This window comes from Variovorax sp. TLI9-5A, from assembly GCF_056867935.1.
On the sequence record NZ_CP200310.1, the window covers coordinates 559305 to 670965 of the forward strand.

At 67.4% G+C, this 111661-nt stretch carries 110 protein-coding genes and 1 tRNA gene (2 of these 111 only partly in view); 71 read left to right on the forward strand and 40 right to left on the reverse strand.

The annotated features are described in order from the left end of the window. On the forward strand, positions 1-160 hold the 3' end of the coding sequence (locus AC1VNX_RS02670; protein WP_483155355.1) for a MaoC/PaaZ C-terminal domain-containing protein. Its footprint begins 326 nt before the window's first position; 160 of the gene's 486 nt are visible here — the last part of the coding sequence; the start codon falls outside the window, past its left edge; the stop codon is at positions 158-160. Positions 161-179: 19 nt separating this feature from the next. Here AC1VNX_RS02670 and proC read toward each other — a convergent pair whose 3' ends face one another. Both proC and AC1VNX_RS02680 read right to left on the reverse strand, forming a co-directional pair. Then, positions 180-1037, reverse strand: coding sequence for a pyrroline-5-carboxylate reductase (gene proC / locus AC1VNX_RS02675; protein ID WP_483155356.1), 858 nt, complete (start codon positions 1035-1037; stop codon positions 180-182). Continuing rightward, positions 1034-2212 carry an esterase-like activity of phytase family protein gene (locus tag AC1VNX_RS02680; protein WP_483161864.1) on the reverse strand — a complete coding sequence of 393 codons (1179 nt, stop codon included), beginning with the start codon at positions 2210-2212 and terminating at the stop codon, positions 1034-1036. Before AC1VNX_RS02680 ends, proC begins: the two co-directional genes overlap by 4 nt. Positions 2213-2432: 220 nt before the next feature. On the opposite strand from AC1VNX_RS02680, the gene rplN reads away from it, so the two are divergent. The 18 genes from rplN (at position 2433) to AC1VNX_RS02770 (ending at position 11362) form a co-directional block, all read left to right on the forward strand. Then, positions 2433-2801: a 50S ribosomal protein L14 gene (gene rplN, locus AC1VNX_RS02685; RefSeq protein WP_009124801.1), complete on the forward strand. Its 369-nt coding sequence runs from the start codon at positions 2433-2435 to the stop codon at positions 2799-2801. 12 nt (positions 2802-2813) lie between these two features. Next, positions 2814-3146, forward strand: coding sequence for a 50S ribosomal protein L24 (gene rplX / locus AC1VNX_RS02690; RefSeq protein WP_483155357.1), 333 nt, complete (start codon positions 2814-2816; stop codon positions 3144-3146). Positions 3147-3157: 11 nt separating this feature from the next. Further along, complete coding sequence (gene rplE / locus AC1VNX_RS02695) at positions 3158-3697, forward strand: 50S ribosomal protein L5 (RefSeq protein ID WP_093196100.1); 540 nt, start codon at positions 3158-3160, stop codon at positions 3695-3697. 8 nt (positions 3698-3705) lie between these two features. After that, a complete protein-coding gene (gene rpsN / locus AC1VNX_RS02700; protein ID WP_019653969.1) occupies positions 3706-4011 on the forward strand; it encodes a 30S ribosomal protein S14 in 306 nt (101 codons plus the stop codon). 20 nt (positions 4012-4031) lie between these two features. Continuing rightward, a complete protein-coding gene (gene rpsH, locus AC1VNX_RS02705; RefSeq protein WP_081267428.1) occupies positions 4032-4427 on the forward strand; it encodes a 30S ribosomal protein S8 in 396 nt (131 codons plus the stop codon). 24 nt (positions 4428-4451) lie between these two features. Beyond that, on the forward strand, positions 4452-4985 hold the full coding sequence (gene rplF / locus AC1VNX_RS02710; protein ID WP_483155358.1) for a 50S ribosomal protein L6: 534 nt from the start codon (positions 4452-4454) through the stop codon (positions 4983-4985). A 14-nt stretch (positions 4986-4999) separates the two neighbouring features. After that, positions 5000-5365 (forward strand): 50S ribosomal protein L18, encoded by a 366-nt coding sequence (rplR, locus tag AC1VNX_RS02715; RefSeq protein WP_026346312.1) that lies wholly within the window; start codon positions 5000-5002, stop codon positions 5363-5365. A gap of 18 nt (positions 5366-5383) precedes the next feature. Then, positions 5384-5902 carry a 30S ribosomal protein S5 gene (gene rpsE, locus AC1VNX_RS02720; RefSeq protein WP_125950502.1) on the forward strand — a complete coding sequence of 173 codons (519 nt, stop codon included), beginning with the start codon at positions 5384-5386 and terminating at the stop codon, positions 5900-5902. 35 nt (positions 5903-5937) lie between these two features. Further along, positions 5938-6120, forward strand: a complete 183-nt coding sequence (rpmD, locus tag AC1VNX_RS02725; protein WP_019653974.1) for a 50S ribosomal protein L30 — start codon at positions 5938-5940, stop codon at positions 6118-6120. Between the two features lie 11 nt (positions 6121-6131). Then, positions 6132-6563 (forward strand): 50S ribosomal protein L15, encoded by a 432-nt coding sequence (gene rplO, locus AC1VNX_RS02730; RefSeq protein ID WP_019653975.1) that lies wholly within the window; start codon positions 6132-6134, stop codon positions 6561-6563. Between the two features lie 27 nt (positions 6564-6590). After that, the gene (gene secY / locus AC1VNX_RS02735; RefSeq protein WP_432728307.1) at positions 6591-7904 is read left to right on the forward strand and encodes a preprotein translocase subunit SecY; all 1314 of its coding nucleotides are present in this window, start codon (positions 6591-6593) and stop codon (positions 7902-7904) included. A 64-nt stretch (positions 7905-7968) separates the two neighbouring features. After that, positions 7969-8082, forward strand: a complete 114-nt coding sequence (gene rpmJ, locus AC1VNX_RS02740; RefSeq protein ID WP_013544106.1) for a 50S ribosomal protein L36 — start codon at positions 7969-7971, stop codon at positions 8080-8082. A gap of 23 nt (positions 8083-8105) precedes the next feature. Continuing rightward, entirely contained in the window at positions 8106-8471 is a 366-nt protein-coding gene (gene rpsM / locus AC1VNX_RS02745) for a 30S ribosomal protein S13 (protein WP_013544105.1), read from the forward strand. Positions 8472-8483: 12 nt separating this feature from the next. Continuing rightward, complete coding sequence (gene rpsK, locus AC1VNX_RS02750; protein WP_009124825.1) at positions 8484-8888, forward strand: 30S ribosomal protein S11; 405 nt, start codon at positions 8484-8486, stop codon at positions 8886-8888. Positions 8889-9019: 131 nt separating this feature from the next. Beyond that, positions 9020-9643 carry a 30S ribosomal protein S4 gene (gene rpsD, locus AC1VNX_RS02755; RefSeq protein ID WP_093196104.1) on the forward strand — a complete coding sequence of 208 codons (624 nt, stop codon included), beginning with the start codon at positions 9020-9022 and terminating at the stop codon, positions 9641-9643. 142 nt (positions 9644-9785) lie between these two features. Next, on the forward strand, positions 9786-10775 hold the full coding sequence (locus tag AC1VNX_RS02760; RefSeq protein WP_483155359.1) for a DNA-directed RNA polymerase subunit alpha: 990 nt from the start codon (positions 9786-9788) through the stop codon (positions 10773-10775). A gap of 93 nt (positions 10776-10868) precedes the next feature. Further along, a complete protein-coding gene (gene rplQ / locus AC1VNX_RS02765) occupies positions 10869-11267 on the forward strand; it encodes a 50S ribosomal protein L17 (protein ID WP_126021204.1) in 399 nt (132 codons plus the stop codon). 18 nt (positions 11268-11285) lie between these two features. Then, a tRNA-Met gene (locus AC1VNX_RS02770) sits at positions 11286-11362 on the forward strand. A 136-nt stretch (positions 11363-11498) separates the two neighbouring features. Here the strand turns inward: AC1VNX_RS02770 and AC1VNX_RS02775 are convergent. From AC1VNX_RS02775 to AC1VNX_RS02800, 6 genes are read right to left on the reverse strand one after another with little or no spacing between them, the layout of a single operon-like run. Continuing rightward, entirely contained in the window at positions 11499-11897 is a 399-nt protein-coding gene (locus AC1VNX_RS02775; RefSeq protein ID WP_301505593.1) for a RidA family protein, read from the reverse strand. Continuing rightward, on the reverse strand, positions 11894-13516 hold the full coding sequence (locus tag AC1VNX_RS02780) for an AMP-binding protein (protein WP_483155360.1): 1623 nt from the start codon (positions 13514-13516) through the stop codon (positions 11894-11896). Before AC1VNX_RS02780 ends, AC1VNX_RS02775 begins: the two co-directional genes overlap by 4 nt. Positions 13517-13521: 5 nt before the next feature. Then, complete coding sequence (locus AC1VNX_RS02785) at positions 13522-14715, reverse strand: acyl-CoA dehydrogenase family protein (RefSeq protein ID WP_483155361.1); 1194 nt, start codon at positions 14713-14715, stop codon at positions 13522-13524. A 4-nt stretch (positions 14716-14719) separates the two neighbouring features. Beyond that, positions 14720-15574 carry an enoyl-CoA hydratase family protein gene (locus AC1VNX_RS02790; protein ID WP_483155362.1) on the reverse strand — a complete coding sequence of 285 codons (855 nt, stop codon included), beginning with the start codon at positions 15572-15574 and terminating at the stop codon, positions 14720-14722. After that, positions 15571-16053 (reverse strand): MarR family winged helix-turn-helix transcriptional regulator, encoded by a 483-nt coding sequence (locus tag AC1VNX_RS02795; protein ID WP_483155363.1) that lies wholly within the window; start codon positions 16051-16053, stop codon positions 15571-15573. Before AC1VNX_RS02795 ends, AC1VNX_RS02790 begins: the two co-directional genes overlap by 4 nt. Before the next feature lies 1 nt (position 16054). After that, positions 16055-18439: a bifunctional salicylyl-CoA 5-hydroxylase/oxidoreductase gene (locus AC1VNX_RS02800; RefSeq protein WP_483155364.1), complete on the reverse strand. Its 2385-nt coding sequence runs from the start codon at positions 18437-18439 to the stop codon at positions 16055-16057. A 130-nt stretch (positions 18440-18569) separates the two neighbouring features. Between AC1VNX_RS02800 and AC1VNX_RS02805 the strand changes: the two genes are divergently transcribed. Beyond that, the gene (locus tag AC1VNX_RS02805) at positions 18570-19841 is read left to right on the forward strand and encodes a class I SAM-dependent methyltransferase (protein ID WP_483155365.1); all 1272 of its coding nucleotides are present in this window, start codon (positions 18570-18572) and stop codon (positions 19839-19841) included. A gap of 14 nt (positions 19842-19855) precedes the next feature. Then, positions 19856-20179, forward strand: coding sequence for a DUF1840 domain-containing protein (locus AC1VNX_RS02810; protein WP_367618151.1), 324 nt, complete (start codon positions 19856-19858; stop codon positions 20177-20179). A 122-nt stretch (positions 20180-20301) separates the two neighbouring features. Here the strand turns inward: AC1VNX_RS02810 and AC1VNX_RS02815 are convergent, their stop codons facing one another. Together AC1VNX_RS02815 and AC1VNX_RS02820 are read right to left on the reverse strand one after the other, a co-directional pair. Next, positions 20302-21324 carry a Bug family tripartite tricarboxylate transporter substrate binding protein gene (locus tag AC1VNX_RS02815; RefSeq protein WP_483155366.1) on the reverse strand — a complete coding sequence of 341 codons (1023 nt, stop codon included), beginning with the start codon at positions 21322-21324 and terminating at the stop codon, positions 20302-20304. 90 nt (positions 21325-21414) lie between these two features. After that, the gene (locus tag AC1VNX_RS02820; protein ID WP_483155367.1) at positions 21415-22353 is read right to left on the reverse strand and encodes a LysR family transcriptional regulator; all 939 of its coding nucleotides are present in this window, start codon (positions 22351-22353) and stop codon (positions 21415-21417) included. Positions 22354-22476: 123 nt separating this feature from the next. Between AC1VNX_RS02820 and AC1VNX_RS02825 the strand changes: the two genes are divergently transcribed. Further along, complete coding sequence (locus AC1VNX_RS02825; RefSeq protein ID WP_483155368.1) at positions 22477-23262, forward strand: SDR family oxidoreductase; 786 nt, start codon at positions 22477-22479, stop codon at positions 23260-23262. Positions 23263-23389: 127 nt separating this feature from the next. On the opposite strand, the gene AC1VNX_RS02830 is transcribed toward AC1VNX_RS02825, so the two are convergent. From AC1VNX_RS02830 to AC1VNX_RS02840, 3 genes are read right to left on the reverse strand one after another with little or no spacing between them, the layout of a single operon-like run. After that, entirely contained in the window at positions 23390-23815 is a 426-nt protein-coding gene (locus tag AC1VNX_RS02830) for a MarR family winged helix-turn-helix transcriptional regulator (RefSeq protein WP_483155369.1), read from the reverse strand. A 13-nt stretch (positions 23816-23828) separates the two neighbouring features. Next, positions 23829-24794 (reverse strand): alpha-ketoacid dehydrogenase subunit beta, encoded by a 966-nt coding sequence (locus AC1VNX_RS02835; protein ID WP_483155370.1) that lies wholly within the window; start codon positions 24792-24794, stop codon positions 23829-23831. Then, positions 24785-25822 (reverse strand): thiamine pyrophosphate-dependent dehydrogenase E1 component subunit alpha, encoded by a 1038-nt coding sequence (locus tag AC1VNX_RS02840; RefSeq protein WP_483155371.1) that lies wholly within the window; start codon positions 25820-25822, stop codon positions 24785-24787. The genes AC1VNX_RS02835 and AC1VNX_RS02840 overlap by 10 nt, the downstream gene beginning before the upstream one ends. Positions 25823-26146: 324 nt before the next feature. On the opposite strand from AC1VNX_RS02840, the gene AC1VNX_RS02845 reads away from it, so the two are divergent. After that, positions 26147-26275, forward strand: a complete 129-nt coding sequence (locus AC1VNX_RS02845; protein ID WP_483155372.1) for a hypothetical protein — start codon at positions 26147-26149, stop codon at positions 26273-26275. A 23-nt stretch (positions 26276-26298) separates the two neighbouring features. Here the strand turns inward: AC1VNX_RS02845 and AC1VNX_RS02850 are convergent, their stop codons facing one another. Then, on the reverse strand, positions 26299-27159 hold the full coding sequence (locus AC1VNX_RS02850; protein WP_483155373.1) for a helix-turn-helix transcriptional regulator: 861 nt from the start codon (positions 27157-27159) through the stop codon (positions 26299-26301). Between the two features lie 174 nt (positions 27160-27333). Between AC1VNX_RS02850 and iaaH the strand changes: the two genes are divergently transcribed. The 5 genes from iaaH to AC1VNX_RS02875 are packed head-to-tail and all read left to right on the forward strand — an operon-like array spanning position 27334 to position 33168. After that, a complete protein-coding gene (gene iaaH / locus AC1VNX_RS02855; RefSeq protein ID WP_483155374.1) occupies positions 27334-28740 on the forward strand; it encodes an indoleacetamide hydrolase in 1407 nt (468 codons plus the stop codon). Positions 28741-28759: 19 nt separating this feature from the next. Next, positions 28760-29911 (forward strand): substrate-binding domain-containing protein, encoded by a 1152-nt coding sequence (locus AC1VNX_RS02860; protein WP_483155375.1) that lies wholly within the window; start codon positions 28760-28762, stop codon positions 29909-29911. A 2-nt stretch (positions 29912-29913) separates the two neighbouring features. Then, positions 29914-30771 (forward strand): branched-chain amino acid ABC transporter permease, encoded by an 858-nt coding sequence (locus AC1VNX_RS02865; RefSeq protein ID WP_483155376.1) that lies wholly within the window; start codon positions 29914-29916, stop codon positions 30769-30771. Beyond that, entirely contained in the window at positions 30749-32485 is a 1737-nt protein-coding gene (locus AC1VNX_RS02870) for a branched-chain amino acid ABC transporter ATP-binding protein/permease (protein ID WP_483155377.1), read from the forward strand. Before AC1VNX_RS02865 ends, AC1VNX_RS02870 begins: the two co-directional genes overlap by 23 nt. Further along, positions 32482-33168, forward strand: a complete 687-nt coding sequence (locus AC1VNX_RS02875; RefSeq protein WP_483155378.1) for an ATP-binding cassette domain-containing protein — start codon at positions 32482-32484, stop codon at positions 33166-33168. Before AC1VNX_RS02870 ends, AC1VNX_RS02875 begins: the two co-directional genes overlap by 4 nt. A gap of 32 nt (positions 33169-33200) precedes the next feature. Here the strand turns inward: AC1VNX_RS02875 and AC1VNX_RS02880 are convergent, their stop codons facing one another. Further along, positions 33201-34103, reverse strand: coding sequence for a LysR family transcriptional regulator (locus tag AC1VNX_RS02880; protein WP_483155379.1), 903 nt, complete (start codon positions 34101-34103; stop codon positions 33201-33203). A gap of 118 nt (positions 34104-34221) precedes the next feature. On the opposite strand from AC1VNX_RS02880, the gene mdlC reads away from it, so the two are divergent. The 7 genes from mdlC to AC1VNX_RS02915 all read left to right on the forward strand — a co-directional run bounded on the left by mdlC (position 34222) and on the right by AC1VNX_RS02915 (position 43348). Continuing rightward, positions 34222-35859: a benzoylformate decarboxylase gene (gene mdlC, locus AC1VNX_RS02885; protein WP_483155380.1), complete on the forward strand. Its 1638-nt coding sequence runs from the start codon at positions 34222-34224 to the stop codon at positions 35857-35859. A gap of 65 nt (positions 35860-35924) precedes the next feature. After that, a complete protein-coding gene (locus tag AC1VNX_RS02890) occupies positions 35925-37373 on the forward strand; it encodes an aldehyde dehydrogenase (RefSeq protein ID WP_483155381.1) in 1449 nt (482 codons plus the stop codon). A 146-nt stretch (positions 37374-37519) separates the two neighbouring features. Next, positions 37520-38497 (forward strand): Bug family tripartite tricarboxylate transporter substrate binding protein, encoded by a 978-nt coding sequence (locus tag AC1VNX_RS02895; protein ID WP_483155382.1) that lies wholly within the window; start codon positions 37520-37522, stop codon positions 38495-38497. A gap of 11 nt (positions 38498-38508) precedes the next feature. Then, a complete protein-coding gene (gene pobA / locus AC1VNX_RS02900; RefSeq protein ID WP_483155383.1) occupies positions 38509-39699 on the forward strand; it encodes a 4-hydroxybenzoate 3-monooxygenase in 1191 nt (396 codons plus the stop codon). A gap of 144 nt (positions 39700-39843) precedes the next feature. Next, positions 39844-41265: an MFS transporter gene (locus tag AC1VNX_RS02905; protein ID WP_483155384.1), complete on the forward strand. Its 1422-nt coding sequence runs from the start codon at positions 39844-39846 to the stop codon at positions 41263-41265. Further along, positions 41262-42185 (forward strand): ketopantoate reductase family protein, encoded by a 924-nt coding sequence (locus AC1VNX_RS02910; RefSeq protein WP_483155385.1) that lies wholly within the window; start codon positions 41262-41264, stop codon positions 42183-42185. The genes AC1VNX_RS02905 and AC1VNX_RS02910 overlap by 4 nt, the downstream gene beginning before the upstream one ends. 17 nt (positions 42186-42202) lie before the next feature. Next, entirely contained in the window at positions 42203-43348 is a 1146-nt protein-coding gene (locus tag AC1VNX_RS02915) for an alpha-hydroxy acid oxidase (RefSeq protein WP_483155386.1), read from the forward strand. Here the strand turns inward: AC1VNX_RS02915 and AC1VNX_RS02920 are convergent. Then, positions 43337-44341, reverse strand: coding sequence for an AraC-like ligand-binding domain-containing protein (locus AC1VNX_RS02920; RefSeq protein WP_483155387.1), 1005 nt, complete (start codon positions 44339-44341; stop codon positions 43337-43339). The genes AC1VNX_RS02915 and AC1VNX_RS02920 overlap by 12 nt on opposite strands. Before the next feature lie 273 nt (positions 44342-44614). Here AC1VNX_RS02920 and AC1VNX_RS02925 point away from each other — a divergent pair, with 273 nt between their 5' ends. The 9 genes from AC1VNX_RS02925 to AC1VNX_RS02965 all read left to right on the forward strand — a co-directional run bounded on the left by AC1VNX_RS02925 (position 44615) and on the right by AC1VNX_RS02965 (position 54603). After that, positions 44615-45928 carry an ABC transporter substrate-binding protein gene (locus tag AC1VNX_RS02925; RefSeq protein WP_483155388.1) on the forward strand — a complete coding sequence of 438 codons (1314 nt, stop codon included), beginning with the start codon at positions 44615-44617 and terminating at the stop codon, positions 45926-45928. A gap of 9 nt (positions 45929-45937) precedes the next feature. Next, entirely contained in the window at positions 45938-46681 is a 744-nt protein-coding gene (locus AC1VNX_RS02930) for an ABC transporter ATP-binding protein (RefSeq protein ID WP_483155389.1), read from the forward strand. Then, positions 46668-47360 carry an ABC transporter ATP-binding protein gene (locus AC1VNX_RS02935; RefSeq protein WP_483155390.1) on the forward strand — a complete coding sequence of 231 codons (693 nt, stop codon included), beginning with the start codon at positions 46668-46670 and terminating at the stop codon, positions 47358-47360. The genes AC1VNX_RS02930 and AC1VNX_RS02935 overlap by 14 nt, the downstream gene beginning before the upstream one ends. Before the next feature lies 1 nt (position 47361). Beyond that, positions 47362-48228 carry a branched-chain amino acid ABC transporter permease gene (locus AC1VNX_RS02940; protein ID WP_483161865.1) on the forward strand — a complete coding sequence of 289 codons (867 nt, stop codon included), beginning with the start codon at positions 47362-47364 and terminating at the stop codon, positions 48226-48228. Then, positions 48225-49226 carry a branched-chain amino acid ABC transporter permease gene (locus AC1VNX_RS02945; RefSeq protein ID WP_483155391.1) on the forward strand — a complete coding sequence of 334 codons (1002 nt, stop codon included), beginning with the start codon at positions 48225-48227 and terminating at the stop codon, positions 49224-49226. Before AC1VNX_RS02940 ends, AC1VNX_RS02945 begins: the two co-directional genes overlap by 4 nt. A gap of 44 nt (positions 49227-49270) precedes the next feature. Continuing rightward, positions 49271-50284: a nitrilase gene (locus AC1VNX_RS02950; RefSeq protein WP_307615740.1), complete on the forward strand. Its 1014-nt coding sequence runs from the start codon at positions 49271-49273 to the stop codon at positions 50282-50284. Between the two features lie 682 nt (positions 50285-50966). Further along, on the forward strand, positions 50967-53168 hold the full coding sequence (locus AC1VNX_RS02955) for a LamG-like jellyroll fold domain-containing protein (RefSeq protein WP_483155392.1): 2202 nt from the start codon (positions 50967-50969) through the stop codon (positions 53166-53168). An 80-nt stretch (positions 53169-53248) separates the two neighbouring features. Continuing rightward, positions 53249-53803, forward strand: coding sequence for a hypothetical protein (locus AC1VNX_RS02960; protein WP_483155393.1), 555 nt, complete (start codon positions 53249-53251; stop codon positions 53801-53803). Beyond that, positions 53782-54603, forward strand: a complete 822-nt coding sequence (locus AC1VNX_RS02965; RefSeq protein WP_483155394.1) for a hypothetical protein — start codon at positions 53782-53784, stop codon at positions 54601-54603. Before AC1VNX_RS02960 ends, AC1VNX_RS02965 begins: the two co-directional genes overlap by 22 nt. A 97-nt stretch (positions 54604-54700) precedes the next feature. On the opposite strand, the gene paoC is transcribed toward AC1VNX_RS02965, so the two are convergent. The 4 genes from paoC to AC1VNX_RS02985 all read right to left on the reverse strand — a co-directional run bounded on the left by paoC (position 54701) and on the right by AC1VNX_RS02985 (position 59759). Beyond that, on the reverse strand, positions 54701-56911 hold the full coding sequence (gene paoC / locus AC1VNX_RS02970) for an aldehyde oxidoreductase molybdenum-binding subunit PaoC (RefSeq protein ID WP_483155395.1): 2211 nt from the start codon (positions 56909-56911) through the stop codon (positions 54701-54703). A gap of 2 nt (positions 56912-56913) precedes the next feature. Then, positions 56914-57864: an FAD binding domain-containing protein gene (locus tag AC1VNX_RS02975; protein ID WP_483155396.1), complete on the reverse strand. Its 951-nt coding sequence runs from the start codon at positions 57862-57864 to the stop codon at positions 56914-56916. Then, positions 57861-58514 (reverse strand): aldehyde dehydrogenase iron-sulfur subunit PaoA, encoded by a 654-nt coding sequence (paoA, locus tag AC1VNX_RS02980; RefSeq protein WP_483155397.1) that lies wholly within the window; start codon positions 58512-58514, stop codon positions 57861-57863. Before paoA ends, AC1VNX_RS02975 begins: the two co-directional genes overlap by 4 nt. Positions 58515-58784: 270 nt before the next feature. Next, positions 58785-59759: an AraC family transcriptional regulator gene (locus tag AC1VNX_RS02985; RefSeq protein WP_483155398.1), complete on the reverse strand. Its 975-nt coding sequence runs from the start codon at positions 59757-59759 to the stop codon at positions 58785-58787. A 321-nt stretch (positions 59760-60080) separates the two neighbouring features. Between AC1VNX_RS02985 and AC1VNX_RS02990 the strand changes: the two genes are divergently transcribed. From AC1VNX_RS02990 to AC1VNX_RS03025, 8 genes are all read left to right on the forward strand, one after another. After that, entirely contained in the window at positions 60081-60713 is a 633-nt protein-coding gene (locus tag AC1VNX_RS02990) for a response regulator (protein WP_019654054.1), read from the forward strand. 4 nt (positions 60714-60717) lie between these two features. Next, positions 60718-62025 (forward strand): phospholipase D-like domain-containing protein, encoded by a 1308-nt coding sequence (locus AC1VNX_RS02995; RefSeq protein ID WP_483155399.1) that lies wholly within the window; start codon positions 60718-60720, stop codon positions 62023-62025. Between the two features lie 46 nt (positions 62026-62071). After that, entirely contained in the window at positions 62072-62758 is a 687-nt protein-coding gene (locus tag AC1VNX_RS03000; protein WP_483155400.1) for an alpha/beta hydrolase family protein, read from the forward strand. A 123-nt stretch (positions 62759-62881) separates the two neighbouring features. Further along, positions 62882-63385 carry a ferritin-like domain-containing protein gene (locus tag AC1VNX_RS03005; protein WP_483155401.1) on the forward strand — a complete coding sequence of 168 codons (504 nt, stop codon included), beginning with the start codon at positions 62882-62884 and terminating at the stop codon, positions 63383-63385. 184 nt (positions 63386-63569) lie between these two features. Then, a complete protein-coding gene (gene xylF / locus AC1VNX_RS03010; protein WP_483155402.1) occupies positions 63570-64592 on the forward strand; it encodes a D-xylose ABC transporter substrate-binding protein in 1023 nt (340 codons plus the stop codon). Positions 64593-64754: 162 nt separating this feature from the next. Then, complete coding sequence (locus AC1VNX_RS03015; protein ID WP_483155403.1) at positions 64755-65951, forward strand: sugar ABC transporter permease; 1197 nt, start codon at positions 64755-64757, stop codon at positions 65949-65951. Position 65952: 1 nt separating this feature from the next. Then, complete coding sequence (locus tag AC1VNX_RS03020; protein ID WP_483155404.1) at positions 65953-66753, forward strand: ATP-binding cassette domain-containing protein; 801 nt, start codon at positions 65953-65955, stop codon at positions 66751-66753. A gap of 13 nt (positions 66754-66766) precedes the next feature. Next, on the forward strand, positions 66767-67930 hold the full coding sequence (locus AC1VNX_RS03025) for an ROK family transcriptional regulator (protein WP_483155405.1): 1164 nt from the start codon (positions 66767-66769) through the stop codon (positions 67928-67930). Positions 67931-67934: 4 nt separating this feature from the next. On the opposite strand, the gene AC1VNX_RS03030 is transcribed toward AC1VNX_RS03025, so the two are convergent. Continuing rightward, positions 67935-69197 carry a helix-turn-helix domain-containing protein gene (locus AC1VNX_RS03030; RefSeq protein WP_483155406.1) on the reverse strand — a complete coding sequence of 421 codons (1263 nt, stop codon included), beginning with the start codon at positions 69195-69197 and terminating at the stop codon, positions 67935-67937. A gap of 131 nt (positions 69198-69328) precedes the next feature. On the opposite strand from AC1VNX_RS03030, the gene AC1VNX_RS03035 reads away from it, so the two are divergent. After that, positions 69329-71443 (forward strand): PQQ-dependent dehydrogenase, methanol/ethanol family, encoded by a 2115-nt coding sequence (locus AC1VNX_RS03035; RefSeq protein ID WP_483155407.1) that lies wholly within the window; start codon positions 69329-69331, stop codon positions 71441-71443. Between the two features lie 14 nt (positions 71444-71457). On the opposite strand, the gene AC1VNX_RS03040 is transcribed toward AC1VNX_RS03035, so the two are convergent. From AC1VNX_RS03040 to AC1VNX_RS03055, 4 genes are all read right to left on the reverse strand, one after another. Beyond that, complete coding sequence (locus AC1VNX_RS03040; RefSeq protein ID WP_483155408.1) at positions 71458-73896, reverse strand: hypothetical protein; 2439 nt, start codon at positions 73894-73896, stop codon at positions 71458-71460. Beyond that, positions 73893-74642: a hypothetical protein gene (locus AC1VNX_RS03045; protein ID WP_483155409.1), complete on the reverse strand. Its 750-nt coding sequence runs from the start codon at positions 74640-74642 to the stop codon at positions 73893-73895. The genes AC1VNX_RS03040 and AC1VNX_RS03045 overlap by 4 nt, the downstream gene beginning before the upstream one ends. A 116-nt stretch (positions 74643-74758) precedes the next feature. Next, positions 74759-75733, reverse strand: coding sequence for a tripartite tricarboxylate transporter substrate-binding protein (locus tag AC1VNX_RS03050; protein WP_483155410.1), 975 nt, complete (start codon positions 75731-75733; stop codon positions 74759-74761). Between the two features lie 137 nt (positions 75734-75870). Next, positions 75871-77052 carry a citrate synthase gene (locus AC1VNX_RS03055; protein WP_483155411.1) on the reverse strand — a complete coding sequence of 394 codons (1182 nt, stop codon included), beginning with the start codon at positions 77050-77052 and terminating at the stop codon, positions 75871-75873. An 82-nt stretch (positions 77053-77134) separates the two neighbouring features. Between AC1VNX_RS03055 and AC1VNX_RS03060 the strand changes: the two genes are divergently transcribed. Together AC1VNX_RS03060 and AC1VNX_RS03065 are read left to right on the forward strand one after the other, a co-directional pair. Beyond that, positions 77135-78259: a citrate synthase/methylcitrate synthase gene (locus tag AC1VNX_RS03060; protein WP_483155412.1), complete on the forward strand. Its 1125-nt coding sequence runs from the start codon at positions 77135-77137 to the stop codon at positions 78257-78259. Positions 78260-78363: 104 nt separating this feature from the next. Continuing rightward, positions 78364-79383, forward strand: coding sequence for a hypothetical protein (locus AC1VNX_RS03065; RefSeq protein ID WP_483155413.1), 1020 nt, complete (start codon positions 78364-78366; stop codon positions 79381-79383). Here the strand turns inward: AC1VNX_RS03065 and AC1VNX_RS03070 are convergent. The 7 genes from AC1VNX_RS03070 to AC1VNX_RS03100 form a co-directional block, all read right to left on the reverse strand. Then, positions 79374-80624 (reverse strand): phenylacetate--CoA ligase family protein, encoded by a 1251-nt coding sequence (locus AC1VNX_RS03070; protein ID WP_483161866.1) that lies wholly within the window; start codon positions 80622-80624, stop codon positions 79374-79376. The two genes, AC1VNX_RS03065 and AC1VNX_RS03070, sit on opposite strands and share 10 nt — an antisense overlap. A gap of 49 nt (positions 80625-80673) precedes the next feature. Continuing rightward, positions 80674-81486, reverse strand: coding sequence for an ABC transporter ATP-binding protein (locus AC1VNX_RS03075; RefSeq protein WP_295977433.1), 813 nt, complete (start codon positions 81484-81486; stop codon positions 80674-80676). Positions 81487-81658: 172 nt separating this feature from the next. After that, positions 81659-82990 (reverse strand): ABC transporter substrate-binding protein, encoded by a 1332-nt coding sequence (locus AC1VNX_RS03080; RefSeq protein WP_483155414.1) that lies wholly within the window; start codon positions 82988-82990, stop codon positions 81659-81661. 59 nt (positions 82991-83049) lie between these two features. Continuing rightward, positions 83050-84114: a branched-chain amino acid ABC transporter permease gene (locus AC1VNX_RS03085; RefSeq protein WP_301509732.1), complete on the reverse strand. Its 1065-nt coding sequence runs from the start codon at positions 84112-84114 to the stop codon at positions 83050-83052. Between the two features lie 3 nt (positions 84115-84117). Then, positions 84118-85047 carry a branched-chain amino acid ABC transporter permease gene (locus AC1VNX_RS03090; RefSeq protein ID WP_093174205.1) on the reverse strand — a complete coding sequence of 310 codons (930 nt, stop codon included), beginning with the start codon at positions 85045-85047 and terminating at the stop codon, positions 84118-84120. A gap of 15 nt (positions 85048-85062) precedes the next feature. After that, on the reverse strand, positions 85063-85896 hold the full coding sequence (locus tag AC1VNX_RS03095) for an ABC transporter ATP-binding protein (protein WP_007830560.1): 834 nt from the start codon (positions 85894-85896) through the stop codon (positions 85063-85065). Continuing rightward, positions 85893-87848, reverse strand: a complete 1956-nt coding sequence (locus AC1VNX_RS03100) for an AMP-dependent synthetase/ligase (RefSeq protein WP_483155415.1) — start codon at positions 87846-87848, stop codon at positions 85893-85895. The genes AC1VNX_RS03095 and AC1VNX_RS03100 overlap by 4 nt, the downstream gene beginning before the upstream one ends. 84 nt (positions 87849-87932) lie before the next feature. Here AC1VNX_RS03100 and AC1VNX_RS03105 point away from each other — a divergent pair, with 84 nt between their 5' ends. The 4 genes from AC1VNX_RS03105 to AC1VNX_RS03120 all read left to right on the forward strand — a co-directional run bounded on the left by AC1VNX_RS03105 (position 87933) and on the right by AC1VNX_RS03120 (position 90285). Continuing rightward, a complete protein-coding gene (locus AC1VNX_RS03105; RefSeq protein ID WP_483155416.1) occupies positions 87933-88712 on the forward strand; it encodes a Crp/Fnr family transcriptional regulator in 780 nt (259 codons plus the stop codon). Next, positions 88709-89176: a hypothetical protein gene (locus AC1VNX_RS03110; RefSeq protein ID WP_483155417.1), complete on the forward strand. Its 468-nt coding sequence runs from the start codon at positions 88709-88711 to the stop codon at positions 89174-89176. The genes AC1VNX_RS03105 and AC1VNX_RS03110 overlap by 4 nt, the downstream gene beginning before the upstream one ends. 66 nt (positions 89177-89242) lie before the next feature. Continuing rightward, on the forward strand, positions 89243-90007 hold the full coding sequence (locus AC1VNX_RS03115) for an SDR family NAD(P)-dependent oxidoreductase (RefSeq protein WP_483155418.1): 765 nt from the start codon (positions 89243-89245) through the stop codon (positions 90005-90007). 20 nt (positions 90008-90027) lie between these two features. Beyond that, the gene (locus tag AC1VNX_RS03120; RefSeq protein ID WP_483155419.1) at positions 90028-90285 is read left to right on the forward strand and encodes a hypothetical protein; all 258 of its coding nucleotides are present in this window, start codon (positions 90028-90030) and stop codon (positions 90283-90285) included. Between the two features lie 167 nt (positions 90286-90452). Here the strand turns inward: AC1VNX_RS03120 and AC1VNX_RS03125 are convergent, their stop codons facing one another. Beyond that, positions 90453-91463, reverse strand: coding sequence for an MBL fold metallo-hydrolase (locus AC1VNX_RS03125; RefSeq protein WP_483155420.1), 1011 nt, complete (start codon positions 91461-91463; stop codon positions 90453-90455). Between the two features lie 60 nt (positions 91464-91523). After that, complete coding sequence (locus tag AC1VNX_RS03130; RefSeq protein WP_483161867.1) at positions 91524-92483, reverse strand: Bug family tripartite tricarboxylate transporter substrate binding protein; 960 nt, start codon at positions 92481-92483, stop codon at positions 91524-91526. 298 nt (positions 92484-92781) lie between these two features. Between AC1VNX_RS03130 and AC1VNX_RS03135 the strand changes: the two genes are divergently transcribed. Then, entirely contained in the window at positions 92782-93159 is a 378-nt protein-coding gene (locus AC1VNX_RS03135; RefSeq protein ID WP_483155421.1) for a VOC family protein, read from the forward strand. Between the two features lie 16 nt (positions 93160-93175). Here AC1VNX_RS03135 and AC1VNX_RS03140 read toward each other — a convergent pair whose 3' ends face one another. The 5 genes from AC1VNX_RS03140 to AC1VNX_RS03160 are packed head-to-tail and all read right to left on the reverse strand — an operon-like array spanning position 93176 to position 100111. After that, a complete protein-coding gene (locus AC1VNX_RS03140; RefSeq protein ID WP_483155422.1) occupies positions 93176-93757 on the reverse strand; it encodes a superoxide dismutase in 582 nt (193 codons plus the stop codon). 33 nt (positions 93758-93790) lie between these two features. Beyond that, entirely contained in the window at positions 93791-94459 is a 669-nt protein-coding gene (locus AC1VNX_RS03145) for a helix-turn-helix transcriptional regulator (RefSeq protein ID WP_483155423.1), read from the reverse strand. Positions 94460-94491: 32 nt separating this feature from the next. Then, positions 94492-95931 carry an efflux transporter outer membrane subunit gene (locus AC1VNX_RS03150; protein ID WP_483155424.1) on the reverse strand — a complete coding sequence of 480 codons (1440 nt, stop codon included), beginning with the start codon at positions 95929-95931 and terminating at the stop codon, positions 94492-94494. Continuing rightward, positions 95928-99008: a MexW/MexI family multidrug efflux RND transporter permease subunit gene (locus AC1VNX_RS03155; protein WP_483155425.1), complete on the reverse strand. Its 3081-nt coding sequence runs from the start codon at positions 99006-99008 to the stop codon at positions 95928-95930. The genes AC1VNX_RS03150 and AC1VNX_RS03155 overlap by 4 nt, the downstream gene beginning before the upstream one ends. After that, positions 99005-100111 carry an efflux RND transporter periplasmic adaptor subunit gene (locus AC1VNX_RS03160; RefSeq protein WP_483155426.1) on the reverse strand — a complete coding sequence of 369 codons (1107 nt, stop codon included), beginning with the start codon at positions 100109-100111 and terminating at the stop codon, positions 99005-99007. The genes AC1VNX_RS03155 and AC1VNX_RS03160 overlap by 4 nt, the downstream gene beginning before the upstream one ends. A gap of 222 nt (positions 100112-100333) precedes the next feature. Between AC1VNX_RS03160 and AC1VNX_RS03165 the strand changes: the two genes are divergently transcribed. The 11 genes from AC1VNX_RS03165 (at position 100334) to kdpE (ending at position 110374) form a co-directional block, all read left to right on the forward strand. Continuing rightward, a complete protein-coding gene (locus AC1VNX_RS03165; RefSeq protein WP_483155427.1) occupies positions 100334-100963 on the forward strand; it encodes a hypothetical protein in 630 nt (209 codons plus the stop codon). Further along, positions 100960-101403 (forward strand): hypothetical protein, encoded by a 444-nt coding sequence (locus AC1VNX_RS03170; RefSeq protein ID WP_483155428.1) that lies wholly within the window; start codon positions 100960-100962, stop codon positions 101401-101403. The genes AC1VNX_RS03165 and AC1VNX_RS03170 overlap by 4 nt, the downstream gene beginning before the upstream one ends. 109 nt (positions 101404-101512) lie before the next feature. Next, complete coding sequence (locus AC1VNX_RS03175) at positions 101513-101650, forward strand: hypothetical protein (protein ID WP_301507101.1); 138 nt, start codon at positions 101513-101515, stop codon at positions 101648-101650. Then, positions 101647-101745, forward strand: a complete 99-nt coding sequence (kdpF, locus tag AC1VNX_RS03180) for a K(+)-transporting ATPase subunit F (protein ID WP_019657711.1) — start codon at positions 101647-101649, stop codon at positions 101743-101745. The genes AC1VNX_RS03175 and kdpF overlap by 4 nt, the downstream gene beginning before the upstream one ends. A 1-nt stretch (position 101746) precedes the next feature. Continuing rightward, positions 101747-103546 (forward strand): potassium-transporting ATPase subunit KdpA, encoded by a 1800-nt coding sequence (gene kdpA, locus AC1VNX_RS03185; protein ID WP_483155429.1) that lies wholly within the window; start codon positions 101747-101749, stop codon positions 103544-103546. 10 nt (positions 103547-103556) lie between these two features. After that, on the forward strand, positions 103557-105656 hold the full coding sequence (gene kdpB / locus AC1VNX_RS03190; protein WP_483155430.1) for a potassium-transporting ATPase subunit KdpB: 2100 nt from the start codon (positions 103557-103559) through the stop codon (positions 105654-105656). A gap of 107 nt (positions 105657-105763) precedes the next feature. Further along, positions 105764-106378, forward strand: coding sequence for a potassium-transporting ATPase subunit KdpC (gene kdpC / locus AC1VNX_RS03195; RefSeq protein ID WP_483155431.1), 615 nt, complete (start codon positions 105764-105766; stop codon positions 106376-106378). Between the two features lie 13 nt (positions 106379-106391). Next, a complete protein-coding gene (locus AC1VNX_RS03200; protein ID WP_483155432.1) occupies positions 106392-106778 on the forward strand; it encodes a hypothetical protein in 387 nt (128 codons plus the stop codon). Then, positions 106768-106902 (forward strand): hypothetical protein, encoded by a 135-nt coding sequence (locus AC1VNX_RS03205; protein WP_019657716.1) that lies wholly within the window; start codon positions 106768-106770, stop codon positions 106900-106902. The genes AC1VNX_RS03200 and AC1VNX_RS03205 overlap by 11 nt, the downstream gene beginning before the upstream one ends. Before the next feature lie 12 nt (positions 106903-106914). Further along, positions 106915-109671 (forward strand): DUF4118 domain-containing protein, encoded by a 2757-nt coding sequence (locus AC1VNX_RS03210; protein WP_483155433.1) that lies wholly within the window; start codon positions 106915-106917, stop codon positions 109669-109671. Positions 109672-109675: 4 nt separating this feature from the next. After that, entirely contained in the window at positions 109676-110374 is a 699-nt protein-coding gene (gene kdpE / locus AC1VNX_RS03215) for a two-component system response regulator KdpE (RefSeq protein ID WP_483155434.1), read from the forward strand. Between the two features lie 323 nt (positions 110375-110697). Here kdpE and AC1VNX_RS03220 read toward each other — a convergent pair whose 3' ends face one another. Next, on the reverse strand, positions 110698-111661 hold the 3' portion of the coding sequence (locus tag AC1VNX_RS03220; RefSeq protein ID WP_483155435.1) for a zinc-binding dehydrogenase. Its footprint extends 158 nt past the window's final position; 964 of the gene's 1122 nt are visible here — the last part of the coding sequence; the start codon falls outside the window, past its right edge; it ends in the stop codon at positions 110698-110700.

Here is a 111661-nt window from a genome sequence, read left to right on the forward strand (position 1 = left end):
GCGCTTCCGGGCGCGGGTGCGCATCGCCGACGTGAGGCCCAAGGCAGGCGACAGCTTCCTGCTGAAGGAAGAGGTCTGGCTGGAGCTGGAAGACGGCACCGTCACGCTGGCCGCCGAGTGGCTGTTCCTGCTGGGCCCGCGCGCGCTGGCCGCGGACTGAGCCCTGACCGCTGCCCCGGTCAGCCGCGGCCGAATTCTTCGCCCAGTTCGGCGGCGCGCTTCTGTGCCGCACGGATCGCGGTCTTGAACTGCGACTTCACATCCGCCGCCTGCAGCGAGGTGATGGCCGCGTAGGTCGTGCCGCCCTTGGAGGTCACGCGCTCGCGCAGCACCGAGGGCGGCTCGGTCGCGCTGTGCGCCAGCGACGAGGCGCCGGTGAAGGTGCCGATGGCCAGCCGCTGGGCCTGTTCGGGCGAGAGGCCCATCTCCACGCCGGCCTCGGTCATCGCTTCGATGAAATAGAACACGTAGGCCGGACCGGAGCCCGACATGGCGGTGACGGCGTCTAGCGCCGGTTCTGCGTCGACCCAGAGCAGTTCGCCGGTGGGCGCCAGCAGCTGGCCGACCAGGGAGCGGTCGGTGCCCTCGACGCCGGGCCTGGCGTACAGGCCGGTCATGCCCTTGCCCACCAGCGCGGGTGTGTTGGGCATGGCGCGCACCACGCGCTCGGTGCCGAGCCAGCGCGCGATGCTGTCGGACGGAATGCCCGCGGCCACGCTCAGGTGCAGGGCATCGGCGGCAAAGGCGCGCACCGGCTTGGCGGCTTCGGCGAAGGTCTGCGGCTTGACCGCCCACACCACCACGCCGCAGCGCGAAAGAGCCTCGCCCGCCTCGGCCTTGGCGACGATGCCGAAGGACTGGGCCAGCTTCGTGCGGGCTTCCTCGAAGGGCTCGACCACCTCGAAGGCATCCGCCGGGGTGCCTTGCTGGATCAGGCCGCCGATGATGGCGCTGGCCATGTTGCCGCCCCCGATGAAGGCGACGGGGGGCAGCGGCGCGGGGCCGGTGCGGGGCAGGAAGGTCACGGCGATGGTCATGGTCGGTCGGCGTATTCGAAGGCGGCGAACTGGGTGATTTGAAGGGGATTGAAATTGTCGTCGCTCACGACCACCAGCATGCGCTTGCCGCCCGGCAGGGGCGGGCCCCAGCACATGCCTTCGGTGTTGTCAAGCCGGGAGAGGCCCAGCGCGGCGAAATCGGCCACCAGCGTCTTGGCCGCCGGCCGGTGGTTGCCGGGCGCCAGCGCATCGACCGCGAGCACGTCGCTGGCGGCGCGGGTGTCGATCTCGTACAGGCGCAGCGAATTGCCGGCGCCGGTGGCGTAGGCGCGCTCCAGCACCAGCATGCGGTCGGCATCGAGCATCAGGATCTCGCTCACGCCGTTGTCGGCGTAGCTGCCGGGGATCAGCGGGCGCAGCGGGATGGCGTCGGGGATATAGGCGATCTGGCGGTCGGCCTGGCCGGTCTCGAGGTCGATGCGGGTGAAGCGGCAGGGGCCGCCGGGGGCGCTGGTGGTGGGCTCGGGGCCGTCCTGGATCAGGGCGTTTTCCATTCCCAGCCAGGCGAATCGGCCATCGGGCGTGAGGCTGACGCCCTCGAAAGTCAGGTTGTCGCGTGGGCCGCGGCGTTTGGCCGGGTCGGCCTGGAACATCGCCGGCGTCCGGAATTCGCGCAGGAAGCGGCCGTCGCGGGCCGATTCGTACAGCGCGGGACCGAAGCCGCGGGCGACGTCGCCTTCGCTGGTCCAGAGCAGGGTGTTGGTGGCGGGGCGTAGCCGGAGGGCTTCAGGGTCGGGCACCGGGAGGCTGTCGACCGCGTTGCGCCGGTTGGGCCAGGGGCCGCCGCCGGGACGTTGCAGCTGCACCGCGCCGGTCGGCTCCGGCGGCGCGGCCTGCGGGGAGGGCCAGCGCGCGGTGTAGTAACGCACTGGTGCCAGGTCTGACCGGTCGTCGCTGATGAGCAGGTACTCACCTCGGATCAGGTCGTAGTCGATGCCCGAGAGGCCTCCGGCCGTGGTTCCTTCTATATGAAGGCGGTGCGGCCAGCGTGCCTCGGCGACGAGGCGCAGCCGGCCGGGGTCCGGCTTCGGCGTCGCGCCGCCCTTGCAGCCGGCCAGTGCCAGTCCCGCCAGTCCCGCCAGGCCGGCCCCACCGGCCAGCAGCAGGCGCCGGCGCTGCATCGACGAGGTCGAAAGAATGGGGTTTTCGGGCATTCGCACGCCCCGAAGTCTAGTGGCAGTGCTTGACGGCAATCAGGGTTGTTGACTTCCGGCTTCTCGCGTGCAACAATCGCGGGCTTCGCTTTCAAAAGGCGGAGCTTTCAGCCCAAAGCGAAAGTGTCCCGAGTGGTTCGGGGCATGGACGACGGGCCCAAGACTGACTGATTTGCCTCCCTCCTGGATGCACATCGGTACAAGTTGGGAATATCAAGAAATGATCCAAACTGAATCCCGGCTCGAAGTGGCCGACAACACGGGCGCGAAATCCGTCCTGTGTATCAAGGTGCTCGGTGGCTCCAAGCGGCGTTATGCCAGCGTGGGCGACGTCATCAAGGTCAGCATCAAGGAAGCCGCTCCGCGTGGTCGCGTCAAGAAGGGCGAGATCTACAGCGCAGTGGTGGTCCGCACCGCCAAGGGCATCCGTCGCGCCGACGGTTCGCTCGTCAAGTTCGACGGCAACGCAGCAGTGTTGCTCAACGCCAAGCTGGAGCCCATCGGCACCCGCATCTTCGGACCGGTCACGCGCGAACTGCGCACCGAGAAGTTCATGAAGATCGTGTCGCTGGCACCCGAAGTTCTCTAAGGACACAACGCCATGAACAAGATTCGCAAGGGCGACCAGGTCATCGTGTTGGCCGGCCGCGACAAGGGCAAGCGGGGCACCGTCTCGCTGCGCAAGGACGACTCGCATGTGGTCGTCGAAGGCATCAACCTCGTCAAGAAGCACACCAAGCCGAACCCGCTCAAGGGTACGACCGGTGGCATCGTCGAGAAGGCCATGCCGATTCACCAATCCAACGTGGCGATCTTCAACGCCGCGACCGGCAAGGCCGATCGCGTGGGCGTCAAGGTCTCGCAGGATGCTGACGGCAAGCGCGTGGCTGTTCGCGTGTTCAAGTCGAGCGGCGAAGAAATCAAGTTCGCCTAAGAGGTACTCACATGGCACGTCTCCAACAACACTATCGCGAAAAGATCGCGAAAGACCTGACGGAAAAGTTCGGCTACACGTCGCCGATGCAGGTTCCGCGCCTCACCAAGATCACGCTCAACATGGGTGTGGGTGAAGCAGTCGCCGACAAGAAGGTTCTCGACAACGCAGTCGCCGACCTGACCAAGATCGCCGGCCAGAAGCCCGTGGTCACCAAGTCGAAGAAGGCCATCGCCGGCTTCAAGATCCGCGAAAACCAGCCGATCGGCTGCATGGTCACGCTGCGTGGCGTGCACATGTACGAATTCCTGGATCGCTTCGTGACCATCGCGCTGCCGCGCGTTCGCGACTTCCGTGGTATCTCCGGTCGTGCTTTCGATGGCCGTGGCAACTACAACATCGGCGTCAAGGAACAGATCATTTTCCCCGAGATCGAGTACGACAAGGTCGATGCCCTGCGCGGTCTCAATATCAGCATCACGACGACGGCCAAGACCGACGAAGAAGCCAAGGCGCTTCTCGCTGGCTTCCGTTTCCCGTTCAAGAACTGAGGTGACCTGTGGCTAAAGCATCTTTGATCCAGCGCGAACTCAAGCGCGACAAGCTGGTTGCCAAGTTCGCAGCGAAGCACGCCGAACTGAAGGCGGCTTCCAACGACCTGAAGAAGACCGAGGAAGAGCGCGCTGCTGCTCGCCTGGCGCTGCAGAAGCTGCCGCGCAACGCGAACCCCACGCGCCAGCGCAACCGTTGCGAAATCACCGGTCGTCCCCGTGGCACCTTCCGTCAATTCGGTCTGGCCCGCGCCAAGATCCGCGAACTGGCTTTCAACGGCGACATCCCCGGTGTCACCAAGGCCAGCTGGTAAGCCAGGCAGGAGCAAACAACATGAGCATGAGTGATCCCATTGCCGACCTGCTGACGCGTATCCGCAACGCGCAGATGGTGGCGAAGCCCACCGTGTCGGTCCCGTCTTCCAAGGTGAAGATCGCGATCGCACAAGTCCTGAAGGACGAGGGCTACATCGACGGCTTCCAGGTCAAGACCGAAGCCGGCAAGAGCGAACTGGAAATCTCGCTGAAGTACTACGCTGGCCGTCCGGTCATCGAGCGCATCGAGCGTGTGAGCCGCCCCGGCCTGCGTGTCTACAAGGCCAGCGCTTCCATTCCGCAAGTCCAGAACGGCCTCGGCGTCGCCATCGTCACGACCCCCAAGGGCGTGATGACCGACCGCAAGGCTCGCGCCTCCGGTGTCGGCGGCGAAGTCCTGTGCTACGTCGCCTAACCGAGACATCGAGGAGTAACTGAAATGTCCCGAGTAGGAAAATCGCCGGTCGCCATCCCCGCAGGCGTGGATGTGTCGATCAAGGAAGACCAGATCAGCGTCAAGGGTGCGGGCGGCACGCTCAACCTCGCGCGCAACGCACTGGTCAACGTCGTCAGCAAGGACGGCAAGCTGAGCTTCGAACCCGCCAACGATTCGCGTGAAGCCAACGCGATGAGCGGCACGGTTCGCCAGCTCGTGAACAACATGGTGGTCGGTGTGACCAAGGGCTTCGAGAAGAAGCTCAGCTTGGTCGGCGTGGGCTACAAGGCCGCCGCCCAGGGCGCCAAGCTGAACCTCCAGGTCGGCTACTCGCACCCCGTCAACATCGACATGCCGCAAGGCATCACGGTGGCGACGCCCACCCCGACCGAAGTCGTGATCAAGGGTGCCGACCGCCAGCGCGTCGGCCAGGTGGCCGCTGAGATCCGTGCCGTTCGTCCGCCAGAGCCCTACAAGGGCAAGGGCATCCGCTATGCGGACGAGAAGATCGTGATCAAAGAGACCAAGAAGAAGTAAGGGGCAGCAAAATGATGTTGACCAAAAAAGCACAGCGTCTCCGCCGTTCGCGCCAGACCCGCATCCGCATCGCGACGCAGGGTGTGGCCCGTCTGACGGTGAACCGCACCAACCTGCACATCTACGCCACCGTCATCTCCGGCGACGGCGCCAAGGTGATTGCAACCGCATCGACGGCAGAAGCCGAAGTGCGTACCTCGCTCGGCGGTTCGGGCAAGGGCGGCAATGCCGCCGCAGCCACCGCCGTCGGCAAGCGCATCGCTGAAAAGGCGAAGGCTGCCGGCATCGAGAAGGTCGCTTTCGACCGCGCAGGTTTCGCGTACCACGGCCGCGTCAAGGCGCTGGCCGAAGCCGCCCGCGAAGCCGGCCTGCAGTTCTAAACGGACACGAGATTCAAAATGGCAAAGATTCAGGCAAGAGCGCAGAACGAAGGCCCCGAGGACGGTTTGCGCGAGAAGATGATCGCGATCAACCGCGTCACCAAGGTGGTGAAGGGTGGTCGTATCCTCGGTTTCGCAGCACTGACCGTGGTCGGTGACGGCGATGGCCGCGTCGGCATGGGCAAGGGCAAGTCGAAGGAAGTGCCCGCTGCAGTGCAGAAGGCAATGGAAGAAGCGCGTCGCAACCTGCTGAAGGTTTCGATCAAGAACGGCACGCTGCACCACCAGGTGCAAGGCCACCATGGCGCTTCGACGGTCGTGATGTACCCGGCTCCCAAGGGTACCGGCATCATCGCCGGCGGCCCGATGCGCGCCGTGTTCGAAGTGATGGGTATCACCGACATCGTGGCCAAGAGCCATGGTTCGTCGAACCCCTACAACATGGTTCGCGCCACGCTCGACGGGTTGAAGAACTCGACGACCGCCAGCGAAGTGGCTGCCAAGCGCGGCCTGACCGTCGAAGAAATCTTCGCCTGAGCGCAGGCCATCGCAAGCCTCAAGGAAGCATTCAAATGACGCAACAACAAACCCTCAAGGTGCAGCTGGTCAAGAGCCCGATCGGCACCAAGGAATCGCATCGCGCGACCGTGCGTGGCCTCGGCCTGCGCAAGCTCAACAGCGTGAGCGAGCTGCAAGACACGCCCGCAGTGCGCGGCATGATCAACAAGATCAGTTATCTGGTCAAAGTTCTGTAAGAGAGACTGATATGGAACTCAATGGCATCAAGCCGGCGGATGGCGCCAAGCACGCCAAGCGCCGTGTCGGCCGCGGTATCGGTTCCGGCCTGGGCAAGACCTCGGGTCGCGGCCACAAGGGCCAGAAGTCGCGCGCAGGCGGTTTCCACAAGGTCGGCTTCGAAGGCGGTCAAATGCCGCTGCAGCGTCGCCTGCCGAAGCGTGGCTTCAAGTCGCACCTGCTGAAGTTCAACGCCGAAGTCACGCTGACCGCTCTCGAGCAGCTCGGCCTGGCCGAAGTGGACATCCTGGCGCTGAAGCAAGCCGGCCTCGTGGGTCAGCTCGCCAAGGTCGTCAAGGTCGTGAAGACCGGTGAGCTCACCAAGGCCGTCAAGCTGACGGGCGTGGGCGCAACGGCTGGCGCCAAGGCTGCCATCGAAGCGGCCGGCGGCAGCATCGCCTGATCATCATCGGACTGAAAGAAGTTCTTCGTGGCAACTAACGCGGCAACGATCGCAAAAACAGGCAAGTTCGGCGACCTCCGTCGTCGGCTCGTCTTTTTGCTGCTCGCGCTCGTGGTCTACCGGATTGGCGCGCACATCCCTGTGCCGGGTATCAACCCGGACCAGCTGGCGGCGTTGTTCCAGGGCCAGCAGGGCGGCATTCTGAGCCTGTTCAACATGTTCTCGGGCGGAGCGCTGTCGCGCTTCACCGTGTTCGCGTTGGGGATCATGCCGTACATCTCGGCGTCGATCATCATGCAGCTGATGACCTACGTGCTTCCGACCTTCGAGCAATTGAAGAAGGAAGGCGAGGCCGGCCGCCGCAAGATCACGCAGTACACGCGCTATGGCGCGCTGGGCCTGGCCCTGTTCCAGTCGTTCAGCATCGCGGTCGCGCTCGAGTCGTCGGCTGGCTTGGTCATCTCGCCCGGTTTCGGCTTCCGCCTGACCGCCATGGTGAGCCTGACGGCTGGTTCGATGTTCCTGATGTGGCTCGGCGAGCAGATCACCGAACGCGGCCTCGGCAACGGCATCTCGATCCTGATCTTCGCGGGTATCGCGGCCGGTCTGCCCAACGCCATCGGTGGCCTGCTGGAGCTGGTGCGTACCGGCGCCATGAACGTGATCGTCGCGCTCTTCATCGTCGCCGTGGTGGTGCTGGTCACCTACTTCGTGGTGTTCGTCGAACGCGGTCAGCGCAAGATCCTCGTGAACTATGCGCGGCGCCAGGTCGGCAACAAGGTGTATGGCGGCCAGTCGTCGCACCTGCCGCTGAAGCTGAACATGGCCGGCGTGATCCCGCCGATCTTCGCCTCGTCGATCATCCTGCTGCCGGCAACGGTGGTCGGCTGGTTCAGCACCGGCGACGGCGGTTTCCGCTGGATCAAGGACGTTGCCAGCGCTCTGCGCCCCGGCGAGCCGATCTACGTGTTGCTGTATGCCGCTGCCATCGTTTTCTTCTGCTTCTTCTACACGGCGCTCGTGTTCAACAGCAAGGAAACGGCCGACAACCTGAAGAAGAGTGGTGCATTCATTCCTGGCATTCGCCCGGGTGACCAGACCGCTCGCTACATCGACAAGATTCTGGTTCGCCTGACGTTGGCTGGCGCGGTGTACATCACCTTCGTCTGCCTGCTGCCAGAGTTCCTGATCCTGAAGTACAACGTGCCGTTCTACTTCGGTGGTACCTCCCTGCTGATCATCGTGGTCGTCACGATGGACTTCATGGCCCAGGTGCAAAACTACATGATGTCCCAGCAGTACGAATCGCTGCTGAAGAAGGCGAACTTCAAGACATCGTAGGGCTGTGTTTCAGTATTGAGTCCGGGCGGTAGACCGCCACGTTAAACAGTTTTAGGAGAGTGAAATGAGAGTTTCGGCTTCGGTCAAAACCATTTGCCGTAATTGCAAGGTCATCCGCCGCAAGGGTGTGGTGCGCGTGATCTGCACCGACCCGCGCCACAAGCAGCGCCAGGGTTGATTGAAGAGTATTAGAGGACGCACATGGCACGTATTGCTGGCATCAACATCCCGCCGCACAAGCACGCTGAAATCGGCCTGACCGCCATCTTCGGCATCGGTCGCACCCGCGCCCGTCAGATCTGCGAAGCGAGCGGCATCGAGTATTCGAAGAAGATCAAGGATCTGACCGACGCCGATCTCGAGAAGATCCGCGACCAGATCGCGCTGTTCACGATCGAAGGCGACCTGCGTCGCGAAACGACGATGAACATCAAGCGCCTGATGGACATCGGCTGCTACCGCGGCTTCCGTCACCGTCGCGGCCTGCCGATGCGCGGCCAGCGCACGCGCACCAACGCCCGCACCCGCAAGGGTCCGCGCAAGGCTGCGCAGTCCCTGAAGAAATAAGGATAGAACAGCATGGCTAAAGCACCTGCAAACAACGCCGCACAGCGCGTTCGCAAGAAGGTTCGCAAGAACGTCGCGGACGGTATCGCTCACGTGCACGCTTCGTTCAACAACACCATCATCACGATCACCGATCGCCAGGGCAACGCCCTGTCGTGGGCTTCGTCGGGTGGCCAGGGCTTCAAGGGCTCGCGCAAGTCGACGCCGTTCGCTGCGCAGGTGGCTTCCGAAGTGGCCGGCCGTGCTGCTGTCGAACAAGGCATCAAGAACCTCGACGTCGAGATCAAGGGCCCCGGCCCCGGTCGCGAATCGTCGGTGCGCGCACTGGCTGCGCTCGGCATCCGGATCAACTCGATCGCCGACGTGACGCCCGTTCCGCACAACGGCTGCCGTCCCCAGAAGCGTCGCCGCATCTGATCGTCAGTCAGCAAGGCGCAGCCGGCTTTGAATAGCGGCTGCGCATTTGTTTTTTAACTAAGCCCACCGCCATCAGCATTCCGCCGATGGCTCCCGCAGGCAACTGCGGCAGATGACACAAAGGAAAAATCGTGGCACGTTACCTCGGCCCCAAGGCCAAACTTTCCCGCCGTGAAGGCACCGACCTGTTCCTGAAGAGCGCCCGCCGTTCGATCCAGGACAAGGCCAAGTTCGACTCCAAGCCCGGCCAGCACGGTCGCACCTCGGGTCAGCGCACCTCCGACTACGGCCTGCAGCTGCGCGAGAAGCAGAAGGTCAAGCGCATGTACGGCGTGCTCGAGAAGCAATTCCGCCGCTACTTCGAGGAAGCCGACCGCCGCCGTGGCAACACTGGCGCCAACCTGCTGTTCATCCTCGAATCGCGCCTGGACAACGTCGTCTATCGCATGGGCTTCGGCTCGACCCGCGCCGAAGCGCGCCAACTCGTGTCGCACAAGGCGATCACGGTGAACGGTCAGTCGGTCAACATCCCGTCGTACCTGGTCAAGACCGGCGACGTGATCGCCGTGCGCGACAAGTCGAAGAAGCAGACCCGCGTTGTCGAAGCTCTGCAACTCGCCCAGCAGGTCGGTATTCCGGCATGGGTCGACGTGAATGCCGACAAGGCCGAAGGCACGTTCAAGAAGGTGCCCGATCGCGACGAATTCGCAGCCGACATCAACGAATCGCTGATCGTCGAACTGTATTCGCGTTGATTTTTTCTACCCACCTGCGCTTACACGCGCCGGCGGGAGATTGTTTTTGTTGTTCACGTTCCTGTTCCGCGCTCCGTCGCGGCTCAGGTGCTTCACCAGCCTTACCGGTGTAACGAGCCGGGGGTATTGAGAGGAAGTCTGCATGCAAACCACCCTGCTGAAACCCAAGACCATCCAGGTCGAGCAACTTGCCGCCAACAAGGCCAAGGTGACGCTCGAGCCTTTCGAGCGCGGCTACGGCCACACGCTCGGCAACGCGCTGCGTCGCGTTCTGCTGTCGTCCATGGTGGGCTACTCGGCCACCGAAGTCACGATCGCTGGCGTTCTGCATGAGTACTCGTCGATCGACGGCGTGCAGGAAGATGTCGTCAACATCCTGCTGAATCTCAAGGGCGTGGTGTTCAAGCTCCACAACCGCGACGAAGTCACGCTGAGCCTGCGCAAGGACGGCGAAGGCCCGGTCCTGGCGTCAGACATCCAGACCCCGCACGACGTCGAGATCATCAACCCCGACCACGTGATCGCCAACCTGTCGCAAGGCGGCAAGCTCGACATGCAGATCAAGGTCGAGAAGGGCCGCGGCTACGTGCCCGGCACGATGCGCCGCTATGCGGACGAGCCGACCAAGTCGATCGGCCGCATCGTCCTCGACGCCTCGTTCTCGCCCGTCAAGCGCGTGAGCTACACGGTCGAAAGCGCCCGCGTCGAGCAGCGCACCGACCTCGACAAGCTGCTGGTCGAAATCGAGACCAACGGCGCGATCACCGCCGAAGACGCCGTGCGCGCATCGGCTAAAATCCTGGTCGAGCAGCTCGCCGTGTTCGCGCAGCTCGAAGGCGGCGAACTCGCTGCGTTCGACGCTCCGGCTCCGCGCAGCGCACAGCAGTTCGATCCGATCCTGCTGCGCCCTGTCGACGAACTCGAACTGACGGTGCGTTCGGCCAACTGCCTGAAGGCCGAAAACATCTACTACATCGGTGACCTGATCCAGCGCACCGAGAACGAGCTGCTCAAGACCCCGAACCTGGGTCGCAAGTCGCTCAACGAAATCAAGGAAGTGCTCGCCTCGCGCGGCCTGACCTTGGGCATGAAGCTCGAAAGCTGGCCGCCGGCCGGTCTCGACAAGCGTTGATTTGAATTTTTTGAAGAGGCCCCCTGAAAAGGGCCAGTGCACCGGGCAGTACCTGACACGGCTGCCTGTTTTTATAAAGTAAAGGAAAGCACCATGCGTCACGGACACGGACTCCGCAAACTCAACCGCACCAGCTCGCACCGCCTCGCGATGCTGCAGAACATGATGAATTCGCTCATCGAGCACGAAGTCATCAAGACCACGGTCCCCAAGGCCAAGGAACTGCGCCGCGTCATCGAGCCGATGATCACGCTCGCCAAGAAGCCCACCGTCGCCAACAAGCGCCTGGCCTTCGACCGCCTGCGCAACCGCGATGCCGTCGTGAAGCTCTTCGGCGACCTCGGCCCGCGTTTCGCAACGCGTCCGGGCGGCTACACCCGCATCCTGAAGATGGGTTTCCGCGTGGGTGACAACGCCCCGATGGCGCTCGTCGAACTGGTTGATCGTCCTGAAATTAAAGAAGACGCAGCCGAGCAAAACGCCGCTGAATAAGCTATAATCTAAGTCTGCCGCGCGATGGAGCAGCCTGGTAGCTCGTTGGGCTCATAACCCAAAGGTCGCAAGTTCAAATCTTGCTCGCGCAACCAAATTAAAAAGGCCCTTTGAGAAATCAAAGGGCCTTTTTCTTCGCCGATCTTTTTGTCGATCAATTGCCGGTGAGTGGCAAAAAAGAAATGCCCTCGCAATGAGGGCATTTTTTATTTTGGGCGACGAGGAAACGGGTCAGTCCGGAATGACCGCCGTCACCTCGATCTCAACCTTGGCCCGGTGCTCCACCAGCGCCGCCACCTGCACGCAGGTCATGGCCGGGAAGTTGCGCCCCATCGCATCGCGATAGACCGGCCCGAGCTCGCCCAGCCGGCGGCTGTATTCGTCGCGGTCCGTCACGTACCAGGTCATGCGCACCATGTGCTCTGGGCCCGCACCACCTGCGCGCAGCACCTCGACGATGTTGCGCAGAGCCAGGCCGCACTGGTCGATGAAGTCGTCGGACTCGAATTGCTGCTGTGCATTCCAGCCGATCTGGCCGCCGACGAACAGCATCGTTCCGCGAGCGGCCACGCCGTTCGCATAGCCTTTGGGAGGCAGCCAGCCTTCGGGCTGCAGGAGTTTGTTGATCATGATGTCGTGTTGAGTTGTCTCAGTCTGAATCGTTGGAGCTTGCCGGTTTCCGTGCGCGGCAGTACCGGCACGAACTCGATCTCCCTTGGGTATTTGAATGGCGCAATGGTCGCCTTCACATGGTCCTGCAGCGCCTTCACGAGGGCTGCGTTGCCCTCGTTGCCGGGCTTGAGAACGCAGAACGCCTTCACGATCATGCCGCGCTCGGCATCGGGCTTGCCGATCACGCCGCACTCGGCCACGGCGGGGTGCTTGAGAAGCGCATCTTCTACCTCGGGCCCGCCGACGTTGTAGCCGGCCGTGATGATCATGTCGTCCGCGCGCGCCTGATAGAAGAAATAGCCGTCGTCGTCCTGCACGAACGAATCGCCCGGATAGTTCCATCCGTTCTTCACATAGTCGGCCTGGCGCGGATCGTCGAGATAGCGGCAACCCACCGGCCCCTGCAGCGCGAGCTTGCCGACCGTGCCGTGCGGCACCTCGTTGCCCTCCCCGTCCACCACCTTCGCGGTGAAGCCGGGCACCGCCTTGCCGACTGCTCCCCGGCGCACGTCGTCGCCCGCAGCGGAGATGTAGATGTGGAACACCTCGGTCCCGCCGATGCCATCGAGCATCTCGAGGCCGGAAGCTTCCTTCCACAGCTGGCGCGTGGCGTCGGGCAAGGCCTCGCCCGCACTCACGCTGATGCGCAGGCTGGGCATGCCGTGCTGCTTCACGAACGTCGCCATCTGGCGATAGAAGGTCGGCGCCGTGTAGCAGATGGTCGCACCGACTTCGTTGATGAGCTTCACCAGCCCTTCGGGCGTGAAAGGCGCATCGGGGAAATAGACCGATGCCCCCGCCCACATCGGAAACACCAGCAGCCCGCCGAGCCCGAAGGTGAAGGCCAGCGGCGGCGACCCCACCACGATGTCGTCGCTGCGCGCGCGCAGCACATGGCGCGGCCAGGTTTCGCACATCGCGAGCACGTCGCGGTGCGTGGTGACGGGGGCCTTCGGCTTGCCGGTTGTGCCCGAGGTGAAGGCCAGCAGCGCGATGTCGTCGGATGCCGTGGGGCATGCCTTGAATACGCCGCTCTTCTTCGCTGCGCGCGCCGAGAGCGAGTCCTCCGCATCGGGCTTGTTGAACGCCACCACCGTGGCAAGCACCGGATGCGCCTGCTGCGCCATCAGCAGCTCGTCGAGCAGCCGCCCGTCGCACAGCGCGGCCACAGGCTGCGACTTCTCGATGATGTCGCCCAGTTCCTTGGCGCGCAGCAGCGGCATCGTCGCCACGGCGATCAGCCCGGCCTTGACCACCGCCAGCCACGCCAGCGCCATCGCCACCGAATTGCCGCCGCGCAGCAGCACACGATTGCCCGGCACCAGCCCGAGATCCTCGACCAGCACCTGCGCGATGCGGTTGACCTCGACGGCCGCCTGCGCATAGGTCAGCGTGCCCCGCGGCGAGCGCAGCATCGGCTTGTCGCCGAAGCCCTTCGCCGCAGCCTTGTCGAGCAGTTCCTCGACCAGGTTGAGCTGGTCGGGCAGCCGAAGCTCGGGCAGGTCGTAGCGAAAGACAGGCAACTGCGCCGCAGGCGGCAGGCGGTCGTGAACGAAGCGGTCGACTTGGGCAGACACGGTGTTTATCCCCGCAGAACGGATTTGCCGATGATCAGTTGTTGGACTTCCGTCGCGCCTTCATAGATGCGCAGCGAGCGGATGTCGCGGTAGAGGCTTTCAACCTTCGTGCCAACCTTCACGCCGAGGCCGCCATGCATCTGCAGCGCCATGTCGATCACGCGGCTTGCGTTCTCGGTGGCGCACATCTTGGCCATGGCCGCGGCGGCCGACACGTCGCCCACAGCAGGTGCGCCGCGCCGCTCGGCGTCGTCGCGCATCCATGCGGCGCGGTAGGTGAGCAATGCGGCGCTGTCGATCAGCGCGGCCATCTCGCCGAGCTTCGCCTGCGTGAGCTGGAAGTCCGCCAGCGTCTGGCCGAACATGCGGCGCTTCTTCGAATGGGCGATCGCTTCCGCCAGCGCGCGCCGGCCCATGCCGAGCGCGGCTGCCGCCACCGAGGCGCGGAAGATGTCGAGCGTGCGCATCGCGAGCTTGAAGCCGCCGTTGAGCTCACCCAGCTGTGCGGTGCGTGGCACGACGCAGTTCTCGAAGCGCAGCGTGGCCAGCGGGTGCGGTGCCATCACGTCGATGTGCGCGGAAGTGTCGAGACCTGGCGTCTTCGCATCGACGATGAACGCAGTGATGCCGCGCGTGCCGCCCGCCGGGTCGGTCTTCGCGAACACGCAGTAGAAGTCGGCGATGCCGCCGTTGCTGATCCACGTCTTCTCGCCGTCGAGCTTCCAGCCGTCGGCGGTTGCTTCTGCGCGCATCGCCATCGCGCCGACGTCGGAGCCGGCTTCAGGCTCGCTGAGCGCGAAGGCTGCGATCTTGTTGCCCTTGGCCACGGCCGTCAGGTAGTCGGCATGCTGCTGCGGCGTGCCCGCCAGTGTGATCGATCCGCTGCCCAGGCCCTGCATCGCGAAGGCGAAGTCGGCGAGTGGTGAGTGGTAGGCGAGCGTTTCGCGCAGCAGCACGAGGGCGCGCGAATCGAGCCGCTCCAATGCGCCGCCGGAACTGCCAGGCACGCAGTAGCGCAGCCAGCCGCCGGCGCCGAGCCGCTGGACCCATTCGCGGCAGGCCGCGCGGTCGTCGTGCTCGTCGACCTGCTGCGCGTCGGCCCAGGGCAGCAGGCCGTCGGCCAGCGCGCGGTGTGCGTCGTCGAAGAAGGGCAGCGCGAGGTGCGCCGTCGAAGGTGGTGCGGGAGCCTTGGTCAACATCGCGTCAGTCCCCGCCGAAGACCGGCTTGCGCTTGGCGGCGAAGGCCTCGTAGGCGCGCTTGAAGTCCTCGGTCTGCATGCAGATGGCCTGTGCCTGCGCTTCGGCCTCGATGGCCTGGTCGATGGTCATCGACCATTCCTGCGACAGCATCGTCTTGGTCATGCCGTGCGCGAATGTCGGGCCCTCGGCCAAGTCGCGTGCGACCTTCGTCGCGGCCTCGAGCAGCGCTTCGCTTTCGTGCAGCGCGTTGAAGAAGCCCCAGGCGTGGCCCTCCTGCGCGGTCATCGCGCGGCCGGTGAACAGCAGCTCCGACGCGCGCCCCTGGCCGATCACGCGCGGCAGCAGCGCGCAGGCGCCCATGTCGGCACCGGCGAGGCCCACGCGCGTGAAGAGGAACGCGGTGCGCGTGGCAGGCGAGCCGTAGCGCAGGTCGCAGGCCAGCGCGATCATCGCGCCGGCACCCGCGCACACGCCGTCGATCGCGCCGACGATGGGCTGTGGGCAGGCGCGCATGGCCTTCACCAGGTCGCCCGTCATGCGCGTGAACTCCAGCAGCTCGGGCATGCGCATGCCGGTCAGCGGGCCGATGATCTCGTGCACGTCGCCGCCGGAGCAGAAATTGCCGCCCGCGCCGGTCACGACGATCGTCTTCACGTCGGTGGCGTAGACCAGCGCGCGGAACAGGTCGCGCAGCTCGCCGTACGAGTCGAAGGTCAGCGGGTTCTTGCGATCCGGCCGGTTCAGCGTGATGGTGCCCACGCCGACCTCGAAGCTCCATGCGAAGTGCTCCGCCTTGTAGGCCGCCTTGGGTTCGAATTGCGCGCGCATGGGATTGCCCGCGCCGATGTAGTGCTTCATTCGGTCTCCGCCATCAGTAGTTGGTTGTGCGAGTGCTGCTTGACCTTGCCGAGCAGCTTGTGCAGTTGCGCGATCTCCTTCGCGCTGAGGCCCGAGAAGGCCTCGACGATCCAGTCTTCGTGCTGCTGCGCCATTTCGTTGAAGAGCTTGCGGCCCCGCGGCGTGAGGCGCACGCGCCAGGCGCGGCGGTCGCCCTCGACGTTGATGCGCTCCACCAGCCCTTCGGCCACGAGCTGGTCGGTGATGCCGGTCACGTTGCCGCCGGTCACCATCATGCGGCGCGAGAGCTCGTTCATCTTCAGGCCCTCGGGCGAGCGCTCGAGCTGGGACATCAGATCGAAGCGCGGCAGCGTTGTCGCGAACTGCGAGCGCAGTTCGTTGCGCACCTGCTTTTCGATGAGCTGGGTGCAGGTGAGCAGCCGCAGCCAGAGCCGCAGGGCTTCGGGGTGCTCGGCATGCGCGCGCGCTTCGAGGTCCATGTCAGTGCGTCTCCTCGCTGTTCTGAGCGGCCATCGCTGCATTGGCGGCCGCCGCGAGCTGTTGCTGCTTGGCGATCTCGCGGTACATCTGGTCGCGTCCGCTCAGGTACTGCACGGGCCATTCGACGTCGCGGCTCTGCAGCTTGGCTGCTTCGTGCAGCGTCCACGCCGGGTCGGCCAGGTGCGGGCGCGCGATGGCGCACAGGTCGGCGCGGCCGGCCGCGATGATGCTGTTGGCCTGGTCGGCGTCGGTGATCGCGCCCACCGCGATGGTCGAGATGCCGACCTCGTTGCGGATGCGGTCCGAGAACGGCGTCTGGTACATGCGGCCGTACACCGGCTTGGCGGCGCGCGTGGTCTGGCCCGACGACACGTCGATGAAGTCGGCACCGGCCTCCTTGAAGAGGCGTGCCACCACGATGGCGTCGGCGTCGGTGTTGCCGCCTGGCGCCCAGTCGTGCGCCGAGATGCGCACGCTCATCGGCCTGTCGGCGGGCCACGCGGCGCGCATGGCGCGGAACACTTCGAGCGGATAGCGGCAGCGCGCCTCGATGTCGCCGCCGTACTCGTCGGTGCGCAGGTTGGTCAGCGGGCTGATGAAGGCCGACAGCAGGTATCCGTGCGCGCAGTGCAGCTCGAGCCAGTCGAAGCCGCATTCGGCGGCGCGGCGCGTCGAGTCGACGAACTGGTCGCGCAGCGTGTCCATCTCGGCGCGCGTGATGGCAGCGGGCAGCTGGTTCTGTTCGCCGTAGGGCAGCGCGCTCGCGGCCAGCAGCGGCCAGTTGCCGCTTTCGAGCGGTTCGTCGGTGCCCTCCCAGCCCACGCGGGTGGAGCCCTTGGGGCCGCTGTGGCCGAGCTGCATGGCGATCTTGGCGCTCGACTGCGTGTGCACGAAGTCGACGATGCGCTTGAAGGCGGCCTGCTGCTCGTTGTTGTAAAGGCCGGTGCAGCCGGGGGTGATGCGGCCTTCGGGCGTCGGGCTGGTCATTTCGACGAACACCATCGCGGCGCCGCCGAGCGCGCGCGCGCCGAGGTGCACCAGCAGGAAGTCTTGCGGCACGCCGTCGACTGCGCTGTAGGTGGCCATCGGCGACACCAGGATGCGGTTCTTCAGCGTGAGCCCGCGCACCTTGTAGGGCATGAGCATCGGGGGCAGCGCCTTGCCGCCGGCGAGCCACTGCTCGTAGCCGTTGAGCCATTGCGTGTCGCGCAGGCGCAGGTTCTCGTGGCTGATGCGCTGCGAGCGTGTGAGCAGCGAGTAGGCGAACTGCTCGATCTGCATGCCGGTGTAGCGCGGCACGTTCTCGAACCACTCGGTGGAGTTGCGCGCTGCGTTCTGGATCTTCAGCACCTCGACGCTGCGGCGTGCCTCGTAGCCTTCGAGCACGTGGTCCACGGTGCCGCCCTGCGCGAACTCGTTGGCCAGGTCGATCGCGTCTTCAAGCGCCAGCTTGGTGCCCGAGCCGATGGAGAAGTGCGCCGTGTGCGCCGCATCGCCCATCAGCACCACGGGCACGGAGCGGCCTTCGATGTCGATGCGGTGCGTCCAGCGCTCGCACACCACGCGCGGAAAGCGGATCCAGTTGGCCGAGCCGCGCAGGTGCGTGGCGTTGCTGATCAGCGAGTGGCCGCCGAGGTACTTAGCGAAGAGCTTCTCGCAGAAGGCGATGGCCTCGGGCTGCTCCATCTGGTCGAGGCCGTGGGCCTTCCACACGGCCTCGGGCGTCTCGACGATGAAGGTCGAGGTCTTGTCGTCGAACTGGTAGGCGTGCGCCTGAAACCAGCCGTGCTCGGTCTGCTCGAAGGCGAAGGTGAAGGCGTCGAAGGTCTGGTGCGTGCCCAGCCACACGAAGCGGCAGTTGCGCAGGTCGATGTCGGGCCTGAACACGTCTGCATAGCGCTGGCGGATGCGGCTGTTGAGGCCGTCGCTGGCGATCACCAGGTCGGCCTTGTACTTCGCGGCGATTGCCTGGTCGTCGGAGACGTCGGTCTCGAACACCAGTTCGACGCCGAGCGCGAGGCAGCGCTCCTGCAGGATGTTGAGCAGACGCTTGCGGCCGATGCCGCAGAAGCCGTGGCCGCCGGAGCGCACCTGGCGGCCCTTGAAGAAGACCTGGATGTCGTCCCAGTGGTGGAACTCGTTGCCGATGAGCGCCGCGGTGTCGGCGTCAGCCGCGCGCAGGTTGGCGAGCGTCTGATCGCTGAGCACCACGCCCCAGCCGAAGGTGTCGAAGGGTCGGTTGCGCTCCACCACGGTGATCTGCAGCGAAGGGTTGCGCGCCTTCATCAACAGGGCGAAGTACAGGCCTGCCGGCCCGCCGCCGATGCACAGGATGCGTTGGAGATCCGAGGCGGGAGCGGATCGGGTCGGGCTGAGGCTGTTCATGGCTAAATAGTTTAGGCATAAACGATTTGTTGTCAATCCGGGTTCGTGCCGGCCGCAGCCGCCGCAGATCGCGGCTTGCGCCGACACGGGAAGTCATGCAAAAGCTTGGAAAAATCAATACCATGGCCCTATGCAACACTTGATACCCAAGATCGAGTCGCAGCTGGCTTCGCTGCCTGTCCCCATCGCGCTTGAGCTGCCGGATGGCCGGCGCGTTGCCCAGGCGGGAGCCCGCGTCACGCTGGCTTTCAAGGAATGGGCGGTGCTCGCCAAGCTGGCTGCACGGCAGGTGGGAGCCATCGGCGAGGCATACGTCGAAGGCAAGGTGCAGATCGAAGGCGCCATGCGCGACCTGATCGACGCCACGGTCGGCATGCTCCCCGGCAACCCGGCCGAGACCGACACCGGCTGGTGGAGCCGTCTGCAGCGCAGGGCCAAGTCGCACGGCTCGCACTCGCTGCGCAAGGACGCGGCGCAGATCGAGTTCCACTACGACGTTTCCGACGACTTCTACGCGCTGTGGCTCGACCCGCGCCGCGTGTACTCATGCGCCTACTTCCGTACGCCCGACCTTACGCTGGCGCAGGCGCAGGAAGCCAAGCTCGACCACATCTGCCGCAAACTGATGCTGCAGCCCGGCGAGCGCTACCTAGACATCGGCTCCGGCTGGGGCGCCTTGCTGCTGTGGGCGGCCGAGCACTACGGCGTGGACGCCACCGGCATCACGCTGTCGAAGAACCAGCATGCGTACGTGCAGCGCTTGATCGAAGAAAAGGGCCTGCAGGGCCGCGTGCGCGTCGAGCTGCGCGACTACCGCGAAGTGCCCACCGACAAGCCCTTCGACAAGATCTCCTCCGTCGGCATGTTCGAGCACGTGGGCGCGGCCAACATGCCGACCTACTTCCGCAAGATCCATTCGCTGCTGAAGCCCGGCGGCCTCGTGATGAACCACGGCATCACCTCCGGAGAGCTCAACTACCGCCAGCTCGGCGCAGGCATGGGCGATTTCATCGAGAAATACATCTTCCCCGGCGGCGAGCTGCTGCACGTGACGCACGTGCTGCGCGAGACGGCCGCGGCCGGCCTGGAGATGGTCGACACCGAAAGCCTGCGTCCGCACTACGCGCGCACGCTCTGGGCCTGGTCGGACGCCCTGGAAGCGCAGCTCGACGCCGCGCGCGAAGTGCTCCAGCGCAGCGGCGGGCGCCAGGCCGAGAACGCAGAGCGCGTGCTGCGCGCCTACCGCCTGTACCTCGCGGGCTCGGCGATGAGCTTCGAGCAGGGCTGGATCTCGCTGCACCAGATGCTCTCCACCAAACCCGATGGCAAGGTCGAACACGGCGTCCTGCGCGGCGCGCAATCGGTGTACCCTTTTGCGCGCGACTACATCTACAACAAGTGAGTGAGAACTACACCATGCTCTATCGATTCCAGTCCCGCGCCTCTCCCGATTTCGTGATGCTCGAAGTGCATGCCCGCCAGCTGCTGGAGATCGTCGGCAAGTCGGCCGCCCCGCAGGGCATCATCACCGTCGAGCAGATCCCCGGCGCCATCTCGGCCCTCGAAGCCGCGCTGGCGCGCGAGGCCTCCAACTCCCACAACAACGACGACTACGCCGTCGAAGGCCACGCCAACGAGGCCGAGAAGCAGCACATCGGGCTGCACCAGCGCGCGATCCCCCTGCTGCACATGCTCAAGGATTCGCTGGCCGAAAAGAAAGACGTGACCTGGAAGACCTGATCAACCAGATCAGCTACCTCCGGAACCTTTCGTGAAACGCCGCGGAACCGGCTTTGCCGGGCCGCAGGCGTTGCCCCTGCAGGGGGTTGGCGAAGCGACACGAAGTGCGCGAAGCCTGGGGGTCAGTCAACCTTAGCGCCGGAGTCCTTCACCACCTTCGCCCACTTCACATGCTCGCTTGCGATGAGCTTCGTGAAGTCCGCCGGCGAATTCCCGCTCGGGATCGCGCCCTGAGCGAGCATCTTCTCCTTCATGGCCGGCGTGCCCAGCGCCTTGGCCACTTCCTGCTGGATGCGGTTGACGATTTCCGGCGACGTGCCCGCCGGCGCCAGCAGCCCGAACCACGAACTCGCCTCGTAGCCCTTGAGCGAGGGGCCGCCCACTTCCGCCACCGTCGGAATGTCGGGCAGGGCCGGCGAACGCTGCGCGCTCGTCACGGCAAGTGCGGTGAGCTTGCCGGCCTTGATCTGCGCCATCGACGAGGGCAGGTTGTCGAACATCACGTCGGCATTGCCGCCCACCATGTCCAGCAGCGCCGGGCCCGAGCCCTTGTACGGAATGTGGGCCATGAAGGTGCCCGTCATGCTCTTGAACAGTTCGCCCGCCAGGTGGATCGAGGTGCCACTGCCGCTGGAGGCCATGTTCAGCTTGCCAGGGTTGGCCTTGGCGTACTTGATGAAGTCCTGCACGTTGTGGATGTTCAGCGTCTTCGCCTTCTCGGCATTCATCTCCATCACGTTCGGCACGGCGGCCACCAGCGTGATCGGCGCGAAGTCCTTGATCGGGTCGAAGGGCAGCTTCGGGTACAGCGCGCGGTTGATGCCGTGCGTGCCCACCGTGCCCATCAGCAGCGTGTAGCCGTCGTTCGGCGCGCGCGCCACGATCTCGGCGCCCACGTTGCCGCCAGCGCCGGCGCGGTTGTCCACGATGAACTGCTGGCCGAGGGCCTTCGAGAGCTCGGGCGCCACGGCGCGCGCCAGGATGTCGGTGGTGCCGCCGGCCGCGAAGGGCACGACGATGCGCACCGGCTTGGTCGGCCAGGTGCCCTGGGCCCACGAGGGAGCGGTCATGAGGGTCAGCGCGGCGGCGACGGACGCGGCCAGCGCGGTGCGGCGATTCAGGGAGAGAAAAGTCTGATGGGTCATGCGCGCGTTTGTACAGGCGCGCGCCTCGGACGTCGCGGGTGAAAACCCCGTGGACCGGGGAGGTTGTCGCAGTCCGGTCGCGAAGGCGTCTCAGGCCACCTGCATCCGCTGCGCGAACCGCTCCTCGCGGAATCGCTGCAGAACGAAATCGATGAACACCCGCGTCTTCGGCGGCAGCAGCTTCTTGCTCGGGTAGTACAGCCACACGGCGCCGGCGTCCTGGTACCAGTCGGGCAGCAGCCGCAGCAGCTCGCCGCTGCGCAGCCCGCGCTCCACGAAGGGCATGGGCAGCATCGCCGCGCCCAGCCCCATCAGTGCGGCATGCGCGATCGCCTCGGGGTCGTTGAAGATCGCGCGCGGCCGGGGCAGCTCGACGCTGACTTCGCCCTCACCGGTGCCCGCCCGCACGCGCCGCAGCGTCCAGCTGCGCACCCGGCCCGTGGGCGAGGAGCGGCGCATCAGCGTGTCGAGCGCCGCCAGGTCCGACGGCTGCCGCGGCGGCTTGCGCCCCTCCATGTATGCGGGCGAGGCCACCGCCACCACGTGGATGCGCGCCAGCTCCCGCGCCACCAGCCCGGCCGGCAGCTCGATGCCGCCGCCGATGGCAGCGTCGAAGCCCTCGCCCACCAGGTCGACCTGCTGGTTGTCGAAGTGCCAGTCGGGCACGATGGCCGGATAGCGCGCGAGAAACTCGCCCATCAGCGGCAGCACGTGCTCGCGCCCGAAGGCCTGGCCCATGCTCACCTTCAGCGTGCCCGAGGGCTGGCCGTCGTCGGTGTCGATGCCGGCCACCGCCTCGCGCAGCGTGGCCAGCGCTCCGCCGATCTGCGCCAGGAAGCGCTCGCCGCCCTCGGTCAGCGTCAGGCTGCGCGTGCTGCGCTGGAACAGCCGCAGCCCCAGCCGCGCCTCCAGCCGCGCCACGTTCTTGCTGACGGCCGCCGGCGTCAGCCCCAGGCGCCGGGCGGCGGCCGAGAAGCTGCCGCTCTCCGCGCTCAGCACGAAGGATTCGAGGTGGTTCAGCGGTTCCATGGCCGCATTGTGGCGTTCATCTTCAACCATCGGTTGAATTTGATTGATCCGATTGATGGCTACCGAAGAAGGAATGAAGCGCCCAAACTGAGGCCTTCTTCCTCCACCCCAACGGAAAAAATCATGGCCTCCAACACTGCTTCCTCTTCTTCTGCTTCTGCTTCTTCCTCCCGCGTCCTGGCCGGCAAGGTCGCCTTCGTCACCGGCGGCTCGCGCGGCATCGGCGCGGCCATCGTGCGCCGCCTGGTGCGCGACGGCGCCGCCGTGGCCTTCAGCTACGCCGCCTCGGCCGCTCCGGCCGAGGAACTGGTGCGCAGCATCCAGTCCGAAGGCGGCCGCGCCCTTGCGCTGAAGATCGACAGCGCCGACGCCGCCGCCCTCACTTCCGGCATCGACGAAGCGGCCCGCACCTTCGGCAAGATCGACATCCTCGTGAACAACGCCGGCGTGTTCCTCGGCGGCACCCTCGACGAGTTCTCGCTCGAAGACTTCGACAAGACCCTGGCCGTCAACGTGCGCGCCGTGTTCGTCGCTGCCAAGGCGGCTTCGCGCCACATGGGCGAGGGCGGCCGCATCATCAACATCGGCAGCACGAACGCCGTGCGCATGCCCTGGCCCGGCGGCAGCGCCTACGCCATGAGCAAGTCGGCCCTGGTCGGCCTGGTGCAGGGCCTGTCGCGCGACCTCGGCCCGCGCGGCATCACGGTCAACAACGTGCAGCCCGGCCCGGTCAACACCGACATGAACCCGGTCGACGGCCCCAACGCCGCCTCGATGCACGGCCTGATGGCGCTGGCCCGCCACGCCCATCCGGAAGAAATCGCCGGCATGGTCGGCTACCTGGCCAGCCCCGAAGCCGGCTTCGTGACCGGCGCCAGCCTGAACATCGACGGCGGCTTCGCGGCGTAGATCTGGCTCACCCCCAGGCTGCGCGCACTTCGTGTCGCTTCGCCAACCCCCTCCGGGGGCAACACCTGCGGCCCGGCAAAGCCGGTTCCGCGGTGTTTCTGGAATGGGACGTGCCTTGCTCGTGAGGTTAGAGGCCGCCGCGCTGCACGGCCTTGATGAGCTTGTCGAGCGTGGCATCGAGCCGCGCCAGCTCGCCGGCGTCGATGCCGGCGAACAGCATCACCTCGCGTTCGCGACCGAGCGCGCCCACCGTCTCGTGCAGCACCTTGCCGGCGGCCGTGAGATAGAGCCGGCTGCTTCGCCCGTCGGTCGGGTCGTCGTGGCGCTGCAGGCGCTTGTGGCGCCGCAGGCCGGCCAGCGCGCGGCTCACCGCCATCTTGTCGAGGCCGGTCTGGTCGGCCACCTGCCGGGCGTTGAGCCCCGGCTGGGCGGCGAGCACCGCCATCGCGCGCCACTCGTTGAGCGTGAGCCGGTGCTCGCGGCCCACCCGCTCGTGAAAGGGCCGCGCGGTGAGATTCACGACCCGCACCAGCTTGAAGAAGAGCGGGTCCACGGGTGGCCGAGCCTCAGCCGGCGAGTTTTTTTGCGGCGGCCACGATGGCCTCCATGCCGACGCGCGACTGCGCCTCCAGCACCGGCGCATAGCCCACCGGAATGCGCGGCGCGCCCAGCCGCGCTACGCGACACCCGGTGGCTTCCGCCGCGCTGGCCGCGATCTCCGCGCCGAAGCCCGCGGCCTGCACCGCCTCGTGCACCACCAGCAGCCGCCCGGTGCGCGCGCACGACGACAGCACCGTCTCGCGGTCCCACGGCCACAGCGTGCGCAGGTCGATCAGGTCCACCGCGATGCCCTCGGCTGCCAGCGCATCGCAGGCTGCAGCGCAGGCCTGCATCTGCCGGCTCCAGCTCACCAGCGTGAGCGCATTGCCCTCGCGCACGCGCGCCGCCTTGCCCAGCGGCACGGCGATGCTCTCGTCGACCTCGCCGCGCGCGCCCCACAGCGTCTTGTGCTCGATGTAGACCACAGGGTCGCCGCACTGCAGGGCAGAGCGCAGCAGGCCGTGGTTGTCCTGCGGCGTCGAGGGGCACACCACCACCACGCCTGGCAGGTGCGCGAACCAGGCTTCGAGCGACTGCGAGTGCTGCGCCGCCGAGGCGTCCCAGATGCCGCCGGGCATGCGCGCCACCAGCGGCACGCGGCCCTGGCCGCCGAACATGAAGCGGTTCTTCGCGGCCTGGTTCACCAGCTCGTCCATGCCGCACAGCGCGAAGTCGACCACGCGCATCTCGACCACCGGCCGCAACCCCGCCAGCGCCATGCCCACGCCGGCACCCATGATCGCGGCCTCGCTGATCGGCGTGTCGATCACGCGGCCCGGGCCGAAGCTCTGCTGCAGCCCCTTGTACTGGCCGAAGATGCCGCCGCGACCCACGTCCTCGCCGAGCACCACCACGCGCGGGTCGGCTTCCATCTCGCGCTGCAGGGCGAGCAGGGCGGCTTCCGAATAGCTGAGTTCGTGCTTCATCGCCATTGGCCCTCCCCGACGGTCTGCACATCGGTGAAGGCGGCGCCGGGCTCGGGCCAGGGTGCGGCGTCGGCCACGGCGAGCGCGGTGGCCACCTCGTCGCTCGCCGCGTTCTCGATCGCGTCCAGCGCCGAGGCTGCAACGCCGGTCGCCAGCAGGTGGCCGCGCGCACGCGCGATCGGATCGGTCTCCAGCGCGGCGGCCAGTTCGGCCGGGTCGCGGTAGGCCGCGACGTCCACCGAAACATGCCCCTTCACGCGATAGGTCAGCGCATGCAGCAGGCGCGGCCCGCTACCGGCGCGCACCTCGGCCACCAGCCTGGCGGCCGCCGTGTGCACAGCGAACACGTCGTTGCCGTCGACCTGCGTGGCAGCGATGCCCAGCGCCTCGGCACGCGCGGAGGCGCCTTCGCCGGCCGTCATCGGCCCGCTCGCGGTGGTGGCGCTCCAGCGGTTGTCCTCGCAGACGAAGAGCACCGGCAGCTCGTACACCCGCGCCCAGTTCAGCGCTTCGAGAAAGGGCCCGCGATTGATCGCGCCGTCGCCGAAGAAGCAGACGGTGATGTCGTCGCTCTCTTTCTTCAGCAGCTTCTGCGCATGCGCCGCGCCCACTGCGATCGGCAGCCCCGCCGCCACCACGCCGTTGGCGCCCAGCATGCCGACCGAGAAGTCCGCGATGTGCATCGAGCCGCCCTTGCCGCCGTTGAAGCCCGTGGCCTTGCCGAACAGCTCGCACATCATCCGCGCGAGATCGGCACCCTTGGCCAGCGTGTGACCGTGGCCCCGGTGGGTGGAGGTGAGGTAGTCGGCGGTGCGCAGATGGGCGCAGACGCCGGCCGGCACCGCCTCCTGCCCGGTGGAGAGGTGCAGCGGCCCGCGCACCTTGGCGGCGCCACCGGCCTGCTGGCCGTAGGCGCTCACGCCACCCTGGCTGGCGGTCTCCGCCGCGTTCTCGAAGGCCCGTATCCGCACCATGACGCGGTACAGCGCCTCGCCCGCGCCGTGGGCGGCGCTGCTGGAAATGCTCGAGTCCATCTTGTCTCCGACGCCCTTGGGGAGGGCGTTCCGGAAAAAATCGTATCAAGCGAGACGGACTCGCGGCACCGGGCTTACCCGCCGCTTCTTTACGCTGCGAGTTGCCTGTGATCCGGGAGACGCCCATACAAGACCTTCCCCAGGCATCGCCGGAGCAGATATGCGGCGAGTGCCATGCGGGCTTCGATCGATATCGTTCGTGTCAGCTACCGCGCGGCATCTGAATCTTCAGCGTGTGGCGTATCGTCTGAGCCAGTTCGAGAAGCGCCGGGGCTAACTCTCTCTTGAAATGGCGGTGATCGGCTCCTCTGTCGAGATGCTGACGTGCTGCACGGCAGCGTTCGGCTCGCGGCGTACACGCCCGAGCGGCTGTCGGATGCCGACACGCGCACGCTGCTGCGCAACATCTGGTCGCTGGAGCAGGCGGGCGACCTGCTGGGACTGGGACGCTGAGGCCGCGCGGGCCGGCTTCGCAGTCATGCATCGGCGCCCGGCGATGAATAGACGAAAGACATAGCTGCTGTTGGCGCGACAGGCATCGCCAGGGCCGTCTGAGCAACTCCGTGCTCCTGGTGCGCCAGCAAGGCTCGAACCCGGCCCACAAGCGCGGCTCTGTTGGTGACACGCAGCTTCTTGAAGGCATTGCTCAGATGGAAGCGAACCGTCGGGTACTCCAGGCTGAGCCGGCTCTGAATTTCCTTGTCGGGACAGCCGCAACTGACAAGCCACGCTACTTCGGCCTCGCGCTTGCTCAGGCGTCCTTCGCGCTGCAGCGTCGCCTCGGCGGATTCACTTGCCTCGCCGACAGGTGCAGTTTCCTTCCAGCCAAGCCGTGAAAGCGCGGCGGTGATTGCTGGCTCGATGAGGTTCAGGATCTCGATTTCTCCCGTATCGAAATTCCCCCGCTCCCGATTGCGCCAGATGCGAACGTCCCCGACGCACCGCGCTTGATCGTAGAAATAGACATTCACTCCCCAGTACATACGGTCGCGACGAAGGAAGTCATTGAAGAACTCCGTGCGCGACAGGTCTCTCTGGCAGAGCACCTGCGTTGCCAAGGTCGGCTTGCGACGCTGCATCATGGGGTAGGTCAGCGGGTCCACGAAGCGGAAGTAGTCGTCCCAGGAACGCAGGTTCTCCTCGGACATGTTGAGCGCGGCCGTCCGGCCGAAGCGCTGCCTTTCGCCGTCCCAAACCATCGACACGTAGGTGTCGGCACGAAGGAGGTCGAGCATCGGCAGCGCCATGCGCTCGCGCAGCTCGTCGCCGTCGGTCGCGTTCGCGACCAGGCGCATGAGGTCCGACAGGGCCCTGGTCTGAATGGTGGAGAGGTGCATGGTCGATTCCAAGCAAGCTTCATGCGCGGGGCGCCAATGCTAGGCAGTGCCGTGGTTTCCGCCAGTCGGGTCTGACCCTACGTAGCGCCCGGCGAGCGGCCCCTAACGATTTCTATAGGTCCCCGACAAAACCCCGCTGCGTACATTGAATAGTCACCAAACGCTGAACGAGCCATGCACGCGATCGACCTTCCTCTCTCCGCCATTCGCAAGCTCCTTGATGGAGCGTCCGTCTCAAGCCTGGACCTGGCCGAGGCCTGCATCGCGCGGTCGCAAGCCCGCAGCGACCTCAACGTGTGGGTCAGCTTCGATCCCGAGGCACTGCGCAAAGAAGCGCGCGATGCGGACCGCCGTCTTGCCGCCGGCGAGCGGCTCCCCTTGCTCGGCATTCCCATCGCCTTGAAGGACAACATCGAGGCGGCCGGCATGGCCTGTGGGGCCGGCACGGCGTCATTGAGCGGAAAGAAGCCCAACGCGGATGCGGAGCTGGTCGCCCGCCTGCGGGCGGCGGGGGCCGTGATCGCGGGCAAAGTGGGTATGCACGAGCTGGCGTTCGGCATCACCAGCAACAACGCGGTCACCGGTGCCGTCAGAAATCCCTGGGACCGCACCAGGATTCCCGGCGGCAGCAGCGGGGGCTCGGGCGCCGTGGTCGGCGCACGCATTGTTCCTGCCTCCATCGGAACGGACACGGGCGGGTCGGTCCGCGTCCCGGCGGCCCTGTGCGGGGTCAGCGGCTTCCGGCCGACGGTCGGGCGCGTGCCGGCACAGGGCATCGCACCAATTTCGCTCACTCGTGACACCGCAGGGCCGCTGGCCTACACCATTGCGGACTGCGCCCTTCTCGATGAAGTGATGACGGGCGCCAAGGACAGCCAGATGAAGCTGGCGCTCCAAGGGTTGCGCCTCGGCGTCCCGAGGCGTCCGTTCTGGAATGACCTGGAGCCTGCACTCGAACAGGTGGCTGAATCCGCGCTTAAGACGCTGCGGCAGGCCGGTGTCGAACTCGTGGATATCGACATGCCCGCAATGAGCGAGCTCAATGCCAGTGTCAGCTTTCCGGTGGTGCTCTTCGAGTTCGTGCGCGACATGCGGAAATATCTCGAGGCGCGCGGGCGCGGCGTCACGCTCGAGGAGATGATCGCATCCGTCGGCAGTCCGGACGTACGCGGTGCCGTCGGCACGCTCCTGACCGGCGGAGGCATTCCCGAGGATGTCTACGAGAGCGCTCTTCAGGCGAGGGCGAAGATGCAGGCGCTCTACGCGCAGACATTCGAGTCGCACCGGATCGAAGCGCTTGTATTTCCCACGACGCCACGGGTCGCGGCCCTCGTCGGTGAAGACGAGACGGTCGACCTGAACGGCACGCAGCAGCCGACCTTCGGGGCATTCATTCGCAACACAGACCCCGGAAGCAACGCATCGCTGCCCGGGGCAACCATCCCGCTGGGCCTTGCGAACAACCTGCCGGTGGGCCTCGCGCTCGACGGCCCCATCGATTCCGACCGCCGGCTTCTGGCGATTGCCGAAGCCGTCCAGTCAGCGCTTCCGCCTGCCCCTCAACTCGAAACTCCCAACTGAAATCCCGAAGGAGCATTCCATGGATCGTCGTCATTTCCTGCAAGCAACGCTGGCCGCAGGGGCAGCTTCCGCACTGCCTACGGCCTTCGCGGCCGACCCGCTCAAGGTGGCCGTGATGATTCCCCAGAGCGGTCCCGGCGGCTTGTTCGGTCCGTCGTGCAAGGCGTGCGCCGAGATGGCTGCCACCGCCTTGAACGCCCGTGGCGGTTTGCTGGGCCGCAAGGTCGAGCTCCTGTACGGGGATGCGGGCCTTGCGCCAGCGGAAGCAGGCCAGGCCGCGCTGAAGCTCTGGAAGGGCCAGAAGGCGGGTGCCGTCATCGGAATGCACGACAGCGCGGTGCGCGGTGCGCTCGTGGGTTTGTTCAAGGGCCAGGTGCCGTACCTGTACACGCCCGTCTATGAAGGCGGGGAGTGTGCAAAGGGTACGTACGTCAAGGGCGAGACGCCGCAGCAGCAGCTCGAGCCCGTCATCCCATGGCTGGCGGCCGAACGCAAGCCGACCAAGTGGTACATGATCGGCAACGACTACATCTGGGGTCGCAACACCAATGCCACCGCCAGGGCCTACATCGAGAAGACCGGCGCCAAGGTGGTCGGGGACGAGTACCTTCCCTTCACCGTCGACAACTTCGATGCGAGCCTCGCGCGCATCCGCGACAGCGGCGCGGACGCCGTGCTCGTGTCGCTGGTCGGCGGCGCTTCGGTGACCTTCAACAAGTCGTTCGCGAGCTTCGGCCTTTCTGACAAGGCGATTCGCCTGGGCACGCTGATCGAGGAGAACACTCTCGCGGGCATCGGCTTCGCCAACGCGCGCAACCTCTATTCGAGCTCGGGATACTTCGCGAACATCGACACGCCCGCGGCAAAGGCCTTCGCGGCGGACTATGCCAAGGCCAACGGCGCGAATGCGCCGGCATTGAACGGCCTGGCCGAATCGACCTACGAAGGCTTCCTCATGCTCGAAGCGCTCGCGAAGAAGGCCGGCAGCCTGGACCCGGCGAAGCTCGATGCCGCCTCCGAAGGAACGACCTACAGCGGTCCGAGAGGCGCGGTGACCGTCAAGGCGCGCCACGTGGAGCAGGACATCTACGTGGCCGACGTCACGGACAAGGGCTTCCGCGTGGTGAAGACCTTCCCGAAAGTCGGCGCCGGCCAGACTTGCAAGGTCTGACCATGCTCGACGGCAACATCCTGCTGCACGGCCTGAACCTGGCCTACGAACTGGCCACGCTCGCGCTCACCACGCTGGGCCTGGCGATCGTCTTCGGCCTGCTCGGCGTCATGAACATGGCGCACGGGGAGTTCGTGATGCTCGGGGCCTATTCGGTGGTGACGGTGCAGAAACTGGGGCTGCCGCTGGTGGCCGCGGTTCCCCTCGCGGTGGTGGTGTGCGGCGCGCTCGGCTACGTGGTGGAGCGCTGGCTCATACGGCCGCTCTATGCGCGGCCTTTCGATACGCTGCTCGCGACCTGGGCGCTCGCCATGCTCATGAGAAAGCTGGTCGAAGCGGTCTTCGGCAGGGAGTACCGGAACGTCGAATCGACGCTGACCGAACCGATGATGGTCTTCGGTTCGCAGTACCCGGCCTATCGCCTGGCGCTGATCGTTCTGGCGCTCGCCGTGATGGCGGGGCTCTTCCTCTGGTATCGGCGCAGTGCGGCCGGGCTTCGAGTGCGCGCCATGACGGCGAATCCCGTTCTTGCGCAGGCGCTGGGCATCAACACCCGCCGGCTCGCTTCGCAGGCGTTCGTCATCGGAGTCGTGTTCGCCGGCCTGTCCGGGGTGCTCCTTGCGCCGTTGATCCGCATCGAACCGGGCATCGGCGTCGACTACCTGCTGGACGCGTTCTTCGTGCTGGTCGTGGGCGGCCTCGGGACCTTGGGCGGCATGTTCGGCGGTGTCGGAATCATCGGTGGCTCGCAGGCCATCGTCAGCAGCGTGGCAGGGCAGACCAGCGGCTACGCGGTGGTGCTCATGCTCTCCATCATCTTTCTGTGGCTCAAGCCCAATGGCCTTTTTTCGCGACGCTAAATCGGCGGCCTTCCTGGCCGCGGTACTGGTTGCGCTGCCGTTCGCGTCCAGCGAATTCGTGGCGTACCAGATCGCCCTGTTCCTGATCTACGGGATCGCTGCGCAGGGCGTGGCCCTCTGCTGGGGACGCCTCGGATTCCTGCCCCTGGGGCACGCGCTCTTCTTCGGGCTGGGTGCCTACCTCTTCGGCGGGATGCTCAAGGGCGCGGAGTCGAACCCCGCCCTGTACCTGGCGCTGCCGCTCGCGGTGGTGGCGCCGGCATTGCTCGCCTACGTCATCGCGCGCCTGGTCTTCGCCAGAAGCTCGCGCAGCGGGCCCTACTTCTCGCTCATCACCCTTGCGCTGACGATGCTGGGCTTCCTGGCGGCGCAGCAGTGGAGCGGCCTCACCGGCGGCTTCAACGGCATGGCGAACATTCCCGACATTCCCGGCACGTCCCGCTACGAGACCTTGTACTGGCTCGTGGCCGCGGTCGCAGTCGTCTCGACGCTCGTGCTCGCGATGCTGGCGGCCCGGCCCATCGGGGTGATCTGGGAAGCAGTGGCGCAGAACGAGGAGCGGCTTCAACTGCTCGGGTATGCAACGGACCGGGTCAAGGCGAACGCCTATGCGTTCTCCGCCTTGCTCGCCGCGGCGGCAGGTGCCTTGTTCTCCGCGCACCAGGGCATCGTGACCCCGCAGGCGATGAGCTTCATCCTCTCGACCGAGTTCGTGATCTGGGCCGCCGTCGGAGGCAAGGGGAGCTCGCTGGGGCCATTGCTCGGTGCCACCGTCGTTGGCTATGCGTCCGCCGAGCTTCGGGAGCAGTTCCTCTACTGGGAAGTCGCGGTGGCGGCGCTCTTCATCGTCGTGGTGCTGTTCCTGCCGAACGGAGTCGCCGGCCTGCTGAAGCGCCGGGCAGACCCGCGCCACGGCAAGGATTCGCCGGCCCCCGCCGCACATGAGGCGGCCACGTCCGTGGCCCCTGTCTCCCTGACCCTCGACGGGGTGAAGACGGCCCAGTCGGGCGTGACGATCCTCGACGGGCTTTCCCTTGCCCTCAGCGGGCCCGGTATCCGCTGCGTCATCGGTCCCAACGGCGCAGGCAAGACCTCGTCGTTCAACGTCATCACGGGCCGGCTTCCGCTTCTCGGCGGCGAGGTCACGCTCAACGGCCACGATATCGGTGGGCTGTCTGCGTGGCGCGTGGCGCGCAAGGGCATCGGACGCAAGATGCAGGTGCCGTCGGTCTTTCCCGACCTCACGGTGCGGGAGAACCTGGGCCTGGCTGTCTGGGCCGGGCGGGCATCCGCCGTCGACACGCTGAAGCGGGCCACGCTGGGATGGCACACCGGGCTTCTCGCCGACATCCTGCAAGAGTTTCCCGCCCTCGCGTCGCAACTCGACGCTCCGGCCGGCACGCTGGCGCAAGGGCATCGGCAAGCGTTGGAACTGGCGATGACGCTTCTTCCGGAGCCGAAGCTGGTGTTGCTGGACGAGCCCTGCGCGGGCCTGTCGCCCGGCGAGACCCATCAAATGATCGATGCCATCAAGACCCTGGTGAACCAGATCGGTGCTGCTGCGCTGCTGATCGAGCATGACATCACGGCCGTGGATGCCATGGGCGGCGATGTGTATGTGCTGCACCAGGGGCGTCTTCTCGACAAGGGCTCGCTCGCGGACATCCAGTCCAGCGCGGCGGTGCGGGCGGTGTACGCGGGAGGCCGCAAATGACTCTGGTCTTCAACGAATTGGTATGCGGCTACGGCGACACCGTCGTGGTCCGTGGGGTGTCCGGAGAAGTCCGGCCCGGCCATGCGCTCGCCATCGTGGGAAGAAACGGTGTCGGCAAGAGCACGCTGATGAAGGCCTTGGCTGGCCAGTTGCCACTCACGAGCGGCGACATCGACTGGAACGGCCAGGCGCTCGGCGACAAGCCGCTGCACGCCCGGCTTGGCCTGGGAATCGCATTCGCGCCCCAGGAGAACGTCGTGTTCGGCGAGCTGACGGTGGCGGACAACCTGTGGCTGCACCTCGACGACCGGAAGGCCGATCGGTACGAGGAGGTCTTCCAGCACTTCCCGCTGCTTCAGCGCCGGCTCGACCAGCGGGCGGGGTCGCTCAGCGGCGGCGAGCGCAAGCTGTTGTCCTTCGCCCGGACCATGGGGCTGAAGGCCAGGCTCGCGATGCTCGACGAACCTACCGAAGGTGTACAGCCGGAAAACATCGACCGGATGGCCGCGATGGTCAATCGCAGGAAAGCCAGTGGCGATTCATTCATCATCGTCGAGCAGAACCTGGAGTTCGTCGCGGCCTTTGCCGACACGGTCCTGGTCCTGGACCACGGAGAGGTCGTATTGCAGGGCAGCTTCGCCGCCCTGGGCCGCGAGCGGATCGAGCAGCACATGGTCGTCTGACCATCTTCGCTCGATGCGTGCCTCATGTCGCTTCAGGCGGCCGTCAGCGCGCGAAGCTCCTCGAGCAGCTTGACGGAGGGGCCCGGCAGCATGCCGGCGCGCCTGCGAAAGGCGGTCAGGATTCTCCTGTCGCTCGCGCCCGGGATGTCGAGGGCATCGATCAGCCCGGCCTTTCGCTCGGCGTCGTACATCGGCGCCGGCATCCACCCCAGAAAGCCCGAGTGGCCGATCAGGCTCTTGAGCGCCATGACCGATCGCGTCTCGACGACCACGTTGGGCAGCGCGAGGTTCTGTCGCGCGAACACGCTCTTCATGTGCTCGAAAGGGCCCGTTCCCTTCGGAAGGATCGCCCAGCGTTCGCCCAAGGTGTCCGACAGCTTCAGCTTGCGTTTCATGCGCAGCGGGTGGTGGCGGCCGGCCACGACGTAGCTGGTGTCCTCCCATCTGCAGTCCTTCACGGCGACGATCTCTGCCGTGTCCTCGGTGTCGACGCCGAGTGCCAGGTCGATCTCGTGCGAGACGAGCGCGTCCGCCAGCCGGTCCCAGACGCCTTCGATGATCTGGACCTGAAGGTTCGGCCACTTGCCGCAGGTCCGGCCGATGGCCGAAGGAAGCACGAGGCAGGCGATGCTGCCGACCGCGCCGACGCGGATCGTGCCCTTCGCCAGCCCGAGCATGGCCTTGATGTTCTCGCTCGCGTGCTCCGATTCGCGCTGCAGCAGCAGCGCATGCGGCTGCAGCGCGCGGCCCACGTCGGTGAGCTGCATCCCCTTCGAATGGCGCTCGAACAGCGGCGCCCCGGCCTGTTCTTCCAGCCTGCGGATCGTGCGACTCAGCGCGGGCTGGGTGATGTTGAGCGCGTCGGCCGCTCGCCCGAGGCTTCCCGACGAAACGATGGCGTTGAAGGCGACGAGTTGCTGCAGATCGAAAGTCATGCCAAACGGTAATGACTTTTTCTCGAAAAGGCAATTTTCAAGATGGAGATGCCATTTCACACTCCCGCCATCGAGACAGCATTGCGAGTTCGCGGTGCACAGCAGGAAGAAACACGCAATGACCGGATCCGCACCGCACGCCGCTGCCGCGACGCCCGCACACCCCGCCACCGCCGCCACCGCCAGCAGCATCACCGTTCGCGAGGCCGTGTTCGACCTGATGCGCCGCTTCGGAATGACCTCCGTGTTCGCGAATCCGGGGTCGACCGAGCTCCCGATGTTCCGCGACTTCCCGAGCGATTTCCGCTACGTCCTCGGCCTGCAGGAGGCCTGCGTGGTCGGCATGGCGGACGGCTACGCGCAGGCGACCCGGAACGCTTCGTTCGTGAATCTCCATTCGGCGGCCGGCGTCGGCAACGCCATGGGCAACATCTTCACCGCCTTCAAGAACCGCACGCCCATGGTGATCACAGCCGGGCAGCAGGCGCGTTCGATCCTTCCGTTCGACCCGTTCCTGTCGTCGGCCCAGGCTACCGAGCTGCCGAAGCCCTACGTCAAATGGAGCATCGAGCCGGCCCGCGCCCAGGACGTGCCGCTCGCGATCGCCCGGGCCTACTACCTGGCCATGATGCCGCCTTGCGGTCCGGTGCTGGTGTCGGTGCCCGTGGACGACTGGGACCAATACACCGAGCTGGTTCCGACCCGGGCCGTGAGCACCCGGACGCGTCCGGAGCCCGAGCTCCTTGCCCGGATCTCGACCGCACTGGAGGCAAGCGAGCGCCCGGCATTCGTGGTGGGTGCCGCCGCCGATCGGGACGGCGCGTGGAACGAAGTCGTCGCATTGGCGGAAGCCCACAACGCCCGCGTGTGGGTCGCGCCGATGTCCGGACGCTGCAGCTTCCCGGAAGACCATCGCCTGTTCGCCGGCTTCCTCCCGGCCATGCGCGAGCGCATCGTCGAACTGCTCGAGGGCCACGATCTCATCCTCGCCATCGGCGCGCCGGCCTTCGCCTATCACGTCGAAGGCGCGGGCCCTCATGTGCCCGCTGGCGCAGCCCTGTGCCAGCTGACCGAGGATCCCGATACGGCGGCCTGGGCGCCCGTCGGCATCTCGGCCGTCGGCAGCATCCGGCTGGGATTGCTGGACCTGCTCGCAGTGCCGCCGAAGAAGACGCGTCCGCTTCCGCCCGCGAGAAAGGCCGCGCTGCGCGCGGAGCCGACGCCGCTGATGTCGGTCGCCTACGTGCTGCAAACGCTCGCGGAGGCAAGAAAGCCGGAACACATCGTGGTCGAAGAGGCGCCGAGCGCACGGCCCGTGATGCAGGCCCACCTGCCCTTCACCCGCAGCGAAACCTTCTACACGATGGACAGCGGCGGCCTCGGCTACGGCATGCCCGCGTCCGTGGGCGTTGCATTGGGCAAGCCCGGCAGCCGGGTCATCTGCCTGATCGGCGACGGATCGAGCATGTACTCCATCCAGGCGCTGTGGAGCGCGGCGCAGAACAAGCTGCCGATCACCTTCGTGATCCTGAACAACAGGCGGTACGCCGCCCTGCAGGACTTTGCGCCGGTGTTCGGCTTCTCGCCCACCGACGTCGTTCAGGGCACCGAGCTGCCCGACCTCGACTTCCAGTCGCTGGCCAAGGGAATGGGATGCACCGCGGTGCGCGTGACCGACCCGGCAGATCTGCGCAAGGCGCTCGACGAAGCCCTGGCCAGTGACGCGCCCGGCGTCGTGGAGGTCCGGGTCGCCTGACCTCGCCGATCGTTCCCCCTCCAGCACACGACGCATTTTTCAAACCACCCTACGGAGACAAGCCGATGAAGATTTCGATGTTGATCAATGGCGAGCGCACGGACGCTCGCGACGGCGCAACCTTTGAGCGGCGCAATCCTCTGGACGGCAGCGTGGCGACGACCGCCCCCGCGGCCGCGCCGCAAGACGCCGTCGCCGCGGTGGATGCCGCGGCCGAGGCCTTCAAGACCTGGTCGACCACTGGCCCCGGCGAACGCCGGGCGCTGCTCATGAAGGCTTCGCATGCGCTGGAAGCCAAGGCGGAGGCCTTCGCCGCGGCCGTCGCCGCCGAGACCGGCGCATCCGCCATCTGGGCAGGTTTCAATGTCCATCTCGCGGCAGGCATGCTGCTGGAGGCCGCATCGCTCACCACCCAGATCAGCGGCGAGGTCATCCCCTCGGATGTGCCGGGCAACCTGGCCATGGCCGTGCGGCAGCCGGCGGGCGTCGTCCTCGGCATCGCTCCCTGGAACGCGCCGGTGATCCTGGCCGTGCGTGCCATCGCGACGCCTCTGGCCTGCGGCAACACGGTCGTTCTCAAGGGCAGCGAGATCTGTCCCGCCACGCATGGGCTGATCATCGAGGCGCTGCAGGAGGCCGGGCTGCCCAAGGGCGTGGTGAACTTCGTGACCAACGCGCCCGCGGACGCCGCCGCCGTCGTCGAAGCGATGGTGGCGCACCCGGCGGTCCGACGCGTCAACTTCACGGGCTCGACCCACGTCGGCAAGCTCATCGCAGCCACCTGCGCCAAGTACCTCAAGCCCGTCGTGCTCGAACTCGGCGGCAAGGCTCCGCTGGTCATCCTGGACGACGCCGATGTCGATGCAGCGGTCAACGCAGCGGTGTTCGGTGCGTTCGCCAACTCCGGGCAGATCTGCATGTCGACCGAACGCGTCGTCGTCGACGAGAGCATCGCCGACGAGTTCGTCGCCAAGCTCGGCGCCCGGGCTGCGAGCCTTCCGCTGGGCGACCCGCGACAGGGACCGGTGGTGCTCGGCTCGGTGGTCGACATGGGCACGGTCAACCGCTGCAACGAACTGATCGACGACGCGCTTGCCAAGGGCGCCAAGCTCGTCATCGGCGGAAAGGCGAAGGACACGCTGATGCCGGCGACGCTGCTCGATCACGTCACTTCGGAAATGCGCATCTTCCGGGAAGAGGCCTTCGGCCCTGTGAAGGGCATCGTTCGGGTCCGCGGTGTGGAAGCGGCCGTTGCGTGCGCCAACGACAACGAGTACGGCCTCGCGGCCGCAGTGTTCGGCCGCGACGTGGCGCGCGCCATCCAGGTGGCGGGGCGCATCGAGTCGGGCATCTGCCATGTGAACGGCCCGACCGTCCACGACGAAGCACAGATGCCCTTCGGCGGCGTCAAGGGCAGCGGCATCGGCCGCTTCGGCGGCAAGGCCGGGGTGGAGGCATTCACCGAGCTGCGCTGGCTGACGGTGCAGACCACGCCGCGCCAATACCCCTTCTAGGAAACGAACAAGCGCATCGGCGCATCGGCGCACCGGCGTCATCGCCGGGCGTCATCTCACCGTCGGCAAAGCGCCGAGGCAGACGAGCGAAAGCATGCGGCAGCGAAGCCGCCGCACCCCGATTCCTAAAACCGGAGACAAGAGAAATGAAGTTTGGTTCGATGAGCCGCCGGGCACTCGCCTGCGCCCTGATCACCCTGGCCGCCGCGCCCACCGTGGCGCTCGCACAGGATCAAAAGCCGATCGAATGGGTCGTCGGCTATGCCGCCGGCGGCGGCTCCGACACTGTGGCACGAACGATCGCCGAGGAGATGGGCAAGTCGTTGAAGCGCACGATCATCGTGAACAACAAGCCCGGTGCCGCAACGAACATTGCCGCCGACTACGTGGCGAAATCGAAGGACTACGGGAACATCATGTTCACCGCCGACTTCGCCACGCTGGCGGCCAACCCGGCACTGTTCGCCAAGCTGCCGTACGACGCGGAGAAGGACTTCGTGCCGGTCGGCATGCTCGCCAGATTCCCACTGTTGCTGGTCGTTCATCCAAGCAACCCCGCCAACAACCTGAAGGAATTCATCGCATGGGCCAAGGCCAACCCCAACGGTGCGAACTTTGCATCGGCGGGTGCTGGCAGTCCCCAGCACCTGGCCGCGGAACTGTTCAAGGAACGCACCGGGCTCGCGCTGCAGCACGTGGCCTATCGCGGGGGCGCGCCGGCGGTCATCGACCTCGTGGGAGGCCAGATCCCGTTCGCGCTCATGGACAGCGCCACGGTCCAGCAGTACGTGGTGTCGGGCAAGCTCAAGGCGCTCGGCGTGGCCAGCAAGGAACGCCTGAAGAATTTCCCTGACGTCCCCACGCTCTCCGAGCAGGGCCTGACCGGCTTCGATGCATCCGCCTGGCAGGGGCTGGTCGTTCCCAAGGGCACTCCGCCCGAAACCGTCGCCGCCCTGAACAGGACGCTGCAGGCCGCGCTCGCCTCCACGCCGGTGAAGGCGCGGCTGGAAACCCTGTCGCTCGAAGCACTGCCGGGCACGCCGCAACAGATGACTTCCTATGTGCATGCGGAACGCGAGCGATGGGGCGCGCTGATCCGCAAGAACCAGATCCGCCTCGACTGAAGGTCCATCTCATGAAAACGCAAGTCGCCATCATCGGCGCAGGCCCCGCGGGGCTGATGCTCTCGCAGATCCTCCACCTCCAGGGCATCGAGTCGATCGTCCTGGAAACGCGCAGCCGCGAGGCGATCGAGGCCACGATCCGCGCCGGCGTGCTGGAACAGGGGACCGTCGATCTCATGAAGGAGATCGGCGCGGGTGCCCGCATGGAGCGCGAGGGCTTCCGGCATGAAGGAACGATCCTGCGTTTCGACGGCATCGACCGCCGCATCGATTTTCCGGAGCTGACCGGCGGCAAGGCCGTGATGGTCTATGCGCAGCACGAGGTCATCAAGGACCTGGTGGCGGTGCGCCTGGCCTCGGGCGGCGACATCCGGTTCGAAGTGTCGGACGTGAGCCTGCACGGGCTGGACTCCGCCTCGCCGAGCGTTCGCTTTCGGCAGCCCGGCGGCGAGCTGCAAACCATCGAGGCCGATTTCATCGCCGGCTGCGACGGCACGCAGGGCGTCAGCCGGCCCTCCATTCCCAAGGGCGTGTTGAAGGGCTTCGAGCGGCTCTACCCGTTCGGCTGGCTCGGCATCCTCTGCAAGGCGCCGCCGTCTTCCGACGAGCTGATCTACGCGCTGAGCGAGCGCGGCTTCGCGCTCGTCAGCACCCGTTCGCCCGAAGTGCAGCGCATGTACCTTCAATGCGAGCCCACCGACAAGATCGAGAACTGGTCGGACGACCGCATCTGGAGCGAGCTCCGCGCCCGCCTGGCCACCCGCGACGGCTGGGCGCCCATCGAAGGCGAGATCTTCAGCAAGACCGTCGTCGGCATGCGCAGCTTCGTGACCGAACCGATGCAGTACGGCCGTCTTTTCCTGGCAGGGGACGCGGCGCACGTGGTGCCCCCGACCGGCGCGAAAGGCCTGAACCTGGCGGTCGCCGACGTGCGGGTTCTCGCGCGTGCGTTCGGAGAGTTCTACGAGTCGGGCCGGGAAGAGCTGCTCGAACGCTACAGCGACATCGCGCTGCGGCGCATCTGGAAGGCGCAGCGCTTTTCCTGGTGGATGACCTCGATGCTGCATCGCTTCCCGGGTGCCGACGAATTCCAGCACAAGGTGCAGATCGCGGAACTCGATTACGTCACCGGCTCGCGCGCCGCGTCGACCGCATTGGCGGAGAACTACGTCGGCCTGCCGTTCGACGAAATCGCCTATTGACCCGTGCACCACCGCTCACCAAGAGGCGGAAGCAAGACAGTCGACACACCCCTGAGCGCCAGGCAATGCCGAGCGCTCCACCTGGAGACAAGACATGAACCATCACTTCTCTTCGGCGATCGCCGTCGGCTCGCGGAGGCACCCATGACCGCCACCGCTGCAGCCTTCAAGGGCAATGCCGACATCGGCCGGCTGCTGGACGACGGACCCTACACGACCATGCAGAAGCTCGTGGTCTTCCTGGCCGCCCTCTCGATCGTGATGGACGGATTCGACGGCCAGCTCATCGGGTTTGCGATTCCTTCGATGATCAAGGAGTGGGGCATCACGCGCGAAGCCTTTGTCCCGGCGGTGGCGGCGGGCCTTATCGGCATGGGCATCGGAAGCGCCTGTGCGGGGCTGTTCGCCGATCGCTTCGGCCGCCGGATGGCCGTCATCGCGAGCGTCTTCCTGTTCGGCGCGGCCACCTGCGCGATCGGCCTTGCGCCCGACGTGCTGAGCGTGGCGGTGCTTCGATTCATTGCCGGCCTGGGCATCGGCGGTGCGCTGCCGAGCTCGACCACGGTCACGGCCGAGTTCACGCCGGCCCGTCGAAGGACGCTTGCCGTCACGGCCACGATCGTCTGCGTGCCCCTGGGCGGCATGCTGGCGGGCCTCTTCGCCGCACAAGTGCTGCCCGCCTTCGGATGGCGCGCGCTGTTCTTCATCGGCGGCACCTTCCCGATGGCCCTGGCGGTGCTCCTGTTCTTCACGCTGCCGGAGTCGCCGCGCTTCCTTGCACGGCACCCGGCGCGCTGGGGCGAACTGGGCGGGCTGCTCGCACGCATGGGACGTCCCATGGGTCGGGATGTCAGCTATGTCGATGCGGCCGAGCAGGCCGTCGAGAAGCGGGCCGGCTTCGGAGCGCTCTTCTCGAACGGGCTGGCCCGCGACACGCTCGCGACCTGGGCAGCGTTCTTCATGTGCCTGACGGCCGTGTACACCGCCTTCAGCTGGCTGCCGACGATGCTTGCCTCGGAGGGGCTTTCGATGAGTGTGGCCGGTTCGGGGCTGACCGCCTACAACCTGGGAGGTGTGATCGGCGCGCTGGGCTGCGCGGTGGCGATCTCCCGCTTCGGATCGCGCTGGCCGCTGGTCCTGTGCTGCGCCGGCGCCGCCGCAAGCGCGTTCGCCCTGCAGACCCTGAACGTCGGAAAGGAGACCAGCCTCCTCATCTTCGGATTCGGCGTGCACGGCATGTTCGTGAACGCCGTGCAGTCCACCATGTACGCGCTGTGCGCATTCATGTACCCGACCAGCGTCAGGGCGACGGGCACTGCATCCGCACTGGCATTCGGGCGCCTCGGCGCCATCCTGAGCGCCTTCGCAGGGGCCGCCGTGATCACGGCGGGCGGGGCCATGGCGTATCTGGCGTTGCTGGGCTCGGCGATGTTCCTCGCCATGGTCGCGCTGCTCGTTGTGCGCCGGCACATTCCCGGGCGCGACGCGCTGCTGCGGCGCGATCGGGACCAGGGCTTCACAGGCGTCTTGCCGCCGCAAAACATTTCACAGGAGAGGTCATCATGAAAATCTCGATCGTCGGCGCAGGGGCGATGGGGTCCCTGTTCGGTGGCTTGCTCGCCGAGTCGGGCAACGAAGTCACGCTGATCGACGTGAACGACGCGCACATCGGTGCGGTCCGCACCCAGGGGCTTCGCCTGGCGACCGACGGCGGCGAACGGCAGGTCACGGCGCTGAAGGCCCTGCGACCGGAAGATGCCGTCGGTTTCCCCGATCTGCTCCTGGTGTTCACCAAGACGCTGCACACCAGTGCGGCCCTGTCCGGGGTAGCCCATCTGATCGGACCCGACGTGCATGTGCTGTCGCTGCAGAACGGCTTGGGCAACGTCGAGAAGATTGCCGGGTTCGTGCCGCCGGAGCGCGTCCTGATCGGTGTCACCACGTGGCCGGCGGACATGGTCGGCCCCGGCCACGTGCAGTCGCACGGCAAGGGCGTCGTGCGGCTCATGGCGGCCGACGGCATCGAGCGCCCCTTCGTTTCCCAAGTGGCCGAAGTGCTCACCAAGGCCGGGCTCGATTGCACCTCGGACCGCACCGTGTGGGCGGCGATCTGGGAGAAGGTCGCTTTCAATGCCGCGCTGAACAGCATCTGCGCCGTATCCGGCTGCACGGTCGACGAACTCGGCAAAGTGCCCGATGGCAGCCGCCTCGCGAACGACGTCGTCACGGAAGTGCTGTCTGTCGCGATGCGCATGGGCATCGACGTCGATCCCGCCAAATGCTGGGGCAACGTGGCGAGCGCCATCGTCCAGCACAAGGGACACAAGCCCTCCATGCTGCAGGACGTGCTGGCTGGCCGCCATACCGAGGTGGAGAGCATCAACGGCGCCGTCGTGGCGCTGGCCGCTCCCCTGAACATCAAGCTGCCTGTCACGGAGACCTTGTTGGCTCTCGTGCGCCTTGCGCAGGCGCGCGCCATCGCCTGACGCCGCAATCGACTCTCATGCTGTTGAACATCGAGGACTATCGGCGCAGAGCCCGCGCGGTGCTGCCGCGATTCGTCCATGACTACATCGAAGGATCTGCCGACGACGGCCATTGCATGCGTCGAAATGCGGGTGATCTGTCGGGCATCGAGCTCACGCCGCGCGTGCTGCGCGACACCACGCAGGTCGATACCTCCGTCGAGGTCTTCGGCCGGAAATGGGCGCTGCCCTTGGGCATTGCGCCGACCGGGCTCAACGGCCTGGTCCGGCCGGAGGGCGACCGCCTGCTGGCGGCCGCGGCCGGCGAAGCGGGCATTCCTTTTTCACTGTCGACCGCTTCCAACATGCGGCTGGAGGATGTACGCGCCGCCGCACCGGGCGGCGTGCAGTGGATGCAGCTGTACGTCATGCACCGCGAGATGGCGGGCCAGCTCGTCGAGCGTGCCCGGAAGGACGGCTACCAGGCGCTGGTGCTGACCGTGGACGTTCCCGTCAGCGGCAACCGCGAACTCGATCTGCGCAACGGGTTCCGCATGCCGTTCCGGCCGACACCCCGCCTGGCCTGGGACCTGGTGAGCCACCCTCGATGGTCGCTTCGGATGGCCCCTCGCGGCGCGCCGGACTTTGCCAACCTGACGCCCTCCGGAAGCGGTGCGGGCTCGACCAGCATGCAGGCGGCGCTGCTGGCGCGCGCCATGGACCGGTCGCTCGTCTGGGAGTCGCTGGCATGGCTTCGTGGAATGTGGAAGGGGCCGCTGCTTCTCAAGGGCGTGCTCCATCCGGACGATGCGCGCATGGCGCTCGACCACGGCATCGACGGCCTGATCGTGTCGAACCACGGCGGCCGCCAGAACGACGCTTCTCCCTCTGCGATCTCCGCGCTGCCGCGCGTCGCGAATGCAGTCGCCGGGCGCATCCCGGTGTTCATGGACGGCGGAATCCGGCGCGGCGGCGACATCGCGAAGGCCCTGGCCTTGGGTGCCACGGCCGTGTTCGTGGGCCGGCCCACGCTCTACGGCCTGGCGGTGGGCGGGCAGCAGGGCGCAGCGGCCGTGCTGAAGATCCTGGCCGACGAGCTGGTGCGCAACATGACTCTGCTCGGTGCCACCACGGTGCGCGATCTGCCGGCTCGCCGGTTGGCGGGTGACGCCTCAGGCGGCTGAAGCGGTCGAAGTCCCCGGGGCGATGCCGCTTGCGCGGTAGGCGCGGGGCGAGAGATCGAACCGTTGCCGGAATGCCCGGCTGAAGTGGCTCAGGTCGTTGAAACCGTGCGCCATCGCAATCGCCGAGATGCCGAGGCCAGCGCGCGACGGATCCTGAAGGTCGGCCGCGGCGCGCTCCAGGCGCCGGCGCCAGATGTACCGCGTCAGAGATGTGTTCTCGGCTTCGAACAGCTTGTTGATGTAGCGCGGCGACAGGTTCAAGGCGGTGCTCACCATCGACGTGTCGAGTTCGCACACGTCGAGATGGCGCTCCACGAAATCCCTCACGCGCATCAATGCGGTCGCCCGGTATTCGGAAAGCGGCAGCGGTGAGGCCAGGATGACCTCGTCCAGGGCGGCGGCCAGCAGCTCGGTGAAGTTCCTGGCTACCTTTTCCGAGGCAGCGGGCGGCAGAAGCGACGCCTGCTTGCTGAAGCTGACCAGGTACCCGAAAAGGATCGGGCACATCTGGCTCGATTCGCCAAAGCTGGTGGCCGTGATGCGATGGATGCTGCCGGCACGGTGCGCGATGGCCGAGCGCGCCATCTTGATCGTGAGGATCTTGAACGCGTCGTCGAACCTGAGCGAGTAGGGGCGCTGCGCGTCGCAGACGGCGCCGTCGCCCGCCCTCAACACCACGCTTCTTCCGTCCTGCTGTGCCATCGCCACGCCCGAGAGCACGAAATTGAAGATCAGCGACTCTTCGCTCGCGCGCGATATGGCCGAAGACCGGCGTTCGACGCGGTGCGCCGAAGCCTCGATGCGGGCAACGCTCAGCCCCTCGAGGCACGATCCCTCGACGGAGGCCTCGAAGGCCATGCCGCTCACCGGCCTGCACTCGAGATCGACCAGCGCACGGCACACGACGTCCTGCCAATAGCCGAACTTGTCATGCTGATCGAGGCCGGCAGTGGAAGCGAGGATCGAGGTCGAGGTGACGGTGGAAGTCGACATGGCGGCCCGCCTTGGGGCTGACGTTGCACTTGCTCGGTGCCCGGGTAGCGCAGGCCCGGTGCATGAGTCCGGATGTCCGGAGTTTGATGGAAATCACGCAAGGTTGATGCCAAGAAAACCCTAGGTCGCGCCACGGGGACGCGTGTGTTTCGGCCTTAGGGCAGGGCCGTTCCAGTCAACTTTTCCGGCCGCGCCAGCAAAGTCGCGGATGCCGGAAAAAAGCAAAGTTCGAGCAGGCCTTCGCGGAGGGCTGTAACCGCAACGGAGCGCACCTTGAAGACATTCACTTACACGCAGAACGCCGGCTACACCGGCCTCCCCGGCAGCCGCCGCCAGCTGCTTCGCGGCGCGGCAGCGCTCGGCGCGGTGGCGGCGCTTGGCCAAGCCGGCAAGGTCTGGGCAGCCGACAAGGACACGATCAGGATCGGCTACATCAGCCCGAAGACGGGGCCGTTCTCTCCCTTCGCCGAGGCCGACGACTTCATCCTCGACCAGGTGCGCAAGTCGCTGGCGGACGGCCTCATGGTCGGAGGCAAGAAATACAAGGTCGAGATCCTGGCGCGCGACGACCAGAGCAGCCCCGACCGGCAGTCCAACCTGGCGGCCGAGCTCATCAACAAGGAGAACATCGACCTGATGCTGGCGCAGGTGGCGATCGGCCCCAACGCATCGCAGCAATGCGAGCTGAATGGCGTGCCCTGCATCTCGACGGTCGGCCCGTGGCAAGCATGGATGTTCCCGCTCAAGGGCGATCCGGCCAAGGGCTTCAAGAGCGTCTTCCACTTCTTCTGGGGCCTTGAAGACATCTCCGACGTGTATCTCGACATCTGGTCGGGCGTGCCGTCGAACAAGGCGGTCGGATCGGTCTTCAGCAACGACGTGCCGGGCAACGCCATGGGCGACCTGAAGCTCGGCATGCCCGCCGCCTTTGCCAAGGCAGGCTACAAGGTCGTGGACATCGGCCGCTTTCCGGTGGGCGCCGACGATTTTTCTTCCTACATCCAGGCGTTCAAGAAGGACAACGTCGAGATCGTCACCGGCCTGTTCAATCCGCCCGAGTGGGCTTCGTTCGTCAAGCAGTCCGCGCAGATGAACTTCAAGCCGAAGGTCGCGACGGTCGCCAAGGCACTGCTTTTCCCCGGCGGTGTCGCAGCGCTCGGTGCGCGTGCCGACGGCATGTCCACCGAGATCTGGTGGACGCCCGCCTATCCGTTCAAGTCGAGCCTCACCGGCCAGACGGCCAGGCAGTTCGCCGATGCCTACACCGCCGCAACGAAGCGCGAGTGGACGCAGCCCATGGGCGTCGTCCATGCGCTGTTCGAAGCGGGCATCCAGGCACTCAAGGCGAGCGGCAACCCCAAGGACCCGGTCAAGGTGGCCGACGCCGTGCGCGTGATGAAACACGACACCATCATCGGCAGGCTCGACTTCACGTCGAGCGGCATCAAGAACGTCTCCAGGATGCGCGTCGTCGGCGGCCAGTGGCGCGTCAACGCGGCAGGCAAGCCCGAGCTCTTCATCACGAACAACAAGACGGCGCCGGAGATCCCTGTGCAGCGCAAGTTCGAACTCCTGAAGCTGGGCTGAGGAACTGCCATGCTGCTCGAACTGCGCGACGCAACCAAGCGCTACGGCGACATGGTCGTCATCCCGAAGCTCTCGCTTTGCGTCGAGGAGGGCGACTTCATCGGCGTGATCGGCCCCAACGGCGCCGGCAAGAGCACCATGTTCGGACTCATCTCCGGCAGCACGCGCTGCGACGGCGGCAGTGTCTTTCTCGACGGCATGGACGTCACCGCGCTGGACGCGGCGCAGCGTTGCCGCGCCGGCGTCGGGCGCACCTTCCAGATTCCGCAGCCGTTCGAGGGCATGACCGCCTACGAGAACGCCCTGGTCGCCGCGACCTTCGGCCGCAGCGGGAACGGGAGTGCCGCACAGGCCCTGGCGGTGGATGCGATCGAACGCTGCGGCCTCGCGCCGGTCGCGGACAAGCTGGCGGGCACGCTCACGCTGCTTCAGCGAAAGCGCCTCGAGCTCGCGCGTGCGATCGCCACGCAGCCGCGCCTGCTGCTGCTCGACGAGGTGGCCGGCGGACTGACCGACGGCGAGATGCAGCAGCTGCTGCAGCTGATCGTCACGATCCACCAGAGCGGAGTCACCATTCTCTGGATCGAGCACCTGGTGCACGCCCTGGTGTCGGCGGCGGACCGTCTCGTGGTGCTTGCCAGCGGCGCCGTCATCTGCGATGGCGATCCCGGATCGGTCATGGGCGACCAGACCGTGCGGGACACCTACCTGGGCTCCGACATCGGCGAGGAGGTCGGCCATGCTGCGCACTGACCGGCTCGATGCGTACTACGGCCTGTTCCAGGCGCTGTTCGGTTTCACGTTCGAGGTCAGGCCGGGCGAAACCGTCGCCTTGATCGGATCGAACGGGGCGGGCAAGTCGACGCTGCTTCGTTCGATCGTCGGTTCGGTGCGCACTCGCCCGGACGGGGTCCTGCTCGATGGCCGGCCCGTGGGCGGGGACCCGGAGCGCAAGCAGCTCGATCGCGGCATTGCACTGGTGCCAGAAGGCCGGCGGCTGTTTCCCAGCCTGACGGTCCGCGAAAACCTTCAGCTGGCGATGCGCAATGGCCGCAAGGGACCATGGACCGTCGAACGCCTGATGAAGGAATTTCCGGTGATGGAAGCATTCCAGCACCGTCCGGCGACGGCGTTGTCGGGCGGCCAGCAGCAGCTGGTGGCTCTTTCGCGCGCGCTGGTCTGCAATCCCGACTACCTGCTGTGCGACGAGATTTCGCTGGGCCTGTCTCCGCTCGCCGTCAACGAGGTCTATGAACTCCTGGGCCGCGCCCGCAGGGATGGCCTGGCCGTGGTGCTGGTGGAGCAGAACGTGAAGCGCGCGCTTTCCGAGTCCGAGCGCTTCTACTGCATCCAGAAGGGGCGCGTGGTTCTTGAAGGCAGCTCCGAGCATGCGGACCACGCGCAAGTTGCCCAGGCCTACTTTGGAATCTGACATGCACGCACTACTCGAAACCATCGCAGGCGGGCTGATGCTCGGCGCGCTCTATGCCCTGTTCGGGCTGGGCCTCAGCCTGAGCCTCGGCGTGATGAAGATGATCAACATCGCGCATGGCGACCTGATCGTGCTGGGCGCCTACCTGTGCAGCACGGTGATGCAGCTCCTGGGCATCGGGCCGTTCATCTCGTTGCTCGCCGTGGTTCCCATGATGTTCGTCATCGGCTATGTGCTGCAACGGGTCCTGCTCAATCGCGTGGTGGGCAGGGGAACGCTTTCGCCGCTGCTGCTGACCTTTGGACTCTCGATCGTCCTGCAGAACATCCTGCAGGAGGTCTACACGGCCGATACGCGCAGCCTTCAGGCCGGGGAGCTTGCCCTGCGGGGATTCGACCTGGGCGGGGTGTCGATAGGGCTGCTGCCGCTCGTCTCGACGGTGATCAGCGTTGCGATCTTCGCTGGCACCAGCTGGCTGATAGGCCACTCGCATCTGGGCCGGCAGGCACGCGCCGTCGCGGACGACCCCGGCACCGCGCGGCTGGTCGGCGTCAACGACCGCAACTTCTTCGCGCTGGTCACCGGCTTCGTCCTCGCAGTGATCGCGCTGGCGTCGGTGATGTACGGCATCAGGACGCCGTTCTCCCCCACAGCGGGGCCCGAGCGCCTGCTGTATTCATTCGAGGCCGTTGTGCTCGGCGGCCTCGGCAACGTCTGGGGCACGTTCGTCGGTGGCTTGATCATCGGCGTGGCGCAACTCCTCGGTGCCAAGGTGTCGTCGGGCCTTGGCCCGTTCTTCGGGCACCTCGTCTTCCTGATCGCGCTGCTGGCGCGTCCGCAAGGGCTTTTCGGAAAGGGTTCGCGATGAACGCGGTCGCATTGATGGATGGGGTCCGGCCGCGCAAGGCGGGCAGGGCGGTAGTTGGCGTCGTCCTGCTCGCCGTGCTGGGCGCCTTGGCCCTGGCGCCGTGGTTCACGAGCTTCGCAACCCAGCGCCTCCTCGTGGAAATCTTCACCGTCTTCGCGATGGCCCTGGCCTGGAATCTGCTCGCAGGCTACGGCGGGCTGGTGGTCGTGGGGCACCAGATGTTTGTCGGCGTGGGGGCCTATGCCCTTTTCGCGCTGTCCAACAGGCTGGGAATCAACCCGTGGCTCATGCTGCCGCTCGCGACGGCGTCGACCGCGCTCTTCGCATTGCTGAGCGCGCTGCCGATGTTCCGGCTCAGCGGCGCGCATTTCGCGGTGGGAACCTGGGTTCTCGCGGAGATGCTGCGGATCCTGACGCTCAACAACGAATGGCTGGGCGCAGGGGGCGGCATGCCGCTCGAGGCGCTCGCGAGCTTCGATCGCTGGACGCGCAACGCGGGTGTCTATTGGTCCGCGCTGATCACCGGCGTCGGCGCGCTCTTCATTGCGCGCCTGATGCTCAGGGGCAAGCTGGGCCTGGCACTGATGAGCGTGAGGGACTCGGAGGCCGCGGCGGCGGCATCCGGCGTTTCGATCCAGCGGGCCAAGCTCGCGCTGTGGGTCATCGCGGGTTCCATCACCGGCCTGGCGGGAGCCGTGGCCTACATGAACACGCTGCAGGTGACGCCGGATGCGACCTTCTCGCTGAACTGGTCCGCGGCGGCCATCTTCATCGCGGTGCTCGGCGGAATCGGGACCTTGGAAGGACCGATCTTGGGAACGCTTCTCTACTTCCTTTTGCGCGAGTCATTCGCCACCTACGGCTCGTGGTACTTCATCGGCCTCGGCTCGCTTGCCATCGCCACCATGGTGTTCGCGCCCGGCGGCGCCTGGAGTCTCGTCACGCGGCGATGGGCCATCGATCCATTCGGCGTGCGGCGCGACATGCCCCGTCGCTGAATTCAGTCCTCTTCAAGCATTCACTCACAGTCAAGGAAATCCAGATGTCCGAAACAGCTTTCAAGGTGGCCGTCGTCCAGGCTGCCCCCGTGTTCCTCGATGCGAAGGCATCCACTGAAAAAGCCATCGACCTGATCGCCGAGGCGGGAGCCAACGGTGCGAAGCTCGTGGCGTTTCCGGAGGTTTTCATTCCGGGCTACCCCTGGTGGCTCTGGCTCGGCTCGCCGGCATGGGGGATGCAGTTCGTCTCCAGATACCACGCAAATTCCCTGCGGGCCGACGGGCCTGAACTGGCGGCGATCGCCGCTGCCGCCAAGAAGTCGGACATCAATGTCGTGATCGGTTTTTCCGAGATCGATGGCGGATCGCTGTACATCAGCCAGGCTCTCATCAGCGACAAAGGCGAGATGGTGTTCAAGCGCCGCAAGCTGAAACCTACGCACGTCGAGCGCACATTGTTTGGCGAAGGTGATGGATCCGACTTCCAGGTCGTCGACAGCAGCGTCGGCCGTATTGGCGCACTGTGCTGTGCGGAGCACATCCAGCCGCTTTCGAAGTACGCGATGTACTCGATGCACGAGCAGGTGCATGTGGCGTCCTGGCCATCGTTCACCTTGTACCGCGGCAAAGCCTATGCACTCGGACATGAAGTCAACTTGGCGGCCAGCCAGATCTACGCACTGGAAGGGGGCTGCTACGTGCTTCACGCGAGCGCGGTCACCGGGCAGGACATGTTCGACGCGCTGTGCGACACGCCCGACCGAGTGGCGCTGCTCAATGCCGACGGCTGCAAGCCGGGCGGCGGCTACTCGATGATCTTCGGACCGGACGGACAGCCTCTGGTGCCGCACATGCCTCAGGACCAGGAAGGCCTGCTCTACGCAGAAGTCGATCTCGCCAACATTGCCGTTGCCAAAGCGGCCTACGACCCATCTGGCCACTACGCTCGTGGCGACGTCGTACGCCTCATGGTCAACAAGAATCCGCGCCGGACGTGCATCAATTTCGGGGAAGGCGTTACCGAGGGGGGGCAATGGACCGAAGCAAAGGCCGATTGAGAAGATCGGTAGCCGTCAACGAGTCACACATCCAGGTGGCGCAGGCCAACGGATACGAGTTCTGGGGTGACATCGTCCGCAAGCTGAAGATCACCAGCACCTGAACCTCGCATCGTCGAAGCGCGAGCGATGCGTTCACGAATCGGCGCGTCCGTCATTCCGAAAATGAAATTCAGCCGCTCATTTTCAGAGGCAATCCGACGCGCGATTTCTTCATCTTGTGGGCCACACTAGGCGCCCGATGAAGGTTCCCTCCAGCCGGTCCGGTTCGATTTAAGGATCGGCTCTTTCCCCGGACAAGCAGGTGCCGACGCGAGTCGAGCCGTGCCCGAACGTGGGAGTGAACTCCGCAACCTGATCGAGCCGCGAGCTGGCGATGCGACTCGACGCATGCGGTGCGGCAGCCATGTGCTGCCGTGCGGGCTCGCGTGCGCGTGCTGCATGGCGATGTGTTGCTCGTGCCTGTCGAACATGCACGGACAAGGCAGCGAGCGATGACATTCAGTGGCGTTGCCGCGCATCGGATGTGACAACGAATGTCACTTTCTGTCGTTACACGTTGCTCGCGATGCGTGCAATGTACCCATCGGTTTTACCGATTTCATCGCATGGAGCAAACGGGACGCATGGCACGCAGTTTGCGGAATCACTTCATTACATATTCACGAGAAATGACACACCCATGAGCGATGAGAAGAACGCCAACCTGCTGGATCGACGCACTTTCTTCCTCGGGACCGCAGGCGCCTTGGCGCTGGGCACGACAGCCTGCGGTGGAGGAAGCGGGGGCAGCAGTTTCTCGCCCATAGGCGGGGCGGCCGCGCAGCAGACACCTGCTGCGGTCGCCGGTGTCGATTCCCCCAGTACCCCTGAAACCCCGGCGGCCGAGCCGGCAGCCCCTGAGCCCGCAGTACCCAAGATCGTGCACCCGGGCCTGCTGGTCACGGAGGAGGATCTGCAGCGCATCCGTGACAAGCTGGCCGCCAAGGCGGAGCCCTGGGTGGGCGGCTTGAACATGATGCTAAAGACGAACAACACCAACCTCGATGCGACGCCGCGTCCCCTGGCGTTGGTGACGCGGGGCGTCGATGGCGAGAACTATTGGCAGATGGTCGGCGACATGGTGCGCGCCCTTCATCTCGCATTGCGCTGGAAGATCTCGAACGACGAGAGCTACGCGAAGAAGGCGGTGGAGTTCCTCAACGCATGGTCGTCGACCTTGACCGAGCTGGGCGGCGACTCGAACGTCTTCCTCGCTTCAGGCCTCTACGGCAACCAGTGGGCCAACGCCGCGGAACTGATGCGGACCTACTCCGGCTGGGCGAAGGAAGACGTCGCGCGCTTCCAGACCATGCTGCTGAACGTGTTCTATCCGAAGGCCCACGACTTCCTGGTCAACCACAACGGCACGGAGACCAGAAAGGTCACCCACTACTGGGCCAACTGGGACCTCGCCAACATCTGCACCGTCTACGCGATCGGCGTGTTCTGCGACCGGAGCGACCTGGTCTCCGAGGCGAGCAACTATTACAAGAGCGGCCGCGGCTGCGGCGCGAGCGCCAACAACGTCTACTACGTGCATCCTGGCTACCTGGGGCAATGGCAGGAGAGCCATCGCGACCAGGGCCACTCGACCCTCGGCATTGCGCTGGCCGGGATGCTGTGCCAAATGGCCTGGAACCAGGGCGAGGACCTCTTCGGCTACTGGAACAATCGCCTGCTGGCCGGCGCGGAGTACGTGGCCAAGACGAACCTCGCGGATGCCAATGGCAACGCGCTGTACACGATGCCGTTCGCACCTTACAACGGCGTTCACGGATCGGGGACCGCTGCGGCGGGCACAAATCAGCTGCGACCCAACTGGGACCTCATCTACAGCCACTATGTGAGCCGCAAGGGACTCTCGGCTCCCTGGACCAAGGCGATGCTCGACAAGATCCGGCCCGAGCGCGTCGACGGCGGCGACCAGCCGGGCATCGGCACGCTGCTCTATGCGCGCGATCCGGTCCCTGCCGCCCCGCCGAGCGGCCTGAGCGCTTTCCTGAGCGACGCGAAGGTGCAGCTGTCCTGGTGGGGCACCGCGGGCGCTTCGCAGTACCTCGTGCAGCGCGCGGCTTCGCCGAACGGTCCGTTCATGACCATCGCGCCTGTCACCGAACCGCGCACATACACCGACGATCCCGGCCAGGGCACCTGGTACTACCGGATCGACGCGGTGACCGACGCCGGGGAGATGACCGGCGCGGATACCTTGCGCGTGGCGGTCCCCGGCGAGCTGTGGTTGCACCTGCCGCTCAGCGGCGATGCCAACGACGCCAGCGGCCGTGGCCTGAACGCGCAGCTGAAGGGCGGCACGAGCTGGGGCGAAGGGCGCAACGGCGGAAGCGCCGTGCAGCTCGACGGCCGCAGCGGTCACGTGCAGCTGCCGGACGGAGCCGTGTCGGCCCTGGGCGATTTCACGGCGGCGGTGTGGGTCTACTGGGATGCCTCGGCGGTCAATGTGCGCATCTTCGACTTCGGGTCCAACGACGTGGTCTACATGGCGCTGCTCCCGCGCGACGGCAGCGGCAAGCTGCGCTTCTCGGGTACGCGCAACCAGTTCTGGAACGAGGAGTCGGTGACCACCGACGTGCTGCCCACCGGGCGCTGGGTGCATGTAGCGGTCACGCTCTCGGGCACCGTCGGCACGCTCTACGTGGACGGCGCCCAGGCCGCCACCGCGGATGGCATCTGGATCAATCCCTTCCAGCTGGGCCGTACCACGCAGACCTGGCTGGGCCGTTCCCAGTACGGCGGCGACCCGTACTTCAAGGGCCGCATGCAGGACTTCCGCATCTACAGCGGCGCGCAGGACGCGGCCTTCATCGCGGACCTCGCGCGCTGAGCGCCATCGGGGCAGCGGTGCTGCCCGGACAACACCGAACCCGAACCGGCGCGCGCATGCACTGGCGCGCCGGGGCTTTCTTGACTTCGACCCTTCGGATTTCTCTCATGGACATTCCTTCTCGACGATGCGTTTCCGCGCTGATGGCCTCGCTGCTGCTCTTCGGCTGTGGCGGAGGCGGTGGTGGCGGAGGAGGGGCCGGCATTCCGCTGGTCGGCGGCCCGACAGGCCAGGCCGGCAGCGGCGGTCAATCCGATGGCGGCCAGAGCAACGGCGCGCAGAGCGGAGGCGGTCAGAGCAACGGCGGCCAAGTGGCCGGCAACACCTCCGGCGGCGGCACCCAGGGCGGCACTGGAGGCACGACCGGCGGCACCGTACCCGTCGCGGCCACCATCGCCCTGGCGAACAAGCTCGGCAAACCCGCCCGGGTGCTGGTTGGCCTGAGCGCCAATTCCACCGATGACATGAAGAGCCAGGACATCCACCCCGACATCGTGGAGCACTACCTTGTGGGGATCGTGGGCTACGGCGGGGGCTGGCCCGACTGGAATGGCGGGGGGGGGCCTACGTCACCCAGTTCGCGCAGGACGCCCAGACCTACGGCGCGGTGCCCATGTTCACGCTCTACCAGATGACGGCGAACGGCGAGGGCAACGTCGACACTACCGCCGATGCGGCCTTCATGGACAAATACTGGGGCCAGGTCCGGCTGATGTACCAGCTCATCGCGAAGCTGGACAAACCCGTTCTGATCAATGTGGAGCCGGACTTCTGGGGATTCGCTGCGGGGAAGCGGTCCGATCGCGATCTGACGAAGCTTCCTGCTCGCGTGAGCGGTCAGCCGGAATGCAGCACGCTGCCCGACACCGTCGCGGGCCTCGGCCAGTGCGTCGTGCAGATGGGCCGGAAGATTGCGCCCAAGGCGCTGATCGGGTTTCCTCCCGCGTTCTGGAACGGCACGCCCGCCGAGATCGCCGCGATGATGCAAGCCGCCGGCGCAAACCAGGCGGACTTCATCGTCGCCCAGACCAGTGACCGCGACGCGGGCTGCCGGGAGGTGACGCCGAGGCCCGACGGGTGCCAGAACGGAAGCGATCGTTACTGGGACGCGAGCAACAAGACCAGCCCGAACTTCCACGATTCGCAGAAGCAGTATTCGGACTATCGCGCAGCCCTGGGCAACGGCCTGCCCATCCTGTGGTGGCAGACGCCCATGGGCGTTCCTTCCGACACACCCGGCGGCACCGACGGGCACTACCGCGACAACCATGTCGACTACATGCTGACCAACACCCAGGAATACGGCGACATGCACACCTTCGCGATCGTCTTTGGCCCCGGCTGGGGCAACCAGACCTCGATCGCCACCGATGGCGGCCAGTTCGCGCGCCTGTCGGCGCAGTACCTCGCGCGAGGCGGTGCTGCGTTGAAGTAGCGGTCACGTGCCTTCGCTACCGCGCGGAGGCACCCCCATCGACGGGGACGACCGCCCCTGTCAGGTAGCTCGAAGCGGGCGAGGCCAGCAGCGCCATTCAGGCCACGGGCGGCAGTCGGTCCAGCAGCTTGTCGAGCGTGATCGGGTAGTCGCGCACACGCACGCCCGTCGCGTTGTAGACGGCATTCGCCACCGCCGCGGCGACGCCGCACATGCCGAGCTCGCCGACGCCCTTGGCCTTCATCGGCGAGGAAACCGGGTCGGTCTCGTCGAGGAAGACGACATCCTGGTGCGGAATGTCCGCATGCACCGGCACCTCGTAGCCCGCCAGGTCGTGGTTGACGAAGAAGCCGTGCCGCTTGTCGAGTGCCAGCTCTTCCATCAGCGCGCCGCCGACGCCCATCGTCATCGCGCCTATCACCTGGCTGCGCGCGGACTTCGGATTCAGAATGCGCCCCGCCGCGCACACCGCGAGCATGCGCCGCACGCGTATCTCGCCGGTCGCTGCATCGACGCCGACTTCCACGAAATGCGCGCCGAAGGTCGACTGCTGGTACTTCTTGTCGAGATCGCCGAAGTCGATGCTGTCCTCGGCCTCCAGCCCCTGCGCTCCCGCCGCCTCGGCCAGCGGCACCGCGCGCGAGCCGGCGCGCACCATGCCGTCCGAGAACTCGGCCTCGGCCGCCGGAATGCCCAGCTTCGACGCCACGGCTTCGCGCAGCTTCATGCATGCCGCGAAAACCCCCGAGGTCGAGCTGTTCGCACCCCACTGGCCGCCGGAGCCGGCCGAGACCGGGTACGACGAGTCGCCCAGGCGCACGAGAACCTTGTCGAGCGCCACGCCCATGGTCTCGGCGGCGGTCTGCGCGATGATGGTGTAGGTCCCGGTGCCGATGTCCGTCATGTCGGTTTCCACCGTGACCACGCCCCGGTTGTCCAGGTGCACGCGCGCGCCCGACTTCATCACGAGGTTGTTGCGGAACGCCGCGGCCACGCCCATCCCCACCAGCCAGCGCCCCTCGCGCCGCTGCGCCGGTGCCGGGTTGCGCCTGCTCCAGCCGAAGCGCTCGGCGCCCGTGCGCAGGCATTCGATCAGCTTGCGCTGGGAGTAGGGGCGCTGCGGCTGCTCCGGATCGACCTGCGTGTCGTTGAGCACGCGGAACTCGATCGGGTCGATGCCCAGCTTCTGCGCCATTTCGTCCATGGCGACCTCCAGCGCCATCAGGCCCGGCGCCTCGCCGGGCGCGCGCATCGCGTTGCCCTCGGGCAGGTCGAGCACGGCCAGGCGCGTCGTCGTCAGGCGGTTCGCACCGGCGTACAGCAGCCGGGTCTGGTTCACCGCCGTCTCGGGCCCCCCGCCGGGCAGGTCGCCCGACCAGCCTTCGTGGGCGATGGCGGTGATCCTGCCGTCCCTGCCCGCGCCCAGGCGGATGCGCTGGATGGTCGCCGGCCGGTGCGTGGTGTTGTTCGCCATCAGCGGCCGTGGCAGCGCCACCTTCACGGGCCGCCGCGCCGCCCGCGCACCCAGCGCCGCGAGCAGCGCATCGGCCCGCACGAACAGCTTGCCGCCGAAGCCGCCGCCGATGAAGGGCGATATCAGCCGCACGTTCGCCTTCGGAATGCCGAGCGTCTTGGCGACGTCGCCGGCGCCCCAGGCGATCATCTGGTTCGAGGTCCAGATCGTCAGCTTCTCGCCCTGCCACTGCGCGATGGAGGCGTGCGGCTCCATCATCGCGTGCGACTCGTCGGGTGTGGTGTAGGTCGCGTCGAGCTGCACGGGGGCCGCCGCGTAGGCGCCCGCGAAATCGCCCGTCTTCGTCTGCGGCTCGCCCGCGAAGGGGTTGGGCGCCGGCAGTTTCGCCGCGCCCATCTCGGCGGACAGGTCGAAGCGGCCCGGCGTGCGCTCGTACTCGATGCGCACCAGTTGCGCCGCCGCGCGCGCCTGCTCGAAGGTGTTGGCCACGACCAGCGCGACCGCCTGGTGGTAGTGGTCGATCTCCGGCCCGCCCAGGAGCTTTGCCGTATTGAAGTCGCCCTTGCCGAGCTTGCCCGCACTGCGCGCGGTGACGATGGCCAGCACGCCCGGCGCCGCGCGGGCGGCGGCCAGGTCCATCGACGCGATGCGGCCCTTCGCGATGCCCGCGCCCACGACATAGCCGTAGGCCGCGTCGGGCGCCTCGGCATTGCGCTCGTAGGCGTAGCGGGCGAAGCCCGTGGTCTTCATCGGGCCGTCGATGCGGTCCGTCGGCTTGCCGATGATCTTCAGCTGGTCGATGGGGTTGGTCGTGGCGGGGGTGTCGAATCTCATGGTCAGCTCCTCGCTTGCGTGATGGAAGCGGCCAGCGCGCGCTCGGCGAGCTGCAGCTTGAACGCGTTCTCGTGGGTGGGCTGCGCGTCGGCGAGTAGCAGCGCGGTAACGGCCCTGGCGCCCTGCGGCATGGCGGACTCGGCGGCCTCCACGCGCCACGGCTTGTGCGCGACGCCGCCGAGCGCCACCCGGCCCGAGCCGTCGCGCTGCACGATGGCCGCGACAGACACGAGCGCGAAGGCGTAGGAGGCGCGATCGCGGATCTTGCGGTAGACGTGCGTTCCGCCCACGGGCTTCGGCAGCGTGACGCCGGTGATGAGCTCGTCGCGCTCCAGCGTCGTCTCGACGTGGGGCGTGTCGCCGGGCAGGCGATGGAAGTCGGCGATCGGGATCACGCGGGTGCGCCCGTCGGGCCGCACGGTCTCGACGGACGCGTCCAGCACGCGCATCGCCACGGCCATGTCGCTGGGGTTCGTCGCGATGCAGGACTTGCTGCCCCCGATCACCGCGAGCTGCCGCGTCACGCCGCCGATGGCGCTGCAGCCGCTGCCGGGACGGCGCTTGTTGCAGGGCTGGTCGGTGTCGTAGAAGTAGGGGCAGCGCGTGCGCTGCAGCAGGTTGCCCGCCGTGGTCGCCTTGTTGCGCAGCTGGCCCGATGCGCCGGCCAGCAGCGCGCGGGAGAGCACGCCGTAGTCGCGGCGCACGCGCTCGTCGGCGGCCAGGTCGGTGTTGCGCACCAGGGCGCCGATGCGCAGGCCGCCCTCGGGCGTCGGCTCGATACGGTCCAGCGCCAGGCCGTTCACGTCGACCAGGTGCACCGGCGCCTCGATCTGCAACTTCATGAGGTCCAGCAGGTTGGTGCCGCCGGCGATGAACTTCGCGCCGGGCCTGCCCGCGACGGCGGACGCCGCCTGCGCCGGGGTCGCGGCGCGCTCGTAGGTGAAGGCCTTCATGCTTTGCTCCCCGCCACTTCCGTGATGGCGTCGACGATGTTGGAGTAGGCGCCGCAGCGGCAGATGTTGCCGCTCATGCGCTCGCGCAGTTCCTCGGCCGAGAGGATGGGGCGCGCCGTGAGGTCGGCGCTCACGTGGCTCGGCACGCCACGCCTGACTTCGTCGATCACTCCGACCGCCGAGCAGATCTGTCCGGGCGTGCAGTAGCCGCACTGGTAGCCGTCGTGCCTGACGAACGCGGCCTGCAGCGGATGCATGTTCTGCGGCGTGCCGAGGCCCTCGATGGTCGTGACCTGCCCGCCGTCGTGCATCACGGCGAGCGTCAGGCAGGAGTTGATCCGCCTTCCGTCGACGATGACCGTGCAGGCGCCGCACTGGCCGTGGTCGCAGCCCTTCTTGGTGCCCGTCAGGTGCAGGTGCTCGCGCAAGGCGTCGAGCAGGGTGGTGCGCGTGTCCAGGTCGAGCGCGTGCGACGTGCCGTTGACGTTCAGCGACAGCTTCATGCGGGAACCGCCCGCGGTGGCGGCGGCCGGAGCCGTGGTCTGCGCCGAGGCGGACGGCGCGGTGGATGTGGAGACCGCCGCGGCGGTTGCGGCGCCGACGATGAGCGCGTCGCGCCGCGAGATCAGTTGGGTCGTGGGACTGTGCATGTCAGCTCCTGCTGTTCGAGGTTCATGGGGATGGCGAGTACTGCTGATAGCGCGTGCCATGGGCGATGGCGGTAGGAAAACGGCTGCTGTTGCCCCCTGCCCGCGGCTCGCGGGGTTCCCCGCGTCCGAAAATGGTTCTCACCGTGGGCAGCCGAGGAGGCAGTCCGGCCGATTTCCATTCTTCTGAAGCCGCGCGAGGATCGATAGCGCAATCCTCTTCATTTCTTGCCCGATCCGATGAGCGGCGGGCGCGGGTGCGGGTGCGTGGCGTCAGGCCTGGCCGGCTCCGGCTCCGTCGATGCCGCCGGCACCCGCGCGCGCACCGCCGCGCAGCACCTCGATGTCCCGCTTGGGCGGAGCGCCGAACAAACGGCTGTACTCGCGGCTGAACTGGGACGGGCTTTCGTAGCCGACCTGGAAGGCCGCGCTCGCCGCGTCGAAGTGTTCGTTGAGCATCAGCCGCTTCGCCTCGTTCAGCCGCAGCCACTTCTGGTACTGCAGCGGACTCATCGCGGTCAGCTGGCGGAAGTGGTGGTGGAAGGTCGGCGCGCTCATCTGCACGCGGGCCGCGAGCTCGTCGATGCGGAAGGGGGACGCGTAGTTCAGCTTCAGCCAGTCGATGGCCCTGGCGATGCGGTGGCCCTGCCCGTCCACCGAGGCGATCTGCCTGAGCCTCGCGGCCTGGTCGCTCATCAGCAGCCGGTAGTGGATCTCGCGATGGATCATCGGCGCGAGAACGGGAATGGCCTCGGGCTCGTCCAGCAGCTCCACCAGCCGGCTGATGGGTGCCAGCAGCGCGGGCGTCGCCTCGCCGAGTCCCACGCCGATGCCGATGGGGCGCTCGCGATGCGGCGGCAGGTTGCCCTGCGCGATGAGCTCGGCCAGCACGCGCACGTCGAGCTTGAGCATGAGGCCCAGGCAGGGCTGCCGCGGGCTCGCCGTCTTCACTTCGGAATTGGCGGGCATGTCCAGCGAGGTGATGAGGAACCGCGAGGTGTCGTACGGATAGGCCTCTCCGCCCACCCACATCTGCTTGGCGCCCTGCGCGACGAGCACGATGCTCGGCTCGACCATGCAGACGGCGGGCGGTGCGGGAGACTCGCGCCTGAAGAAGCCCAGGCTGGCGATGGGCGTGTCGTAGTCGCCCGGCAGCGGCGTGCGGGCGCCGATGATCCGCGCCATCGCTTCCTGCAGCGCCCTGCACCGCGCTGCGGCGTCCGCGTCCTCGTCCTGTCTGGGTGCCATCGTGCTTGCTTCGAGACTTTGCGCGGGACTCTACCCGCGGGGCGCTTCGTCATCCACAAAAGAGCCGCGCCCCCGCAGGATCGGGCAAGAAATCCAGAGGAGTGAGCAACCCCTCGCATCGTCCAGCCGGGCCGGCACTTGCCTGCGCTCCTACATCGTTGCGAGACGTTTCTGCAACCGCGTGCAGGACAAACGCCCGACCCGCTTCGCGAGGCCCCGATGCGCGAATGCGTGTGGCATCGTGACGTACTCCTTCCGTTTGCCAGCCCGAGCGCTGGCCCGCGGCCCACCCACCAAACACAGCGCAGGAGGCAAATCACCATGATCAAGATCGGCATCGTCGACGACCACGCGGTCGTCCGCACAGGCCTGAAGTCGTTCTTCTCCACCTTCGTCGATTTCCGCGTGGTCGGCGAGGCCGGCAGCGGCCGCGAGGCCATCGACCTCGTGCGCACGACCGACATCGACGTGCTGGTGATGGACCTTTCCATGCCCGGCCAGAGCGGCATCGACGCGCTCGCGATGGTGCGCGCCAAGGCGCCCGACCTGGGCGTGCTCATCCTCAGCGGCTACCCGGAAGAACACTATGCGGTGAACCTCATCCGCCAGGGCGCCTCGGGCTACCTCAACAAGGAATGCGACCCCGAGGAAATCGCCAAGGCCATCCGCACCATCGCGCTGGGCCGGCGCTACATCTCGCCCTCGGTGGCCGAGCTGCTCGCGGGCCAGCTGGAGCGCAAGGACAACGCGCCGCCGCACGAGCACCTGTCGGAGCGCGAGTTCCAGGTGTTCCTGAAGCTGGCCAAGGGAGAGTCGGTGGGCGCCATCGGCGAGGCGCTGTCGCTCTCGGTGAAGACCATCAGCACCTACCGCACGCGGCTGATGGAGAAGATGAACCTCTCCACCAACAGCGACCTGACCTACTACGCGATCAAGACGCAGCTGATCGACTGATCGCTTGGGCAGGCAGTCTCCGCGTTCCGAGGTGCATCGCCGAGGGTCGCTCAGGGCCATCGTCTGGACTTTCGTCCTGACGCTGGCCGCCACGCTGCTGGTGCTCAACTTCACCAGCGGCGAGAAGAAGCTCGACGAGCAGGTCAAGCGCGAGTACTCGCTGCACGACGCACAGTACCAGCGCGCGCTGGGCGTGATGCTCGGGCCGCCCATCACCGGCGGCAACCGCTTCGAGGCCTTCCAGAACGGCGACCAGATTTTTCCGCCGATGCTCGCCGCCATTCGCGGTGCCAGGCGGAGCATCACTTTCGAGACCTACATCTACTGGTCGGGCGACATCGGGCGCGAGTTCGCCGACGCGCTCTCGGAGCGCGCCCGCGCGGGCGTGAAGGTGCACGTGCTGCTCGACTGGGTGGGCAGCGCCAAGGTCGACGACGACTTCGTGCGCGAGATGGAAAGCGCCGGCGTGCAGGTGCGCAAGTTCCACAAGCCCAGCTGGTACGACATCGCGCGCATGAACAACCGCACCCACCGCAAGCTGCTGGTGGTCGACGGCCGCACCGGCTTCACCGGCGGCGTGGGCATCGCGCCCGAATGGACCGGCAACGCGCAGGACGCCGGGCACTGGCGCGATTCGCACTACAAGGTCGAGGGGCCGGTGGTGGCGCAGATGCAGGCCGTGTTCATGGACAACTGGGTGAAGGTGTCGGGCGACGTGCTGCACGGCGAGACCTACTTTCCGCCGATCTCGCCGGTGGGCGACGGGCGCGCGCAGATGTTCAGCAGCTCGCCCTCCGGCGGCAGCGAGAGCATGCACCTGATGTACCTGCTGTCGATCGCGGCGGCCACCAAGACCATCGACCTGTCCAGCGCCTACTTCGTGCCCGACGACCTGACCGTCGGCGCGCTGGTCGCGGCCATGCAGCGCGGCGTGCGGCTGCGCATCATCACGCCGGGCCCGATCATCGATTCGCAGACCGTGCGCGGCGCCTCGCGCGCGGCGTGGGGCCCGTTGCTGGAGGCTGGCGCCGAGATCAGCGAGTACCAGCCGACCATGTTCCACTGCAAGGTCTTCACGGTCGATGGACTGCTGGTGTCCGTGGGCTCCACCAACTTCGACAACCGCTCCTTCCGCCTGAACGACGAGGCCAACCTCAACATCTACGACGAGGCCTTCGCCGCCGGGCAGACCGCGCAGTTCGAGGCCGACCTGCGCCTGTCGAAGCGCCTGACGTACGAGGCCTGGAAAGACCGCCCGCTGCGCGAGAAGGCGATGGAGCACGTGGCGGCGCTGCTGTCGTCGCAGCTCTAGGGTGAATCGACGTTCGTCCTGGCTGTCGCGCGGGCACACTGGCGCGATGACCACTCAGCACGAACTCTCCATCGACGTGAAGCCCGGCATCGCGGTGTCGGCCCTCGCGGTGTCGCCACCCTCGGCCGAGGCCTGCCTGGTGCTCGCGCACGGCGCAGGCGCGGGCATGGGGCATCCTTTCATGCAGGCCGTGGCCGAGGGTCTTGCCGAGCGGCGCATCGCCACGCTGCGCTATCAGTTTCCCTACATGGAACGGGGCAGCAAGCGCACGGACGCACCTGCGCTGGCGCATGCCGCGGTGCGCGCGGCAGCGGCCTGCGCGTCGGCGCGCTTCGCGGGCATGCGTCTCTTCGCGGGCGGCAAGTCGTTCGGCGGGCGCATGACCTCGCAGGCCCAGGCGCTGGAGCCGCTTGAGGCCGTCGAAGGGCTGGTCTTCCTCGGCTTTCCGCTGCACCCGTCGGGCGCGCCCGCGAAGGCGGCCGGGCGCGCGGCGCACCTGCGGGATGTGGACGTACCCATGCTCTTCGCGCATGGCCCGCGTGACACGCTGGCCGAGCCCGCGCCATTCGACGACACCGTGCAGGCGCTGGGTCCGATCGCCACCGTGCTGGAGATCGAAGGGGCCGACCACTCGTTCCACGTGCTCAGGCGCACCGGCCGCACCGACGAGGAGGCGCTGGGCGACCTGCTCGACGGCATCGCCGTGTGGATGCAGGCCTGGCGCATCGGCTGAAGCCGGGCCGCGCGGGTCGTCCTCCGCCTACGCCGTGTCGCCCGATGGGACGACGCGGCGCAGCCGCGGATTTTTGAACGATGGGTCTTCGACAGGCAGCAATTCAACCGAAAGGACCCCGACATGGCATACACAGACTCATCCCTCGATAACCTCCAGGCTACCGGCCCCGTGCTCGCCAACGACGAAGTGGTGGACGTGCTCAACGACCTGCTCGAGAACTCGCGCGACGGCGAATACGGCTTTCGCGCCTGCGCCGACGAAGTGGAGAGCCCCGCGGCGAAGCAACTGTTCGCCAATCGCGCCGAAGAGTGCCGCAAGGCCGGCAGCGAACTGATGGCGCTCATCGCAGCCTACGGCGGCAAGCCGGCAGAGGGCGGCACTGCCAGCGGCGCGCTGCATCGCGGCTGGGTGCACGTGAAGGGCTCGCTCGGCGCGAACAGCGAACTCTCCATCCTCGAATCGTGCGAGCGCGGCGAAGACACCGGTGTCGCGCGCTATCGCAAGGCCCTGAAGCAGAACCTGCCCGCCGACGTACGCAGCGTGGTCGCCGCCCAGGCCGAAGGCGCGCAGCGCAACCACGACCAGATCCGCGACCTGCGCAACGCTGCGCGCGCCCGCGACTGATCGCCATCAGCGCTCGAGCGCATGAAGGCCGGGCCCGCCCGGCCTTTTTCATGGGCGCCGCACGCTTGGGGAATTCCCCGATGCCCACGATCCCGCCTCGATGGGATAGTTAGTTCGCCCTTCAAACTAACTAATTTCTTACACGGCTGACGCCTGCGGGCGAATCAACTCAGGAGAGACATCGATGCAACTGAAACACACCCTGGCCGCCATGGCCTTCGGGCTCACCGCCGTGGGCGCGATGGCGCAGACCGTGGTCGGCGTGAGCTGGTCCAACTTCCAGGAAGAGCGCTGGAAGACCGACGAGGCCGCCATCAAGGCCGAGCTGGAAAAGCTCGGCGCGAAGTACATCAGTGCCGATGCGGGCGGCTCGCCCGAGAAGCAGCTGGGCGACATCGAGGGCCTGATGTCGAAGGGCGCGAAGGCGCTCATCGTGCTGGCGATGGACAAGGACGCCATCCTGCCGGCAGTCACCAAGGCCACGCGCCAGAAGGTGCCCGTGATCGCCTACGACCGGCTGATCGAAGCGCCCGGCGTCTTCTACATCACCTTCGACAACGTCGAGGTCGGCCGCATGGAGGCGCGCGAGGTCTTCAAGGTCAAGCCCAAGGGCAACTACGTGATCATCAAGGGCTCGCCCAGCGACCCGAACGCCGACTTCCTGCGCGCGGGCCAGCAGGAAGTGCTGGACGCCGCCATCAAGAAGGGCGACATCAAGATCGTGGGCGACGAATACACCGAAGGCTGGAAGCCCGAGGTCGCGCAGAAGAACATGGAGCAGATCCTCACCAAGGCCGGCGGCAAGGTCGACGCGGTGGTGGCCGCCAACGACGGCACGGCCGGCGGCGCGGTGGCCGCGCTCACGGCCAAGGGCATCCGCGGCATTCCGGTGTCGGGGCAGGACGCCGACTTCGCTGCGCTCAACCGCATCGCGCTGGGCACGCAGACCGCCACCATCTGGAAGGACTCGCGCGAACTCGGCCGCGAAGCCGCCCTCGCCGCCGTGGCGCTGGCTGCCGGCAAGCCGGTCGACAAGGCCGCGCCGTGGGCCGGCGGCGCCAAGAAGATCTCGCTGTCCTCGCGGCTGCTGACGCCGGTGCCGATCACGCGCGACAACCTCGACGTGATCGTCAAGGCCGGCTGGATCAAGAAGGACGAGCTCTGCAAGGGCGTGTCGGGCGCCAGCGCGCCCGCGGCCTGCAAGTAACGACGCAACGCAACGCGCCGGCGCCATCCTCGGAAAGCGCGCCAGCTTTTCTCTCCCTCCCATGCAACGCATCCGACTGCCGGCCCTCGCGGGCCCGGCCGGCGGGCGCTTGCGCAACCGCGTAGTCCCACGTACTCCAGCTACTCCCAAAGGGTCCGAAACATGAGCAACCCATCACCAACACCGGGCTGGTGGCGCCGCACCGGCGTCGACCTGCGGCTCATCCTGATGTGCGTGCTGCTGGTCAGCATGGCCGTGGTCTTCAGCGTCATGTCGGGGGGCGTGTTCCTCTCGCCCGAGAACCTCTACAACGTCGCGCAGCAGACGGCGGTGGTGGGCATCGTCTCCACCGTGATGGTGCTCATCATCGTGGCGCGGCACATCGACCTGTCGGTGGGCTCGGTGATGGGCTTCGTCGGCGTGCTGATTGCCTACCTGCAGTACACCTCGGGCTGGTCGTGGCCCACGGCCTGCCTCGCGGGGCTCGCGGTGGCGCTGCTGGTGTCCATCTACCAGGGCTGGCTCACGGCGGTGCTGGGCGTGCCTTCCTTCGTGGTCACGCTGGGCGGGCTCATGTCCTTCCGGGGCGCGGCCTTCCTGGTGGCCGACGGAAAGACGCAGCCGGTGAACGACGAATTCTTCCAGCGCCTGGGCGGCGGCTATGACGGCGGCATCGGCGTCACGGCGAGCTGGGTGCTCGCGGTGCTGGTGGCGCTGGTGCTGTTCGGCCGCATGGTGCAGAAGCGCCGCGCGCGCCAGCGCTACGACATGCCGACCGAGGCGCTGTGGCTCGACGTGCTCATCACGGCCGTGCCGGTGGCGGTGGTGTTCGGCTTCGCATGGGTCATGAACAGCTACCAGATCTCTTCCAAGAGCGAGCCGCAGGGCATTCCGATTCCGGTGCTGATCTGGGCCGTGGTGGCCATCGTGCTCTCGTTCATCGTGCACCGCACGCGCTTCGGTCGCTACGTGTTCGCGATGGGCGGCAACCCCGACGCGGCGGCACTGGTGGGCATTCCGGTCAAGCGCGTCACGCTGATGCTTTTCGCGCTGCTGGCGGTGCTGGTCACCGTCGCGGCCATCGTGTCGATCGCGCGCCTGAACGCCGGCACCAACTCGCTGGGCACGGGCATGGAGCTGTACGTGATCGCCGCGGCCGTCATCGGCGGCACGGCGCTGGCGGGCGGCAGCGGCTCGATCTTCGGCTCGGTGCTGGGCGCGCTGATCATGCAGTCGCTCGACAGCGGCATGCTGCTGCTCGACGTGCCGATCGGCAAGCGCATGGTCATCATCGGCCAGGTGCTGATCGTGGCGGTGGTCTTCGACGTGCTCTATCGCCGCAAGTTCGGAGAAAGCTGACATGGACACCAACATCGACACCTCCAAACCCCTCGTCGAACTGCGCGAGATCCGCAAGGCCTTCGGCGGCGTGAAGGCCGTGGACGGCGTGAGCGTGAACCTCTACCCCGGCGAGGTGGTCGCGCTGCTGGGCCACAACGGCGCGGGCAAGTCCACGCTGATGAAGATGCTCGCGGGCGCCTACCCCATCGACTCGGGCGACACGCTGATCGCGGGCGAGAAGGTCCACATCCGCACGCCCGCCGAGGCGCAGGCGCAGGGCATCGAGACCATCTACCAGACGCTCGCGCTGGCCGACAACCTCGACTCGGTGGCCAACCTCTTCCTCGGCCGCGAGAAGATGACCGCCTGGAACACGCTGGACGACCATTTCATGGAGGTGCAGGCGCGCAAGGTGTTCCAGCGCCTGAACAAGAACTTCACCAACATCCGCGTGCCGGTGCGCCGGCTCTCGGGCGGGCAGCGGCAGGTGGTGGCCATTTCGCGCGCGTTGTACTTCAACGCGCGCATCCTCATCATGGACGAGCCCTGCGCCGCGCTGGGCCCCGAAGAGACAGCGATGGTCGGCGGCCTGGTGAAGCAGCTCAAGGCCGACGGCGTGGGCATCTTCCTCATCACGCACGACATGCCCGACGTGTTCTCGCTGAGCGACCGCCTCGCGGTGATGAAGAACGGCAAGCTCGTGGGCACCTACCGCACCGCCGACGTGACCGAGGACGAAGTACTCGGGATGATCATTGCCGGCAAGCGGCCCGAGGGCAAGGAGCAGGCGCATCACGCCGATACCGCTGCGCTCGCCTGATAGACAGCACGACGTGACCACCACAGCCGACCAGCAGCTCGTGAAGCGCATGAACCGCAGCGTGCTGCTGCGGCTTCTTCGCGCGCAGCCCGGCCTTTCGCGCGCGCGGCTGGCCGGCGAGAGCGGCCTCACCAAGTCGACCGTGAGCCTGCTGGTGCGCGAGCTGATCGACGAAGGCTGGCTCAGCGAGGCCGGTGCGACCGTGGCCGACGGGCTCGGCCGTCCCTCCACGCCGCTGCAGATCAACGTGGGCGTGCGCGCGCTCATGGGCGTCGAGATCGCGGTCGAAACGGTGCGACTCGTATGCATGTCGCTGCAGGGCGAGGTGCTGTACTCGGAGAGCCACGACCTGACCGACGGCTCGCCTGCCGGCGTGTGCGCGCAGGTCGGTCGCATGGCGGGCGCCGCGCATGCGCGGCTCGAGCAGCTCGGCCTGCGTCTCTCGAGCATCGGCGTGTGCGTGCCCGGCGCGGTCGACGACTGCACCGGCGTCGTCCGCTTCGCGCCCAACCTCGGCTGGCGCAACGTGAGCCTGCTGCCCGCGCTCGAAAAGGCCTTCGCCGCCGTCGGCCTGCCTGGCGTGACCGTGCAGCTGCAGAACGACGCCGATGCCGCCGCGCTCGGCGAATACGAGTTCGCCTCCAGCGTGGGCCAGGAGGGCGAAGACCCGCTGATCTTCGTCAACTGCGACGTGGGCGTTGGCGCCGGCGTGGTGCTCAACGACCGGCTCTTCACCGGCGCGCAGGGCATGGCCGGCGAAATCGGCCACACCATCCTCCAGCTCGACGGCCCGCTGTGCTCGTGCGGCCGGCGCGGCTGCGCCGAAGCCTTCTTCGGCTCGCGCGTGCTGGAACGCGAAGGTGCGGACCTGCCGCGCGCCGCGGCTTTCTTCGGCGTGCTGCTGCAGAACCTGTGGGTCACCTTCAACCCGCGCGCCATCGTGCTCGGCGGCAAGGCCTGCGCCGACCACAAGGGCTTCGCGCAGGCGGCCTTCGAATGCATGAAGCGGCACGCGGACGATGCCGGCATGCCGGCGCCCGACCTGCGCACCGCGCGCTACGATGCGCTGGCGCCTGCGGTGGGCGCCGCGGCGCTGGCGCTTCACGAATACCTGCGGCCGCTGCAGCCCGATGCGAAGGCGCGGCGCGCGCGTGCGCTGGCCCGCGCGGCTGCCTGATCAGTCAGTCCGTCGCGCCGTCTTCCCGCCAGCCCCGCAGCCGCCGGTAGAGCGTGCCGCGCGACACGCGCAGCTGCCGCGCCGCCTGCGAAACGTTGCCGCCATGTGCGGCCAGCGTTTCCTCGATCAGCTTGCGGCTGTGCTCGCGCAGCGTTTCGGCGTGTGGCGCAGTCTCTTCGCCGGCTGCGTGTTCGCTGGCTTGCGTGACCGGCATCGCATCGTGCCGCTCGATGGCCAATGGCGGCGTCTCACCCGGCATCGCCACCGCATGCCGGAAATCCGCGCCATCCGCGCCGCCCTTCAGCTGCGCCTGTACCCACACGCCGAGGCCGCTCGCCAGCCGCAAAGGCTGCGCCGCCTCGCGCCGCCCGAGCCGCAGCAAGCTCGCAAGATCGTGCCCCAGAAGGAACTCGACATCGCGCTCGTCCGCCGCTTCCGGCAGCCGCCCCAGCAGCCGCGCGCCCGCGTTGTTGAGCCAGGCGATGGTGCCGTCGGGCGCGATGCCGGCCAGCGCCTCGAGCGGCGTGCCCAGCAGCGTCGGGCTGGCCTGGAAGCGCAGGATCAGGTGGTCGCGCGACTGCGCCTGCAGCAGCCTGTTCTCGATGGTGATGGCGTACAGCGACACCATCGACGCCGCGTCGAAGCCGAAGCGACGCGCCTCCACCGTGAGGTCGAGCACGCCCGCGAGCTGCCCCGTCACGTCGCGGATCGGCGCGGCCGCGCATTGCATGTGGCACAGCACGTCGAAATAGTGCTCGGCGCCGTCGACCGTGCAGGCCTGCCCGGTGCTCGCCACGATGCCCGGCGCGGTGGTGCCGACCACGCGCTCCGAAATGTTCACGCCCACGCGGGCCGTCTTGCGCAGCACCGGCTGGTGCGCGGCGGCGGGATGCTGCGTGACGTGCACCACCACGCCCTCGCAGTCGGTGAGGATCACGCGGCAGTCGGTGCCCGCGAGCGCGTGCTCCATCTGCACCAGTTCCTGCCGCGCCACTTCGAGCAGCTGGCGGTTGCGCGCGAGCGTGGCGTGCAGCCGGCTGGGCGTGACCGGGTCGAATGGAACGATGCGCTGGCGGTCGGTGTGGGTGCGGCTGCAGCGCATCCACGACTGGATCACCGCCTCGCCCACCAGCCCCGAGGGGCGGACGCCTTCCTCGAAGAACTGCTGCCGCGCGAGCGCCACGCGCTGCGCGGGCGTGCTTGCGAACAGCTGGCGCGGGGCATCGGGTGTACCGATTCTTCCGACAAGGCTTCTGTCGAGGGCCATGGGTGAGCTGCCTCCCGTTTCAGGACCAGCGTCGAATGTGTTCCGCAATGGAACAGCCCCGGACTGGGGAAATCCCGAAGATGAACGCGCAGCCCGTCCCGACGATTCTTGGCGCACAAAGGAGACCTGCGATGAAAAAAACACACTCCGGGCTGCTCGTGCTCGCCGGCGCATTGCTGTGCCTGGGCATCAACACGGCAGCCACGGCCCAGAACGCACAGGACCGCGCGGCAGCCGCCACCAAGCGCGTGGACGGCAGCTTCATCCGCGCCAATGCTGCGCAGAAGAAGACGCCCGATTGGCCCAGCGTGGGCCTGGACTACTCGGAATCGCGCTTCAGCCAGCTCGACCAGGTGAACGCGGGCAACGTGAAGGACCTGGGGCTGGTCTGGTCGTACAACCTCGAATCCACGCGCGGCGTGGAAGCCACGCCGCTGGTGGTGGACGGCATCATGTACATCACCGCCTCATGGAGCGTGGTGCATGCAGTCGACACGCGCACCGGCCAGCGGCTGTGGACCTTCGATCCGCAGGTCGATAAGTCCAAAGGCTTCAGGGGCTGCTGCGACGTGGTGAACAGAGGCGTCGCGATCTACGAAGGCAAGGTCTACGTGGCGGCCTACGACGGCCGCCTCATCGCACTCGATGCCGCCACCGGCCAGAAGGTCTGGGAGAAGAACACCATCGAGGGCCAGAAGGGCAGCTACACCATCACCGGCGCGCCGCGCGTGTTCAAGGGCAAGGTCATCATCGGCAACGGCGGCGCCGAGTACGGCGTGCGCGGCTTCGTCACCGCCTACGACGCGAAGACCGGCGACCAGAAGTGGCGCTGGTTCGTGGTGCCGGGCGACCCGAGCAAGCCTTTCGAGGACGAGTCGATGGCGCGCGCCGCCAAGACCTGGGACCCGAGCGGCAAGTACTGGGAGGCCGGCGGTGGCGGCACCGCCTGGGACAGCTTCGCCTTCGACCCCGAGCTCAACCTGATGTACGTGGGCACCGGCAACGGCTCGCCCTGGTCGCACAAGGCGCGCAGCCCCAAGGGCGGCGACAACCTCTACCTGGGCTCGGTGGTGGCGCTCAATCCCGACACCGGCAAGTACGTGTGGCACTACCAGGAGACGCCCGGCGACAACTGGGACTACACATCCACGCAGTCGATGATCCTGGCGAACGTGAAGATCGGCGGCAAGCAGCGCAAGGTGCTGCTGCATGCGCCGAAGAACGGCTTCTTCTTCGTCATCGACCGCACCAACGGCAGGTTCATCTCGGCGAAGAACTTCGTCGAGGTCAACTGGGCCACCGGCTACGACAAGAACGGCCGCCCCATCGAGATCGCCGCCGCGCGCGACGGCACCAAGCCCGGAGACAGCATCCCCGGCCCCTTCGGCGCGCACAACTGGCACCCGATGTCCTTCAACCCGCAGACCGGCTTCGCCTACCTGCCCGCGCAGCACGTGCCGATCAACCTCATGGACGACAAGGACTGGAAGTTCAACGAGGACGTGCCGGGCCGCCCGCATGCGGGCCTGGGCTGGAACCTCGCCAAGTTCGCCAATGCCGAGCCGCCCAAGAGCAAGCCCTTCGGCCGCCTCGTGGCCTGGGACCCGGTGGCGCAGAAGGAAGCCTGGGGCGTGGACTACGCATCGGCCTGGAACGGCGGCACCCTCACCACCGCCGGCAACCTCGTGTTCCAGGGCACGGCCGACGGGCGCCTCCTGGCCTACAACGCGAAGACCGGCGAGAAGCTCTGGGAAACGCCCACCGGCACCGGCGTGGTGGCCGCGCCATCGACCTACATGGTCGACGGCAAGCAGTACGTTTCGGTCGCGGTGGGCTGGGGCGGCGTCTACGGCCTCGCGCAGCGCGCCACCGAGCGGCAGGGCCCGGGCACGGTCTACACCTTCGCGGTGGGCGGCACCGCCAAAATGCCCGAGTTCGTGCAGTACCGCATGGACAAGCTGGTGCAGGGCGTGAAGTACGACCCCGCCAAGGTCCAGGCCGGCACCATGCTCTACGTGAGCAACTGCGTCTTCTGCCACGGCGTGCCGGGCGTGGACCGCGGCGGCAACATTCCCAACCTCGGCTACATGGACGCGGCCTACATCGAGAACCTAGACAAGTTCGTGCTCAAGGGCCCGGCCATGTCGCGCGGCATGCCGGACTTCACCGGCAAGCTCTCGAACGACGACATCGAGAGCATCAAGGCCTTCATCCAGGGGACGGCGGACGCGATACGCCCGAAGTAGCCTGCCCGGCCGCCTCAGCGCCCGCCGTACCAGTACGGCGTGGCGGCGGTCCACGGCGAGTTCGGGTAGTTCGTGCGCAGGGCCTGCAGCCCCTTGCGCGACCAGTCGCCCGCCGCCTTGTCCTGGCAGGTGTAGCGCGCCATCTTCACCGCGACCGACAGCGCCTGCGGCACCAGCGGATCCGTGCGTGCGCGCTGCATCAGCGCCAGGCTCTCCTGCGTGAAGTAGATCGAGTCCTGCGGCACGGTGCGCAGCTTTTCGACCAGCGCGGCCTGCCGGCTGCGTTCTTCCTGCGGCAGGAATGCGGGCATCTCGAAGTCGGCGGCGGTGGCCGCCTGCGGCCCGGAGGTCGGCACGCCCAACGGACGGCACCACTTGCCGTAGCTGCCGACCGTGTTGCGCTCGGCGTAACCGGCGCCGACGCCGAGCTTGAGCGGCGTGGGCCGGATGCCCTCGGCGGCGGGCCAGTGCGGTGGCGTCAGCACCTCGGTGGTGCTTGCCATGCGCTCCAGCAGCAGGTGCCGCCAGGCGGCGCCGTCGGTCTCGGGCAGCGCCACTGAACGGCGGATGCCGGCGATCGTGTCGGCGCCCTTGGCCGTGCCCGCCTGCGGCGGCGAGGCGATGCGCATCTGCGCCGCGCGGCGGGCCGTGGCGTAGTCCCCGGCCACCACGGCGCGGGTCCAGGCGGTCTCGAGAAGGCTGTCGCGCAGCGCGGGCGCAAGGGCCGGCTCGGCGGCCAGGCGCAGCCACATGGCCAGCGGTGCGCGCGTGTTGAGGAAGCGCACCACGTCCTCGTCGAAGGCGCTGGCCAGCGGCACGGCATTCGGCTTGGCTTCCATCGCCTCCGGGTCGCGGCGCGCGACCACGGGGCGGATCGCGAGGCGGCGCCATTCCTCTTCCGACGCGGCGGTCGGCAGCAGCAAAGCCTTCACGAGGTTCTGGCCCGAGAGGCTGCGCGCGATCAGCGGCGAATCCGCCGAGGCGGCAATGAGCTCGCGCACCTCCTTGTAGCGGCCCTGCGCGAACATGCGCTGCGCGCGCAGCTGCGTGGCGGCAAAGCGCGCGGGGTGGTCTTCGGGCACGGCCGCGAGCGCGGCCTGCAGCTCGGCTTCCCGCTTGTCGTCGGCCGAGGCCGCCACCGGCACCAGGCTGGCGGCAGCCATCAGCCAGGCGAGATCGCGCGTGCGCTGGTAGCGGCTCCAGCTCAGCGTTTCGCGCCACTTGCCGTTGGGCTCGAGGCTACTGCCCGGTCCGTCGAAGCCGCGCACGGTGCTCAGCCATTGCACCAGCTCGGAGGTCTGGGCCGGGCCGATGTATGTGCAGCCGCCGTAGAAACCGCAAGCGCGGAACTCGTGGTTCAGCAACAGCAGCTTTGCCGCGGCCGCGTCGGGCTGCCCGATGGTCTTCAGGCCGTCGGCCAGGCGCTGCATGCGCGTGGCGGGCAGCAGGTAGCGGATGCGCAGTGCCTCGGCCAGCCGGTGCACCGATGGATGCAGCTCCTTCAGGCGAGGGTTCTTCAGCAGCGGCAGCGCGATGGCGTCGACCTGCTGCGTGAGTTCGGCCTGCTGCTTGAGAGCCTCGGCGCTTTCCCTGGTGTTCTTGCCGTCGCTGCTGTCGGATGGCGTGTCGCCGGGGTTCTGCCGCGCCAGCACGCGCAGCCGCATGTAGGCCGCGAGATCGTGCCATAGGCTGGCCTTGTCGGCCGCGATGGCGGTGAACGCGGCGTCGGCGTCTTCGAACTCGCCGGCATAGAAGTGGCGAGCCGCCAGTTGGTAGGCATGGTCGGCCTGCAGCCATGCGGGTGCGCCCGCCGGCAGCTCGGGGATGGTGCCGGGCTCCTTGTTGCAGGTGTCGAACACCGCGTCCTGCGTCTTCAGCCAGTGCAGCACGAAGGGGCCGGCGGACTTCTCTCCCGCCGCGCGTGTCATGCGCTGCGAAAGCGTCTTCGTCGCGCTGCGGAAGGCGTCGCCGTAGAAGCAGTTCGGGTCCGCCTGCAGGGTGCCGGTATTCCATTTCGGCGCCTGCTGCGATGGGGGCGGCATGTTGGGCCTGTCGCGGGGCGATTGCGGATCGAGCTTCGCGATGGCGTCGTCGCGCGCCTTGCGCCATTCGATCCAGGCGTCGTCGGTCTCGGCCGCACTGTTGTCTTCGCGCGGCAGCTTCTCCAGCAGGTCGGTGAAGGCGCGCACCGCGTCGGGCGAGAAGCTCTGGCCGTGCAGCCGCCAGTACCAGAGCACCTGATAGGGCACGAGATAACCGGTGTAGTAGCCCGCCGGCCGCTCGACGAACTCGCGCACCGGCTGGTCGGGCCTTGAGGCGGCGAAGAACAGGTCCTCGGGCTCGTAGCCTCCACTGGCGTTCGCCGCCGTGGTGCCGAGCAGGGCGGTGGCGGCCAATGCGGCCAATGCGGCGATGGCGAGCAGCTTTGTGCCTCGCATTTTCGAAAGATTCATTTGTAGGTCTCCCTGTTTCCGGTCGTCTGCAGTTTTTCGAAGTCTTCGTTCTTCCACGAGCCCGCATGGAACACATAGCGCCGCTTCACTTCGCGCAGCGCGGGCCATTCTTCGCCGAGCATCAGCCCGGCTGCGTCACGGCAGGCCGGCACCGTGGCCGCGCCCGTCGTGCCCAGCCGCTGGCGGATGCGCGCGGCTTCCGCGCCCATGCGGAAGTACATCGGCACGATCTCGTCGATCAGGCCATCGGGCAGCCACGGGTCGCCCATGCACCACGAGGCGAGTGCCGTGGCCGACAGGCGTATGCCATCTGCGCGCAGCGGCTGCAGCCGCCGCAGCAGCGCAACGTAGGCCTCGCGCTGGCTGCGCCTGGCCTCGAAGTCGAGCTGCACCCAGCCCGACCGGTTGCCCTGCTTCGCCGCATGCTCGACGGCGGCAGCGATCGCCTGCTGCTGCGCAGCGTCGAGGGGAGAGGGCGAGAGGTTGTCGAGCGCGACATGGACCACCGGCACCACCGCGGCGCCAGGCGCGATGCGCAGCGGCCATTGGCGCCAGCTGGTGCTGCTGCCGGTGCCGCTCAGGCGCACCGTGGCATGCAGGTAGGCCACGCCCGTGGCTTCGGGCAGCGAGGAGAAGAGCTGGGGCCTGTCCCACACCCACAGCAGCATGCGGGCCTGCGTCTGTGCCATGCCCTCCCGCGCCAGCAGGGCCACGAAAACCAGAAAGGCCGCGCTGCGAAGACGCATGAAAAAGAAGGAAGGGCGGGATGTGGAAGGAAGAAACGCCGGGCAGCATAACGAAAAAGCCGCCTGGCCCAGGGGCTCAGGCGGCCTTGCGGCTGCTTGTTGTCGCGGTGAGTCGATCAGTCGGCGTAGACGCCGGCCGCCTTGATGATCGGGCCCCACTTCGCGATCTCGGCCGAGACGAACTTCTTGTGTTCCGCCGGCTCGGTGCGCTTGTCGGTGGTGATCACCGCGCCCAGCGCCTCTTCACGCTTGATGAAGCCAGGGTCCTTCATCGCGGCCGTGATGGCTTCGTTGAGCTTCTTCAGCACCGGCGCGGGCGTGCCCTTGGGCGCGTACACGCCGTGCCAGATCGTCACTTCGAAGCCCTTGAGGCCCGATTCGTCCAGCGTCGGCAGATCCTTCAGCGCAGGCGTGGTCAGGCGCTTGCTGGTGGTCACGGCATAGGCCTTGACCTTCTTGGCTTCGATCTGCGACGTGGTGTTGGTGGTCTGGTCGCACAGCAGGTCGATCTGGCCGCCCAGCAGGTCGGCGATGGCCGGTGCGGTGCCCTTGTAGGGAACCGGCGTCATCTCGACCTTCAGCGCGCTCTGGAACAGCAGGCCGCACAGGTGCGAGGCGGCGCCCAGGCCGGCGTTGCCGAGGTTGATCTTGCCCTTGTTGGCCGCGATCCAGCTCGTCAGTTCCTTGTAGTTGTTGGCGGGCAGGCCGGGCTTGCCGATCAGCGTCATCGGCACTTCGTTGACCATGCCCAGGTACTCGAAGTCGGTCTCGACGTTGAAGGGCAGCTTGCGATAGAGCGCCGGCATCGTCGACATGCCGATGTGGTTCAGCAGCAGGGTGTAGCCGTCGGGGTTGGCGCGCGCCACCTTGGCGGTGCCGATGGAACTGCCCGCGCCGGCGGTGTTGTCCACCACGATGGTGGTGCCCAGCGTCTTCTGCATGGCTTCGGCCAGGTCGCGCGCGACACGGTCGGTAGGGCCGCCGGCGGCGAAAGGCACCACCAGCGTCACGGTCTTGCCCGCGGGGAAGTCCTGGGCGTGTGCACCGACGGCCGCGGCGGCAATCGCCGCGAGGGCGAACAGTTTCTTCATGTCGTCTCCGGAAAAGGGGGAATAAAAACGCCGCGATCTTAAGGGCTGACCGGAGCCTGACCTATAGCGAATAGCCCTTAGCTTCGCGTCGTCATGCGCACCTCGGAGGGGCGTGCCGAGGGGCCTCTTCAGGTCCGTCAGGCCGGCTGCTGCTGCGGCCCGGCGGGCCCGGTGTAGCGCGCACGCGGGCGGATGAGCTGGCCCGTGACCTGCTGCTCCAGCACGTGCGCCGTCCAACCGACGGTGCGCGCGAGCGCGAACAGCGTGAGCGGTGCGCCAGGCGGCAGCTTGTGCACGGCAGCGAGGGCGGCCAGCGCGAAGTCGATGTTCGCGGCCTCGCCGAGCAGCTTCTCCCCGATGCCGCGCAATTCCTCGAAGGCGGGCGGCAGTTCGATGTTCGCCAGCAGGGCGACGCAGCGTGCGTCGCCGCCCGGGTACAGCGGATGCCCGAAAGCCGCCAGCGGCCGGTCGTGCGCGAGCCATTCGCGTACCGCGGCCTCGGCGCCGACGTCCGCCGCATGGCGCATCAGCGCCTGCACCGCGGCCGATGCGCCGCCATGCAGCGGCCCGGTCAATGTGGAAAGGCCTGTGAGCAGGCACGCGGCCACCGATGCGCCGGTCGAGGCCGTCACGCGCGCGGCGAAGGTCGATGCGTTGAGCTCGTGGTCGGCCAGCAGCACCAATGCGCGGCGCAAATCGTCGGCGGCGCGCGGCCGGCGCCACGCCGAGGCCAGCCGCATGTGCAGCGGCATCTCGCGCGCGGCAGGCGTGGTGCCCAGCATCGCGTCGGCCAGCGCGCCGATCGCGCTCGCGGCCTCGGCCTGAAGCACGCTGCGAGAGCGGCCGCGCGATGGCAGGTCGGTGGCGGCGCGGGCCGCGAGCGCGAGCAGGCCCGCCTGCAGCGGTGCGTTGCCTGAAGCAGCGGATGCAGCCGAAGCAGGAAAGCGCGGCGGTGCGCTTTCCCACAGCAGCCCCGCCACATCCTCCAGCGTGGACTGCTGCGCCAGCACGCAAGCGTCCTGACCCCGATAAAGCAGCCGCCCGTCGGCCACTGTCGATACGGCAGAGGACAGCACAGGCTCGCCCCACTGGATCGCCTCGCTCGCCACCGTCTCGATACTGCGCCGGCCCCGCGCGCGTGCCGCGACGCGTTGCACGTCGTCGCGGTGATAGAGGCTGCGGCGCGGGTCCGCCGCATCGGGCTTGGCGCGGATGCGGCCGCGGCTCACGCTCGCATAGAGCGTCTGCGGGCGCACCTGCATCAGCTCCAGGGCTTCGGCGGCCGGCAGCCACAGGGGCGTGCTTCTCTTCATGGTCATGTTGACAGAATAGATCAAGATTGACGTCAATATCCTGCTGGCCAGAATCAATGTCATCGTGACAACCCAGGAGCAAAGAGCGATGAACAACGATGACGACGGCAGCCTCGAAGGCGTGGTGGCCGCGCATACCGTGCTGTCCGAGGTGGACGGCGAGGCCGGCCGGCTGGTGATCCGTGGCCACGAGCTCGATGAGATCGCGCAGCGCTGGCGCCATGAAGACGTGGTGGGCCTGCTGTTCGAAGGCTTCTTCGACACGCTGCCCACCGCCTCGGCCCTGCGCCGCGCCATCGGCCGCGCGCGCCGCGAGGCCTTCGAGCTGCTGCAGCCGAACGATGACGCGCTGCTGCGCCGCATGCCGCCCATCGAGGCCGTGCGCGCGCTGATGGCGCGGCTTCCCGATGGCGACGACCTGCCGACCGCGCTGCGCCTCGTGGCCGCGCCGGCCGTCTACACCGCCGCGGTGATGCGCTGGCGCCTGGGCGTTCCGGCGCTCGCGCCCGACGAGGCACTCCCGCACGCCGCCGACATGCTTCGCATGCTGAATGGCCGTGCACCCACGCCCGCGCAGAGCGCCGCGCTCGACACCTACCTCGTCACCGTGTGCGACCACGGCCTCAACGCATCGACCTTCGCGGCTCGCGTGGTCGCATCGACCGGTGCGGGGCTCGCATCGGCCGTGCTCGCGGGCATCAGTGCGCTCAAGGGGCCGCTGCACGGCGGCGCGCCCGGCCCGGTGCTGGATGCGCTCGATGCCATCGGCACCGCAGCCAACGCCCGTGCCTGGCTGGAGCAGGCCGTGGCCGATGGCCAGCGCCTGATGGGCTTCGGCCATCGCATCTACCGCGTGCGCGACCCGCGCGCCGATGCGCTCAAGGGCGCACTCGGCCGGCTCGGCGAGGAGGGCAGCGTGAACGCCGCGCGCTTCGCGCTGGCCGAAGCCGCCGAGCAGGCCGCGCTCGCCATCCTGCGCGAGAAGAAGCCGGGCCGCGCGCTGGAGACCAACGTCGAGTTCTACACCGCGCTGCTGCTCGAAGCGCTGGGCTTCGGCCGCGAGAGCTTCACCTGCGTGTTCGCGGCGGGCCGCGTGAGCGGCTGGGTGGCGCATGCGCGCGAGCAGGTGAAGAAGGGGCGGCTGATCCGTCCACAGTCGGTCTACATCGGGCCTGCACCGGAGGAATCGGGCGAGGCCGCACTCGCGCACTGAACCTACAGGGCGCACCTGCCGTCATCCGATACGCTCGTCTTTTTCCGCATGACGTGGCCGCGCCGGCCATGCCATGCGTCGTGAAAGGCGAAAGTATTTCCTCCATGACGGCGACCTCTCCCTACCCGCAAGCATTGCAGGCACTGCGCCTGCCGCGCGATCTCGCGCTCATCACCGTGGCCATCGATGCCGTGCTGGTGCTTCTCAACACAACCATGCAGCTGTGGCCCGACTCGCCCAATGCCGAGCAGCTGCGCAGCGCCTATGCACTGCCGGGCGTATGGATACCGATGGTGTTCAGCATCGGCATGGCCTGGGTGCTCGCCGCCGCGCTGGCCTGGAGCCACGGGCGCAATGCGCTGGAGAAGCGCGGCGTGGACAGCTTGGCACGGCTGCCCCAGCCGCGCATCCGCTACGGCGCGGCATACGTCGTGGTGCTGCTGCTGAACTTCTTTGCGCTGAGCCCGCTGCTCTACGACCTGCAGCTGCTCTTCATGCCGGGCGGGCGCCTGCATGAATCGCTCGGAGACACCTCGATGCGCGCGGCGATGCCGGTGTTCATGTTCCTGCAGTCCGTGGCCCAGCTGATCGTGCTGGTGCTCGGCGTGTGGCTTGCGGCATGGGTCGCGCTGAGGGCCGGCCGTGCCGATGCTTCGGACGCGCAGGGCGATGAAGTAACGGCGGGCTCCTCGCCGCGCCGCGCGGTGGCGCTTGTGGGCGCATCGGTGTTCGCGTCGCTGCAGATGTGGAGCGGCGCGGCCGTGAGCCGGTGGAGCTCCATGTCGCAAGGCCTGGACGGCGCCGGGCTGCTGGTGGCTTGGGTGGTGCCCCCGCTGGCAGCCTTCGCGCTGGCCTTCTGGGGCGGCTGGCTGGGAGCGACGGCAGGGATTTCGAGGGTGCGGCCTTTCAGGGCCGTGGCGGCGTCGGTGCTGGCTTTCGCGCTGGTGCAGATCGGCTGCATCGCCATCGCGCTGGCCTGGCTGGCGCTGGCGGTCTGGCTGCACGGCTTCAACAGCGCGGGCAGCCTCGTCGGCTTCGCGCTGGCGCTCGTGCTGGTCTATTCGGTGCTCGCGGTGCTGCTCATGCGCGCCACCACGCGCGGGTTGTACCGCCGCTACTTGTAGCTGCGCGCGTCCTCGATCACCTTGCCGTCGTTGGGCAGCGAGCCCGCGCCCGCCACGACAACCTCGCCGCGCAGCTTGGTCACTTCGCGGATCACGGCGCTCACGCGCGCTTCCAGCCCTTCGGGCGCAGTGCCCGCGCATTCGAGCTGCAGCGTCATCCTGTCGTCGCCCATTTCGCCCGATACGACGAGGCGCGCGCGCTGCACTTCGGGAAAGCGCCGCGCGATCTCCGCCACCTGCGACGGGTGCACGAACATGCCGCGCACCTTGGTGGTCTGGTCGGCGCGGCCCATCCAGCCCTTGATGCGCTTGTTGGTGCGGCCCGTGGGGCAGGTGCCTGCGAGCACTGCAGAAAGGTCGCCGGTGCCGAAGCGCACCAGCGGGTAGTCGGGGTTGAAGGTGGTGACGACGATCTCGCCGACTTCGCCGTCGGGCACCGGGTCGCCGGTGCCGGGGCGCACGATCTCGACCAGCACGCCCTCGTCGAGCACCAGCCCCTCGCGCGCACTGGTTTCGTAAGCGATGAGGCCCAGGTCGGCGGTGGCATAGCACTGCGTGCCCTTCACGCCGCGCGCGGCGATCCAGTCGTGCAGGCTCGGTGGAAAGGCCTCGCCAGACACCAGCGCCTTGGTGAGCGAGGGCAGCTTGACGCTCTTCTCCTCGGCCTTCTCCAGCAGGATCTTGAGGAAGCTGGGCGTGCCCGCGTAGCCCTCGGGCTTGAGGTCGACCATGGCTTCGAGCTGCTGCTCGGTCTGGCCGGTGCCGCCCGCGAACACGGTGCAGCCCATGGCGTGCGCGCCGCTTTCCATGATCGAGCCCGCGGGCGTCATGTGGTAGCTGAAGCTGTTGTGGATCAGCTCGCCGCCGCGAAAACCCGCCGCGTGCAACGCGCGCGCGGTGCGCCAGTAGTCACGCGCCTCGCCCTCGGGTTCGTAGATGGTGCCGGGGCTCGCGAACACGCGCGGCATGCGCGGCCCGCGCACGATCGTCGAGAAGCCGCCGAAGGGGTCGTCCGCGCGGCGTGCCTTCTGCAGTTCGAGCAATTCCGATTTGCGCGTGACAGGTAGTTTCGCGAGCGCCTCGCGCGTGGTGACGTCGGCGGGCTTCACGCCGTCGAGGATCTTCGCGAAGGCGGGCGCCGCGGTCTGAGCCTGCGCGATCTGCTTCGGCAGCGCGGCCAGCAGGTCGCGCTCGCGTTCGGCGGGGTCTCGGATCTCGAGCTTGTCGTAGTGGTCGGTCATGTCCGTACCCTTCATCTTTCGGTTCTGTTCAGCCTCCGGCGAGGGAGAGTCAAGCCAACCAGCGCTTGCGCCGCTTGTAGCTCTTCACGTCGCGGAAGCTCTTGCGGTCCGCGCCGCCGACGCCCAGGTAGAACTCCTTCACGTCCTCGTTCTCGCGCAGGCTCTTCGCCTCGCCGTCCATCACGATGCGGCCGTTCTCCAGGATGTAGCCGTAGTCGGCGTAGCGCAGCGCCATGTTGGTGTTCTGCTCGGCCAGCAGGAAGGTCACGCGCTCCTTGGCGTTGAGGTCCTTCACGATCTCGAACACTTCCTCCACGATCTGCGGCGCGAGGCCCATCGAGGGTTCGTCCAGCAGCACCATGGTCGGGTTTGCCATCAGCGCGCGGCCGATGGCGCACATCTGCTGCTCGCCGCCGGATGTGTAGGCGGCCTGCGAGCTGCGCCGGGTCTTCAGGCGCGGGAAATACGCGTACACCTTCTCCAGCGTCTGCTGCACCGCGGCCTTGCCGTCGGTGCGCGTGTAGGCGCCGGTCATCAGGTTCTCTTCGATGGTCAGGTGCGCGAAGCAGTGGCGGCCTTCCATCACCTGGATCAGCCCGCGCTTGACCAGCTCGGCCGGCGACAGCGCCTCGATGCGCTCGCCGCGCAGCTCGATGGTGCCCTTGGTGACCGCGCCGCGCTCGCCCGCCAGCAGGTTGCTCACCGCGCGCAGCGTGGTCGTCTTGCCCGCGCCGTTGCCGCCGAGCAGCGCCACGATGCCGCCGTCGGGCACGGTGAGCGACACGCCCTTGAGCACCAGGATCACGTGGTTGTAGATGACCTCGATGCCGTTGACGTTGAGGAGGATGTTGGATTCGCTCATGGTGTGGTCCGTAGCATTCGAAAGAACCGGCGCGAGGCCGTTCTTTCGGATGCCCGCTTGGCCCGCCGCCCTTCGGGGAACACCGCGGAACCGGCTTTGCCGGGCCGCAGGTGTTGCCCCCTGCAAGGGGGTTGGCGAAGCGACACGAAGTGCGCGAAGACTGGGGGTCAGCTCAAGATTGGCAGTCGGCTGCCTCGCGGCGGGTGAGCTTCTTCTCGCCCGCGTACTTGTCGGCGGCCGCCTTCACCATCGGCTTGATGATCTGCTCGTCGGCCTGGTACCAGTCGGACATGTCACCCCACTTCGCGCCGTCCCAGGTATGCACGCGCGCCCAGGTCGAGCCCATGTGGTCCTGGCACGAGGTGCTCACCGGACGCATCACGCCGGAGAAGCCGAGTGCGTCGAGCTTCTTCTGGTCTAGCGCAAGGTTCTCCATGCCCCAGCGCACCTGCTCGCCGGTCATGACCTTGCCCTTGCCGAAGCGCTCCTGCGCGCGCTTGACGGCCTCGATGGTCAGCATCTGGATGATCACGCCGCGCGTGTAGAGCACCGAGCCCACTTCGTCCTTCGGACCGGTGCCCTGGCCCTTGTCGTGCACCTGCTTGAGGATGTCCTGGATCACCTTGGGCTGCGTGCCCGAGGTGTTCAGCGCCAGCGCGTGATAGCCCTTGGCATTGGCGCCCACGTCCTTCACGTCGGGTTCGGCGCCGGCCCACCACACGCCGTACATCTTCTCGCGCGGGTAGCCGGTGGCCACGGCCTCCTTCAGGGCTGTGGAGTTCATCACGCCCCAGCCCCACAGCAGCACGAAGTCGGGGCGCTGCTGGCGCACCTGCAGCCAGGCCGACTTCTGCTCCACGCCGGGCGCGGTCACCGGAATCAGCGAGAGCTCGAAGCCGTTCTGCTTGGCACGCTCCTGCAGCAGCGGGATCGGTTCCTTGCCGAAGGGCGAGTCGTGATAGACGAGGGCGATCTTCTTGCCCTTGAGCTTGTCCATGCCGCCTTCCTTCTTCCCGATGTGCTGGATCAGGATGTCGGCCGCGGTCCAGTAAGAGCCCATCAGCGGAAAGTTCCACTTGAAGACGCCACCGTCCTGCGAGGCGGCCAGGCCATAGCCCAGCGTGATCAGCGGGATCTTGTCGGTGGGCACCTTGTCGGTCAGCGCGAAGGTGATGCCGGTGGCCTGCGGGTCGAAGAGCGCCACGCCGGGGCGGCCCTTCAGGCGCTCGTAGCATTCCACGCCCTTGTCGGTGGCGTAGCCGGTCTCGCACTCTTCATACGAGATCTTCACGCCATTGATGCCGCCGGTGGCGTTGACCAGCTTGATGTAGTCCTGCTTGCCGTTGGCCCAGGGCGTGCCATTGGGGGCATAAGGCCCGGTGCGGTACACCAGCAGCGGAAAGAACTGTTCCTTGGCTTGCGCGTTGACCATCGATGGCGCGAGCGCGGCGCCGAGGGTGCCGGCCACCAGGGCGGCGGTCAGAGCGAGCGATTTCAGTTTCATGCCTGTCTCCTTTGTGGGCACCTCGGTGCCGGGTTTTGACTAACGGGAACCTGTCAATGTCAATGCGGGAAGGGCCACAGCCTCAGCTTCTCCTTGGCCGTGGACCACAGCCGCGCGAGGCCGTGCGGCTCGACGATCAGGAAGAACACGATCAGCGCGCCGAAGATCATGGTCTCCAGGTGCGAGGCCAGCGCGGTGGAAATCGAGAAGCCCAGCCAGCCCGGCAGTTGGTTGAGCAGCAGCGGCAGCAGCACGATGAAGGCGGCGCCGAAGAAGCTGCCCATGATCGAGCCCAGCCCGCCGATGATCACCATGAACAGCAGCTGGAACGAGCGGTCGATGCTGAACGCCGCCGGCTCCCACGCACCCAGGTGCACGAAGCCCCACAGCGCGCCGGCCACGCCGACGATGAAGCTGCTCACCGCGAAGGCCGTGAGCTTGGCGTAGACGGGGCGGATGCCGATCACCGCGGCCGCCACGTCCATGTCGCGCATCGCCATCCACTCGCGGCCGATGGCGCTGCGCACCAGGTTCTTTGCCAGCAGCGCGAACACCACCACGAAGAGCAGGCAGAACAGGTACTTCTGCACCGGCGACTCGATCGGCACGCCGAACACGTTGAGCCCCGCCACGCTCACCGAGCCCGACGAAGAATTGTTGGTGAACCACTGGATGCGCAGGAAGGCCCAGTCGGTGAAGAACTGCGCCGCCAGCGTGGCCACGGCCAGGTACAGCCCCTTGATGCGCAGGCTCGGAATGCCGAACAGCACGCCGATCACCGTCGCGCACAGGCCGCCCAGCAGCAGCGATGCGATCAGCGGCATGCCGTCGATGCGCACCTGGAAGTTGTAGGCCGCATATGCGCCCACCGCCATGAAGGCGCCGGTGCCCAGCGAAATCTGGCCGCAATAGCCAACCAGGATGTTGAGGCCCAGCGCCGCGAGCGACAGGATGAGGAAGGGCGTGAGGATGGCGCGCATCCAGTAATCGGACACGCCCAGCGGCACCACGACGAACGCCACGAGCAGCAGCACCAGCATCGCGATGCGATCCTGCGCAATCGGAAAGATCTGCTGGTCGGCCCTGTAGCTCGACTTGAACTGGCCGTTTTCTCTGTAGAACATTGCTCAGACCCGATCGATGATTTTTTCGCCGAACAGGCCTTGCGGGCGAACCAGCAAGAAGACCAGTGCGAGCACATAGGCAAACCAGATCTCGATGCCGCCACCGAGCATGGGGCCGAGATAGATTTCAGACAGCTTCTCGCCCACGCCGATCAGCAGGCCGCCGATGATGGCGCCCGGAATGGAAGTGAGCCCGCCCAGGATCACCACCGGCAGCGCCTTCAGCGCCACCAGCGAGAGCGAGAACTGCACGCCCAGCTTCGATCCCCAGATGATCCCGGCCACCAGCGCCGAGAAGCCGGCCACCGACCACACGATCACCCAGATGCGCTTGAGCGGAATGCCGATGGACTGCGCGGCCTGGTGGTCGTCGGCCACAGCGCGCAGCGCGCGGCCCGTAGCCGTCTTCTGGAAGAAGATGGCCAGCACCACCACGAGGCCGGCCGCCACCAGCGCGGCGATCAGGTCTTCCTGGCTCAGCAGCAGCCCGCCCTGGAAGGTGCCTTCGAGCACCATCAGTGGTTCCTTGGGCATGCCCACGTCGATCTTGTAGATGTCGTTGCCGAAGATCGTCTGGCCCACGCCGTCGAGAAAATAGGCGATGCCCAGCGTGGCCATCAGCAGCGTGATGCCTTCCTGGTTCACCAGCTTGCTGAGCGCGAGCCGCTCGATCAGCCAGGCCACCACCACCATCACCGCCATGGCCGCAATGAAGGCCAGGATGTTCGCGAGGATCTGGTTCTGGAAGCCGAACCACAGCGGGAACCACTCCGAGAAGCGCGCCATCGCCAGCGCCGCGAAGAGCACCATCGCGCCCTGCGCGAAGTTGAAGACGCCCGAGGCCTTGTAGATCAGCACGAAGCCGATGGCGATCAGCGAATAGAGCATGCCGACCATGAGGCCGCCGAAGAGGGTTTCGAGGAAAAAGCCCATCGTGTTCTTTCGTGATCAGTGCTCGACGCCGAGGTAGGCGCGGATCACGTCTTCGTTGTTGCGCACTTCATCCGGCGTGCCGTCGCCGATCTTCTTGCCGTAGTCCAGCACCACCACGCGGTCGGAGATGTCCATCACCACGCCCATGTCGTGCTCGATCAGCACGATGGTCGCGCCGAACTCGTCGTTCACGTCGAGGATGAAGCGGCTCATGTCCTGCTTCTCCTCCACGTTCATGCCGGCCATGGGCTCGTCCAGCAGCAGCACCTGCGGCTCCATCGCGAGCGCGCGGCCGAGGTCGACGCGCTTCTGCAAGCCGTAGGGCAGGCGGCCCACCGGCGTCTTGCGGTGCGCCTGGATTTCCAGGAAGTCGATGATGTGCTCGACGAACTCGCGGTGCGCGAGCTCTTCGCGCTCGGCCGGTCCCCAGCGCAGTGCCTGCGCGAGCAGGCCGCTCTTCATCTTGAGGTTGCGGCCCGTCATGATGTTGTCGAGCACGCTCATGCCCTTGAAGAGGGCCAGGTTCTGGAAGGTGCGCGCCACGCCCATCTCGGCCACCTGGCGCGAGTTCATGTGCTTGAAGGTCTGGCCCCGGAAGGTGATGGAGCCCTGCTGCGGCCAGTACACGCCGTTGATGCAGTTCAGCATCGAGCTCTTGCCCGCGCCGTTCGGCCCGATGATGGCCCGCACCTCGTGCTCGCGCACGTTGAAGCTGATGTCCGTCAGCGCCTTCACGCCGCCGAAGCTCAGCGAGATGTTCTGCACGTCGAGGATGACCTCGCCGTCCTTGCGGCCGCCTCGGGTCGTTGTTGCAAGCATGGAGGCCTCGGTGTGGTTGTGCGCGTTCATGCGGCCGCCTTGACCAGTGGAAAGCGCTTTGCGTCGACGATCTTCAGCGTGGCACTCACCGAGCCCGTGCGCCCGTCCTCGAACTTGACCTGGGTTTCGATGAACTGCTCGGCCTTGCCGCCGTAGAGCGCGTCGACCAGCACCGCGTACTTGTCGGCGATGAAGCCGCGGCGCACCTTGCGCGTGCGGGTGAGCTCGTCGTCGTCGGGGTCGAGCTCCTTGTGCAGCACGAGGAAGCGCGCAATCTGCGTCTCGCCCATGCCGTCCTCAGCGGCGAGGTCGGCGTTCACCTTGGCAATGCACTCGGCCACCAGCGCCAGCACGTCGGGCTTGCCGGCCAGGTCGACGTAGCCGCCGTAGGCGAGCCCGCGCCGCTCGGCCCAGTTGCCCACGGCCTCGTAGTCGATGTTGATGGCGGCGCAGACCTCGTCGCGGCCGTTGCCGAAGCACACGGCTTCCTTGATCTGCGGGAAGAACTTGAGCTTGTTCTCGATGTAGTTGGGCGCGAAGATCGCGCCGCCCACGAGGCGGCCCACATCCTTGGCGCGATCGATGATGCGCAGGTGGCCCTCGCTGTCGAGCACGCCCGCGTCGCCGGTGTGGAAGTAGCCGTTCGCGTCCAGCACCTCTGCCGTGGCGTCGGGGCGCTTGTAGTACTCCTTGAGCACCGACACGCCGCGCACAAGCACCTCGCCGTCCTCGGCGATCTTCAGTTCGATGCCCGGCGCGGCCGTGCCCACGGTCTGCAGCTTGACCTTGCCGTCCTGCTGCAGGCAAACGTAGGCGCAGGTCTCGGTCTGGCCGTAGAACTGCTTCAGGTTCACGCCGATGGAGCGGTAGAAGCGGAACAGGTCGGGCCCGATGGCAGCGCCCGCCGTGTAGGCCACGCGGATGCGGCTCATGCCCAGCACGTTGCGCAGCGGGCCGTAGATCAGCAGGTCGCCCAGGCGGTACATCAGGCGGTCGCCGGTGCTCACCGGCGCGCCGTTGAGGATGTCGGCGCCCACGCGCTGCGCCAGCGCCATGAACTTCGCGTACAGCCAGCGCTTGGGCGCGGCGGCGTCTTCCATGCGGATCGACACGGCCGTCAGCAGCCCTTCGAAGGTGCGCGGCGGGCCGAAGTAGTAGCTCGGACCGATCTCGCGCATGTCGTTCATCACCGTTTCCGACGACTCCGGGCAGTTGAGCGTGAAGCCGCCCACCAGCCACTGCGCGACCGAGAACAGATGGTCGCCCACCCAGGCCATCGGCAGGTAACTCATGATGTTGTCGCCGGGACCGAGTTTGTCGGTCTCCACGCCGCCGCGGCCCGCCGCGATGAAGCTCGCGTGCGTCTGGCACACGCCCTTGGGGCGGCCGGTGGTGCCGGAGGTGTAGAGGATCACGCCCACGTCGGTGGCCTCGCCGCTGGCCACCGCGCGGTCGTAGTAGCCGACGTTGGCCTTGTCGAACTCGCGGCCCAGCGCGCGCAGCTGCTCGTGGCTCATGAGCCCGGGCTGGTCGTAGTGGCGCAGGCCCTTGGGGTCGTCGTAGATGATGTAGCGGATGCTGGGCTGCTTTCCCTGCTGCATCTCGCGGCATTCGAGCAGCTTGTCGACTTGCTCCTGGTCTTCGACGATCACGAACTCGATGCCGGCGTCCTGCAGCATGAAGACCATCTCGCCTGCCACCGCGTCCTGGTACAACGGCACCGGCACGCCGCGCAGGCTCTGCGCCGCGACCGCCGCCATGTACAGGTGGGGCCGGTTGGCACCGACGATGGCCAGGTTGTCGAAGGGCCTGAAGCCCAGGCTCGCGAGGCCGCAGGCGGTCTCGCGCACTTCCTGCGCCACGGCGCTCCAGCTCCAGGTTTGCCAGATGCCGAGGTCCTTCTCGCGCATGGCGGGGGCTTCGGGCCGGGCCTCGGCGTGCGCGAGCAGCAGACGGGGAAAGGTGGGGGCGGGTGTTTGCACAGTGGCCGGATCGTAGGACTCACTTTGACGCCCGGTTGTCGTTCCAACGACAATCCTAGGGACACTACTCCCCGGAGTTTCCCGATGCCTCACGGCCATCCCACCCACAGCGCGCTCGGCGGTTCGACCATCAGGGACCGGGTGCGCGCAGCCAATGCACAGGAACTGGAAGGCATTCCGTGGCTGCCCACGCTCACGCCCGCCGAGCGGCGCCGCGCCGAAGCCGCCCTGGTGGTCGGCGAAGCCGAGCCCGGCGACCTGGTGTGCCGGGTCGGGCGCTCGCCCACCTACTGGTTCGGCGTGGTCGAGGGGCTCTTGAAGATGAGCAACGACAACGCCGACGGCGGCTCCGTCACCTATACCGGCGTGCCGCCCGGCGGCTGGTTCGGTGAAGGCACGGTGATGAAGCGCGAGCCCTACCGCTACAACATCCAGGCGCTGCGGCGCAGCCTGATCGCGGGCTTGCCGATCGAGAGCTTCCACTGGCTGCTCGACCACTCCATCGGCTTCAACCGCTTCGTGATGAACCAGCTCAACGAACGGCTGGGGCAGTTCATCGCCGCGCTGGAGATCGACCGGCTCAACAACCCCGACGCGCGCGTGGCGCGCAACCTGGTCTCCTTGTTCAACCCGGTGCTGTACCCGGGCGTGGGCGAAGTCCTGCGAATCACGCAGCAGGAGCTGGCCTACCTCGTCGGCCTTTCGCGCCAGCGCGTGAACGAGGCGTTGAACGGCCTGTCCGCGCAGGGGCTGATCCGCGTGGAGTACGGTGGGCTGCGCGTGCTCGACTTGCCGGGCCTGCGTGCGACCGCGATGTCGAACAAGAAGAACCAGCCGGCGCCAACCCAGGCGGAAAAATCATGACCAATCTCTCCGACAAGCTCCAGATCGTGCCCGCGAACGCCGAGGCCGCATTCATCCCGCCTCCGGAGCCGCCCAAGGCCAAGCCCGAAAGCACAGGCCCCACGCTGGAGGAAGCCATCGAACGCAACGAGGCGCTCACCGAGAAGATCGAGGCACTCGACGCGGTGCTGGCCAAGCCGCTCGTCGAGATCCTGGCCGACCGCGAGAAGGCCGAGGAAGCCGCGCTTGCCTGGGACCGCTTCGGCGCGATGTGGATGCTCTCGCAGCGCGCGATGCGCCGCGTGGCGCTCGACCTTGCGGCGCAGCTCGGCGTGAGCGAGGAAGAAGTCGTGGCGCGCGCCATGGCCAATGCCAATGCGGTGCTCAACGGCGCGGACGAAGTGGATCTGGGCGGCACCATCGCCCCGGCGCAGATGCAGCACATTGCGCGGCATCGCAACTTCCTGAGGAAGCAGTTCAAGTAGGGACAAGCGATTCCCTTTAACCTTCGCGCTTTCCTTTCGTTCCACAAACCAAGAGTTCTCATACAGATGACCGCTTCCCACCTCACTCTCATCACCGGCGCCTCGCGCGGCCTGGGCCAGGCCATGGCCGAACAGCTGCTGCAGGCCGGCCACACGGTGATCGGCATTTCGCGCAAGCAGTCGCCCGCGCTGGCCGAGGCAGCCAAGGCCGCCGGCGCCGAGCTCACGCAATGGGAGCAGGACCTGTCCGACCCGGTGGCCGCAGCCGAGCGCCTTTCGGCCTGGCTCAAGACCGTCGACGCGCAGCGCTTCGACAGCGTCACGCTCATCAACAACGCCGGCACCGTGGGCAACCCCGCGCCGCTGTCGCGCGCCGTGGAGTCCGAGCTGTCGCTGGCCCTGCGCATCGGCCTCGAAGCGCCGATGCTGCTGACGGCGGCATTCCTCGGCGCCACGCGCGAATGGCGCGGTGCGCGCAAGGTGCTCAACATTTCCTCGGGCCTGGGCCGCAACGCCATGGGCAGCCAGGCGCCCTACTGCGCGTCGAAGGCTGGCATGGACCATTTCTCGCGCGCCGTGGCGCTGGAAGAGGCGAATGCGCCGAACGGGGCGCGCATCGTCTCGCTGGCGCCGGGCGTGATCGACACCGACATGCAGGTGCAACTGCGCGGCGCGTCGGCCGAGAAGTTCCCGGACCGCACGCGCTTCGAGAAGATGAAGAACGAAGGGATGCTCGACAGCCCCGCCTCGGCGGCCGCCAAGGTGCTGAAGTACCTGGCGCGCGCGGACTTCGGCGCGAAGCCCGTGGCCGACGTGCGCGACCCCGACTGAGCGGAAGGCGAAAGATTCCCATGGCAACGGCCCAGGCCATCGACACCGGCGAGTACAAGCTCTTTCCCTCGCCGCGCAACGTGCACCGCATCGTGTTCGAGCACCAGGTGTTCGTGCCGCACCCCTATGCGCTGATCGTGATGAACGAGTTCGGCTTCAAGGGGCGCTACAGCCTGTTCTCGGCCTGCCGCATGAGCGACGGGAAGATGGGGCAGGTGGCGACGTTCGAGGATGTGGCGGACGTGGAGATATTCAACAGGAAGTTCGTGCCGGACTGAAGCTCGGGCGTTGTTCCCTCTCCCCTTGGGGAGAGGGTTAGGGTGAGGGCAGCGGCGCAGGAAGATGCGCGACCCTCGCTACCGCCGTTACCCCCTCACCCCAGCCCTCTCCCCGAGGGGAGAGGGAGTGAAACCATCGGGGCGGCACATGCTCAGGATGCTGTTTGCTACTGCATCGCGAACCTGTCGCGCTGCGCCTGCGCGCATTCGCCCATCACGTTCAGTGCGCGCTCCACCGTGGACGTGCCCATCACGAACGGGTTCGCCGCGCCCGCGGGCTGCTGGCGCAGCGCGGCCATCTTGGCCTGCGAGCTGTCGACGTTCGAGTGGTTCGACAGCATCACGTCGATGTTCTGTGCCTTCACGATCGAATCCATGCGCTTCGTGGACGCGATGTAGCTGTCCAGCCGCGGCACATCCTTGCCGAAATTGAAGCCCGTGCCGCCCCAGAGCATGGCGCGGTGCCTGCGGCCGTTCTCGCTCACGTCGAACACCGGCGAGAGCGTGCCCATGGTGTGGCCCGGCGTGAGGTAGAGCGTGACGGTGGTGTCGCCCAGCGTGACGCGGTCGCCGTCTTTCGCCGAGATGTCCCGCTTCGGAGGCGCGCCCCAGATGGGCGTGGCGAATTCGAGCTTCGTCTCGGTCATCGTCCAGTCGGGCTCGCTCATCACCACGCGCGCGCGGTACTTCTGCGCGAGGTACGGCGCACCGCCGTAGTGGTCGCCGTGGCCGTGCGTGACGATCACGTACTTGATCTGCGCCGGGTCCAGGCCCAGCTTGCGCATGCCGCCTTCGATCAGCGCGGCGGCTTCCACCTGATTGTTGAGCGCATCGATGAGGATGATGCCGTCCGAGGTCTTGATGGCCCAGGCGCTGACCCAGTCGGCGCCCACGAAGTAGAGGTTGTCGAAGGCCTTGGCGGGCGGCGGCGCCGGCCTGTTGATGAGCAGGGGCAGGCCCTTGTCGAGCTCTTCCTGCGGCGGCCGCGTGGCGGGGGCGGGCTTGCACAGCGAGAGCAGCGGCCCGAGATCGGTGCCCGCGGCCTTGGTGGCGGCCGCGACGTGGGCGGCGACGGTGGCGTCGGAAGGTTTCTGCGCAGCGGGTGTCTGCGCGCAGCCTTGGGCGAGGGCGACGACCGCCGCGAGGGCGGCCGTCTTCAGGGGAAGCGAAGGAACCATCGGTGTCTCCATGCCGTCGGTGCGACTTGTTCTGGAGACACCATTCTGCAGCGTGCAGGCCTATTCGATTGTCGCGCCCGAGGCTTGCACGATGCCCTTCCACTTCTCGTAGTCGGTCTTCAGCAGCGCGCCGAACTGTTCGGGCGTCATGCTCTGCGGCTCGGCACCCTGCGCGATGATGGCCGCCTTCATGTCGGGCGTGGCCAGCAGCTTGTTGATCTCGGCATTCAGCGTGGTCACCACGTCCTTCGGCGTGCCGGCAGGCACGAAGATGCCGTACCAGGTGCTCACGTCGAAGTCCTTGTAGCCGAGCTCGGCCACGGTGGGCGTCTCGGGCAGCGAGGTGCTGCGCCTGGCCGAGGTGACGGCCAGCGGACGCAGCTTGCCGGCCTTGATCTGCGCCATGGCCGAGGGCACCGACGACACCATCAGGTCGACGTTGCCCGCGAGCACGTCCATCATGGCTGCGTTGGAGCCCTTGTAGGGCACGTGGCGCATCTTGATCCTGGCGGCGCCGTTGAAGATCTCGCCGGCCAGGTGGATGGTGGTGCCGTTGCCGGGCGAGCCGTAGGTGACGGTGTCGGGCGCGGCGCGCGCGGCCTTCACCACGTCGTCGAGCGTCTTGAACTTGGAGTTGGCCTGCGTGACGATCACCACCGGCGTGTAGGCCACGTGGGCTACCGCGGTCAGGTCCTTCACCGGGTTGTAGCTCAGGCTCTTGTAGAGCCAGGGCGCGACGACCATGTTGTCCTTCTGGCCCATCACGATGTCGTAGCCCGTGGGCGCGGCGCGCGCGGCCTCGGCGATGCCGATGGTGCCGCCGGCGCCCGCGCGGTTGTCGGGCACCATGGTCCAGTGCTTGGCTTCGGTGAGCTTCTGGGCCACCAGGCGGGCCAGGATGTCGGTGCCGCCGCCGGGCGGGAAGGGCACGATCAGGCGCACGGGCTTGGCGGGGTAGGCGGTGGACTGTGCGTGGGCGGTGGCTGTCAAGGCCATCGGAAGTGCGAGCGAAAGGGCCATCGAGGCGGCCAGCTTGCCGAGGTGTCTGCGGATCATGGGTTGTCTCTTCGTCGGAATAGATCGGGGGTTGCAGCCGTTGCCTGCGGTCACTGCACCGGGGGTGCAGTGTGCCGGAAGCCGCGTAAGAAGGATTTCTTCATTCGCGATGAGGCACGTATCGACTTGCGGGGGCCCATTTTCCGATGCCTTGACAGGGTCGCGTCCGACGCAAATACTGCACCGCATGGTTGAGTATTTTTGGCAAGCCCGGCGCCCTTCTTCCTTTTTGATGGCACGCCGGACCTGGAAGGAGACTCGCATGCTCGGAAACATCAACGCAGTGGCCAATCTCGCGGTGAAAGACCTCGCCGTGGCCCGCCGCTTCTACGAAGACACGCTGGGCCTGTCCCAGGTCGATGCGGAAGGCGACGAAGTGATCGTCTATCGCAGCGGCAACACGCGCATCAACGTGTACCGCTCGCAGTTCGCGGGCACCAACCAGGCGACGGCCGTGACCTGGGCCGTCGACGGCGACATCCAACGCGTCGTGGACGCTCTGAAGTCGCGGGGCGTGCGCTTCGAGCACTACGACATGCCCGACACGCAACTGGTCGGCGACCTCCATGTCATGGGCGACATGAAGGTCGCGTGGTTCAAGGACCCGGACGGGAACATCCTGAACCTCATCAACAGCTGATCGACCGGACGATCGATCAGCCGAAGTTCTTGGCGACGAAGTCCCAGTTGACCAGCTTGGCCAGGAAGGTCTCGACGAACTTCGGGCGCAGGTTGCGGTAGTCGATGTAGTAGGCGTGCTCCCAGACGTCCACCGTCAGCAGCGCGGTGTCGGCGGTGGTCAGCGGCGTGCCGGCTGCGCCCGTGTTCACGATGTCCACCGAGCCGTCGGCCTTCTTCACCAGCCAGGTCCAGCCCGAGCCGAAGTTGCCCACGGCCGACTTCACGAAGGCTTCCTTGAACGCGTCGAAGCTGCCCCACTTGGCCTCGATGGCCTTGGCCAGCGCACCGGTGGGAGCGCCGCCGCCCTGGGGCTTCATGCAATTCCAGAAGAAGGTGTGGTTCCAGATCTGCGCGGCGTTGTTGTAGATGCCACCGCTGGACTTCTTGACGATCTCTTCGAGCGTCATCGACTCGAACTCGGTGCCCTTTTGCAGGTTGTTGAGGTTCACCACGTAGGCGTTGTGGTGCTTGCCGTAGTGGTACTCGAGGGTTTCCTTCGAATACTCGGGTGCCAGCGCGTCGAGTGCGTAGGGCAGGGGTGGGAGCTTGTGTTCCATCGTGGTTTCCTTCTTGGGTGTTGAAAAACGGATTCAGGCGTTCGCCTTGGGTTCGACCCGGTAGGCGCATCGTCGCGCGCCTGCCAGCACATGTTCGATGCGGCTGACGCTCACGTCGGGGCCCAGCACTTCGTCGAAGAGTTGCAGTTCGCTGCGGCAGAAGCCCGTGCAGGCCTGCGCCGCAGTGCAGATGGGGCAGTGGTTCTCGATGAAGAGAAAGCCTTCGCCCTGTTCGGCGGGCCGGAACTCGGCCATGTAGCCTTCGCGGCTGCGAATTTCGGCCAGCCGCTCCAGCCGCGCCTTGAGGCTGCGCGCCCCGCGCATGGCCTCTGTGTAGTTGGCGCGCATGGTGGCTTCGCGCGCGTCGATGAGCTGGTCCATGCCCTTCTGTCCGAACACGCTGATGACGGCGCTGATCATCTGCACCGTCATCTCGGCATGCGTGTCGGGAAAGCGCTTGTGCCCCTCCCCGGTGAGCCGCCAGATCTGCGTGGGCCGGCCCCGGCCGCCGGAGCGGCTTTCGGCGTCGACCAGGCCCTCGGTCTCCAGCTTGGCCATCTGCTGGCGCACCGCCTCCACCGTGACGTTGAGCACCTTGGCGATGTCGGGAATGCCGAGTGCGCCACGGGTCTTGAGCGTCGAGAGGATGCGGTCTGCCGGCTGGTGCGGCATCCAGGTTGGCTTTGCATCGGGGGCGGACATGTCTGCTTCTGGCATGGAAAACAGCACCATTGTCAGGTGGTTGGCGCTCCCTTCGCCATCGCGGGTGCTTGCCAGCCCCCGCCGAGCGCCTTGTAGAGCGCGACCAGGCTGGTGTAGGAGGCGGTTTCGGCCTCGGCCACGGCGTCCTGCGCGCGCAGCAGGGTGCGCTGGGCGTCGAGCACGCTCAGGTAGGGCGCGGCGCCTTCGCGGTAGCGCACTTCGGCCAGCTCGGCGGCGCGGCTGCTGCGGGCCGATGCCTCCATCAGCCGCTGCAGGCGCAGCTGGTTCTGGCCATAGCCGGTGAGCGCGCCTTCCACGTCCTCGATGGCGCGCAGCACCGTCTGCTCGTAGAGCGCGCGGTCGCCCTCGGCGCGGGCCTCGGCGCCGCGCACGCGGGCCTTCACCGAGCCCAGCCGCAGGGCAGGCCAGCTCACGCCCGGCGTCACGCTGAAGGCCCGGCTCGACGAACTGCCGAGGTCGGAACCCCGCAGCGCGACGAAGCCGAGGAAGCCGCCGACGTCGAAGCGCGGATAAAGCTCCGCCGTAACCGCGCCCACGTCGGCCGTGCTCGCGGCAAGCCCGCGCTCGGCGCGCAGCACGTCGGGCCGGCGGCGCAGCAGCTCGCTCAGGTCGCCCACGGGCAGGCGCTTGTCGAGCACGCGCAGCTGGCGCGGCTGCAGCATCGGCTCGAGCTCGCCGGGGCGCAGGCCGGCCAGCACCGCGACGCGGTAGGCCGACTGGCGGCGCGTGGTCTCCAGCGCGGGCAGTTGACTCTCGGTGGTCGCGAGGTTGGCCTGCGCGCTCGCCAGGTCGCCTTCGAGGCCGCGCCCGGTCTGCACCTGCGCCTCGGTCACGCGCAGGCTCTGGCGCAGGCTGTCCAGCGTGCGGCGCGTCACGGCGATGCGCTGCTGCGCGCCGCGCATCTCGAAGTAGTTGCGGGCCAACTCGGCCACCGCGACGATGCGCACCTGCTCCAGGTCGGCCGCGCTGGCCTCGGCGCGCGCGGTGGCGGCCTCGTCCAGACGCTTGAGCCGGCCGAACAGGTCGATCTCCCACGAGGCGTCGAAACCGGCGCGGCTGCTCTGGGCCAGCGAGCGCACGTCGGGCTGCGCGCCGTTGTTGCCCTGGGCGATGCCGCGCGTCTTGCTCGCGCTGGCGGTCACCACCGGCAACCGGTCGAGCTCCGCCTCGGTCTGCACCGCGCGGGCTTCCAGCAGACGGGCCTGCGCGATGCGGATGTCGTGGTTCTCGGCCAGCGCGCGGTCGACGAGCGCATCGAGCTGCGGATCGTCGAGCTGGCTCCACCAGTCGCGCTGCACCGCGTCGTTCGCGAAGAGCGAGCGCTCCGGCGCGCGGATGACCACTGGCGCATCCATCGGGGCCTTGTAGTCGGGCCCGACGGCACAGCCGGCGAGCACCAGCATGCTCAGCGCGAAAGGAGCAGCGTAGGAAAAGAATCGGTTCATGGTCATGCTCCTTCGGCCAGCGCATCGAGTTCGGCCGCGCGCTGCGAGCGGCCCTCGGCGCGGTGGTCGCGCGCCAGCAGCGTGTACATGGTGGGCAGCACGAACAGCGTGAACAGTGTTCCCACCAGCATGCCCACCACGATCACCAGTCCGATGCTGAAGCGGCTGTTGGCGCCGGCTCCGCTCGCGAAGAGCAGCGGCACCAAGCCCACCACCATCGCGGCGGTGGTCATCAGGATGGGCCGCAGCCGGATGCGCGCGGCCTCCTCGATGGACGAGCGGCGGTCGAGGCCCTCGTGCACCTGGATCTCGTTGGCGAACTCCACCATCAGGATGCCGTGCTTGCTGATGAGCCCGATCAGCGTCACCAGCCCGATCTGCGTGTAGATGTTGATGGTGCCGAAGCCCAGCGCCAGCGGCACCAGCGCGCCGCAGATCGACATCGGCACGCTGATCAGGATGATCAACGGGTCGCGCAGGCTTTCGTACTGCGCCGCCAGCACCAGGTAGATGACGACGATGGCGAACACGAAGGCCATCACCAGCGCCGAGCCTTCCTGCGTGAACTGCCGCGCGTCCGACTGCCAGTCGAAGCTGAAGCCGGCAGGCAGCTTCTTCGCCTCCTCGCTCAGGAAGGCCACGGCGTCGCCCATGGTCACGCCCGGCGCGGGAATGGCCTGGAAGGTGGCCGCGTTGAGCTGGTTGAACTGCGTGAGCTTGTTCGGGCCCACACTGGTCGACAGCTGCACCAGGTTGGCCAGCGGCACCGGCTGGCCGCTCGCGCTCTTCACGAAGTAGCGCGAGAGCGCCTCGGCCGTCAGCCGCTGCTCGCGCGGCGATTGCGGAATCACGTCGTACGAGCGTCCGTCCATGCCGAAGCGGTTGACGTAGTTCTCGCCCACCAGCACGGCCAGCGTGTCGCCGATGGACTTCATCGTCACGCCCATGCTGTTGGCCTTGGCGCGGTCCACGCGGATCTCGACCGTGGGGTTGTTGAACTCCAGGTCGCTGTCGACCACGATGAACTTGCCGCTGTCGCGCGCCGACTTCTTCAGCGCCTCCATGGCCTCGAACACGGTGCGGTGGTCGCCCGCGCTGCGGATCACCATCTGCACCGGCAGCCCGCCCGTGGAGCCCGGCAGCGAGGGCAGCTGGAAGGCGAAGACGCTGCTGCCTTCCACCTCGTTCATGCGGCCCTGCGTGTCGCCCTGGATCTGGTCGGCGTTGCGCTTGCGGTCCTTCCAGTCGGAAAGCTGCACGCCGCCGATGCTGTTGGAGACACCGTCCGAGCCGTTGATGAGCCAGCGGCCGGTGTTCTCGGGCAGCGATGCGAACACGTCGTCCCACTTCTTGCCGAACTTCTCGACGTAGTCGATGTTGGCGTGCTGCGGCGACTTGATGGCCGTGAGCACCATGGCCTGGTCTTCACCGGGCGCGAGCTCGCGCTGCGCCGCGTTGTAGAGAAAGGGCAGGCTCGCCAGCACCAGCGCCGCGAAGATGCCGGTCACCCAGCGGTGATGCAGCGACACGTCGAGCAGCCTGCCGTAGCCCGTGGCGAGCCGGTGGAAGAAGCTCTCGGCCGCGCGTGCCATGCGGCTGCCGGTGGCGTCCTGCGGCAGCAGGAAGGAGCTCATCACCGGCGACAGCGTGAGCGCGATCACGCCCGACACCACCACCGCGCCGGCCAGCGTGAACGCGAATTCCTTGAAGAGCGAGCCGGTGAGCCCGCCCATGAGCCCGATGGGCGCGTACACCGCGGCCAGCGTGAGCGTCATGGCAATCACCGGGCCAGCCACCTCGCGGGCGCCGATCAGCGCCGCCTGCACGCGAGACTTGCCTTCCTCGATGTGCCGGTGCACGTTCTCCACCACCACGATGGCGTCGTCCACCACCAGGCCGATGGCCAGCACCATCGCCAGCAGCGTCAGCAGGTTGATGCTGAAGCCGAAGAGCAGCATCAGCGCGGCCGCGCCCAGCATCGACAGCGGAATGGTCACCACCGGAATCAGCACCGCGCGCACCGAACCCAGGCACAGGAAGATCACGATCACCACGATGGCGATGGCCTCCAGCAGCGTGTGGCGCACCTCGTCGATGGACGCCTCGATGAAGCGCGCCAGCTCGAAGGGCAGCTGCACCTCCACGCCCGGCGGCAGGTTCTGCTTGATGCCGGGCAGCAGCTCGCGGATGCGCTTGACGATCACCAGCGGGTTGCCGTTGGGCGCAGCCTGCAGGCCGAGGTAGATGGCGGGCACGCCGTCCATCGTCGCGCTGCTGTCGGCGCTGGCCGCGCCCAGCTCCACGGTGGCCACGTCGCCCAGGCGCACGATGGCGTCACCCTCGCGCTTGACGACCATGTCGCGGAACTCGGCCACGTTCACCAGGTCGGTGTTCACGCGGATGTTCGACACCACGTACAGGCCCTTCACCTGCCCGGGCGCGGCCTGCACATTGTTCTGGCGCAGCGCGTCGGCCAGCTCGCCGGCCGAGATGCCGCGCGCGGCCATGCGGTTGGGGTCCAGCCACACGCGCATGGCGAGCGTCTGCCCGCCCGATACCTCGACGCCCGACACGCCGGTGATGGAAGCGAACTGCGGCTGCACCACGCGCGAGAGGTAGTCGGTGAGCGCGGGCATCGACATCGTCTTGCTCGAGAAACCCACGTAGGCCACCGCGGTGGCCTCGCCCGACGATTTCAGGATCACCGGGTCGAAGGCCTCGGCCGGCAGCCGGTACTTCACCTGGCTGACCTGCGCCATCGCCTGCGTGAGCGCCTGGTTGGCGTCGGCGTTGAGCTTCATGCGCACGCTGATCACGCTGCGGCCCAGCGTGGACGAGGAAGAAAGGTAGTCGACGTTTTCGATGGTCGCCACCGCCTGCGCGATCGGCTGCGTGACGAAGCCCTGCATCAGCTCCGGCGAGGCGCCGGGGTACTGCGTGGTGATGGTGAGCGTGGTGCTCTCGGTCAGCGGGTATTGCCGCACCGGCAGGTCGCCCAGAGCGCGCGCGCCCAGCAGCAGGATGAGCGTGCTCACCACCAGCGCCAGCACCGGCCGGCGCACGAAGAGGTCGGTGAACTTCATGACTTCGATTCCTGCGCGAGCGACAGCGTGTCCTTGTCGCTGGGCGCGACGGCCGCGCCGGTGTACAGGCGCAGTTGGCCCGAGGTGACGACCTTGTCGCCGGGCGAGAGGCCCTTCTCGATCACCACCAGCCCGTCCTGCCGATCGCCGGCCTTCACGAAGACCTGCTGCGCGGAGAAACCGCCTTTTTCGGCGGGAACAACGACGAACACCGAGTCGCCGTGCGTGCTGTAGGTGATGGCCGTCTCGGGCACGGTGATGGCGTCGGCGCGCGCCGGCAGTGCGACCCGGCCGTTGACGAACATGCCCGGCGCGAGCGCGCCGTCGGCGTTGTCTACCGTGGCCTGCAGGCGCACCATGCGCGTGTCGCTGCCGATCTGCGGCTCGATGGTGCTGAGCCTGCCCTGGAATACGCGCCCCGGATACGCGTCGACAGACAGCGCCACCTGCTGGTTGCGCTTGAGCGCGGGCAGGGCGGTCTCGGGCAGCGTGATGTTGGCGAACAGCGTGCGGCTGTCGGTGAGCGACACCAGCGCATCGCCCGCGCGCACGAACTGCCCGAGGTTTACGCGGCGGATGCCGAGCACGCCGTCGAACGGCGCCTTGATGCGCTTCTGCTCCATCAGCGCCTGCACGCGCCGCAGCTCGCCGCTGGCCTGGTCGAAGGCGGCCTGCGCCTGCTCGAGCTGCTCCTGCGTGGCCGCCTGTTGCGGCACCAGCCGGCGCGTTCGTTCCAGCAGCGCCTTTGCGTTGGCGCGCTGGGCCGTCAGGCGCTCCAGGTCGCCCTGCTCGGGCGCGTCGTTGAGCTGCACCAGCACCTGCCCCGCGCGCACCTCGGCGCCGGGTGTGAAGAGAATCTTCGCGATGCGCCCCTCGACCTCGGCCGGCACCTCCACCTGCCGGTTGGCCTCCAGCGTGCCGATGCCGCCCAGGAAGCGCGCCACCTGCGTCTTCTGCGCCGCGGCGACCGCCACCTTGGCCGGCGGCATGCCGCCGCCTTGCGCATGCGCCGCCCCGGGCTTCGCCATCAGCCCGTAGCCCGCGCCTCCCACCACCAGTGCAGCGAGGCCGAAACCCAGCCAGGCCCTCGATAGCTTGTTCATAAGATGCCTATTAATCAAAGAATTTACTTGGATTATTGGTTTGTGCCGGAAGCCTGTCGAGAAAGGCGTGGCAATGGCCGTCATAGGCCGGGGCTATTTGCGCAAGGCTGTGCATGCTGGGTTCTCCAGGTGGTTGTTTCGCGGGGAATGCCGCAGACCTGGAGACGTGCCGGACGGTCGTGTTGTGACAGGCGGGTCTTTCCGGTCGGCCGGATGTGGCGCGTGAAAAAGTCGCTGCGCCGGTGTTTGTCTGCGGCGATTGATGCCGGCGTCACCCGGGCTCCCTACAAGTTGCTGTCCTCAACTTGGAGATTCATCGCAATGATGCGAAAGGTGATCGTGGTGGGTGATCCACCGGCGCCGGGCGGCGCGGTGCTGCCGTATGGCGGCTATGTCGTTTGGCGCGAACGCCGGCGGACTGGATGGACTGCTGCTTTCTTCGCGCTTACCGCTCCCGCAGCCATTGCCTGCAGCCCTGGAAAGAGCATTGACGTGTTCTTCGACCGGAATTCGTCCAGGGTCTCGGCGGAGCAGGTTTCGAGACTGGCGAGCTGGACCGCCATGCTTCGCGAGAGGTATCCGAATCGCCAGTCGATAAGCTTGGGAGCCAACGCCGAACAGGGAGAGCGAGACCCGCAGGGCCTGGCGATCCAGCGGGCCAGAAATGTCGCTCGCATCCTCGACGAGGGGTTGCGCTTCAGCGTGCCAACGGTCGCTCTCCCGACGAAAGGCAATGTCTATCCTGCGGGTGCGCTGGGCAAGGAAGACGTCAAGCGGGTGGAGATCGACTTCCTTCCTGCCTGTCCACATGAATGTCCGTGCCAGACAGGGGATGGAGGGAGTCAAAGGTGAAAGCAAGAAGACGCGCCTGCCTCGTCTTGCTCGTCCTCACCGGCCTGAACATCAGCGCAGCGGCGCAGGAATGCAGGCGGTGGGCCTCTACCGTCGTCGTCTTCGCCGAAGGCTCCGCAGTCTTGGACCGCGACCAGATCGCGCTGATCGCCAACAGGCTGGATTACTTCCGCCGCCTGTACCCGGACCTGGACTCGGTCGACCTCGAGGGCGTGGCGCGCGACAACGCGCCCGACGCAAAGCAACTGGCGCAGCGCCGCGCGGCCGCGACGGCGCATGCGGTTCGAACTCTCTTCGATGGCGTGAAGCTGCACGTCTCTTCACATGTCTATCCGCCCGACTGGATCGATCGCGGCGGCAACTACGCCGCCTTCGACGCGATCCCTCCAAGGCAGGACTTGCCCGGCTGCCCCAAAGTTTCAACGACTGAAGAGCCCTAGAGCCCGGCGTTTTTACGCTTTCTTTACGCCCACCCCACCACTCTTTCCCCCGTTTTGACGCCCGACTGCCGAGACTGACTCCCATCTTTCTCGTTTGCAGGAGTGATGCATGGACATCGTCTGGATGGGCGCCTTGCTGGCGCTGTGGGCCGTGGTGGGGGCCATGGTGGTCGGGCTGAACAGGCTCGATGCGCCGAAGAACCCGTCGAACAAGGCGTCGAACGCCGCCGATGGAGCCGCGTCGTGATCAGCCTCGAAGTTCTTTATGGCTTCGGCGCGTTGATCGCCGTGGTTCTTTTCGCGTACCTGGTGTTCGCGCTGATCTGCGCGGAGGAATTCTGAAATGACTTCCTCCGCCTGGGGCCTGTTGGCCCTTTTCCTGGTGCTGCTGGGCTTGCTCGCATGGCCGGTGGGCAAGTTCCTTGCCGCGCTGTGCAACGAGCGCGTGCCGCGCTGGATGCAGCGCATCGAGGCGCCGCTCTACAAGCTCGCGGGCACCAAGCCCGAGCAGCCGATGCACTGGCTGCGCTATGCCTTCGCGCTGCTGGCCTTCAATGCCATTGGCGCGATCTTCGTCTATGCGCTGCAGCGCCTGCAGGCCTGGCTGCCGCTCAACCCCGCGGGCATGGCGGCCGTGTCGCCCGACTCGGCCTTCAACACCGCGGTGAGCTTCGTCTCCAACACCAACTGGCAGGGCTACGGCGGCGAGTCGACCATGAGCTATCTCACGCAGATGCTCGGGCTCTCGGTGCAGAACTTCTTCTCCGCCGCCACCGGCATCGCCGTGGCCTTCGCGCTGGTGCGCGGCTTCGCGCGCCGCGGCGACGGCAAGGGGCTGGTGGGCAACTTCTGGGCTGACATCACGCGCGTCACGCTGTGGGTGCTGGTGCCGATCTCCTTCGTGCTCGCCGTGGTCTTCGTCGGCCAGGGCGTGATCCAGAACTTCGACGGCTACAAGGAGGTGAGCACGCTCGAAACCACCGCCTTCCAGCAGCCGAAGAACGGTGCCGACGGCCAGCCGCTGAAGGATGAAAAGGGCCAGCCGGTGATGGAAGACGCCACCACCAAGACGCAGACGCTCGCCATGGGCCCGGTCGCTTCGCAGGAAGCCATCAAGATGCTCGGCACCAACGGCGGCGGCTTCTTCAACGCCAACTCGGCGCATCCGTACGAGAACCCGACGGCGCTGGTGAACCTGCTGCAGATGCTCGCCATCTTCCTGATTCCGGCGGCGCTGTGCTTCACCTTCGGCCATGTGGTGGGCGACATGCGCCAGGGCTGGGCCGTGCTCGCGGCGATGACGGTGATGTTCGTCGTCGCCGTCATCGTCCTCACGCCCGCCGAGCAGGCCGGCAACCCGCTGCTGACCTCGCTGGGCGTCGACCAGATGCATGGCGCGCTGCAGGCCGGCGGCAACATGGAAGGCAAGGAAGTGCGCTTCGGCATCGACGCCTCCTCGCTCTTCGCGGCTATCACCACGGCCGCTTCCTGCGGTGCGGTCAACGGCATGCACGACTCGCTCACCCCGATGGGCGGCATGGTGCCGCTGGTGCTGATGCAACTCGGCGAAGTGGTGTTCGGCGGCGTGGGCTCGGGCCTGTACGGCATGCTGATCTTCGCGATGCTCGCCGTGTTCATCGCCGGCCTGATGATCGGCCGCACGCCCGAGTACCTCGGCAAGAAGATCGAGGTGCGCGAGATGAAGCTGATCTCCATCGCCATCCTGGTCACGCCGATCCTGGTGCTGGCCGGCACGGCGGTGGCGGTTATCGCGGACGCCGGCAAGGCCGGCATCGCGAACCCCGCCGCGCACGGTTTCTCCGAAATCCTGTACGCCCTGACCTCCGCCGCCAACAACAACGGCAGCGCCTTCGCGGGCCTGTCGGCCAACACGCCCTTCTACAACGGCCTGCTCGCGCTCGCCATGTGGCTCGGCCGCTTCGCGATGATCGTGCCGGTGCTGGCCGTGGCCGGCGCTCTGGCCGCCAAGAAGCGCCTGCCCGTCACCAGCGGCACGCTGCCGACGCACGGCCCGCTGTTCGTCTCGTTGCTGATCGGCACGGTGCTGCTGGTCGGCCTGCTCAACTACGTGCCGGCATTGGCCCTGGGGCCCATCGTCGAGCACCTGGTGCTCTGGAAGTAAGGAGCCCGCCATGACCGCCAATACAAAAACCTCTCTCTCGCTCTTCGACGCGGCGCTGGTCAAGCCCGCGCTGTGGGCCGCCTTTGCCAAGCTCAACCCGCGCACGCAGTGGCGCAACCCGGTGATGTTCATCGTCTACATCGGGAGCAGCCTCACGACGGTGCTCTGGGTGCATGCGCTGAGCTTCCCGGGCGACACCGGCATGAAGCCCGCCTTCGTGCTGGCCGTGACCATCTGGCTGTGGTTCACCGTGCTGTTCGCCAACTTCGCCGAGGCCCTGGCCGAAGGCCGCAGCAAGGCGCAGGCCGCCTCGCTGCGCGGACTGCGCAAGGACACCTGGGCCAAGAAGCTGCAGGAGCCGCATCACGGCGCCCAGTGGCTGCCGGAGCAGGCGCCCAACCTGCGCAAGGGTGACATCGTGCTGGTCGAGACTGGCGACGTCATTCCGCTGGACGGCGAAGTGATCGAAGGCGTGGCCTCGGTCGACGAAAGCGCGATCACCGGCGAATCGGCACCGGTGGTGCGCGAATCGGGCGGCGACTTCTCGGCCGTCACCGGCGGCACCCGCGTGCTGTCCGACTGGCTGGTGGTGCGCATCTCGGTGAACCCGGGCGAGTCGTTCCTCGACCGCATGATCGGCATGGTCGAGGCCGCCAAGCGCCAGAAGACGCCCAACGAGATCGCGCTGACCATCCTGCTGGTGGCGCTGACCATCGTGTTCCTGGTGGTCACCGTTACGCTGCTGCCGTTCTCGGTGTTCAGCGTGGAGGCCGCCGGCGCGGGCACCGTGGTGTCGCTCACCGCGCTGGTCGCGCTGCTGGTGTGCCTGATCCCGACCACCATCGGCGGCCTGCTGTCGGCCGTGGGCGTGGCCGGCATGAGCCGCATGATGCAGGCCAACGTGATCGCCACTTCGGGCCGCGCGGTGGAAGCCGCCGGCGACGTCGACGTGCTGCTGCTCGACAAGACCGGCACCATCACCCACGGCAACCGCCAGGCCAGCGCCTTCCTGCCCGCGCCGGGCGTGACCAAGGCGCGCCTCGCGCGCGCCGCGATGATGGCCTCGCTGGCCGACGAGACGCCCGAGGGCCGCAGCATCGTCGAGCTTGCGCGCCGCGACGGCCTGGAGCCGACGCAGGTGGAGGGCGCGCGTTTTGTCGCCTTCACCGCGCAGACGCGCATGAGCGGCGTCGACCTGCCGGCCGCGCCCAACAGCCTGGACACCGACATCGTGCTGCTGCGCAAGGGCGCGGTCGACGCGGTGCGCCGTCACGTCGAGGCCATCGGCGGCACCGTGGCGCCCGAGGTGCTTCGCGCGGCCGAGGAAGCCGCCCGCCGCGGCAGCACGCCGCTGGCCGTGGCCGAGGGCAACCGTGTGCTCGGCATGGTCGAGCTCAAGGACATCGTCAAGACCGACATCAAGGAGCGTTTTGCCGAACTGCGCCGCATGGGCATCAAGACGGTGATGATCACCGGCGACAACAAGCTCACGGCGGCGGCCATCGCCGCCGAGGCCGGTGTGGACGACTTCCTGGCCGAGGCCACGCCCGAGGACAAGCTCGCGCTCATCCGCCAGTACCAGTCCGAAGGCCGCCTCGTAGCCATGACCGGCGACGGCACCAACGACGCCCCCGCGCTCGCGCAGGCCGACGTGGCCGTGGCCATGGGCAGCGGCACGCAGGCCGCGAAGGAGGCCGGCAACATGGTCGACCTCGATTCCAACCCGACCAAGCTGCTGGAAGTGGTGGAGACCGGCAAGGCGCTGCTGATGACGCGCGGCTCGCTCACCACCTTCTCCATCGCGAACGACGTGGCGAAGTACTTCGCCATCATCCCGGCGATCTTCATCTCGACCTACCCGCAGCTGGGCGCGCTCAACGTGATGCGGCTCGCGAGCCCGTCGTCGGCGATCCTGAGCGCGGTGATCTTCAACGCGCTGGTGATCGTGTTCCTGATTCCGCTGGCGCTCAAGGGCGTGCGCTACCGGCCGGTGGGCGCCGCCGCGCTGCTGCGCCGCAACCTGGCCATCTACGGCCTGGGTGGTCTGCTCGTGCCTTTCATCGGCATCAAGCTGATCGACTGGCTGCTTGTCGCCGTGGGCTTGGTATGACCCCCAGGCTTCTCCCACCCCCTTTCCAAGGGGGCAACACCGGTGGCCCGGCGAAGCCGGTTCCACGGTGTTCCCCGAAACGTCCGGACCATTGAAAGGTATCGATCATGAATAACAACCAAAGCGACGGCATCGTCCGCCCCGCGCTCGTGCTCTTCGTGCTGCTGAGCGCGCTCACCGGCCTGATCTACCCGATGGCCGTCACCGGCGTCGCGAAGACGGCCTTCCCCGCGCAGGCGGACGGCAGCCTGATCGTGATCGACGGCACCACGGTGGGCTCGAAGCTCATCGGCCAGAACTTCAGCGACCCGAAGCACTTCTGGGGCCGTCCCTCGGCCACCGCGCCGCAGCCCTACAACGCGAGCGCCTCGGGCGGCTCGAATCAGGGCCCGCTCAACCCCGCGCTGACCGATGCGGTGAAGGCGCGCGTGGAAGCGCTGCGCGCGGCCGATCCGGACAACACCGCACCGGTGCCGGTCGATCTGGTCACGGCCTCGGCCAGCGGGCTCGACCCCGACATCAGCCCCGCCGCCGCGCAGTACCAGGCGGCGCGCGTGGCACGCGTGCGCGGCATGCCGCTGTCGCAGGTCCAGTCGCTGATCGACAGGAACACGCAGAAGCCCCTGCTGGACTTTCTGGGCGAGTCGCGCGTCAACGTGCTGGCGTTGAACATCGCGCTCGATGCAGCTTCGGGTTCCTTCAGTCCTTCCGCCCCGCGTTGAGGAGAAACAAACCATGGCCTATGCCGCTTACCGAGAACACCCCGGCGTGCCGAGAACGCACGCCCTCATGAACACGCAGGACAGCAAGGGCAGCAGCAACAGCAGCAGCAGCCCGTTCTACGTGCTCGACGTCACGGTCTGCTGCGCCGACGCCTTGCGCGTGCGCCGCAGCATCGCCGGCTGCCCCGAGGCGGGCGTGGTGCGCTGCGAGCCGCTGCTGCATGCCTGCAGCTCGCAGGAAAGCGACGCACCCTGCGTGCGCCTGATGATCCGCCTGCCGCTCGCCCGCTATGCCGACGTGCTGCACCGGCTGATCGAATGCGTGCCCTCGGGCGAGATCGGCCGGCTCGTGAGCTGGCGCGAGCACCTCGCGCGCTGCGGCCTGCGCCATGGTCACTGACCTCCTCATGGCGCTGCTGGCGATGGCGGCGCTGTTCGTGCCCCTGGGCTTCGCCTGGTGGGTGCTGTCGCGCACCGCGCGGCGCCACCAGCGTTCGCGCCGCAAGGACGGTCCGATGCGCTAACCTGTGCCGCCGATGAACGAAGTGCTCCGCCCCGACCCCGACGCGCTGCTCGCGCAGCTGCGCAGCGACGAGGCGCGCGCCCAGCGCGGCAAGCTGCGCATCTATTTCGGCGCCAGCGCGGGTGTCGGCAAGACCTGGGCCATGCTCAGCGCCGCGCAGCGCGAGCGTGCCGCCGGGCGCGACGTGCTGATCGGCGTGGTCGAGACCCATGGCCGCAGCGAAACTGCTGCGCTGCTCTCGGGGCTGGAGGCGCTGCCGCTGCGCGAGCTGGACTACCGCGGGCGCACGCTGGCCGAGTTCGACCTCGACGCCGCGCTCGCGCGCAAGCCCGCCGTGCTGCTGGTCGACGAGCTGGCCCACACCAATGCCCCCGGCTCGCGCCACGCCAAGCGCTGGCAGGACGTGCAGGAGCTGCTGTCCGCCGGCATCGAGGTGTGGTCGGCGCTCAACGTGCAGCACCTGGAGAGCCTCAACGGCACGGTCGGCGCCATCACCGGCGTGCGCGTGCACGAGACCGTGCCCGACACCGTGCTCGACGAGGCCGACGAGGTGGTGCTGGTCGACGTCACGCCCGACGAGCTCACCGCACGGCTCGCCGCCGGCAAGGTCTACTTGCCGCAGCAGGCGGAGCGCGCAGCGCAGAACTTCTTCCGCAAGGGCAACCTGATCGCCCTGCGCGAGATCGCGCTGCGGCGCACCGCCGAGCACGTGGAAGACGACGTGCGCGGCTGGCGCGTGGAGCAGTCGGGCCCCGGCGGCGCGGGCGGCAACGGCAAGGGCCCCGGCCTGCAGGCCTGGAACACTTCGGGCGCGATCCTCGCGTGCGTCGGCCCCCACGAGGGCGCGGCGCAGACCGTGCGCACGGCGGCTCGTCTGGCAGGGCAGCTCAACGTGCGCTGGCACGCGGTGTACGTCGAGACGCCCCGGCTGCAGCGGCTGGCCGCGGCGGAGCGCGACCGCATCCTCGCAGTGTTGAAGCTCGCGGAAGAACTGGGCGCGGCCACGGCCGTGCTCACCGGCTCCGATGTGGCCGAGCAGCTCGCCGAGCAGGCGAGGCGCCTGAACTGCGCCACGCTGGTGCTGGGGCGCTCGCAGCCCGAGACCGGCTGGCGCCGCTGGTTGCCCGCGCGGGCGGTGCCGCTTGCGCGCGCACTGGCACAGCGCGCGCCGGCGCTCGACATCATGGAAGTCGCGCCCGCCGAAAGCTCGCGCCGCCTGTCGCGCGCGCCGCTGCAGGGCGCGAGCATCGACAGCGACGACCACGAGAAGGCCCCCATCTACTGGCCCGGCTATGCATGGGCGGCGGCCACCAGCATCGCGCTCACGCTGGTGTGCACGCCGCTGGTCGGCGTGCTGGAGCTGTCGAACATAGTCATGCTGTTCCTGCTCGGCGTGGTGGGCGTGGCGATGCGCTTCGGGCGCGGACCCTCGGCACTGGCCGCCTTGCTCAACGTGGCCGCCTTCGACTATTTCTTCGTGCCGCCGCGCCTGTCGTTCGCGGTGAGCGACGTGCAGTACGTGCTGACCTTCGCGATCATGCTCGGCGTCGGCCTGCTGGTGGGCCAGCTCACGGCGGGGCTGCGCTTCGCGGCGGGCGTGTCGACCAGCCGCGAGCGGCGCGCGCGTTCGCTGTTCGAGCTCACGCGCGAGCTGTCGGCGGCGCTCGAGGCCTCGCAGGTGGTCGCGCTCGGCACGGCGGCCGTGCGGGGCCACTTCGGTGGCGATGCGCTGGTGCTCGTGACTGACGCGGCCGACCAGCTCGTGCTGCCCGCCGACGCGCCCGAAGGCTTCGATCCGCAAGTGGCCGACTGGGCCTTCCGCCATGGCCAGAGCGCCGGTCTCGCCACCGCCACGCTCGCGGCCCAGCCCTGGCACTACGTGCCGCTGCGCGCGCCGATGCGCGTGCGCGGCGTGCTCGCGCTCTCGCCCGCGCAGCCGCGCTGGCTGCTCATTCCCGAACAGGCGCAGCAGCTCGACACGCTGGCACGGCAGATCGCCATCGCGCTGGAGCGCGTGCACTACGTCGAGGTGGCGCAGCAGGCCGTGGTCGAGATGGAGTCGGAGCGGCTGCGCAACGCGCTGCTGGGCGCCATCTCGCACGACGTGCGCACGCCGCTCACCGCGCTCATCGCGCTGGCCGAGTCGCTGCAGACATTGCCGCCCGAGGAGCACGCCAACGCGGCGCGCGCCATCGTCGCGCAGGCGCACGAGCTGCATGCGCTGGTGAGCAACCTGCTCGACATGGCGCGGCTCGAGAGCGGCATCGCCGGCGGCGCGGTGAACCTGCGGCGCGACTGGCAGTCGGTGGAGGAGGTGGTCGGCTCGGCCATCCGCGCGGCGCGCACATCACTGGGCGGCACCGTGGTGCAGACCGCGCTCGACCCCGAGCTGCCGCTGGTCGAGTTCGACGCGGTGCTCATCGAGCGCGTGCTGGTCAACCTGCTGGAGAACGCCACCAAGTACGGCGCGCCGCCCATCGTGGTCGGCGCGCGTGCCGAGCCCGGCGCGCTGGTGCTGACGGTGCGCGACCACGGCCCCGGCCTGCCGGCCGCGCTGCTGGGCCACGAGCAGAAGCTCTTCGACAAGTTCACGCGCGGCGAGGCCGAATCCGCCACGCCGGGCGTGGGCCTGGGCCTGGCGATCTGCAAGGCGGTGGTGAGCGCGCACGGGGGCGAGATCACCGCCGAGAATGCGCGCGACGGCGGTGCAGAATTCACCGTCACGCTGCCGCGCCGCGAGCCGCCGGAACCCGCTGAAGCCCAAATCTGAACCCATGCCTTCTCCCACCGCCATCGTGATCGAAGACGAGCCGCAGATCCGCCGGTTCGTGCGCGGCGCGCTCGAGGCCGAAGGCTGGGCGGTGCACGAGGCGGGCACCCTGCGCGACGGGCTCGCCGCGGCAGGCACGCGCCAGCCCGACCTGCTGGTGCTCGACCTCGGCCTGCCCGACGGCGACGGCGTCTCGCTGATTCGCGACGTGCGCGGCTGGTCGGCCGTGCCGATCATCGTGCTCTCGGCACGCACCGACGAAGCCGACAAGATCGCCGCGCTCGACGCCGGCGCCGACGACTACCTCACCAAGCCCTTCGGCACCGGCGAACTGCTGGCCCGCGTGCGCGCCAACCTGCGCCGCCCGCGCACCGCCGGCAGCACCGAGGAAGCGACACCCGAAGCGCTCTTCCGCTTCGGCGAGATCGAACTCGACCGCGCCGCGCGACTCGTGCGCCGCGCAGGCGTCGAGGTACATCTGACACCGACCGAATACCGCCTGCTGTCGGTGCTCGTCGCGAACGCGGGGCGCGTGCTGACGCAGCGCCAGCTGCTGCGCGAGGTGTGGGGCCCGTCGTACACCGACCAGAGCCACTACCTGCGCATCTACATGGGGCACCTGCGGCAGAAGCTGGAGGCCGACCCGGCGCAGCCGAAGCATCTGCTGACGGAGACGGCAGTGGGGTATCGGCTGGTCGTTTAGTTCTTCCAGGGACGGCGGCGAGCGCTACGTCGATCCCTGAGGCCGCTCCGGGTATTGCTCCCTCTCCCGGAGGGAGAGGGTTGGGGTGAGGGCGACGGCATCAACGGCACGACAGGCCCGGTATGCGGCGCGGTGCGTTCGGCCCCTCTGTGCCGCCGAGGAGCGCAGCGTTTCGCGGACAAGGGCTCGCAGCTGTTTGAGCGAAGCGAGTTCTGCGAGACCCCGCGAAACGTGAGCACCGCAGGGAAGCCGCGAAGCGGCCGGCATAGTGGGGACGAGCGCGCCGTGCCGCGTACCGGGCGCTCCCATTCAAGCAAGGCGAATCAGGCCTTGTTCGGATTCAGCAGGAACTTCTCCCCCGTCGCCTGCTTGCCATAAACGCCAATCGCATCGAGCCGCAGCATCTCCACCAGCGACACCTCGCGCGTGTAGTGGCTCGCAAACGTGGTCTTCAGTTCGGCGACCACGCGCGCCTTCAGGCGCTGGGTTCCGGCGTCGCCCAGGCGCTGCAGGAAGGGGAACAGCAGCCAGCCGCCCATGCCCCAGGTCATGCCGAAATTGCGCACCACCTCGGTCGGGCCGCGGTCGAGGCCGCCGTAGATGTAGACCTGCTTGTGGGTGTTGGAGCCGTAGCGGCTGTATTCCTTGGCGGTGCGGTTGATGGCCGCTTCCATGCAGCCGAGGATCTGGCCCGCGAGCTTGCCGCCGCCGATGGCGTCGAAGGCCAGGGTGGCGCCGGTCTCGGCGAGGGCCTGGGTCAGGTCCTCGATGAAGGTGGGCGAGCTCGAATTGCACACGTACTTGGCGCCGAGGCCGCGCAGCAGGTCTTCCTGGTCCTGCTTGCGCACGATGTTGACGAGCGCGATGCCGTCCTTCTGGCAGATCTTGTTGAGCATCTGGCCGAGGTTGGACGCGGCGGCGGTGTGCACCAGCGCCTTGTGGCCTTCCATGCGCATGGTCTCGACCATGCTCAGCGAGGTGAGGGGGTTGACGAAGCACGAGGCGCCTTCGGCCGGCGTGGTGCCTGCCGGCAGTTCCATGCATTGGGCGGCGGCGAGGCAGCGGTACTGCGAGTACATCGCGCCGCCGATGGCCGCCACGGTCTTGCCGAGCAGCGCTTGAGCGGCCGGCGACGAGCCGGCCTTCACCACCACGCCCGCGCCTTCGTTGCCCACGGGCATCGATTCGTCGAGCCGCGCCTTCATGGCGGGCAGCACGCGCTCGGGCACGGTGGCGGTGACGACGGGGCGATCGGCGGTGCCGGAGGCCTTGGCGGTGCTCATGTCG

Bases quoted from the DNA above. Each gene is read 5' to 3' on its own strand.
- proC (WP_483155356.1), bottom strand. From the start codon at position 1,037: ATGACCATCGCCGTGACCTTCCTGCCCCGCACCGGCCCCGCGCCGCTG.
- AC1VNX_RS02680 (WP_483161864.1), bottom strand. From the start codon at position 2,212: ATGCCCGAAAACCCCATTCTTTCGACCTCGTCGATGCAGCGCCGGCGC.
- rplN (WP_009124801.1), top strand. From the start codon at position 2,433: ATGATCCAAACTGAATCCCGGCTCGAAGTGGCCGACAACACGGGCGCG.
- rplX (WP_483155357.1), top strand. From the start codon at position 2,814: ATGAACAAGATTCGCAAGGGCGACCAGGTCATCGTGTTGGCCGGCCGC.
- rplE (WP_093196100.1), top strand. From the start codon at position 3,158: ATGGCACGTCTCCAACAACACTATCGCGAAAAGATCGCGAAAGACCTG.
- rpsH (WP_081267428.1), top strand. From the start codon at position 4,032: ATGAGCATGAGTGATCCCATTGCCGACCTGCTGACGCGTATCCGCAAC.
- rplF (WP_483155358.1), top strand. From the start codon at position 4,452: ATGTCCCGAGTAGGAAAATCGCCGGTCGCCATCCCCGCAGGCGTGGAT.
- rplR (WP_026346312.1), top strand. From the start codon at position 5,000: ATGTTGACCAAAAAAGCACAGCGTCTCCGCCGTTCGCGCCAGACCCGC.
- rpsE (WP_125950502.1), top strand. From the start codon at position 5,384: ATGGCAAAGATTCAGGCAAGAGCGCAGAACGAAGGCCCCGAGGACGGT.
- rpmD (WP_019653974.1), top strand. From the start codon at position 5,938: ATGACGCAACAACAAACCCTCAAGGTGCAGCTGGTCAAGAGCCCGATC.
- rplO (WP_019653975.1), top strand. From the start codon at position 6,132: ATGGAACTCAATGGCATCAAGCCGGCGGATGGCGCCAAGCACGCCAAG.
- rpmJ (WP_013544106.1), top strand. From the start codon at position 7,969: ATGAGAGTTTCGGCTTCGGTCAAAACCATTTGCCGTAATTGCAAGGTC.
- rpsM (WP_013544105.1), top strand. From the start codon at position 8,106: ATGGCACGTATTGCTGGCATCAACATCCCGCCGCACAAGCACGCTGAA.
- rpsK (WP_009124825.1), top strand. From the start codon at position 8,484: ATGGCTAAAGCACCTGCAAACAACGCCGCACAGCGCGTTCGCAAGAAG.
- AC1VNX_RS02760 (WP_483155359.1), top strand. From the start codon at position 9,786: ATGCAAACCACCCTGCTGAAACCCAAGACCATCCAGGTCGAGCAACTT.
- rplQ (WP_126021204.1), top strand. From the start codon at position 10,869: ATGCGTCACGGACACGGACTCCGCAAACTCAACCGCACCAGCTCGCAC.
- AC1VNX_RS02775 (WP_301505593.1), bottom strand. From the start codon at position 11,897: ATGATCAACAAACTCCTGCAGCCCGAAGGCTGGCTGCCTCCCAAAGGC.
- AC1VNX_RS02785 (WP_483155361.1), bottom strand. From the start codon at position 14,715: ATGTTGACCAAGGCTCCCGCACCACCTTCGACGGCGCACCTCGCGCTG.
- AC1VNX_RS02790 (WP_483155362.1), bottom strand. From the start codon at position 15,574: ATGAAGCACTACATCGGCGCGGGCAATCCCATGCGCGCGCAATTCGAA.
- AC1VNX_RS02795 (WP_483155363.1), bottom strand. From the start codon at position 16,053: ATGGACCTCGAAGCGCGCGCGCATGCCGAGCACCCCGAAGCCCTGCGG.
- AC1VNX_RS02800 (WP_483155364.1), bottom strand. From the start codon at position 18,439: ATGAACAGCCTCAGCCCGACCCGATCCGCTCCCGCCTCGGATCTCCAA.
- AC1VNX_RS02805 (WP_483155365.1), top strand. From the start codon at position 18,570: ATGCAACACTTGATACCCAAGATCGAGTCGCAGCTGGCTTCGCTGCCT.
- AC1VNX_RS02810 (WP_367618151.1), top strand. From the start codon at position 19,856: ATGCTCTATCGATTCCAGTCCCGCGCCTCTCCCGATTTCGTGATGCTC.
- AC1VNX_RS02815 (WP_483155366.1), bottom strand. From the start codon at position 21,324: ATGACCCATCAGACTTTTCTCTCCCTGAATCGCCGCACCGCGCTGGCC.
- AC1VNX_RS02820 (WP_483155367.1), bottom strand. From the start codon at position 22,353: ATGGAACCGCTGAACCACCTCGAATCCTTCGTGCTGAGCGCGGAGAGC.
- AC1VNX_RS02825 (WP_483155368.1), top strand. From the start codon at position 22,477: ATGGCCTCCAACACTGCTTCCTCTTCTTCTGCTTCTGCTTCTTCCTCC.
- AC1VNX_RS02835 (WP_483155370.1), bottom strand. From the start codon at position 24,794: ATGGCGATGAAGCACGAACTCAGCTATTCGGAAGCCGCCCTGCTCGCC.
- AC1VNX_RS02840 (WP_483155371.1), bottom strand. From the start codon at position 25,822: ATGGACTCGAGCATTTCCAGCAGCGCCGCCCACGGCGCGGGCGAGGCG.
- AC1VNX_RS02850 (WP_483155373.1), bottom strand. From the start codon at position 27,159: ATGCACCTCTCCACCATTCAGACCAGGGCCCTGTCGGACCTCATGCGC.
- iaaH (WP_483155374.1), top strand. From the start codon at position 27,334: ATGCACGCGATCGACCTTCCTCTCTCCGCCATTCGCAAGCTCCTTGAT.
- AC1VNX_RS02860 (WP_483155375.1), top strand. From the start codon at position 28,760: ATGGATCGTCGTCATTTCCTGCAAGCAACGCTGGCCGCAGGGGCAGCT.
- AC1VNX_RS02865 (WP_483155376.1), top strand. From the start codon at position 29,914: ATGCTCGACGGCAACATCCTGCTGCACGGCCTGAACCTGGCCTACGAA.
- AC1VNX_RS02870 (WP_483155377.1), top strand. From the start codon at position 30,749: ATGGCCTTTTTTCGCGACGCTAAATCGGCGGCCTTCCTGGCCGCGGTA.
- AC1VNX_RS02875 (WP_483155378.1), top strand. From the start codon at position 32,482: ATGACTCTGGTCTTCAACGAATTGGTATGCGGCTACGGCGACACCGTC.
- AC1VNX_RS02880 (WP_483155379.1), bottom strand. From the start codon at position 34,103: ATGACTTTCGATCTGCAGCAACTCGTCGCCTTCAACGCCATCGTTTCG.
- mdlC (WP_483155380.1), top strand. From the start codon at position 34,222: ATGACCGGATCCGCACCGCACGCCGCTGCCGCGACGCCCGCACACCCC.
- AC1VNX_RS02890 (WP_483155381.1), top strand. From the start codon at position 35,925: ATGAAGATTTCGATGTTGATCAATGGCGAGCGCACGGACGCTCGCGAC.
- AC1VNX_RS02895 (WP_483155382.1), top strand. From the start codon at position 37,520: ATGAAGTTTGGTTCGATGAGCCGCCGGGCACTCGCCTGCGCCCTGATC.
- pobA (WP_483155383.1), top strand. From the start codon at position 38,509: ATGAAAACGCAAGTCGCCATCATCGGCGCAGGCCCCGCGGGGCTGATG.
- AC1VNX_RS02905 (WP_483155384.1), top strand. From the start codon at position 39,844: ATGACCGCCACCGCTGCAGCCTTCAAGGGCAATGCCGACATCGGCCGG.
- AC1VNX_RS02910 (WP_483155385.1), top strand. From the start codon at position 41,262: ATGAAAATCTCGATCGTCGGCGCAGGGGCGATGGGGTCCCTGTTCGGT.
- AC1VNX_RS02915 (WP_483155386.1), top strand. From the start codon at position 42,203: ATGCTGTTGAACATCGAGGACTATCGGCGCAGAGCCCGCGCGGTGCTG.
- AC1VNX_RS02920 (WP_483155387.1), bottom strand. From the start codon at position 44,341: ATGTCGACTTCCACCGTCACCTCGACCTCGATCCTCGCTTCCACTGCC.
- AC1VNX_RS02930 (WP_483155389.1), top strand. From the start codon at position 45,938: ATGCTGCTCGAACTGCGCGACGCAACCAAGCGCTACGGCGACATGGTC.
- AC1VNX_RS02935 (WP_483155390.1), top strand. From the start codon at position 46,668: ATGCTGCGCACTGACCGGCTCGATGCGTACTACGGCCTGTTCCAGGCG.
- AC1VNX_RS02940 (WP_483161865.1), top strand. From the start codon at position 47,362: ATGCACGCACTACTCGAAACCATCGCAGGCGGGCTGATGCTCGGCGCG.
- AC1VNX_RS02945 (WP_483155391.1), top strand. From the start codon at position 48,225: ATGAACGCGGTCGCATTGATGGATGGGGTCCGGCCGCGCAAGGCGGGC.
- AC1VNX_RS02950 (WP_307615740.1), top strand. From the start codon at position 49,271: ATGTCCGAAACAGCTTTCAAGGTGGCCGTCGTCCAGGCTGCCCCCGTG.
- AC1VNX_RS02955 (WP_483155392.1), top strand. From the start codon at position 50,967: ATGAGCGATGAGAAGAACGCCAACCTGCTGGATCGACGCACTTTCTTC.
- AC1VNX_RS02965 (WP_483155394.1), top strand. From the start codon at position 53,782: ATGTTCACGCTCTACCAGATGACGGCGAACGGCGAGGGCAACGTCGAC.
- paoC (WP_483155395.1), bottom strand. From the start codon at position 56,911: ATGAGATTCGACACCCCCGCCACGACCAACCCCATCGACCAGCTGAAG.
- AC1VNX_RS02975 (WP_483155396.1), bottom strand. From the start codon at position 57,864: ATGAAGGCCTTCACCTACGAGCGCGCCGCGACCCCGGCGCAGGCGGCG.
- paoA (WP_483155397.1), bottom strand. From the start codon at position 58,514: ATGCACAGTCCCACGACCCAACTGATCTCGCGGCGCGACGCGCTCATC.
- AC1VNX_RS02985 (WP_483155398.1), bottom strand. From the start codon at position 59,759: ATGGCACCCAGACAGGACGAGGACGCGGACGCCGCAGCGCGGTGCAGG.
- AC1VNX_RS02990 (WP_019654054.1), top strand. From the start codon at position 60,081: ATGATCAAGATCGGCATCGTCGACGACCACGCGGTCGTCCGCACAGGC.
- AC1VNX_RS03000 (WP_483155400.1), top strand. From the start codon at position 62,072: ATGACCACTCAGCACGAACTCTCCATCGACGTGAAGCCCGGCATCGCG.
- AC1VNX_RS03005 (WP_483155401.1), top strand. From the start codon at position 62,882: ATGGCATACACAGACTCATCCCTCGATAACCTCCAGGCTACCGGCCCC.
- xylF (WP_483155402.1), top strand. From the start codon at position 63,570: ATGCAACTGAAACACACCCTGGCCGCCATGGCCTTCGGGCTCACCGCC.
- AC1VNX_RS03015 (WP_483155403.1), top strand. From the start codon at position 64,755: ATGAGCAACCCATCACCAACACCGGGCTGGTGGCGCCGCACCGGCGTC.
- AC1VNX_RS03020 (WP_483155404.1), top strand. From the start codon at position 65,953: ATGGACACCAACATCGACACCTCCAAACCCCTCGTCGAACTGCGCGAG.
- AC1VNX_RS03030 (WP_483155406.1), bottom strand. From the start codon at position 69,197: ATGGCCCTCGACAGAAGCCTTGTCGGAAGAATCGGTACACCCGATGCC.
- AC1VNX_RS03035 (WP_483155407.1), top strand. From the start codon at position 69,329: ATGAAAAAAACACACTCCGGGCTGCTCGTGCTCGCCGGCGCATTGCTG.
- AC1VNX_RS03040 (WP_483155408.1), bottom strand. From the start codon at position 73,896: ATGAATCTTTCGAAAATGCGAGGCACAAAGCTGCTCGCCATCGCCGCA.
- AC1VNX_RS03045 (WP_483155409.1), bottom strand. From the start codon at position 74,642: ATGCGTCTTCGCAGCGCGGCCTTTCTGGTTTTCGTGGCCCTGCTGGCG.
- AC1VNX_RS03050 (WP_483155410.1), bottom strand. From the start codon at position 75,733: ATGAAGAAACTGTTCGCCCTCGCGGCGATTGCCGCCGCGGCCGTCGGT.
- AC1VNX_RS03055 (WP_483155411.1), bottom strand. From the start codon at position 77,052: ATGACCATGAAGAGAAGCACGCCCCTGTGGCTGCCGGCCGCCGAAGCC.
- AC1VNX_RS03060 (WP_483155412.1), top strand. From the start codon at position 77,135: ATGAACAACGATGACGACGGCAGCCTCGAAGGCGTGGTGGCCGCGCAT.
- AC1VNX_RS03065 (WP_483155413.1), top strand. From the start codon at position 78,364: ATGACGGCGACCTCTCCCTACCCGCAAGCATTGCAGGCACTGCGCCTG.
- AC1VNX_RS03070 (WP_483161866.1), bottom strand. From the start codon at position 80,624: ATGACCGACCACTACGACAAGCTCGAGATCCGAGACCCCGCCGAACGC.
- AC1VNX_RS03075 (WP_295977433.1), bottom strand. From the start codon at position 81,486: ATGAGCGAATCCAACATCCTCCTCAACGTCAACGGCATCGAGGTCATC.
- AC1VNX_RS03080 (WP_483155414.1), bottom strand. From the start codon at position 82,990: ATGAAACTGAAATCGCTCGCTCTGACCGCCGCCCTGGTGGCCGGCACC.
- AC1VNX_RS03085 (WP_301509732.1), bottom strand. From the start codon at position 84,114: ATGTTCTACAGAGAAAACGGCCAGTTCAAGTCGAGCTACAGGGCCGAC.
- AC1VNX_RS03090 (WP_093174205.1), bottom strand. From the start codon at position 85,047: ATGGGCTTTTTCCTCGAAACCCTCTTCGGCGGCCTCATGGTCGGCATG.
- AC1VNX_RS03095 (WP_007830560.1), bottom strand. From the start codon at position 85,896: ATGAACGCGCACAACCACACCGAGGCCTCCATGCTTGCAACAACGACC.
- AC1VNX_RS03105 (WP_483155416.1), top strand. From the start codon at position 87,933: ATGCCTCACGGCCATCCCACCCACAGCGCGCTCGGCGGTTCGACCATC.
- AC1VNX_RS03110 (WP_483155417.1), top strand. From the start codon at position 88,709: ATGACCAATCTCTCCGACAAGCTCCAGATCGTGCCCGCGAACGCCGAG.
- AC1VNX_RS03115 (WP_483155418.1), top strand. From the start codon at position 89,243: ATGACCGCTTCCCACCTCACTCTCATCACCGGCGCCTCGCGCGGCCTG.
- AC1VNX_RS03120 (WP_483155419.1), top strand. From the start codon at position 90,028: ATGGCAACGGCCCAGGCCATCGACACCGGCGAGTACAAGCTCTTTCCC.
- AC1VNX_RS03125 (WP_483155420.1), bottom strand. From the start codon at position 91,463: ATGGTTCCTTCGCTTCCCCTGAAGACGGCCGCCCTCGCGGCGGTCGTC.
- AC1VNX_RS03130 (WP_483161867.1), bottom strand. From the start codon at position 92,483: ATGGCCCTTTCGCTCGCACTTCCGATGGCCTTGACAGCCACCGCCCAC.
- AC1VNX_RS03135 (WP_483155421.1), top strand. From the start codon at position 92,782: ATGCTCGGAAACATCAACGCAGTGGCCAATCTCGCGGTGAAAGACCTC.
- AC1VNX_RS03140 (WP_483155422.1), bottom strand. From the start codon at position 93,757: ATGGAACACAAGCTCCCACCCCTGCCCTACGCACTCGACGCGCTGGCA.
- AC1VNX_RS03145 (WP_483155423.1), bottom strand. From the start codon at position 94,459: ATGTCCGCCCCCGATGCAAAGCCAACCTGGATGCCGCACCAGCCGGCA.
- AC1VNX_RS03150 (WP_483155424.1), bottom strand. From the start codon at position 95,931: ATGACCATGAACCGATTCTTTTCCTACGCTGCTCCTTTCGCGCTGAGC.
- AC1VNX_RS03155 (WP_483155425.1), bottom strand. From the start codon at position 99,008: ATGAAGTTCACCGACCTCTTCGTGCGCCGGCCGGTGCTGGCGCTGGTG.
- AC1VNX_RS03160 (WP_483155426.1), bottom strand. From the start codon at position 100,111: ATGAACAAGCTATCGAGGGCCTGGCTGGGTTTCGGCCTCGCTGCACTG.
- AC1VNX_RS03175 (WP_301507101.1), top strand. From the start codon at position 101,513: ATGGACATCGTCTGGATGGGCGCCTTGCTGGCGCTGTGGGCCGTGGTG.
- kdpA (WP_483155429.1), top strand. From the start codon at position 101,747: ATGACTTCCTCCGCCTGGGGCCTGTTGGCCCTTTTCCTGGTGCTGCTG.
- kdpB (WP_483155430.1), top strand. From the start codon at position 103,557: ATGACCGCCAATACAAAAACCTCTCTCTCGCTCTTCGACGCGGCGCTG.
- kdpC (WP_483155431.1), top strand. From the start codon at position 105,764: ATGAATAACAACCAAAGCGACGGCATCGTCCGCCCCGCGCTCGTGCTC.
- AC1VNX_RS03200 (WP_483155432.1), top strand. From the start codon at position 106,392: ATGGCCTATGCCGCTTACCGAGAACACCCCGGCGTGCCGAGAACGCAC.
- AC1VNX_RS03205 (WP_019657716.1), top strand. From the start codon at position 106,768: ATGGTCACTGACCTCCTCATGGCGCTGCTGGCGATGGCGGCGCTGTTC.
- AC1VNX_RS03210 (WP_483155433.1), top strand. From the start codon at position 106,915: ATGAACGAAGTGCTCCGCCCCGACCCCGACGCGCTGCTCGCGCAGCTG.
- kdpE (WP_483155434.1), top strand. From the start codon at position 109,676: ATGCCTTCTCCCACCGCCATCGTGATCGAAGACGAGCCGCAGATCCGC.